This window comes from Mycoplasma phocimorsus, from assembly GCF_030077875.1.
Lineage (GTDB): Bacteria > Bacillota_I > Bacilli_A > Mycoplasmatales > Metamycoplasmataceae > Mycoplasma_H > Mycoplasma_H phocimorsus.
Genome location: NZ_JASEJT010000005.1, coordinates 1 through 115343 on the forward strand (window position 1 = coordinate 1; position 115343 = coordinate 115343).

Consider the following 115343-nt stretch of genomic DNA (forward strand, 5'->3'; position numbering starts at 1 on the left):
TGACAAAATTTTTTATACAGATGAAAATAATGAAAAATACAACTTAACATTTGATGAATATGATAATGTTACATTTAAATTTAAAGTTGGCCATGTTTATAAACTAAATATTGATTTTAAACATTTGCCAAGATTTATTTTTAAAGATTCTGAAGGTAATATACTAGGTTCACAATGATTTAAAGATGATGAAAATAATATGCTTACTCCCGATATCAATTTAAAAGCAATTAACGATAAGGAAGCAGAAGGATTTTACATAGAGACAAATAAGCTAAAATATGAAGTAGATAATTCAAGCTTTTCTTCTTCAGTGCCTATTCCCGATTCAGTTGCTGATAATTATAATAATATTTATGTAATTACCAAATTTAGATTAGGTAAACAAATTTCTATAGAAACAAAAGAGTTTGAGGAAGATTATGCTAAAAGCATTTCATCTAAAATTTTCTTAAGACTAGATGGAAGATTGCAAGAAAAATATATTCCTAAAGATGTTGATTTCTCTTGATATAAAGGAGAAAGAAAAGGAATATTTAACAGAAATAGTAAGAATACTCAAAATAATGAAGCTTTTGATAAAAGAAATGAATTTGAAAAAGAAAAGGGTGTAATATTTGAAGGCTGATATGCTGATCCTCAATTCAAAAATAAAGTTGAATTTAAAGATGGCATTTCAACAAAACCTTTTAAAGGCAGTACGCTGTACCCTAAGTTTGGAATTCATAAATGAGATAAAATTAGGGATGCCCGTATAATTTTAGATTTAACTTTAAAAACGTTATCAACTGCAGTAGAAACGCTTCCAGTTTTTTTAAATAAAAATGGTACTGGTGAAAACGCAAAACACTATTTAAATATTGCTCAATATTCTATAGAAATTGTAAAATGAATTTCTAATTTAATTCTAGGTGGCAAAATGACATCAAATGATTTTTGAGATGGTTATGAATTTGTTAATAAGTTAATTTTTGAATTATTTCATGAAAAAGTTGCCGATTTTGATCTTATCGCTAAGCTTAAGTTGAATAGAAATTTACAAACAATTGAATATTTAAAAGATGATTTTTTTCAATCAATTTTATGATTGACCAAGGATTTAGCTAGAAATGCATTTTCTATTTATCAAAAATATTCAAATAATGTAAATAAAGGTTCAGCATTTTTAGATGCCGAGGCTCTCGAAAATGAATGAGATCCAGAAAGAATTTTGGGTTATGATAAAGAAAGAGACATTGAAAGAAGAACAAAACATTTAACTAATATTCTTTATAATACTTCATTAGGAAAAACTTTTACAAATGAATTATATAGAAATAGTAATAATAATACTAGATGTCATTGTTCTAATTGTTCATCTTGTGGTTGCTCAACATTAACAAATGGAGATTGTAGTTGTTGCAAAAGTAAATTAACCCAAGAAATAATTGAAAAAAAAGATAAAAATAATAATAAATTTCAGGCTAAATTTATTGAAAGAATCAATAATGTATCTAAAGCTTTTGCGGGTGAAAATGGAATTTTTGATATTATTGTTCAGATCGCCAACCTTGTAGTTGGATCAATTTCTGGAAAAGTAGATACTACAGTTTTAACCGCAAGAATAGTAACAATTACTACGCAATTGGCGAGAGCTATTAAGAATATTGTTTCGAATAAATATTGATATTATGATAATAGGCCGTATAAAGATGAAGACATTAAATAAATATCAAAATTTTACATCTATAAATTCAAACAGATGTTTTTTATATTTAATTTGTAAAATTGAACAATTTTTAAATTTATATATTTTTTTTATAATTAAAATGTCAACAACACAATTTTTAAGAATTTTGTTATAGGCGTTTTTATTTTGTTTTATAATGATAAAGTTCTTTATACATTTACTATGTCATATTATTTTAATTAGTATTGATAATACTAATTAATTAAATTAACACTTAATATTTATTTAACCACATATATATTTCATTATTTATATATCAGGCTTTATTTATACATTATTTCTAAATAACATCATTAATATTATATTTATATCTTTATTAATTATTTTGCTTGTTATGAATATAATTACATTTACAATTTCTCATGCGTATTAATTAAATAATGTGACAAAGATCAGTAAGAGTTAATTTTAATTACTGAGTTATATAAAGAATAAAAAACAAATACCTATCGAAAAACGGGTATTTGTTTTTTATTCTTATTTATTTTGTTTCAAAATGGTAAAATATAACAATATATTTATTAAAAATAAATATTTAATATATTAAGTGAATAATTTATATTTTAGCTAATTGATTTTGGGAGAATTATGAATAAGAATAAAATACTTTTAGTGTTTTCAAGTTTAAGTATAATTACACTTCCTTTAAGTGTTATTTCTTGTTCTCAAAACATAGAAGAATATATTCTTAATAATATAGAGTTAAATAATGAACAAGTTGTTATTTACGAGACATTAGCAGATTTTAGTACTAACTCACATTTAAAAATTACTAATTCTAAATTTTTTAAAGAAAATGATATTAGTTTAACACTTGGTAAAACTAATATTGATTACAAAAAGGAAACTGCTGAAATAAAAATTATTTATAGAACCAAAAATGATAATACGAGAAGAGAAATTACTTTATTTAAATCATTTTATGATTTTAAACAGATTGACGTTAAAGATTTAAGAAGAATTTTTCAAATAGCAGCCAAACATACTCAGATTGAGTGATTTGGTAATGGCAAATATTTACTAAGTAATAAATATGCTAATATTTCTGACATTCAGTTTTCCCCTTCCGATCCTAAAATGCCAAAAGTTGAAGATTTTAGTTATAAATTACAATTAATTAATTCTTCAAAAGTAACTGGAGATGATGAAGACATTACTTTTGAAGGAAGATTTTCTGGTGGCAAGATTATTAATAAAACAGAAATTAGAGTGTTATTTAAATATCCTGAAGATGATGATTTGCTTGTAAAATCTATTGATGGAGTATTCACAAAACCAAAGGTTGATCCAACTAAAGAAAATCACATTTTTATAGGATGAAGTACAACCGAAAATGCAACTAAACCTGATTTATTTTTAGACGATAATAAGCAAATATTTGAAGATCAAAGTATTATTTATCCTATTTTTCAATCTTATGCTATTTTACTTTTAGAAGTTCCTAATTTAAAAACAAATACTTTTGATATATTTAAATTAGTTTTAAATAAACAAGGTATTGTTTCAAAAGAAACAATTATCACTTTTATTAATGCTAATATTCCTGAACCAAAAGATAAGTGAAGTTATAATGCTGATAGCCTTAAATATATTGATCCAAAGAATGAGATAATGAGTTTTTCATATGACTCTGAAAGCCTTACAACTAATAAATTCGAAATAGGAAAAGTATATAAAATTATTCCTAATTTTAAACATGCGCCTTTAATTAAATTTATAGATGAAGAAACAAAGAAAGTTATATCAGCCCAATTTGCAAATGAAAAAATTTTAGAACAATCTAAAATATACTTAACACCTAAAGCGGAAATAGATTTTGATTCTTTTTTCAAAATAGGGAAAAATTTAAATGAATTAGTTTATGAGCAAACTCAAGAACAATACCAGGAAGATCAGTCAATTGAACTCAATGAAGATAACATTATTATTAATGTTATAGTTAAGTTTAACAATGCGCCAATAATTAAAATTGATGCAACAAATTTAAATAATAAATTAGCCAATGATTTTGTTTATTTAACTGATGATTGAAAAATTAAAGAAAATTCATTACCTAAAATAGATTATAGTTGATATAAAGGCGAAGATAAAAGGATATATAAACCGTATGATAACGTTCCAAATAATAAATTATTTGATAAGCGAACTGAAGCTGAAAATGCCATTGGCTATTTTTTTGATGGTTGATATCTTGATGCTAATTTTAAAATTCCACTTAAATTTAAAAATGGTGTATCAATAGAAAATGTTAAAAATAAAATGCTGTACCCTAAATTTAAATTAGATACTTGAGATAAAATTAAAGATATTAGAGAGATTATCAAATCTACTATTGATATATTATCAGAGGCCACAAGTGTCGCTCAGATCTTTGTTGAAACTGATAAAAAATGAATTACTAAAATTGTTTATAATTCGGTGAATGTTTTACAAGCATTACTTTATTTATCACTAGGAGGGCGTTTACCCTTAAATTCAAGAAAATTAGGGATTGAAACTATTTTTAAAAATATTAATGACATACTTTCTTTAAGTATTGATAAAACAAATCTTAATTTAGCTTTTCTTAAAAAATTAAATATAAATAATGGTAGTTTTAAAGCGGATAATAATCTTGATAAAGAGGCACTAAAATCATTTTTAGCAATTTTTAAAGATATATTATGATATGGTTTTGATTCCGCTATTAAGTTACATGCCGATAAAGTTAATGAAACATTTATAATTAATGAAATTAAAGAAGAAAAAATAACATTTTTTTCATTTTTAACATGAATAAGAAAAACTATTATTAGTAATACAAATAATATAGTAAATATTCTTTTATTAGTATTTGGGAAAGATGATGAAAATGGATCAAATGGACAGGAGCCTCAAGTTTCTACAAATTCTGGAACACACGCTTCTTATAGACATGAAAAAAAACTATTAGAAAAAATATTTTCTTCAAGTGGAATATTTATTTCGACTCTTGATTTAATTATTCAAATAACACAAGCTGTTACAGATTCTAGAATTACTAAAGCTGAAGTTATTACAACTGTTGCTAATATTACTGAAAAAATAGTTAAATCATCTGCTAACCTATATAAAACAATAAAAGAAATTCACGATGATAAAACTAAAGAAAAAAAAGAAGAAGAAAAAGAAAAAAAGAAATAAAAAATTAAAGATAAAAAAAGCAAAATTAATAGAATAAAAAACAGAATTATAATTTGCAATTCAATAAATTGAAAAAAACTAAATTATTTTTTATTTAATTTAAACAAAAAATAATCAAAACATGTTATTTTGGTTTTATCAAAACCTTATAAATACACTCTTAACAACAAATATTATTATGCATTTTTAATTTTTAACTTTAGTTACAATAAACTAATTTCTTAATAATATTTAAAATTAATTAACAAAACAAACAAAAAATAGATGCTTTTGGTCGCATCTATTTTTTGTTTATTTAGAAGAAATTCTATCTGAAATAACCTTGGCAGCAATTGCTCCATCTGAAGCGGCCGTAACAATTTGCCTAATTTTTTTATCTCTAATATCACCAACGGCAAATATATTAGGTATTTTAGTTTCCATTGAATCATCAGTAATAATAAAACCAGATTTTGTTTTAATCATCATATCATCAGAAATAAAGTCAGCTTTAGGAATAAATCCAATATATATAAATAAAGCATTAGCATCTAATTCAACAATTTTATTTGTGGTACTATCTAAATAACTTATCTTTTCAAGTTTTCCATTACCTGAAACTTCTTGAATTGTAGCATTATAAATAATTTCTACATTACTTCTTGATTTTAATTCTTCTATTAATTTTTTCTCAGCTTTAAGTTCAGAATCAATTGTAACAACATATAGTTTTGAAGCTACGTTAGAAATGAAAGTACCTTCTTCAACGGCAGAATTACCACCACCCATAACAACAATAGGTTGATTTCTAAAAATAGGACCATCGCAAATTCCACAATATGAAATACCTTTATTAAAGTATTCATCAAAATTTTTAATAGTTGAAGGTTTTCTATTTTGCATTCCTGAACCAATAATAATTGACTTACCTTTAATAATACTTCCATCAGCTAACATGACTTCTTTATCAAACTCGCCATTTGAACGAATATTTACAACTTCTCCACTCATATAGTTTGCTCCATAAGCAAGAGCATGTTTATAAAAATCAGTAGCCAATTCAAAACCAGTTGTTAATTTTGTACCAATTCAGTTTTCAACCTTATCAGTTGAAAGAAGTTTTCCGCCAGGAGCGCTTTTTTCGATGATAAGAACATTTAAATCTTGTCTTGAAGCATATAGTGCCGCATTTAATGAGGCAGGCCCCGCTCCAATAATAATTACATCATATATATTAGACATTAGCATTTTCCTTTCTGATGAAGTTAAATCTTAATTTAGATTTATCTCATACTCTAATATATCTATCGCTTATAAACTCAAAGTAAACAAACATTAAAATACCAAATACCATAAATAATGTAGAAATTACTCCATATAGTTCATAAGATTCTTGTCTTAATGGTTCCATAATCATACGAACTGATCCATATCAAAAGAAATATAAACCAGCAGTAGAACCAGGTTTTAAAAGTCTCATTCCGTTGCAAATTCAAACAAGAATAATTCAACCAGCTAATGAAAGCAATGCTTCATATAAAAATAGCGGTTGACGGTAAAGACCAGCAAAACCAAGCGCATCTGAGTAAGAATCTGAAATAAACATATTTCTAGCAAATGATTCTATTCATGTGTTTATAGTAGAACCATCTCAAATAACAGAACCATAAACTTCGTGGTTAGCATAGTTTCCAAATCTACCTATTACTTGACCAATTAATATATTGGGAATAATTAATGACATCCCAACCCTTATATCAATCTCATATCTTTTTTTTCTAGCATAAATAAGGTCGGCAATTACAGCAAGAATAATTCCTCCATGAATTGAAAGCCCGCCTTCTCAAATTTTAATTCAAGATCAATTTTGTCAAATTGAATAATCACCATATATAGTCCGCTCAATTACGAATAGTGCTCTAGCACCAATAATTGATGTCGGAAGCGTAATAACTATAAGAGTTAATAAAGTTTCAAACTTATATCCTTCTCTTTTTCAAAATATTGCAATTGTTAAAATTGAGCACAACATTCCCAACAAAATTGTCATTGAGTAAGTTGCAATTGTAAAATTACCAATTGAAAATAAGACTGAAAGCCCACTACTTCCATACTCAAATTTTCCTAATCCAATAGTATTATGCATCTTCACCTGCCCTTCTATTTAATTCAGATAATATATCAACACCATTTTTTCTAGCTAAAAAGGTATTAACGGCTGTTTCTATTAAGGCTGAAACATTAGCCCCTCTTCTAATTGGGATTTGCATTTTTGGAATTCAACCATCTAAGACTTCATACTTTAAATTACTAATTCCAAGCCTATCAAGAGAGTAGTCAAATTTTGTATCTACTAATTCTACTATAAGCTCAATATCTGTAGATTCCTTAAATACTTTATTACCATAAGTAAGTTTAATATCAATTAAACCAATCCCTCTAACTTCTAAAAATCCTTTAGTAATTTCTGGAGAACTACCAATGAAGCGTTTACCAACTTGTTTAATAATTATAGAATCATCAGATACAAAAGTGCTACCCTTAATAACCAGATCTAACAAAGCTTCTGATTTTCCAAATCCACTAGGACCAAGAATTCCTACTCCAACATTATTAACAACACATAAACATCCATGAATAATTACTCTTTTTGCAAAATGTTCCGATAAATATACACCTATATTTGAAACAATTGTTGACTGACTTCAATAACTTTGCAAAGCAACAGATATTTTATATTCATTAGCAACTTGTAATACGGCTTGAAGAATTTCACCTTCTTTAAAACCGCTTGAAAGAATAATAATTGGCGATTTAGGCGAAAGAATTCTTTTTAAAAGAATAATAGTTTCATCTTTACCCAGTTTTTTGAAATATGCATATTCTGAAGTTCCTCAGGCAATAATATTTCTTCGAATAAAAGTTGGATCGGAAAATCCTGCGATTTCTAGCCCTCCTCTTTTAATTGAGGGAGAGTATATATTTTTGGAAGTATCAGCAAATTCTTCATTAAGAACATGTAGTCGATACTGATCAATTATATGCTTTACTCTAATTGGATTTATTTGATTATTCATAATATATTAATATTATACTAAAAATTGCCCCAATAATTTTAGGTAATTTTATTATTAAGTATCATTTCTAAATATTGACCAGTAAAGCTATTTTCATTTTTAGTTACTTGTTCCGGAGTACCACTAGCAACAATTTTTCCGCCATGCACTCCTCCTCCCGGACCTAAATCTATAATGTAATCACATGATTTAAGAACATCAAGATTATGTTCAATTACAATTACACTATCACCATTATCAACAATTCTATTTAAAACATTAATTAAATTATTAACATCATATGGATGAAGACCAGTAGTAGGTTCATCAAGAACATAAATAGTTTTTCCAGTTGAATTTTTAAGTAAATATGTTGCTAGTTTAACCCTTTGTGCTTCTCCACCTGAAAGCGTTGTTGAAGATTGGCCCAGTTTAATATATCCCAACCCAACATCTTTTAGCGTCTGTAATTTATTTTTAATATTAGTTTGCGAAACAAAAAGATCATATGCCTTATCAATACTCATGTTTAAAACATCAGAAATTGTTTTTCCATGATACTTGGCTTCAAGTGTTTCTAAATTATATCTTCTTCCTTCACACTCATCACATTGAACATAAACATCAGGTAAAAAGTGCATTTCAATAAGAATGCTGCCCTCACCATCACATTTTTCACATCTTCCTCCTGGAACATTGAAACTAAATTGTGATTTAGTAAAACCTTTTACTTTAGCTTGTGGCGTATTAGCAAATAATTCTCTAATATCATCAAACACTCCACAATAAGTTGCCGGGTTACTACGAGGAGTACGTCCAATTGGACTTTGATCAATATCAATAATTTTATCAATATTTTCTAATCCTTCTATTGAAGAATATCCATCAATTTCTTCATGTTTTAAATTAAGTTTTTTCTTAATTCCGTTTACAAGAATTTGATTTATTAATGTTGATTTTCCTGACCCACTAACTCCAGCAACACCAACAAATTTTCCTAATGGGATTTTAACATCAATATTTTTAAGATTATTTTTTGAAGCTTTTATAATTTTTAAAACTTTTCCATTACCTGATCTTCTAAAAGATGGAATTGATATTTCTAATTCTCCACTTAAGTATTTTCCGGTAATAGATTCTTGATTTTTCATAATATCTTCAAGTGTTCCGGCAGCAACAACTTTACCACCTTCTTCTCCGGCATATGGGCCAATATCAACAATATAATCTGCCTGTCTAATAGTATCTTCATCATGTTCAACAACAATTAAAGTATTACCAATATCAACCATTTTCTTTAATGAATTTAATAGTTTTTGATTATCTTTTTGGTGTAAACCAATTGATGGTTCATCTAAAACATACAAAACTCCACTTAAACCAGATCCAATTTGTGTTGCCAACCTAATTCTTTGTGCTTCTCCACCTGAAAGAGTTAATGATTTTCTATTCAAAGTTAAATATCCTAATCCAACATCATTAAGAAAGAAAAGACGATTATTAATTTCGCTAATTACTAGATTGACAACATGCATTTCTTTTTCATTTAATTGAATTTTTTTAATAAATTCAATTAATTGTTCAATACTTAATTTAGTAATATCATCAATATTTTTATCATTTATTTTTACACTTAAAGCATATTGATTAAGTCTTTTTCCCTTACATGTATTGCAAGCACTATCGCTCATAAAGCGAGAATACATTTTTCTTTTTAGTGTTGAATTTGTTTCGAAATAAAGCCTTTCTACCTTTGTAAGAATTCCCTCAATAGGCCCATGCTTAACAAATGAATTGCCTGATGAACTTTTTAAAGTATAAGAAATATCTTCTTCTGAACCATATTTAATAATATCAATCTCAGCATTAGTCATATTATTAATTGGCTGATCAATTGATATACTATTATTATCAAGCAACGCTTTAAATGTTTGTCATTCTAAAGAAGCTGGATTAATAGTTTTAAAATATTGAATAGCTCCCTGTCTAATTGTTGCAAATTTATTAGGAACAAGAAGTTCTCAAGAAGCTCTTAGTTGCAATCCTAACCCTTTACATGATTTACACATTCCATATGGAGAGTTAAAAGAAAAAAGTCGCGGTTCAATTAAAGGAACTTGAAAATCTTTATAAATGCAAGCATGTTTCTTAGAATAAATTTTTTCAACTTGATCAATTTCAACTTTTAAATTATCTTTTCCATGTTCAAGTGCAACACGAATGCCTTCAGAAATACGATCAAGATTTTCCAACGAAATAATTGTTCTATCAATAACTAAATCAATATCATGTTTTTTATTTTTTTCAAGATTAATTTCATCATTCAGCATATAAATTTCGCCATCAATTTTTACTCTTAAAAAACCTTCTTTTTTAAAAGAATCAAGTAATAATTGGTGCGTCCCTTTTTGTTGAGAAATTAGTGGTGAATAAATAATTAATTTTTTAGAATCATTATCTTTATAAATATCATCAATAATATCTTTATTTGTTTGTTGAACAATTGGTATATTATGATTTGGACAAAACGGAATACCAATTCTAGCAAATAAAAGCCGAAGAAAGTCATAAATTTCTGTTGTAGTCGCTACTGTTGAACGCGGATTATTATGTGTTGTTTTTTGTTCGATTGCTATTGAAGGCGAAAGACCATCAATAGCTTCAACATCAGGTTTACTACTTCCGCCTAAAAATGTACGCGCATAGTTGCTAAGAGAGTCGATATATCTTCTTCTTCCTTCCTCATAAATTGTATTAAAAGCTAAAGAAGATTTTCCACTTCCAGATAAACCACTAAACACAACCAATTTATTTTTAGGAATTTCTAAAGATATATTTTTTAAATTATTTTCGTTAGCACCTTTAATGATTATTTTATTATTTTTCATAAGTATTAATTATATGTTATTTTAAAATTAACATAGTTTATTCATGTTTAATATTAAGCAATTTTTTATTTAAATTAAGTTATAACTATTAATATTTATTATTTTTTGTAATAAAAATAAAAAAGATCAAGAAATTATATTCTTGATCAACAGCATTATATTTTTATTTTATAGTTTTTAATGGCTCTTTTTTCCTTTTAATAGAAATAAATGCTTTTAATATTATGCCATTAAGCACTGAAAGGAATGGAGTAATTACAATCATAGCTGCAATAATAAATATTCTTAAAGCACTATTATTCGTTTCAATAAATAATGGTTTTTTAAAATTAATGAAATCATAAATAACTACATGCGGATCTGTTAAGTAAAATACGCATAAAGTAAACACAAAGTAAGCTCATAATCCAACAACACCCACTAAAATTTCTTTATAACTCATAATTAAGTATTTTCTAAAAATAAATAAAGCTACTAAAGCTTGAATATAAAAAATTAAATGAACAAAAAGAGTATTTATAACTTTGAGCGGATTTTCTCAAGTATCTCTAGCACTTTCATTTCAACTAATTAAACTCCAATAAAATAGCACTGTAATTGTCATGTAAGTTACTGAAATAAAGAAAAATCTTTTACGATGAACACTTTCGGGTTTAATTATAAAAATAAGACCTGAAAGTGCTAATAATAAATTTGTTACTGTTGTAAAGTAAACAAAATAGTATCCATTTTTAAATAATTCTGGCGTATATACAATATTGCTTGATGGTAAAGTTTTTCTTTCGGCAGACGTTTCTCAAAAATAACCAAATACACTACTTACAGAAATCAAATAAATAATTTGTATTAAAAATAATCAGAAAAAAATTATTTTTATAATTTTTAGATTGTCTTGTTTCATATTTTCATTATATTACTTTTGAATTCATTTATGTATAATTAATCGTCTTAAATATATTCTTAAAAAAATTAATTTCATATATAATAAAAAAGAATATGTTAATGAATTTAATGTATTCCTTGGCAAGTATGCCCATAGACCAAAAGGAGAGAAATGTCAAAATATGAAATCATGCTAATGCTAGATCCAAAAGAAAATATTGAATTTGTATCTAAATTAGTAGAAGAAGTATTTACAGGCAAAGCTGATAAAATTGAAAAATTACCTTTCAGTGAATTAGCTTATCCTGTAAATAAATCAACAGTTGCAACATATATTTTAATTAATATTAGTGCAACTGGAGACGAAATTAAAGAATTCCGTCGTAGAGCAAACATTTCTAAAACTGTATGAAGAGAGCTTATAATCAATTTAGATAAAGAAAGAGGTTTTGCACCAAAACCTAAATCTAAATATAAATTATGAGCTGAAGCTAAAGAAGAACAAAAAAGAAATGCATTTGAAGCATTACAAGCACAAAGACGTGCTGAAAGAGCTGAAAGAATGCAACAATATAAAGATAGAGCTGAAAAAGCTAAAAGAGAAGAACAAACAAAATAGTTTTTCAAGAAAGGCATCCAAAATGTATATGAATAAAGTTTTATTAATTGGTCGTATCGCATCAGATATTGATTATAAACAAATTAGTGATAGAAAAAGTATAGCTAGAGCTAGAATTGCTGTAGAAAGACAAATGGAAAATAATAGATCTGATTATATTCCTTTAACTTTTTGAGATTCATCGGCTGATTATGTACACAAATTTGTTCCTAAAGGGACATTAGTACATATTGAAGGTAGATATACTACAGGTAGCTATATTGATAAGGTTACAAATAAAACAATTTATACTACAGATGTTACAGTAGACCGTATTGAAATTTTAGAAACTAAAGAAACAGTTGAAAAGAGAAAAAATAATTTAAAAGATCACTCTGTTCAATCTAATGCTGTTGATTTTAGTAATTCAAATATTGTTTTTGGAGAAGATCTGATTGAATTAGATACATCAGATTTACCTGAATAGAAAGATAAATATGCCAGTAGTTAAAAAAAATAACAAGAAAAAAGTTGTTCGTCGTAATAGATTTTCACCAATCAAAGCTTCACAAACATATATTGATTATAAAGATATAGAATTATTAAAAAAATTCGTTAACAGTCACGGAAAAATTATGCCTGCTAAATTAACAGGAATTCCAGTTAAAAAACAAAGAATGGTTGCAACAGCAATTAAAAGAGCAAGATTTATGGCTTTAATTCCATTTACACAAGAACGCGTAAAAAAATAATTTTAAATAGGCATATGCCTATTTTTTTATACCTTCTTTATAAAGTTATTTAATTAATTTAATATAATTAAAAATATGAAAAGAAAAGCAAATTGGCTTATAGCTTCAAATATCTTATTAATCATTATGTATGTTGGAATAGTGATTATTTTTTTAGTAGAAATTACTCCAATGGACACTAAACAAAGAATATTAATGTTTTCAATTATGATTGCAATATTTACTCTTTGATTTATGTGTAATATTGTTCTTTTTGCCTTTTATCTTTTAAAGATTAAAAAAATAAAAAAGAATGAGATTGATAAGCAAGAAGGAATTAATAATTTAGTTTCTTCCATTTTAAATAAAAATAAAATTGGTGTAATTATATTTAATTATCTTGATGATATTATTTGAGAAAATAAATATATTTTTCATATTCTTGGTCATTCTGTAATTGGTTTAAAATATTTTGATGCTTTTAAAATGTTTAAAGATAGTGATCTTGTTGAGTATTGAACTGAGTTGGGTGAAGTTACATATTTAGTAAAAATGATGAGAGAAGAAAAAGCAATTTTATTTTTTGAAAGAAGTAAAGAATTGGCAATGACAAAGAATATTGAAGATAAAAAAATTGCTTTTGGAGAAATTGAAATTGATAATATTAAGTATTTAAATGAAACTCTTAATGAAGAACAAATTATTGAAATTAATACTTTTATTTCTAACTATTTAAATGAGCAAGCTGAGTTACATAAATTTTTAATTCAAAAATATGCAAATGGTAAATTTAGCCTTATTTTATATAAAGATATGTTAGATAAAATGATTAAAAACAATTTTGACATATTTTCAAATATTTCTAATATTAATCAAAATAATACTTTAAAAAATATTACCATTACTTTTTCAGTGGGTATTGCTTGAGGATATGATAATCTGAATAAGTTACAAGAAAATGCTATAACTTCGTTATCACTTTCAAAAAATAGGGGTGGTAATCAGATTACTCTTTCTTCCAGAAATGAAAAAAGCAGGTATTTTGGTGATCAAAATAGGATTGATTATATAGAATCAAAAAGTAAAATTCAGCTTTTTGCAAATAGATTTAAAAACATTATTGATTCAAAAGAAGTAGAAGAAGTTTTTATTTATGGTCATAATAATGCCGATTTAGATTCTATTGGTAGTGCAATTGGATTGCATTATATTATCAAAACTTTTACAAATAAAAAAGCATTTATTGTTTTAGATACTACTGATAAAACAGGCGAGAAAGTTCTTAAAAATATTAAAAATTCAAATCCTGTTATTTTTGAAGAAATTATTAGTTCTAAAAAGGCCAAAAAAGCTTTTAGCAATAATTCAATTGTATTTTTAGTAGATGTTCATGATCCTGATCGTACTGATTCAAATGCTTTTTTAAAGAAAACACTTAGAAAGAATATATTTGCTATTGATCATCATAGAGCAAGTAATAAAATTACTATTTTTGATGAATTAAACTTATTTATTGATACATATGCATCAAGTACATCAGAAATTATTGTTGATATTTTTAATGCACTTTCAAAAACAGAAACTATGCCAGTAGTAGTTGCACAAGCATTATTAGATGGTATTTATACTGATACTAATAGATTTACAAAAAATGTTTCTTCAAATACATTTAGTGCTTGCTCATTACTTCAACGAAATGGTGCTAACACAACATATTCAGAAAATTTAATTAAACATTCAGAAGAAGTAGAAAATGATTTAAAACAATTACTTGATAATACTTCAGAAGTAAGAAAAGGATATTTTCTTTCTTATGTTGATAAGGTGGTTTCTTCAGATACTATTTCAATTGCCGCTAATAGGCTGCTACAAGTTTCAGGAAGAAAAGCATCGTTTGTTATTGCTAAACTTGTAGATGGAAGTTGCAAGCTTTCAATTAGAAGTGCGGGAGAAAATATTCAAATAATTGCCGAATCTCTTGGCGGTGGCGGCCAATATGATAGTGCTGCCGTAGTTTCGAAAGAACCTATGAACATATTTGTAGATAATGTAATTCAAGCTATCGCTAGTTACAAAGAAAAATAAGGAGAAAAAATTATGAAAGTAATATTATTAAAAGACTGTAAAGATGGAAAAGTTAATGAAGTTATTGATGTAAAGCCTGGTTATGCTACTAACTATTTAATCAAAAATAAATTAGCGATTCCTTTTAATAAAAAAACATCAACTTTTTTAGATACTAAACTTGAACATCTTCAACAAGAAGAGTTCATAAAAAGACAAGAAGCTTTAGAAACTAAACATAAATTAGAAGAAATGGAAACTTTAGTATATAAATTAGAAACTAATATTGATGGCAATAAAAATTTGAATGTACATGGTTCAATTTCTTCAAAACACATTTTAAGCGATTTACAAAATCGTGGTTTTGAGTTACATAAAACTCAAATTATTACTAAAAATATTAAAAATTTAGGACTTTATGATATTAAAATTGCAATATATAAAGATATTTATGCAATTATTAAGGTAGAAGTGAAATCAAATGCAAAGTAGTGACAATAATAATAAGGGCGATTTAATTAAAAATAGTAATAGCGAAACAAAGTTATGATCTAAAGGATCAGAAGAAAGTTTATTAGGAATTCTTCTTACTTCTTCTGAAGTTTTAACAAGGACTATAGGTTATTTATCGCCTGAAGATTTTTTTCTTTTTGAAAATAGAGAACTATATAAAATTTTAATTGAAAATCACAACTCATTATTAGATGCGAGTTTTTTTAGTGACACCAATTCTTTTTCAATTGACTTGAATTTAGTTTATGATAAAGCTCGTGCTAAAAATATAGAAAAAATTAATCCTGAATTTATTTCTAGATTGCTTGCTAATGCCGGATTTACTTCGCAAGCAGATTCGTTAGTAATTCAAATTTCTAAATATTCACAACTGCGTAAAATTCAAGTTGGACTTAATGAAGCACAATCAAAGCTTGATAATTATGATGGCGTTATGGATAAAAGCGATCTTGCAAATTTTCTTGAAAATGTTATTTATGATACCAATGATAATGCGAATAAAGAGTTTGATAATTTAAAAGATGCGTCTCAAGACTATTTTGAAAAATTTCAAGATCGACTAAAAAATAATATTCAAATTACTGGTGTACCAACTGGTTTTAGAGAGTTAGATAGAACTATTAATGGTCTTAATCAGGGTGCTTTAATTATTTTGGCCGCTCGTCCTGGAGTAGGTAAAACAACTTTTGCTTTAAATGTTATTTTAAATGTTTTACAAAAGAAAAGTTTCAGAGAGAGTGATTCATCTGATGAATTAATTGATATTATTAAATTTGATCCCGATAAGATTGATGAAAATAACATTAATGCTCCGGGCAAGAGAATTGTTCTATTTTCATTAGAAATGCCAACACAACAAATTGTTGAAAAACTTTATTCAAGAAAAGCAATGATTCCTTTAATGAAGCTTAAAAATCCAGGAATCATGAATGAAGCAGAAAAAATGAATATTCTTAAAAAAATTTCAGATGTTAATGAACATGAATTTAAGAATTATCAACTTTTTATTGATGATGGAACTTCAAGCAAAATTTCAACATTAGCATGAAAAATTAGAACTTTGAATCGACGTCAAAAAATAGATTTAGTTGTTGTTGATTATTTACAATTACTTTCAGATGAAGGAAATGGTAATAGACAAAATGAAATTAGTGTGATTTCAAGATCACTTAAACGTTTAGCAATAGAACTAAATATTCCAATTATAGCGCTTTCACAACTTTCAAGAAAGGTTGAAGAGCGTGCCGATAAACGCCCTATTATTTCTGATCTTCGTGAATCAGGCTCTATTGAGCAGGATGCGGATATTGTTATGTTTTTATATCAACAAGATAATAAAAATAAAGATGAAACAATAGAAAATGCGGATGGATACAAATTATATCCAGTTGAACTATTAATTAAAAAACACCGGGCTGGTGAACAGAAAGATTTATTGTTTTATTTTAATAAATCAACCGGTGATTTTGTAAGTGGTGAAGATTATACAGAATTTAAATCCTCAAAAGCAGGTGATTTTTAATGGAAACAAACTCCCAGATACCTTTAAGTATTAAAATAACTTTATATTCAATAGTTTTACTTTTCGTAATAATTTCAGCAATTTTTAGTGGTGCTGAAATGGCTTATAGCACGATAAATCCGGGCGAACTAGAAGAAAAAATTTCTAAGAAAAGTAAAATAGCAGCTTTAATTAAAAGACAAAGAAGCAAGTTTAATATGTTATTAACGACAATTTTAATTGGCAATAACATAGTGAATATTGCTTCTGCCTCTTTATTATCTTTTCTTCTTTCAAAAGATTTAAGTGGCAATGATTATTTAATTACTATTATTTCAACTTTAATTCTAACCCCAATAATTATCATTTTTGGTGAAATAACGCCCAAAATGTTAGCGAAGAAAAGCGCTTTTAATTATTTAGCTTTTTTTGTTTACTTTATACTTATTTTTTATTATTTATTTTGACCAGTTAGTTGACTCATTTCAAAAATGTCTAAAGAAAAATTGACTACCAATTCAGAAGTAGAACTTAAACATATGATAAATATTGCTTCTGAAGAAGGAGTTTTAGAAAAACATGAAGAAATGATTACTAAAAATGCTCTTGATTTAGATAATAAAAAAGTAGCACAACACTATATTAAACTTAGTGAAATTGATTATTTAAACTATACAGACACAGTAGCAGAAGCAAAAAAGCTTTTTAAGGAAACTTATTATTCTAGAATTCCTTTAATGAAAGATAATCAACTTATCTCATTTGTACATATTAAGGATATTTTTGATTTAGATGACGATTTGAAAATATTTGATGTAGCAAAATTTGCTCCAATAATTAGTGCTAATAGTACACTTTCAAGTGCTTTAGACAAATTAAGATTATCAAGAGCACAAATGGGTTTTGTTGTAAAGAATAATTCTAGCTCAAAAACAATCGGAATTATCACTATAGAAGATATTATAGAAGAACTTGTTGGTGAGATTTATGATGAATTTGATGAAGAAGAAGATATTATTGAAATGTCAGTTCATAAGTTTAGGGTTAAAGGAAAAACAAGTATTAAAGAACTTGAAAAAGCTCTTGAAATAGATATTAAGATTAAAAATAAAGATATTCAGTTTAAAGACTGATTATTTAAAAATATTACTGGAAATATTACTAGAAGCACAAGATATAATTATAAGGATGCATTTTCAGTAAAAACGATTTCTATTAATAGAAAAACAAAAGAATTTGTTTTTGAAATTACATTAATATAAAACTGCAATTATTGCAGTTTTATATTATCTTTTTAATAAAAAAATTGAATAAATAAAACATATTAATTTTTATTAAGTTATTATATTAATTAAAATTAAGGAAATCGGATGAAAAAACTTTCAAAATTGGCATTATTAAGTGGTGCAATTAGTATGATGACTATAAGCACATTTTCATGTCAAAAAAAAAATATAAAAAAGCCGGAAGAATTAAAAATAGTCGAGCATTTTAAAAAAAATAAATTACAAAAAAATAATTATGAAATTTTTAAAAAGACTGATTTAGAGAAACCGATTTTTTTAGAAAAACCTCAAAAAATTGTTAAAAGCACAAATTCATCTAAAACAAATGAAAATAGCAATTTATTTGATAGTGGCTCTCAATTAATAACATCATTTTTAAATAAAAATATATCTAAAAAGACAAAAAGTAAATTTTCAAAAAATACTAATAACAATTTTAAAAATATTGCTGTTCGCTTAGGATCTATAGGCGCACTTATTGGAAGTGCAATCGGCTTAATAGTATATTTTGAAAATTACAATCCTAATACAAAGCACAGAATAAAATCATCATTTTGAACCGCTTTATATAAGCAGTTCAAAAAACAATTTAATATTACTTCAGATTCAGATGCTGAGTTTAAAGAATTATTAGTTCAAATATTTACACATAATCAAAATACGAATTATTCAATTTTTAATTTTGGTTTTGATACATTAATTCAAATTTTAAAAGATTTATATAATAAAAAACCAAATGTTTTTGATCAAGATCAATTTCAAAAGTATATAGATGGATATGTTCCATATGATGAAGTGAAATCTGAAAGATCACAATCTAATAATTCAGATAATCCGTATAATATTTTAACCTTGATTTTTGAAATTTTTAGAAAAGATAATAGTGGAAAATTTACTGAATCATTTTTAAATTACGCTTTAAAATTAAAAAATTTGAAATTATCAGAAGTTATACCAAACGCAGGTAGTATAAATGAAATTTTTAAAGAAGATTATTGAACAGTACATGATAATGAAGTTTTAGCTACAAAGAAAAAAGAAGCAGAATCTTCTTGATTGGGCCTTTTTAAAAATATTGGCTCTGATATATTTGGTACAATAGCAGGAACATCAACGTATCTTTTTGATTTTGATAACTTTATTAAACATATTGTTGACAATTTTATAAAAAATGACAATGTTTATATTAAAAAATATATAAATATTTGAAAAGATGCATCTGATTCAATTAGATTGGGATTAATTGCTTTAAAAGAAAATGGTGTGGCTGAAAATGAATTAAAATCTAAAATCGAATGAATTTCCCAATTATCTATAACTACATTAGATGTATTAACAGGCAAAAAAATAAGTGATTGATTAAAAATCTTTAATCAAACTAGCGATGTTTTAAAAAACATCATTAAGGGACACATTTCGCCATTTATTCGTTTAGGAAAAACTTCAAATAGTGTAGCAAAAAAATAGCTTAAAATTAAATTAAAAATTCATTTATGAGTTTTTATTAGCATTTATATTTTTAAAAAAGTTTAAAATTAAACATGTTAATGTTTTAAATGAAACAAATTTACAATTATTTTAAAGTATAATTTCAAAGAAAATGAGAAAAAATGAATAAAGATAATAATAAAAATACTTCAAAGAGAAAAAAATTAGAAACAAATAATACTGTTTTAAATGAAACTTTAAAAAAAGTATTACCTACTTCTTCTAATCCAAAAGTCAATAAAAAAAGAAATTTGCAAACTAAAATTCAAGATATTGCCAGTTTAGAAAAAACTAAACAAGAAAATATTGAAATTAACAAGAAAAGCACAAAAGAAAAATCTCAAAAAAACGATAATTTTTCATTTGTAAAAACAGAAAAGGTTCGAGATAAAGATTTAGCCTATAACATATTTGAATATGTTGTAAATCCTTCACAAAAAACAACAAAAATTCAAAGTAGTTATGTGCCATTAGCTATAATTCTTAAATTTGTTTATGTTCTTGGAATTATTGTTCCTTACTTTTTATCGTTATCTGTTCTTTTATTTGGAACAATTTTTAAAGATGAACAAGGAAATCCATCATTGTGAGTTAAAGCAATGTCACTAGCAATAAGCACAATTATCTTTTTTATTGCAATGCTTGATTATATTATGATTTATATATATAAAGTAAGATCTTCAAAAAGGAAAGTTTTATCAGCATTTCTTTTCCCATTTAGCTTCAAAGGGTTTTTATTATTTTTAATTATTTTTTCAACTATTGCTACTCCTATTTCAATTTTTGGAATTGGTGCACAAAGCAATTTAGAGTGATTAAGACACATTAAATATCTTTCATACTTAAGAGTAATTAGAGTTATTTTATTATTATCATTTTTTACGCCCTTTAAAGTTCTTTATACAGTTATTGATAAAGAAAAGAAAACATTATTTTATATTTTCTTATTTATTATTTTTGTAATTATTTCTTTTTCAATTATTTTTTATGATGTCGAGCCTTTAAAATTTAATTACACAACAAGTGATGTTATGGTAGTAGAAAAGGAAATTGATGGAGAATTAGTTAAAAAAGTTGTTGAGGCTTCTACAGGCATAGAAGCTACACCGGCCGATTTTCCTTTTTGAAACGCAATTTATTTTACAACTGTAACAATGACATCAATTGGATATGGTGATATTACTTTAGTTAGTGTAGCCGGAAGAATTTCAGTTATTATTTTATCATTAATGGGTATAGCAATTTTTGCTATACCAAGTGGCATTATTGCTGGAGGATTTGTTTCTGAATTAAAGCAGCTTATTGATGCAAGAAAAGAAATAAAAGACCAAAATAAAGAACAATAAAATATTTATGATATGCGCTAAGTATTTAAACTATTTTATTTACTAAATTATAAAAAGTGCAAATAATTTAGGAATTAAATGTTATTAATTTATTTTTTTGTTTATTTTAAAAATAAATGGACTAAAATAAAAATTTTATAATTAATAAAAACAATTTAAAAATAACATGAAGTTGTATAAAAATCATAATATATTAATTTATGATTAAAAAAACTGAAAGTATATTTTAATTAGTTTTAATACCTTTAAAGATATTGAAATAAATAAAGACAATATAATTAGAAAAAAATTTAACAAGTTTAAATTAAAACTTTAAGTGTTATTAAAGAAAGGAATAATAAATTCAAAAAAGAATTTCAAGTATATATTTATAAAGTTAAATAGTATTGCAATGCTAAAAAAGTTTAAAATAAAATATCAAGCTAATAAAGTTAAATATAAAAAAGCAACAAACAAAAATTTGCTTCACTTAAAGATAAAATTAATTAATAATTTGATTTTATTAAATAGCTTAAATGTCTTTTTATTACTTTCTTATAAAAAAGTCATTAATTGTTGCCTTATTATTGTTAAAAGCTTTGAAATAGCTTGATTTAATGTTAGTTTATTATTTTGACAATAATTTTCTAAATTTTTTTCAACATCAATTTCATCAATTGAAAGCGCAAAATTAATTTTATCAACAATTTCGGGATATTCATTGCTCAATAAAATTATGACATTATAAAATAGTTCTTTTTCAGATACAATTCCAGCCTTCAGAATTTGCATTAATGAAAGAATATATCCATCTCTATCTTCTTCAAGTCTTTTAGACATAATACCAGGAGTATCTAATAAATGAAAATTATCAATGCTTACTCAGTGAATTTTTCTAGTTACACCAGGATAATTTTCTACTTTTAATTTCCTTTTTCCTAAAAGTAAATTAATTAGTGTTGATTTACCAACATTTGGCATCCCAATAACAAATAATTTTGGATTATATTTTATTAATCCTTTTGCTTTCATTCTTTTTTCTTTTTCAAGAGTTATTCTTTTAATAATTTTAATAATATTTTTCTTTTCATTATGATTCTTTAAGTTTGTGAATAGTAAATTTTGATTATTAAACTTACTTAAAACTTCTTTATCTTTATTGACATCACGCAAATCTTTTTTAGAAAGAACATACACTATTTCTTTATTATTAAAAAGCTCTAATAACTCTTCATTAAAAGTAATCAAAGGAGCGCGTGCATCTAAGACATAAACAATTACATCACACAGTGAAGCAATCTCTTTTATTTCCCTCGTAGTTTTTTGCATATGACCAGGAAATCAGTTAATTTTTGTAGCCATTATTTTCCTTTCTTCCCTTTAATTCATATAAAGCGATAGCATTACTAATAGCAACATTTAAACTTTCAAAATTTATTGGGATATAAACTCGTTCATCAAGTAATTCTTGAATAGGAAAAGAAATTCCTTTCGATTCGTTTCCAAAAATTAAGACATAATTATTTTTAGGCTTAAAATTCACGATTGACTTAGCATTTTTATCAAGAAGCGTTCCAATAATTTGATGAGTATTTTTTAAATATTTAATATCATTTATTAGGTTTTTTGACTGAATAATATTAATATTAAAAATAGCCCCCTTAGTAGATCGAAGAACTTTATCATTATAAATATTTACACCATTTACAAGTAAATTTTTAACTCCAAAAGAAACACAATTTCGAATAATAGTCCCCAAATTACCAGGATCCTGAACATGATCAAGAGCAACAACATCTCCCTTAATTGGTCTTTCTTCTAAATAATCTACAACAGCAAATACTTCTTGAGGAGTAACCGAATTTAAAATCTTACAAAGTAATTCATAATCTAAATATTTATCAGCTTTTATCTTAAGATTACTTGAATAAATTGTAATCTTTTTGCCTACTCTAATTGCTTCATCAATAGCATCTTGACCCTCTATAATAAATTTTTTTTTAAGGTCGCGATACTTTTTGTTTTGTAAATTTTTTAAAAACTTAAACTCATTTTTATTTATTTTCTTTTCCATAATTTAATAAAAAATCTTTTGATTTTTGCACTTCATATCTTGATAAATCTTTAAATTTTAATTGTCTTGCAATTTCATATCCTATTACACAAACAGAGTTTGCCAAATTAATTGAACGATTTTTTTCATACATTGGAATTCTCAAACATTTATCAATATTTTGTTTAAGTATATTTTTATCAATGCCAGTCGATTCTCTACCAAACATAACAAAAATATCACCATTTTCTTTAATATTTTTTTCAAAGTCAATTTCCGAATATGTTTTTAAACCATATCTAGTAATATAGTAAATATTTTTATCTTTATATTTATTTTGAAAATCTTCATAAGAGGCATGTATTTCATGTTCAATATCACTTATTAAATGACCGGCTCCAGCCCGCTTAATACTTGAGTGTACTAATTCAAAAGCAATTGGCTTTATAATGTGTAATTTTGCTTTTAAAGCATAACAAGTTCTAATAATATTTCCTGTATTAGGAGCAATTTCTGGCTGGTATAAGACTATATTTATCATTAAATAATTTTACTATATATAAATTTAATAATTTATAATTTTTATATGACAACATTTATTATTTTAAGTGATAATCATGGCGATTTACAAGTAATAAGTGACATTTTGTCTAGTGAAAAATATGATATTGCAATTCATTTAGGAGATTATTTGTGTGAATCTTCTTTTATGAAAAAACATTTTGATTTTTATGTTGCTGGAAATAATGATTTTGATTTTAATGCTAAAGAATCTTATGAATTAGAAATTGAAGGGTTAAGAATTAGTTTACAGCATGGGCATTTAATTGGTAGTTATGAACAATTAGAAGATGTCAATTTTATGATTAATTATGCTAATAAATATAAAATTGACATTTTAATGTTTGGGCATACCCATACGCCATTACTATTCACAAATAAAAGTGTAACACTTATTAATCCAGGCTCAACATCTTTGCCTCGTTTTGGAAGTAAATCCGGATATGTATTATTAACTTTAAATGAAAAAATGATTGTTAATCTAGAGAGAAAAACTTTAGTAAGGAGATAATTAATGAGAAAAAGTAATAAAAATAAGAAAAATAAATATTTATTTGCAATTGATTTAGATGGTACTTTGCTTGCAAATAGTTCAAGAAATGAAATTCATCCTAAAACAAAAGAAGCAATTTTAAGAGCTAAAGAAGAGGGGCACATTGTTTGTTTAATTACAGGTAGACCTTGAAGAAGTACAAAACCCATTTATGAAGAATTAGGATTAAATACTATTGTAGCCAATTATAATGGGGCACACATTCATAATCCTACTGATGATGTATTTATTCCTTACATTCAATATCTACATTTAAATGAAATGTTATATATTTTAGGTGATGAAAAAGTTAAAAATGAAGTTTCTAATATTGCAATTGAAGGACCTGGTTGAGTTCAACTACAACACCGTGATGAAGCTTTAGAATCTGTTTTTGGTTTTAAAGATGCTGATAAATTTGTTGTTGGAATTGATACAAATAGACTTCCGCTTAAACCTACAGGTATTGTTTTTGATGTTAAACAATCAACAAATGTTGAAGAATTACGTACATATTTAAAAACAAAATATGGAGATCTAGCTGAATTCTCATATTGATCAAAAGGCGAAGGTTTAACTCCAGTTTTTGATATTACTAATGTTACAGTAAATAAAGGTAGGGTTATTTCATTATTAATTAGATATTATGATATTGAAATTAAAAATGTTGTTGCAATTGGTGATGGATTTAATGATGTTCCTATGTTTGAAGTTGCGGGTGTTTCAGTAGCAATGAAAAATTCTTCAAAAGTTATTAGATCAAAAGCAACAGTTAAATTAAATAAAACAAACCAAGAAGGTGGAGTTGGATATTTTATTGATAAATTCTTAAATAATCCAGAAGAAGAAGTAAATAAATCTCAAGAAGTACTAAGAAAAAGATTTGAAAAAGATTTAGAAGCAGGATATTAGTGAATTTTATTAACTACGATAGCAAAATTGATTTAAGCAATAAACAAGTTATAGGAGTTGATGAAGTGGGGGTCGGAGATTATTTCGGTCCTCTTGTTTCATGCTCTGTTTTAATTAAAAAAGAGAACAAACAAAAAGTTATTGATTTAGGAATAAAAGATTCTAAAAAGATGACTGATAAAAAAATAATGGAAATAGTCCCTAAACTATTTCCATTAGTAGAAAGTTGTGTATATCGTTTAACACCAAAAGGTTATAATTCAATTAATAAGTATAACAATGCAAATGAGATTAAAGCATTTACGCATATTAAAGTGATAAATGATTTAGAAAAAAAATTACAAGCTTTTAATATTAATATTGATGCTGTTTTTATTGATCAGTATTCTACCTATAATACAATCATTAATTATTTTCAAAAACACTTGAAACCAAATAATTTTGGTGGCCTAACAGCAATTAATTATGATATTTATTTAGCGCATAAAGCAGAATCACTTTCAGTTGAAGTAGCTGCCGCAAGTATGATTGCTAGATATAATTTTTTAATTTATATGAAGCAATTAGAGGAAGAATTAGGAATAAAAATTCCGCTTGGATCAGGCAATAATGTTAAGCAATTTGCCAAACAATTTTTTAGTTCTAAAGAAAAACAAAAACAAAAAAATAGCTTAGTTAAGCTATCATTTAAAATGGAATAGAGGAGATTTATGTTTAATTTTATTCAAAAAAGAATTACTAAATCAATTGATAAATTATCTAAAAAAGCACTTGTACAGGAAGAAGATATTATTGAGGTTATTAGAGATATAAAATTATCATTATTAGAAGCTGACGTTAATTTAATTGTTGTTAAAACATTTATAAAAAATGTTAAGGAAAAAGCAATTAATACAAATATTGTTGGATCGCTAAACGCTTCACAACAATTTATTAAGATTGTTAAAGATGAATTAATTGAAATTTTAGGAAAATATAGTTCAAATATTTCAATTAATTCAACACCACATAAAATTATGATGGTAGGTCTTCAGGGGTCAGGAAAAACTACTACAGCAGTAAAATTAGGTCATTTTTTTCGCAAGAAAAAACTTATTAATAATCCTTTAATGGTTGCTTGTGATATTTATCGTCCAGCTGCAGTTCAACAATTAATAACGCTGTCAAAAAGCGTGTCATTACCATATTATGAAGAAGGTACATCTTCATCAGCACAAACAATTGCTGAAAAAGCTTTACAATATGCTAAGGAAAATCAAAGTGATTTAATTATTTTTGATACTGCTGGTAGATTAGCTATTGATGAAAACCTTATGCAAGAGCTTGAAGAGTTAAAAAAAATAATTAAACCTAATGAAATTATTTTTGTAGCAGATGCAATGTCAGGGCAAGATGTTGTTAATGTCGCTAAAGCATTTCATGATAGATTAAAATTAACTTCAACAATTATTACAAAACTTGATGGTGATGCTAGAGGTGGAGCCGCCCTAAGTATTAGATATTTATTGAATATTCCTATTAAATTTATAGGTACTGGTGAAGGAATATCAAATATAGATTTATTTCATCCTGAAAGAATGGCTGAGAGAATTTTAGGAATGGGAGATATTCTTTCTTTAATTGAAAAAGCTCAAGATGTAATTGATGGGAAAAAAGCAAACAAATTATTGAATAAGTTTGTAACTGGAGTATTTACACTTAATGACTTACTTGATAGCATCTTACAACTTGAAAAGTTAGGTTCTCTTTCAAAAATTGCTTCAATGATTCCAGGATTGAATAAAATTTCGCCAGAAATGGTGGAAAAAGCTCAACAAAAAGCATGAAAATATCAAGTTTTAATGTCAAGTATGACACTTAAAGAAAGAAATAATCCTAAACTTTTAAAAGATCCTTCAAGAAAGGCAAGAGTCATTAAAGGTAGTGGTAGACCTGTTCAAGAATTTAATCAATTATTAAATGAATATGAAAAAATGGCTCAAAAAGTTAAAGATATTTCAACATTAATTAAATCAGGAAAATTTGATCCTTCAGCTCTTGGCGGCTTAGGAGGCTTTGGATCACTTGGTTCTATATAGCTAAGGCAAAAGCCTTAGCTTTTTATATGTTTTAATTGTTAATGTTTATTATATTAATATATGTAAAACATATATAATATAAATTATAATGAAAAAAATAATAGCAACAAATAATGATGAGGACAGAACATTATATAAGTTTATTGAAAAATACTTTACACAATTACCACAATCATTTATTTATAAATTAATAAGAAATAAAGATATAAAAATTAACTCAAAAAGAGTAAATGATGCAAGATATAAAATTAAAAACGAAGATATAATTGAAATTTATATTAAGGATGATATTAATTTTAAAGAGTATAAAAAAGCTAATTGAAAAGTTAAAAAAGTATATGAAGATGATAACATTTTAATAGTAAATAAGCCAAAAAATGTAGAAGTGCATGATGGAGAAAATTCTCTTGATAATGCTGTTAAAACAACATTATTTTATAAGCAAGATGATTCATTTATTCCTAGTCATATTGGTAGATTAGATAAGGAAACATCGGGGTTAATTATATATGCTAAAAATTATAAAACATTAACTTTATTAAATCAAAACATTAATAATATTAAAAAAATATATACATTTATTTCAAATAAAAAATATGAAAAAAGACAATATAAAATAAATATTAAGAAAGATGAAAAGTCGCAAAAAATGATTGTAACTAATGATAGTGATAGTTTAGAAGCTATTACAACACTTTGAAGCGAAAGGGAATATAATTTTGCTCAAATCCATACAGGCAGAAAGCATCAAATTAGAGTATTGCTTTCATATTTAAAAGATCCTATTTTAGGTGATAGAAAATATGGGGGTAAGACTAGACCTAGAATGTACTTACATTGTTACAAGTTGGAATTTAGTAACTTTGAAGGACATTTAAAATATTTAAATAAAAAAATTATTAAGTTTAATCCTGAATGATGAGGTAAGTAATGGAAATTAGTAGGGAATATTTAAGAGAGTTAGCCAAAGATATTCTTATTGACATTGATGAAGATGTCATTGATGGAATGTTGGAAGAATATTATATCATCAATGAACATTTAAATAGAGTAAAAAACATTGATGTAGAAGGTGTTGAACCAATGTTTTTAATCGATGAAGAATTAACTTCATATTTAAGAGAAGATGAAGAAAATGAAGAATTATTGATTAAAAAAGAGGATCTACTTTCTAATGCAGCAAATAAAAATTTAGATTATGTAATTATTAAGAAAGTAGTTGAATAATGAAAGTTAAAGGGAATTTAGAGCAAGCAATTAATGAGCTGAAAAATGATAACAATAACGCTGTAGCTAATGTTCTTCAATATAAAACAAATAATGAAGGATTATTAAAAGATGTAGTTTTCAGTATTAAAGAAAATTATGCCTTTGGTAATTTTACTACTACTGCATCAAGTGATTTTCTTGTTAATTTCAAAACATTTTATAATTCAGATGTTTTAAAATTATTACTTGATCAAGGAGCAATTGCAATTGCAAAAGTGCACTGCGATGAGTTTGCTTTAGGCGGTACTGGCACATTTTCTTCACATGGAATTATAAAAAATCCCCTTGATTCTAGCAGATATGTAGGTGGATCAAGCAGCGGAAGTGCCGCTACTTTTAGTTCTAATATTTCTTTTGCTCTTGGCTCTGATACTGGTGATAGCGTTCGTTTGCCTGCAGCTTATATTGGTAGCGTTGGATTCAAGCCATCTTATGGTGCAATTTCCAGATATGGTTTATTTGCATATGCCTCTTCTCTTGATACTGTAGCCTTTTTTACTCACAATGTGAATGATGCCAATTTCTTAGCTAAAATTCTTTATAAAAAATCTAATAATGATTTAACTCAAAAAATAGTAAAAAGTGAATTACCATATCAAAAACCAAATAAAGTTTTAATGTTCGATATGAGTGATGTCGTTGAAGAATATATGACTAAATCAATGAAAAAATTGAAAAAAATTTTAGAAAAAGAACAAATTCAAGTGGATTTTATTAAACCAGAATTAGATATGGTAAATGCAATTAAACCAGTTTATGAAATTATTTCTTTTTCAGAAGGAAGTAGCAACCTTTCTAATTTAAATGGTATTGCATTTGGAACAAGAGTTGAAAAAAGTAATTCTTGAAAAGATACATTTATGGCTAGTCGTAAACATGGACTAGGAAAAATGGTTCAAAGAAGATTAACTTTGGGAAGTTTATTTCTAAAAGAAGAAAATCAGAAAGATTTATTTTTAAGGGCGGCCAAAGTTAGAAGATTATATAAAGATTATATTAATTCATTATTTGAAAAATATGAATATATTATTTATCCTTCAAGTGCCGGAATTGCTCCAAAATTTGATGATCCAGCAAAAAATAATTATTCTGAATGAATATTAACTGGTTCAAATTTAGTAGGCAATCCTAGTATAACATTGCCAATTGCTAAACACAATTCACTTCCATATAGTATTGCTATTGATTCTGAACTTTATTCAGATGCTAAATTATTACAATTTGCAAGTTATATTGAAAAATTAATAGGAGGAAAATAATGTTTGAAGTTATTATTGGTATTGAAATTCATTTACAACTTTCAACAAAAACTAAAATGTTTTCTCCTGCTAAAATAGATTTTAATGCCTTGCCAAATACAACAGTTAGTTATATAGATTTAGCTTATCCAGGAACATTACCACAAGTAAATAAGCAAGCAGTTATTAATGCAATTAAATTAGCAAAAGCATTAAATATGCAAATTGACGATGTTCTTAAATTTGATAGAAAAAATTATTTTTATACAGATCTTCCGAAAGGTTTTCAAATTACACAACAATTTCACCCAATAGGAAGAAATGGAAAACTATCTTTAAATGTTAATGGAAAAAATAAAATTGTTGAAATTGAAAGAATTCATCTTGAAGAAGATACTGCCCGTCAACATCATGAAGGCGATTTTACTTTTATTGATTATAATCGTGCTGGAATCCCTTTAATTGAAATTGTTACTAAACCAGTTATTCATGATGCTGATACTGCTGTAAAATATATCGAAACTATTAGACAAATTGCTCTTTCACAAAATATTTCTAATGCTAAAATGGAACAAGGAAGCCTTAGAGCTGATATTAATCTTTCATTACGTTTTAAGGGAGATAAAAGGCTTGGGACAAAAGTTGAAATTAAAAATATTAATACACTTTCAAATGTTAAAACGGCAATTGAATTTGAAATTAAAGAACAACAAAGAAAGATTTTAGCAAATGAAAAAATAATGCAATGCACTAAACGTTTTGATGAAAAAACTCAACAAAATATTTTAATGAGATTGAAATCTGATGCAGTTGATTATAAATATTTTCCTGAGCCAAATATTCCTTATATCAAACTTTCTTCTGATTTAATTTCTAGCGCAAAATTAGCTGAATTACCTTGAGAAAAGGAAGAAAGATATAAAAAAGCAAATATTAATGAAATTTATTTAAATAGATTAGTGAATGATCAAAAACTTTCTCAAATTTTTGATAATATTGATTTTGAAGATTTAGATAAAAAATCAAAAATATTTTTTAATGAATTTGTGGCTTATGCCAATTTAAATCAAAAGCATCTTTCAGAAATTAATTTTAATTTACAAGATATTTCAACATCAATGGAATTGCTTGAAAAAGGAGTTATTTCTGGAAAACAGCTTAAAAAACTTGTTCCGCTTCTTGAAAATAATCAACAAAATTTAATGCAATTAATAAAAGAAAATGATTTAATGCAAATTTCAGATGAAAAAATATTGACTGATATTATTAATAAGATATTAACGCCACAAGATAAATTGGATTATATCCAAAATCCTGAAAAGCAAATTAGAATGATAGTAGGTAAAGTGATGAAAGAAACAAAATCAAAGGCAAATCCAGTTTTAACAAATGAATTAATATTAAAGCTTCTTAAATAATGCAAAAAAGAACATTACCTAAACATCGAGAAAAATATGAAAGAAGAGTTCTTCTTTCTTCGAGTTTAAGACATAAAATTACTGTTTCAAGATATAAAAATATTTCTTTATATGAAATAATATTAAAAGCATTTATTAAAACAATTTTATGATTTGTTATTCCAAAGAAAAACAAATTAAATAAAAATAAAAATGAAGAGTTAATTAATCTTACTTATAATAAAATATCTTCTAGAGAATTTGCATTTATACCAGCATCAACATCATTTACATTATTTATTTCTTTTATTCCAATAATTGCCATTATATTAGGTATGCTCAGAATTACTTCAACTGATTTAGATTTACAATTTATTGATTTAGTTCTTGCTAAAATAATTCCCGGTTTTAGTAATGATTATAATGTTTGAAATAGTGATAGTACGCCTAAAATTACTGTATTTATAATTTTTTTCTTTTCGGCACTTTGAATGGGCGCGGGAGGATTTGCTAATATTGTTTATACTCAAAGTTACATTTATTCACATAAAACTTTTGGAAACTTTTTAACTAATCGACTTAAAGGTTTTTTACTAGTTTTAATTATTAGTATAACCCTATATCTTTCAGCACTTTCTTATTTAGGGATTGTTAATATTTTTGGAATAGCTCATGAGCGCTGGTCTTCTAATATTCTTCTTTTTATTTGAATTGTAATCACAATATTTATTATTATTTCTTTAATATTTAAGTTTGGTCCAAAGTTTAAACTTAGTTGAAAACAAATAGCGCCAGGATTATTACTAACTACTCTCCCTATTTCTTTAATTACTTCAGTATTTGGTGGATTAGGTGGATATTTAAATTATGATAAGTTTGGGATATTGGGGGCTATTCTTTATCTTCTTTTATATATTTTTATATTTGTTTATTTAGTATATTTAGGAATAATTACTAATGCCGCATATTTAAAAACTTATTTTACAACTAAAACAGATAACAAATTCAATTTTTTAAATTGATTTAATAGGATTAAAAGGTAAAAAATAATAATGCCAAAACAATAATAAAAACTCAAATACGACGCAAAATTTGTCATATTTGAGTTTTTATTTACAATTATAAAAGAATAATCAATTTAGTTTTAAGTATTATTATCAATTTTTAGTCAGAAATTTAGAAATTTCTTTTGCTAAATCATTTATATTAGTGCTTAAAGGATTTGTAATATTATCAATTACTTTTACACCACTTATTGCATTTACACTATAAAGTATTATAGATATTAATGAAGTAAAATTATTTTTTAATTCCTCTGATTTTTGAGCTTTGGGAAGAAGTTGAAGTGATTTTCCAATTTTGTCTAATAATGAAATAATAGCATTTTTATATTTTTCAAATTCTGTCTTAATGTTTTCTTCGCTAATAGCTGATTCAGCAAGAGTTTCAAATACTTTATTTAAGCTATTTTCGCTTTGAATTTCACTTATGTTAGAAATTTCTCTTTGATTCTTTTGTTCTTTTATATTTTGTTCAACTTGCCTTTTTTTTCTCTCTTTTTGTTTTGATAAATTCTTATGTTTATATTTTCCCTCAATTTCATATCATTTTTGTGCATCATCAGTAAAAATAAACGTATGTCAATTATTAGATGTAATATTGCCATCTTTTTTATTAATTACCTTTAAACTATCTACAAGCATTACAAAATTTTTTGCCGTTTTTCCGGTAGTATCTTTTTCTATTGCTTGAAGAATTAAAGAAATAAAACCATTATTTGTTTTATTTGCTTCCCCATCAAAATATTCAGTTACAAAATTATTTGCTTCTAAACTTGTTTTAATTGATTCAGCGTCTGTTTTATTTTTAAGAAAATTTTGCAACTGATTATTAAAGTTTTCAAATTTCTTTTTAAGTTCTGGATCATTAATTCTTAGTAAATCTAACATAAGATTACTACCAGCTTTTTTAACATCTTCACTTATTTCGCAATTAAATATAGCTTTTAGTAATTTTTCAACCTTTTTAGGAAAACTATATGATCAAAATCAATATTTTGTATTTGGAACAACTTTTTCAAATACATAACCTAGCCCCACTGACCCAAGCACTAATGAAAGACCGCTAAATGCCCCACTAATAGCCAAAGATGTAGTATTTTTAGGATTTAAAAAAAAGTCATAAAATTTAACAGGCGCCTTTTTCTTAGGCTCTTCTCAACTCCATGGTCAAAATGCTTGTGCTTTTCTTTCTGTTTTAACTAAGTTATTAATTTTTTCAGGATTAATTAATTCTGCATTTGAAAATTTTTTAGTTTTCTGATTTTCTATTACAAAATTTTTAGTTTCCTCTTGTTTTTTAATTATATTTTTTATTTGAATCTGAACAGATTCACTATGTTTTTTATTTTCTTTATTAGTTTTTGAACAGCCAATTATTGATGTTAAACCCAAAAAACCAAAAAGAGGAACAATAATTTTTGTTATTTTTCTCATAATGAACTCTTTTAAATTTATTTTTTATCATTATATACTACTATAAATTCATAACCCAATTAAATAAAAACAAATTTTTAAAAACAACATATTTTTATTATTTAATAAATATTTTTTTATTTGTGTTCTTTAAAAAATTTGATTAATAAAAAAAGCTAAATTGATTTAGCTTTCTAAAAATTAAGTGCATCTTGTTTTACTAAAGAAACAAAATCAACTTCTTCAAATTTAAAATTTGCAATTTTTGCGCCAGCAAATTTAGTAATTCCACTAATTTTCATTCCTAAAAATTCACACATTTTAGAAACATAGAAACTTGTATCTGCTCATTCATATCATTCAATAGGTGCGCCTTGTGAGCTAATTATTTGAACACTTAGATGGTCTAATAATCCTTTTGAAAGATTTTTACCATCATATTTATATAAAAAAGTTTTTTTAGCTTGAGCAACCATATCAAAAAATATTTTTAAAGTTACTGGTATATTAAAATTGTACATTGGAGCACAAATTATAATTTTATCAACCTCTTTTAAAAGTTGAATATATTCTTCAGCTTTTTTAAATTGAAAGTAGTCTTGAAAGTTATTTTTTGTAAGGGAAATTAAGTTTTCATCATTTAAATCAAGAGTTATAATTTGATCTTCAGAATTTTTATCTTTATATATTTCTAAAAATTTTTCCAACATTGTATTAGTTATAGATATAGCATTAATTGAAGTTTTAAGAACCAAAACTTTTTTCATTTTTACCTCATTTATTTTGTTATTTTTATATTTGTTTAATTATAATTATACTACTTTATTATATTGATAAATATGAAGGAGAGTAAAAATGAAGAAAATTGCTGTGTTAACATCAGGTGGCGATTCACAAGGAATGAATAACGCTATTTACGGTATTGTTCAATATGCTAAAACTAAAAATATTGAAACACATTTAATTTTTGAAGGATTCAAAGGCCTTGTTGAAAACAAAATTGTTCCAGCCTCAGAAGTTAATTTAAAAAGAATAAATAATATGGGAGGAACAATTATTAAATCTGCTAGATTCCCAGAATTTAAAAATATTGAAGTTAGAAAAAAAGCTGTAAAAAATCTTCAAGAAAAAGGTATTGAAGCAGTTATTGTTATTGGTGGCGATGGTAGTTTTCAAGGCGCACAAAAATTACATGAATTAGGAATTAAAGCAATTGGTTTACCAGGAACAATTGATAATGATATCGCTTCTACTTCAATAACTATTGGTTTTTATACTGCTTTAAATAATATTGTTGAAGCTATTGAAAGAACTAGAGATACTGCTGATTCACATGGTAGATGCATTCTTGTTGAAGTTATGGGAAATAGTTGTGGTGATCTTTCATTATATTCAGGATTAGCTACTTCTGCTGAAGTAATTGTAACGAATAATAGACCAATGAGCATTGAAGAAATTGCTACTATAGTTAAGGAAGAAAAAACAAAAAAAGATTCAGTTTTAGTAATAGTTTCAGAAAAAATTAAAAAATACGGTTCTATTACAGAAATGGCCAAACAAGTAGAAGAACTTTCAGGAGTTGAAAGTAGAGGATATCAACTTGGTTATTTACAACGTGGTGGAATACCTACAGCTATGGAAAGAGTAAATGCTATTAGTCTTGGAATAGAAGCAATTAAAAGGCTTGATAATAATGAAAGCGGCATTGTTTTAGGTTGAACAAAAAGTGAAATTTATTCTACACAAATTCTTGATGCTCTACAAACAGAAAATTCATCAATTGAAAAAGATATTAAAAAAGCTGAATTTTTTAATAAAATATTAAGAGCGTAAAATGGGGCACCCCATTTTTTTTATTTTTTGTATTAAATTTAAAAATAACAAAAGTTTATAAAAATATATAATTTAATATTGATGTTAAAGATATGAAAGGAAAAATATGGTAACAAAATATATAGCTAAGTATTTTTTAAAAACTAAGCAAATATTAAAAAAAGAAAAAAAAGACAATATTGTAACATTACAATTTTTTCAAAGAAATGACAATGTTGTTTTATGTGGAATTAAGGAAGTTTTAGCTCTTCTTAAAAAACATACTAATACAAAAAAATATTCTATTAAATATTTACCTGACGGTACTATTATTAATAATAAAGAAGTAGTTCTTGAACTTGAAGGTAGATATCAATATTTTGGTATTTTGGAAGGAATGATTGATGGGATTTTGGCTAGAAGTAGTTCTATTGCCACAAATGCAAGAAACGCGATCATTGCAGCTAAGGGAAAATTAGTAACATTCATGGGTGATAGAGCTGATCATTATTTAACACAAGCAGTTGATGGTTATTCTGCTTATATAGGTGGTATTAGAAATATAGATACAACTCAGCAAATAAAATGATTATCTGAAAAACCAGCTGAAAATGGTTCTATTCCACATCTTTTAATCCAAGAATACGAAGGCGATTTAGTAGAAGCGCTTAAAGCATATAAAAAAGTTGTTGGAGCTCCTGTTACTGGTTTAGTTGATTTTAATAATGATGTTATTGGTGATTCTTTAAAATGTCTTAAAGAGTTTAAAGAAGAGCTTGAGGCAGTTAGAGTTGACACTTCTGTTGCAATTAAAGATAAAATGTTCCTTGAATCTGAAGATGAATTTGGTGTGACAAGCAACATGATTAAAAGATTAAGAACAGCACTTGATGATAATGGCGGAAAACATGTTAAAATTATTGTTTCTTCTGGATTTACAGCACAAAGAATTGCTGAATTTGAAGAAGCTAATACACCAGTAGATGTTTATGGTGTTGGTGCATCAATGATGAAAATTTGAGTGAATTTTTCAGCAGATGCTGTTAAATTAAATGGAAAAGAGATAGCAAAATTTGGAAGAGGATATTCATATAATCCAAATTTAATAAAATTTTAAAATTTAAATTACCTAATAAAATTCAGTATGACTATTTAGTAGTTTTATTGAATTTTTTTTGTTACTTTTGCTAAAAGCAAGTTAATATTTATTTATTTTCCATATTTTGTTCCACTTTTTTAATAGTTATTTAACTAAAATAATCTTATTGGCATATAGTTTATATTGAGAAAGTGTAATAAGCAAAATGCTTTTAAAAATTTAAAAAAGTATTTTTTAAAATAAATTATCAAATTTGAATGAAGTTTAATATAAACATTTAAATAAAGTTTTCACTTTCTCAATAATAATTGTTAAATTAATTATTAAGCTTATATTTTCATAACAAAAGTTATGGAAGCTGAAAGGAAAAATGAAAGAGTTTTTTAGACTTTGAGCTGAACACGATAAATTTGGATACATGGGTAAAATTGGATTCATTTGTGGTGTTTTTGCTTTAGTTATTACCGTTCTTCTTGCTTTACCTCAATTTATAAAAGTTGTAAAAGAAAGAAAAACAGGAAAAAACGTAAACTTTACTTCATTCTGAATTTTTAATAGTGGTTTACTATTATGAATTGTATTTGCTGGATTTATGCCAGGAGGATTAGTACCTCCTTTAGTAGCTAACCTAGCTTCAGTTCTACTTTATTCAGTTATGATTTTCTTCTTATATTTTTATAAAGAATGAGAAAATAAAGAAGCGAAAAGAAAAGGGCTAATTATTGTTGGTGCTATCTTAACATTAAAAGGCATCTTTGCAATAATTTTATCAGCATTATGATTAACAGATCAATCAGTAAATGTACAAATCTTGGACAATGGTATAGTGGATAGAACAAATGCAATTCTTCCAGTTATTACACAAGAATGATTACAAATTGCAATGGGTGTTATTATTCCTATCTTTACAGCAGTTGCTTTCATCCCTCAAATTATTGAAGGATTTAAAAGAAAAAGTTTCCAAGGTGTATCTCTTGTTTTTAGCTTAGCTGCATTAGTAATGAATGTTTTATGATGAATGTACTGATTTGCTTTCGGATTAGGACAATCATTCTCAGTTGTTTCAATTCTAACATTAAGCTGACAAACAGTATCAATCGCAATTTTCTTAATTAATTTTGCAGGTTCATTGATTTATTCAGAAAAATCAATACAACAAGCAGCATAATGCGCTTGTTTTTTCTTATCCTTTTAATATTTAATTCATTTAATTTTTTATTAAGAATAAATCAACTTATTTGTTAAAAGAAGTTTTAAAACAACATAAATTTACTATAAAAAACCTCAATATAAATTCCACAAATTTCCACATTATAAAATTATAAAATTTTTCATTTTTTATTAAAAAAACCTTAAATTTTAAAAATATTTAATTAAATTGTCTTATAAAAATTAATCTTATGAAATTTTTGAAAGATATTTATTTACATAATGTTTTATATTTACTAAATAATGAGCCATTTATAATATAAGTTTAATGTAACTATTTTTTGCGAATAGTTTAAAAAAAATATAAAGGAATAAAAATATGAGAAAAAACAAATTATTATTATTTGGACTATCAGTTGCATCTATTGCAATTGCTCCAATAACTGTATCATGTTCATTTGGCTCTAGTGCCGATACATATGCAAAAAGTGATGTTGCTAATATCACTTCATTAGTTAAAGAAAAAGATGCTGAGATTAAAGCTGCAATTCAATCTGGTAGTACAAAACATATGGATATTGTTTTATTAACTGCAGGAGGAAAAGTAAACGACCTATCATTTAATCAATCAGTTTGAGAAGCTATTTCGCAATTTTCAACTCAAACAGATAATGAAACAAGCTCATATAATACACCAGTTAATGATGCTGATGTTAAAAAACAATATGATAATTTAATTTCAGAAAGTAAAAATATATGAGTTCTTACGGGTTTTCAACATAGTTATCTATTTAAAGAATGATTAATAGGGACTAAAAATAACCCTAATGAAAGTAATTTAGACGCTCTTGCAAAATCAAATATTGTTGTTATTGGTGTTGATTGAATTTTAGATGGATTAACAAAAGAGCAACAAGAAAAATTAAAAGGTAAAATTATTACATTAAACTATAAAACAGAAGAATCCGGATGAATTGCTGGATATGCTGCCGCTGACTATTTAGGTAAAAAATTTCCAGGTATGGCTCCTGAACAAAGAGCTAAAAGAGGTATTGCTTCATTTGGTGGGCATCCTGGAAAAGGTGTAACAGATTTTATAACAGGTTTCTTTGGTGGTATTAAAGAATTTAATCAAGAAGAAGAAAATGCTGATAAAAAAGCCCTTATTACTTCAGATCCTATTACAACTGATGTAAATTTTGATATTCAAGATCAAAGTAAAATAAAAGTTGTTCAAGATATTACTACTATTAAAAAACCAGCAATTATCTTGCCTGTTGCTGGCTCATTTACAAATACAGTAGTACAAACAATTGTTACTTCAAATTCAGATCAATCAATTATTGGTGTTGATACAGACCAATCAAAAGCATTTGTCGGTAAAGAATCTTCATTATTTATAACATCAATTGAAAAAAGAATTGGTGCAACAATTTATCGTGTTTTAGTTGATTTATTTACTAAAAAAGAAAAATCAGACATTATTTCAGATTTCAACAAAATGCCTAAAATTGAAAATGTTAAATTAGGATATTGAGATGGATTTGTTTCTCTTTCAAAATCAACAAAACCAGGAGAAGAACAAGATATTATTAATGCTTCACTTGAAAAAGCTATAAACAAATTTAAACAATTTGTACCTCAAGAAAAAAAGGCAGAAGCTTCAAAACTTCTTAAAATTGTAGAAATGGTTGATATAGCGCCAGCTGGACAAACTGTTAAGCAAGTTAATGAAGCCGCTTTAAATGCTTTAATTGCTGAAATTAATAAATAAAAAATAAAAGATCGCTTCATAAAAGCGACTTTTATATTCTTAAATAAAATTTTACTAGGAAATATTATGGAAAAACAAAATCAAGAATACGCGATTCAGTTTATTAATATTACCAAAAAGTTTGGAGATATTATTGCTAATAATGATATTACTATAAACATCAAAAAAGGAACAATTCATGCCTTAATTGGTGAAAATGGTGCTGGTAAAAGCACTTTAATGTCAATTTTATTTGGTTTATATTCTCCTACTAGCGGTTCTATTAAAATTGATGGTCACAGCATTTATATTAAGGATCCTAATTTAGCTAATGAAGTTGGAATTGGGATGGTTCACCAACACTTTAAATTAGTAAATGCTTATACAAATTTAGATAATATTATTTTAGGTAGCGAAATTGAATCTAGAGGTTTTTTAGATAAAAAAACAGCTATTGCTAAAATTATTGCCATTCAAAACAAATACAATTTACATTTTGATTTAAATCAAAAAACGGGTAATGCTACTGTAGGTACACAACAAAAAGTTGAGATTATGAAAATGCTTTATCGAGATGCAGAAGTTTTAATTTTTGATGAGCCTACAGCCGTTTTAACTCCTCAAGAAATTTCCGGTTTACTTGAGACAATGAAAATATTTAGAAAAAATGGTAAAACAATTATTTTCATTTCACATAAATTAAATGAAGTTAAAGAGGTTGCAGATGAGGCTACCGTAATTCGCCATGGAAAAGTAGTTGGACATTTTGAAGATCCTAAAAATGCTTCTATATCCGAATTATCAGAAGCTATGGTAGGTAAAAAAGTTGTAATGCCTAAAAATGATGCTATTGTTCTTTCTGAAAAAATAGGTTTTGAATTTAAAAATGTAAGTGCCAAACATCAAAAATCTATTCACAATGTATCATTTAATATTAAAAAAGGTGAAATTCTTGCCATTGCTGGTGTTGAAGGAAATGGTCAAGAAGAAATTGAATTTATTGCCTCAGGAATTTTAAAACCTAAAGAAGGTCATGTTTTTATTTATGATGAAAAAGGTAAGAAAATTGATATAACCAATTTTTCAGTAGCCAAAAAGAAAAATCAAGGAATTTCATATATTCCTGGAGATAGACACAAATATGGTTTAGTATTAGATTTTTCCATTTTAGAAAATTCAATTATTAGACAGCTAGATAATAAATTAACACAAAAGTTACTTGTTATCAACAATAAAAATATGCAAGATTTCTATAATAAAATAGAAACAAAATATGATGTTCGTGGTGGTCGAAATGGACATTCTAAAGCAAGATCACTTTCAGGTGGTAACCAACAAAAAGCAATTGTTGGTCGAGAAATGTTAAGCGACCATAACTTTATTATAATTGTTCAACCAACAAGAGGTCTTGATGTTGGTGCGATTAACATTATTCATAATAAAATATTAGAAGAAAAAGCACATGGCAAAGCTATTCTTCTAATATCTTATGAATTAGATGAAGTATTGGCATTAGCTGATTCAGTTATTGTTATTAATAAAGGAAGAGTATCAGAAAAAAGATCAATTAAAAATATAACAAGAACAGAAATTGGTAAATTGATGGCGGGGGTAAATAATGAATAAATCTAGTATATGATCAAGATTTAGTAGCTTCTTTGCTAATGAGGATAATGTATCTGCTCGTAGAAAAATATTTTCTTCATTATGAGCAATTTTAATTGGTATTTTAATTTCTTCAGTACTTTTATTATTTCTAAAGATAAATCCACTTAGATTTTTTGCCGTTATAGTAGGAAAATCATTACATCCAAGATTTATTAATAGATTTTTAGTAACTATAGCTGTTTTAATTTTTAGTTCCATAGCTGTTGGTATTGGTTTTAAAGCAGGAATGTTTAATATTGGTATTCCTGGACAAATGATGGCTTCTGGTATTACATCTGTAGTTATTATTGCATATTGAAAGTTATCTGCATCTAGTTTAGCAGTTTCATTAATAGCTGGCATGTTAGTGGCACTAATTACTGGTGCAATAGCCGGTATATTAAAAGCTTATTTAAATATTAATGAGGTTGTTGTTACAATTCTTCTTAACTGAATAGTTTTTTATATTTGTTGACAACTACTTTCAAGTGATCATTTACCATTCAAAAATAATATGGCTTCAGTTAGTGGACAATCAATTCTTCTTGGAGTTCCCGCTTTAGATACTATTTGAATGTCATTAATTATTATGTTTGGAGCAATAGCTTTTGCTATAGTTATGTGGTTTGTTCTTAAAAGAACTACTATTGGTTACAGAATAAAAATGACAGGTTTTAATAAAGATGCATCAATTTATTCAGGAACTAATGAAAAATTATTAATTATAACATTAATGGGATTTTCAGCAATGGTTGCTGGTATTGCCGGATTTTTATGATTTGTTTTTGAAGAAAAACAAATGATTCTTTCTTCAGGTCCTGTTTCAATTGGTTTTGACTCAATTGCCGTTTCATTATTAGCACACAATTCGCCAATAGGATCTATATTTACTTCAATTTTTTATAGTTTTATTACAGTTGGATCAGTATCACTTCAATCATTAAATTCATTGCTTGATCAATCAACTGTTCAAATTATTACTGGTATTATTATTTATTTATCAGCAATTTCAGTTATCTTTTCAAAATTTAGATTAGTTTCTAGAATAGTTAAATTATGAATATTGATTAAATCGAAAGCATATTTTATATTGCCAACTAATAAAAAACTTTTAGATAATCTTCAAAAACAAAAAATGAAAATTGAAACATTATTAACAAAACATCACTTAAATACTTCAAAAGTAATGATTCTTGAAGATAAATTATCTAAATTAAATATAAAAATTGCCACAATTGAAAATGAAAGCGATAAATGTGATTGTCATAATTTGATTAAACTTCATTACAAAGCTTTATCAACTAAAATTTTTGATTTATCAAATCAAAAATCACAAAATAAATTTAATTATAAAGAATCAGAAGAATACTTATCATTTGAAATTTCAAATTTAAATAGTTTAATTGAATCATTTACAAATTCAATTAAACAAAGAAAAATTGCCATATTACGTGGTTATTTATTAGTTAGATATTTCTTATTTATTAGATTTAAACGTAATAAAAAATTAAATAAAATTATAAATTCCTATAACAAAGAACAATGAAAATTATTGCGCAATAAATTAAAAAATATGCTAAGTGTTTCAACAAGAAAAATGCATGAAGAAGAAAAACTTCATTATTTCAAAAAACTTTCTATTGAAAAAAGAAGTGTCAATCACCAATTAGCAAATTTAGGCTTTTTTGATCAAAAAGCTATTAAAGAACAATACAAAACGCAAGTTATTGACATTAAAAATATATATTCTAATGCTATTAATGATCTTATTCAAGAATTTAAGGATTATAATAAATGATTTAAAATGGAGGTAATGTAATATGGATGGTATATTTAGAATTATAGTACCCGCTGTTGCATTCTTTTGTATTATTTCAATAGCATCACTTTCAGGATTATTCAGTGAAAGAGTAGGTATTGTTAATATTGCTATTGAAGGGATGATGGTTATTGGAGCTACATTCTATGGCTTATTTGCCCAAACATTTGGAATTTCAAATCCTTGAATGCAGTTACCATTATTACTAATTGCTTCACTGGCAACAGGTTTATTTGCACTATTGCATGGATTTGTAACAATCAAACTAAAAGGTGATCATATTATTTCTGGTGTTGCTCTTAACCTTTTAGCACCAGCAATATCAATTGCTTTATTAAAACTTTATGGTACTGCTAATAAATTCATTTCCTCAACACAAGAATTAGCATTATCAACAAACAACTTAACAGATATTAATAATATTATTTCTTTAAAATTATTCTTAGTTATTATTATTGGAATAGCAGTTATGATTGTTTTAAATAAAACTAAATGAGGATTAAGAATGAGATCAATAGGTGAAAATCCACAAGCTGCTGATGTTGTTGGTATTAGTGTTAGCTCATATAAATGACAAGGTGTATTTATTTCAGGATTATTAGCCGGCATTGCTGGTGGTCTATTTTTCCAAATTAGAGGATCAAGCTTTTCAGGAGGAGTAGAAGGGATTGGTTTTCTTGCTTTAGCAGTATTAATTATGGGACAATGAAAAGCTTCATTAGTATTTGTATTTTCAATATTTTTTGCTTTAATTTATTCATCATCATTAACAATTGCGGCAGGTCAAGGCGTATTTACACCATTTAAAGATTATTCAAGCTTAATTAATATTACTCCTTATGTATTTACAATATTAATTTTAATATTTACATCAAAAAATTCAAAGGCACCGGCATCAGTTGGTCAGCCTTATGACAAATCAAAACGTTAGTACAAGAACACTATTTTAGTAGTGTTTTTATTTTTGCAATTTTAAATAAAAATCCTGAGATTCAAACTCAGGATCTAATGGACGTGAAATATTAGTAATAATATTGTAAATATTACACCAATAAAGAATACACTAATAACAATAATTCATTTTTTTCTATCATTAAGTGATGTATGAAAGAATTCGGGTAATAATTCAACAAAAGCTGTAAAAATCATTGTTATACCAATAGCAGCATTAATCATTGGAATAATACCATGCATAACAATGCTTTGATTAGCAGAATTTTCAATTCCAAATTTTGTTAACATTCCAATAAAGATAAATGGAATAATTAATGAAAGTCCAAGTATTGAATTAAATGTTGCTTTTATTGGTGAAATTCCCATTTCTCTTTGTCGATAATAAAATACCACTTCTTCAGGCACTGTATGAATTACAAATGTTATTAAAAATACAATAGAAATTGCATCAAAAGCAACTGTATTTTGTTTAGATATAAAAATATTATAAACAGAAAGCCCAATCATTATCCCTTCAGGTATTCTATGACCTAGTAATAAGAAAAGAGCAGTTCATTTATTTTTTTTAGTTGCGATTGCAATATCTGATTCAATCACATCATTAGTATTAAAAATTAAATCAATATGTTCATGCGAATGTGAACCATGCAAATCATTATGTTTGTGAACATAAACTCCACTTAACTTTTTCTTTGTATATTTATATACTAGCACTTTTATTGTAACTGAAATTGTCGCTCCAATTACAAGACCTGAAACTATTCAAATAAAATTTCAAGCAAACTTAATTAATGTACTTGCATCAGTTGCATGGGGATAAGTAGCACTTAATTCCAGCGCCTCTCTCATATAACCAAATGTTCCTAAAATAATTAGCATTCCAGATACAAATGAATAGATATAAAGAGAGAAAGAATTACTTGGCTTTTTAATAATTTTAGGAATTATTAAAGCTATTAATATGGGTATTAATAGCAGAACAATACTGGCCACTATTCCTGTTGTAAAGAACTTTACATATCAATTTAAGTCGCTAGAAACCGCATTTTGTGTTTCCAAATTTTTCTCCTTTTTTAGTCTTAATTTTTAAAAATATATATAATTATATTTGATTAATTATTATATGCTGCTTTTTAATCAAATAAACTATAAATTAAGAAAGGTATAAAATGAAGAATTTTATAAATTTTCTTTTAGTTAAAACTATAAAGAAAAAAAGCACATGAATAATTCCTCTTGTTTACTTTATCTGCATTTTAGCATTTTCACTAGTATATAAATTTTTATTTTTTAATCAAGATAATCAATATTTAAGTATTTACTTAATTGCATTTTTTACAATACTTTTTACAATGTTTTATTCTGGCATAAAGTCAACAAATTTATTCGTTGATACTGACAAAGAAGGAGTTGATATTCTTTCTCTTTCTAAACCTATCAGCAAAAAAACTCTTGTTATGTCTAAAAACATAACATTATTAATCTTTTCACTAATTTGAGCATCATTCATCTTAGTATCAAATCTAATTATGAATTTCATATTACTAGATATTAGTCTAGTAGGTTCAATTTTCATTATTGCAATTATTGCATTTACAGTAGCAGTATTTAGCTTTATGTTTTTTGGAACAATTGTTACATTAATTAGTATTAAAGTAGGAAATAAAATAGGATTAATTTTTCCATTTATCGTATTTGTTCCACTATTAATTGGTGGTGTTGGTTTGCAAGTAAACTCAACTTCATCATTAAACAATTCTGCTTATTATTTGAATCAACATTATAAATATAATAATGCAGGAAATAACTTAAATTCGCAACAATTCTTTTTAAATGATAAAAAAGATAATTTATTTTTAATCAATAATGGCATTAATAATGATGCCTTCTCACAAAAACAATTAGAATACATTAATGAATTGAAATCATCAGTTAAGTATTCTGCTCTTGGCTCATGAATTTATTCATGAACCATTCTCCCATTTCAATTTTTTGATTTTTATAATTTTAAATCAGATATGGAATTAAATTATTTAAAGCAAGATTCAAATAATCTTAAAAACTATTTATATTATCACCATAATGACTTAATTACTAATAAATATGCCTTCAAAAAAGATGCTAGATTATTAGCATTAAATGTTGAAGAAGAAAATGAAGTAGATGGAAAAATTACTACAAAAATTGTTTCAAAATACGTAGTTCCTGGCGCACTTAAAAATTACTCACAATTTAAAAATCAAATTAATACTTCAATAATTTTTGCAAGAGAAAATGCAAGTAATTTTGATATTAGCATTCCTGAAGATAAGTATGAATTTTTAAATGATAAAGGATTAGTTGGGAAATTAGAATGAAATGAATTTTTCAACATCCTTAATGATTTTAAATTTAATGTTATAGCTAAAAAATTCTATGAAAAATTAATGAATAAATTTATTCAAGAAAAATTAAATGATCCTAAACGTTATATTGAAGCTTCACAAGTAATTATTAAAGCAATTCAAGAATTTGTTCAAGATGAAAATTCAGAAATTAATACATATGAAAATATTGCTATTAATACATTTAATAAAGATGCTATTAAAAATAACTTATTAGATAGCGAAATTCAAAAAACACTTTATAAAGCTATATCATTAGTTTACTATTTATATTTCGCTTATAATGATAGCGAAATGTTAAAAGCATTATTTAAGGTAGGTTTAGAAACAAGTAATCCTAATGCTTTATTTAACTTTGAATTCGATGGATATAAATATCAAATAGGTGGATATGAATCATATATACCAGTTGATAGAGTAATTGAAAAAGAAAATGAAGATGGAGAAAAAGTTAAAGATGTAGTTTTAAGATATGAATTAAAAGAAAATTCAAAAAATACATTATTCCAAGAAGTATCAAAGGATGGGATTTATGAAATTCGTTCAGATTCTTCAGTAGTTATTAAATGAGTATTTCCATTAATTTGAACAATTATTATTTTATTATTAGTATTCGGTAACTCTATTTTATACATTAGAAAGGAATATAAATAATGAATAAATCAATTTTAGAAGTTAAGCACTTAACAAAAATATATTCAGATAATAATCGTGGTGTTAATGATATCAATATTTCTATCACTAAAGGACAATTTCATGCCTTAATTGGACAAAATGGATCAGGTAAAACAACAGTTATTAAATCAATTATTGGAGCATACTCTTCTTTTGAAGGAGAAATTTTGATAAATGGTATTTCTAATAGAAATCCTTTTTCAAGAGAAAGTATTGCTTTTGTTCCTGAAAAAACGCTTTTTCCATCTGAATTAACAACTTATGAATATTTAAAATGAATGGGTATTATTTCAAATGTAAATAAAGATGTTATTGAAGAAAAAATTACAACACTTCTTAATAAATTCAATATTAATGATTTAAGAAATGATAAACCAGTAACCTTTTCTTCAGGTCAAAAGAAAAAAGTTCTTTTAATCCAAGCGTTATTAAATAATCCTCAATTAATTATTTTAGATGAACCTGCTGCTAATTTAGACCCTAGTGCTAGATATGAGCTTTTTCAACTTTTAAATGAATTACATGCAAATGGTGTAACTATTTTAATCATTTCTCACATTTTATCTGAAATTGATAAATACGTAACTGATTTCACATTAATTGATAATGGTAAAGTAATTTATAGTGGCGTAAAAAATGTTAATTTAGAAAGTTTTTATAATGAAAAAGTTATTAAATCTTAAATTATTAACCTTGATTTCAACTTTTTTTATTACTCCAACAATTGTTCTTAGTTGTTCAAATTCATCAAAAAATATTGAAAAAGAAACATATGGTAATCAACTTTTGGATCAGTTAGTTAAAATTCATGTTAATTTTAAAGCTAATACACCAAGCGAAATTAAAGAAAGTGAATTGTTAGCAAAAAAATATATAAATAATCAGGATTCAATTAGTGAAACTAAATTTCAAGAATTGGATTATGCATTATCGTTTTTTGCACCATTTAACCTAGAAAACCAATCTAGAGTAGATGATGACTTTTCAAGAATTTTTGGAAAATCGCATCAACTTGTTTTAGATTTATTTAAATCAAATTGATATTGATATTTAAAACATTTAAATCGCATGATTTTTAATTTTAATCCTTATTCTGATCGTTATACAGATATACCAAAATCAAAAAGTAAAATTGATATTAATAATGTAATTGAAAAATTATTTGAAACAAATAAACTGATTATCCAGCCCAAAAATAATATTAAAAATCTTATTTCTCATTATTCTTATAATTGAAATGATTTTGAAAAAGAAAATTCTAGTGAGTTTCTTCTTTCAAAAAACAAATATAATATTGCTAACCATGAAATTGGCTTAACTTCACATTATCTTCAAATAGAAAAAGATTTATACTTAAGATTTTGAACATATGTTGATAAGCATAATGTTTCTAAAATAGTAATGTTACCTGATTTATTTTTAATTCCAAATTCTGATGAGCAAACAATAAAAAATTTTGAAAAGGAAATATTTTTAACAAGAATTGAAAATATTGCTAAACGTATGGAATATCAAAAAGAAGCAGAAATTTTTGAAGAAGAAATTTTTGAAAAAGAAGCAAATGATTTTCATTTATTGAAATTATTTGAGCGCCATTCATATAATGAATTTGTTTACAACACGCTATTAAAAGTGAATTCAGATGGTATGAAAGTTTATAGATATACTTTTAGAGGAGTGAATAATGAAAGTTAAAAAATTATTATCACTTACTACTTTAATAAGCCCATTAGTTACAATTTCATGCATAAACACTTCTAATAGCGAAAAGTTAGCTCATCTTATTGACAAACAATATGATTATTACCCTAATAAAGTTTCAACTAAAGAAGAAAAAACACAAGAAATTATTGAAAAAGTAACAAAATTAGTTTTTGGTACTAATGCTGTTGAACGTACTACTTTTTTAAATTTACAAAATTCTGCACAGCATGATGAATATATGAAAGCTGAATTAAATAAATTTAAAATGAAATATACAACAGCTAAAAGAAGAATTTCTAAAGAAGATTTAGAAGCATATAGCAATTTGATTTCAAAAAATTGATTATGAGTATTTAAACATATTGGGAAATTTTCATTATCATTTTATGAATGATTACTTTATCCTGATAAAGGAAAAGGCGGAAAACATTCACCAGAATATATTGAATATATAAATGATTTAGATTATCCTGATGTTTCATTATCTTCTAATTATGGAAAAATATTTGCTACTAATATTTTTGATGAAGTAGTTGAAGGCGAAGAAAGTAATGAATTAGGAGATGTTACAATTTTATACATAAGAAAAGCTAATAACGTATTTAGATTAAGAATAGATCATGTTACTAATGAGTTAAAAATGAATGCTTATGTATGAGGTTTTCCTAGAAAAGCTACTTCTTCAAATATTTCGCTAAGAGTAATTAATAATATAGCTCACGCTGCATTAGTCCATGGATTTAATTTTGGCTTTAAAGAATTTGAAGATGCATACATTAATAAAGTTAGATATGGAGCGCCTGCTAAGCTTTTATTATTATGAAATGGAGAAAAATAATGAAAATTTTTAGAAAATTATTTTTTCCTGCTCTTTTAATTACTCCCGCTTTAGTATCATGTAATACTAATAAATCTGAAGTTAAATTACAAATTAACAATGAATATGAAGAAAAATGAAATGCATTTTTACAAAAAGAGTATGTAAATACTATATTGAATTTAGTATTCCAAAATAATAAAGAAGTTAAAGAAAAATATATTGAGTCACAAAAGAAAATTACTGATGATTATATTCAAAGAATTAATAATGCCTTATTATTTGCTGCTAATCCAATCAGATCATTAACACCAAGCACTATATTTGGAAAAAAAACTTTTATTTTAAAAAAATCTCTTAATGAATTTAATAATTTAACAAAAGGTTCTTATGATTCTGAAAGCAAAACTTATAAAGGTAACTGATTATGATTATTATTTAATCTAGATCGTCTTAAATTTAGTGGATATCCTGAGTTTGATAAATTTACTTCTCCAGCTGAATTAACAACAGCAGACCATATAGCAACAATAAAAAAACTTGGTTCATTTTATAAAATGTCTTCTAATGATATAGCACAATATGTAGTTAATGAAGATGGAGATTCTAAAGTTATTTATCTTTTAACTAATGAAGGGTTTATTTTAAAAATTAGAATAACAGATGATGAAGAAAATATGCCTCGAGATTTTTCTTTCTTTACTTATACATGAACTTATAAAGATCTTTATTTAAACAAAAATTTAAATGAAGTATTTGATATTAAAGCCTATTCAGCAGTTACTCATGTTTTCGAGAGAAAAGATGCTGATAGAACTTTTAAAACACTTTTTGAAGAACAATATGGTGGGGCGCCTTTAAGATTTACAATTTTTAGGATGGAAAAATAATGTTAAAATTTACTAAATTATTATCGCTACCAATTTTATTATTGCCAACTTTAACTTCATGTGGAATTTTTAAAACTATTCAAGAAGAAGCCAAAATTTCAGAGGAAGAAAAAAAGAATGCTAATTGAGAAACACAGATTACTAAAAATATTGTTAGTTTAAACTTAAATAAAAATCAAGATTTTGATAATTTAAAATTTTTTGAACAACTTAAAAATACTAAAAATAATAATGAAATTATTTCTTTAATTCAAAACAATTTATTTTTTAGTTTTGTGACTGAAAGAATAAATCACGTTACTCATTTTCATACCGGTTATGATATTAAAGATTCATGAGATAAAAATTCAGCATCTGATTTGAACAAATATTTAAATGGTGTTTATTTATATATTTTAAACATTACAGGTAGTGGTAAAAACGGAAGCGGTGTTATTAAAAATGATAACGAAATTATAATTCAATATCAACTCGGTTCAAATTACAGAGGTAATACTAAAGAAGAAAGAAAAAACGGACCATTTTACTTATATAATGGCCAACTAACAGTTACAAAAAATTCAATTATCAATACTAAAAGATAAGTAAAATTAACGATTCAAACTTTTCAGGCAAAAAACAGAAAACTCGAATAAATACTTTATAGTACTATAATTTGAATTTTTTAGTTTTAAAAAGCCGAATAAAAAACAATTCAAAATTTTATTGAATTGTTTTTTTGTTTTCGATATGAAATATTATTTATTTTTAATTTCTTTAAGACGAGCACTTTTACCACTACGTTCTCTCATAAATCATAATTTTTTACGACGCACTTTGTTTTTTCTAACAACTTCAATTAATGAAATTAGTGGTGAATGAAGAGGAAAAGTTCTCTCAATCCCAACACCATTAGCTGAAACTCTACGCACTGTAAATTGCTCTCTTGTACCTGATTCTTTTTTATTAATTACTAAACCTTCAAAAATCTGTATTCTTTCTTTGTCACCCTCTTTAATACGAACATGAACTTTAACATTTGTTCCTGTTGTAAATTGAGGTAAGTCAGTTCTAATTTGACTTTTTTCTACAGCTTCTAATAATTTATTTCTCATTATTTATCCTTTCAATAATGTCTGGGCGACATTTTTTAGTTTTAATAATTTGTTGTTCTTTTCGTCATTTTTCAATCTCTTTATGATTACCATTTAATAATACTTCAGGAACTTCATAACCCTTGTATATTCTTGGCTTTGTATATTGAGGAAAATCTAAATATCCTTCATTTTCAAAAGAATCATTTTGATGAGATTCTTGTTTAATTACGCCAGGAATTAATCTTGTTATACTATCTGCTAAAACAATAGCAGCAATATCTCCATTAGTAAGAATATAATCACCTATTGAAATTGTTTCATCAATAAAATAATTTACTCTCTCATCAAAACCTTCATAACGACCAGCAATGAATGTTATATTATCCATTTTTGATAGTCTATGAGCATCCTTTTGTGTAAATGGTTTTCCTTGTGGTGATATAAGAATTTTATATCCACCTACACTTTCTAGCGCTAAATCAATTGGTTCGACACTTAAAAGCATTCCTTTTCCTCCACCATAAACACTATCATCTACATTGTTATGTTTATTTGTGGAAAACTGACGTCAATCAACAACATTAAATTCAATTAACTTTCTTTTTATAGCCTTATTAATAATTGATTCATTCATAAACGAATCATAGTAAGAAGGAAACAAAGTTAAAAAATTTATTTTCATATAAAACTATTTTTTAGGAGCAGCTGTAAATTTGCTTCAAAGTTGTTTTGATTTTAGTAAGTTTTTAAATGTAGCAGTTGGTTGAGCACCTTCATCTAGTCATGATTTAACACGTTCTTCTTTGAATGTTAATTCTTTTGTATGAGGATTGTAACTTCCTAAATCTTCAATGAATTCTCCATCTCTTGCTTTACGTGCATCAATAGCAACTAGTTTATAAACTGGATAGAATTTTTTTCCACCACGTCTTAGTCTTAATTTGACCATAATAATCTCCTTATTTTGCTAAATGCATATTAATAATAACATATAAATTATATGTAAAGCAAAAAAACTTTACATATTTAAATTTTTATTAAAAACATTTTTTTTCAATAATTTTTCTAAATAATATTATTAATTTGTAAAAAATATTATTTAAATATTTTAAGTATTTTTTTAATAAAAACATGAATCTTTTTATCTTATTTTTTAAAAAAACGCAAAATATATTAAAATTATAAATAATATTTTTTAGGAGCATTATGAAAAGACTTATTAAAGAAGTATTTAAATCATTATCAAAAAACAAGGTTGTAACAATTGGAATTTCTATTTTAGTATTCCTTACTTCTTTTATTTTCACATTACTTTTTAATCTTAGAAGTTCATTTAATTCTCAAGAAAAAGATATTAAAAATATTTCAAGACTACATGATATTACGCTTGATTTAAACCTTCAAAATACAGATTCTATTAAAAGCGGAGGATATTTTGTTAATAATCAGACAAAAGATATTCCCAATATTTTTATTAACAAACAAAAGTTATCAAATAAAAAAATTATTTTAGATTTAAGTAAAACTAAATCTGATTTTATTTTAATTTCTTCGCTTGGTATTAATAATTATGATAATTTATATATAGATAAACATGATTTTAAATTAATTTATGATTCATTTCAGTTGTCGAATAATTTAAAAAAGGATCAAATTTATAATTTTGATTTAGATAAAAGAATTTTTAGCGTAAGTAGCAAAGAACTTTTTGAAAAATTAAAAGCTCGCAATTCTTTACCTAAACTTAAAATTTTTCAAAAAAATGCTAATGGAAAGTTTGTACAAGTTGAAAAAATTTTAACTATTAATTATGATCAAAATATTAAATTAGTTGAAGAAGAAGCCAATAACTTTAAATACAATAAAGCTCAAGTAAATGAGCTTTTTGATGTTAAATGAGAAAATGATCGCGCTCTTTTTTATAACATTTCAAATGCATATCTAAATATTAAAACAAAAGAAATTTCTTTTAATTATTTAGATATTGCTAATAATTGAATTAATAATGGTGAAGCAATTATTATTGATGAAGACACATCAGCAAAATTGTTTGGGCTTAAAAAATCTGATACTTATAAGCATTATTATGAATTAGATAATTCTATTAATCATCCAATTTTTAAAATTGCTAATTTTACTAAAGAAAATATTAAAAATTTTAATTCTAAGCTCGATAATGAAGTTATTTCATTTTCTTGATTTAAAAATAATTATAAAGATAAAATTGTATCTGAATTTCCATCTTCAAATTTTGATGATGTAAAAAAAATCTTTACTTTAAACTTTAAAGAAAAAACAGATAGTTTATTTCAACCTAATTCTAATTATATAATTCCCCATAATTTAATTTTTAATGAATTAGAAATTGATAAATTCTATCAAAGAAATTATCGTATTACATTTGATGAATATCCTGAAAATTGAGAAGGCTCACTTTGCAAATTTATTGAATCGCTCCGCAGTGGAAATGAAGAGCTAACTAAGAAATTTGGAACATATCAAGATCTTCAAAAATTAATATATTGAACTAAAGAAAAATTTATTATTAGATGAAATTCTTTAGATGTTCTAAATGAAGAAGATATTATTTCTATTTTACAAAACAAGGTTAGAAATAATGTTGATGTTTTAAAATTTGATTTATCTGTCCAAGAATCTGAACTTAATGAAATAATTTCTAATATTAAAGACTTAAAGGATTCAAAAACATCAATTAGACAAGAAGTTATTAATTTCGAAAAATCACAAAATAATAAGACAAACGAGCAAATTCTAAATAAAATTAGTGATGCGCAAATTCTTAATAAAGCAATCAATAATATTACAGAAGGAGCTAAATATTATAAAATTAAGCAAATTATTAATCATATTACTAATCTTGATATAGAAGGTAAAAAAATAGGTTTAGATAATATTGGATATCGTAAAACACTTTCAATTGATTCATTTGATGAAGAAAATAACAATAAAAATGTTTTTCATTTTGTTGATATAGGCGATGAAAATGAAAAAGTTGATGGTTTTAAACTTAATGTTGGAAAACTTTATAATGAAGCCAAAAACCAAACTTCAATTAGACATTTAAAAGTTGATTCTGATTCAATTAATGATAGCGAATACTTACCAACTTTTATTTCGGCTAAATTAGTTCCACTTATCTTCTCTAATTTTCTTTCAGATCCTAAATATTTCAATGCCGATTTAGAATACAAAAAAGTAAAAATTAAAGATGAGCTAACAAATAATATTCATGATGAATTGAGAAAAATTATTGTTTTACGTACTTTATCAAATAAATATGATAAAACTCAAGAAACTAATATTTTAGGGATAACAAAATATAAAAGTAAGTATGTAATTCTTTATAAAAAAGACAATAATTCGCCATGAAGCGAACTGCCTGAAACTTTTATTAAAGATGAAAGACTAAATTTATTCAAAAATCGTTTATCTGAATCTGATTTATTTTACTTTTTTGTTAATTTAGATTCGTTTACAATAAATAGTGTCAATATTATTCATAATAAAAAATGACTTAAAACTGATGAACAGTTTAAAAATATCAACTTTCTTCCTTTAATTTATCGTGTTCCTTTAAATGAAGTTGTTGATGAAGCTTATACTTCAGGAACTTCAAATAATTTAATTTATAATTTAGAACAATCAATTTTAAAACTAGATATTGTAAAAAATGGTTATGTCACATTAGAATTTTTATCTAGATTTTTTAGTGAATTAAGAGTTGCATTTAATAAACACAATTTTGCTAAAGTTTTTGTTACCGCTGGTATTAACCCATCAAAATTTTTACCAATGGCAGTTGAATTAGGTTATCAGTTAACTTCAAAATATCCAGGTATATTTAATAATTTTATTATTAATGCCTTTACAGCATTAGCTAAAAATGTTCAAAATGTTAATGACTTTAATCGTGAGGCTCAAGAATTAGCAAATTTTATTTCAACATTTACTGGTGAAACATTTTTAGTAAATATTAATTATAATGTGCTATATTCTTCAATTAAAGATGTTGATCGTTTTTTAATAGAGTTTTCAAATATAGTGAACTCTATTGATTTTAGAACATATTTTAAAGAAATGAAAGAATTTTTTACTGAAAATCCAACTAATGAAAATCACTATAAATTTAAAGATGAAAATGGATTTGTTAGAGAATATACTCAAATCGACTTATTAAAACCGCTTATTAATTCAATTAATATTACAAGTTTAATTTCTGCAATTGGAAATTTTATTGATTACATTAATTTCGATTATATTGCAAGACAAAAATTTACATTATTTAATAGTAGTATTAATAATAATTTAATTGAAATTTTAATGAAATCATTAATTAGAAATGCAAAAAATTTTAAATTAGGTTTTAAAGAATTATTTAATTTATTTAATTGAACAAGTATTAAAGCGGTTTTAAATAAACATCTTTCAAAACTTGAACGTAAAGATTTAATTTCGCTTATAGCTTCAGGCTCAAAAGTTCAACACAATAAAGTTATTATTCCTAGTTATAATACAAGAGAATTTTTATCTGATATTTTCAAATCACTATTTGAAAATAATAGTGATGATAAAAATTTTAAAGAATTAATTGTAAGATTATTTAACTTTTCAGATAAAACATTAAGATTGACTGATAGTTTATTTTTGCCTTCATCAGAAGCTGATAAATTATCACTTACTGATTTAGCTCTTTTATTAGGGAAAGCAAATGAAACAGGATTTACATTGTTTGATTTTGAAAAATCAATTAGTGATAAATTAGAACTTTATATTCGCGATAAATTTGATACTAATAAACTTTCAGAAGATGAGAAAAAAATAATTCATTACTATTTAAATATCAATCCAAATATTACTCCTTCAATTGAAAGAAGTGTATTAAATAATTTTATTAATAATATTAATTCATTAAAAATATTATTAAATTCATATTATTTATTAAAAAATCTTTCGCTTCGTATTCAACAAAAAGAAGATTATCCAGCACTAGCTAAATTAATTAATAGAATTATTGAATATGTTTCGCCAGATTTTAAAAATGAAATTGATGAATATAAATCTCAAGCAGCAGTTTATAAATTTATTACAAACTTAATTGTAAAAATTAATAATCCAGCAGTTGCCTATAAAATAGCTAGACTAATAATTAATATTATTTTTAGTAATGAATTTACACAATTAAGGGAAAAATTAGCTTCAAAAGTTATTGATGGTAATAATCCCAATCTTCCCGAAAATACTTTTGGTGGAATTTCTACTTGAAACGGATTAGTTAATTATCAGCAGATAGCTATTACTTTTAGGAATTTTATAAAAGCAAATTTTGAAAAAAATTTATTACTTAAAGAGAACATTATTGATAATAATTTATTTGATCAATTATTAATACCATTAGTAAACTATTGAGCAATATTAGTTATTGATAAACAATTAACAGCTAAAAGTGAAAATACTTATATACAAAATCAATTAAATGCTATTAATTTATTAGAAAATAGTAGTTTTGAAATTGTTGAATTATTAAATAAATTTTTCATTAAAAACTCAACTTTTGATTCATTTTTAAATATTTTTAATATTCCTTCAATTATTACCAATAAATATTTAAGAAAATTAAGTATTGGAACAATTATTTGGTTTATTTCTAATACAAATTATTTCCCAAATAATAACAATGTAGAAGGCAATTTAGCATATATTGTTAAAAATAAAATAACAAATTTAAATAAAATTGTAAATAATAAAATTGAATTTAATTATTTACTTGATGTTTTAATACAAGCGATTCCCACATATGAGTCGCAGTTAGTATCTAAAGATGAAGAAGTTCCCTTTTCATTAGATAATGGTTTATTTAATTATTTAAAAAATAGTTTTGAAGGAAATTCTATTTTTGGAATTGATTTTCAGGAATTAATTAATAAGTCAATTGATTCTGTAACATTTGAACAAGCACAAAATACTTTAATTTCTTTTAATGGTATTAAAAGTTATTTAGCTAAAGTCAATTACGCTTACTTAATCAATAATAATAAGGCAATTTACACAGGTAAAATTCCTTCTAATCAACTTGATATGAACTATTTAATTGAAAATTTAAATTCTAAATTTTTAATTAATATTAATGGTACTAAATTTATTATTGTTGGCGAAGATACTACTATTGATTATTTATATCCAGTTATTGATGAAAATAATATTTCTGTTAACACATCAAATCAAGCTATCGTATATGTAAATAGTGAAGGCTTTGACAGAATAACTAATGCTTATAGAGGGAATGTTATTAAAAAATATTTATTAATCAAAAATGAAACAGGCATTAAAAATGAAGTTGTCAAAGAAAAAATTACAACTGAACTAGAAAAAATAATTGGTTATAAATCACCAATTAATAGAGTATTTTTAAATAATGAAATTGATCAAATTAATCCTGAAAGAGTAATCAGAATTTCTACACCAATTAAATTTCTTGAAACAATGAATTGAGCAATTGTTATTATTATTTCATTTATAATTTTAATGATTTCTGTTGCTATTACTTTTGTTGTTAGAAGATATATCGGCAACAAACAAAAAGTATTAGGAATTTTAATTGCTCAAGGCTACTCACCAATAGAAATTGCTAAATCTATGATTATTTTTGCAGCAATAACAACAATTGGTAGTGGTTTATTAGGTTATATTATTGGGCAGCAAGTACAAATTGCCACTATGGAGGTATTTAATAATTATTGAACACTTCCCAAACAAGCAATTAACTTTAATATTTTTTCTATGATATTTGCTATTTTGGTACCATTCATTGGTGTTTCGCTTCTAATTATTCTTATTACTACATTAACTCTTAAAGCTAATCCTCTTGAACTTATTACTGGTAAAAATAATAATTCTTGAACATTAATTCAAACAAAAATTGCAAAAGCAAAAAAACTAAGTGTTAAATCTAAATTTATTTCAAGTTTAACGCTTAATTCATTACCTAAGATGGCTGCCTTCTCTTCTTCAATTATAATAACATCAATAGTAGCTGTATTTGGATTTATTTCTTATGGTGAATTTGATAATATTACAAATAAAACTTATGAAGGAAGAAAGTTTAATTTTAAACTTGACTTAGAAACTCCTACACATCAAGGCGGAAGTTATACAGATTATGATGGTACAGCGCTCGAAAATCAATTGTATGTACCTTATGGTGGTGGTGGAGAAACAAAACTCGAAACATTTGATTACTTTAGTCCTGGTTATTCTAGTGTAATTAATGCTGCCGAAAACATAAATGGTGCTATTAGTAAAAATGATCGCACTTCACCACATATAATTACACAATTTAGTGCAGATATTAAGGTAGCTGGTTTAAATATTACGCCTTGACAATTTGCATATAATGCAATGCCTGATACTCAGAAATTTAAAGTAGATAGTATTAGAGATAAAGTTGGTTATGCACTTCAAAATGCTCAAGAAGGAATTAAACTTCAATATCTACTTTTTGATAAAGTTCTTAAGGAATTAAATTTAAAAGAAAAAGATTTACAAATTGAAGAAAACAGAATAAACTTTATTGAAAAAACTAAAACAATTGTTAAGCATCGTTTAACAGTCGAAAACTTACTTGAAACTAGAGAAATTAACAGAATTGTTAACAATCTTTTTAAAGATGTAATGACATTTTGACAAATTTCAAAATTTGGTGTTTATGCAGTAGATAAAAATAATAAAAAAACAGATTTTTTTATCTACATTAACAATGAAAATGAAAAAGCTTTTAAATTTGCTAAATATTCACCAGAACGTGATGATTATGAATATATGAATATTGAATCAACATCTTCAACGACAATAATTAGAAATAAATATCGTAACTTTCTTGTAAAAGCTTATAGAAATATTGCTAATGCTAATTATTCTGAAAATAAATATTCAATTAATAATATATTTAAAATCCAAGAAAAAATAAAAGACTACTATATTTCATTTGGTGGTATTTACTTTGATAAAAACTATGATGAAAAATATACATATGTAGATACAACTTACTCGGTAGATAATTCAATAAATAAATTAAGATTATACGGTTATAAAAATGATTCAAAATTATTTGAATTAGATGAAACTCTTAAAGCAGAATTAAATCAATATCAAGGAAATAATTATCCTATTTTAGTTAATACTGTCACACAAAGAAAATTTAACTTTCAAATTGGAGATACTATTCAAGTTGTTGTAAATAATAATATTAATCGTTTTACAAAGTTATTAAATTCACAAGAAAATACTGAGCAGAAAATAACGCTTGAAATTGTTGGAATTAATAATACATATATTAAAGATGAATTAATTATTCTTAAAAAAGATGCTGATAAAATTATTGGCTTTGATCAATTTAAACCAGAACAACGTTTTAATGGTGTTATATCTGCTAATAAGATTCCAGAACAATTAATTGGCACCAGTTCATTATATTCAAATTCAGGTTACTGACCAGCTCTTGATTCATTTACTATTAAAGATAATCCAGAAAAAATATTTGCGAATATTTTCGGTATTAAAGATAAAAAAGGTAATTGAGTTGGTAATAATGTATTTAAAAAATATGGTTTTAGCTTAGCTCAAGTAGAAAAGTTTTTGAATAAAGATTTAAATGAAGCACTTAAAAATTCTGGTGTAGCTATTAAAGCATTTACTAAAGTTTTTGAAGAAAAACTTTATTTTCCGTCAGCATCATCAATTGATGCCAAAAATATTGAATTAGGATTTATTACTTCAATTCAAAGCACAATAGAAAAATTAATTATTTCTTCATTATTAATTTCATTATTACTTTCAATTATTATTTTAGTTATTATTAGTAGTATTATTATTAATGAAAATCAAAGAAATATTGCACTTCTTTCAATTCTTGGTTACAATAAACGCGAAAGAATAAGAATGATTTTTTCAGCATTTGTACCATTTATTGTAATTGCTATTTTAATAAGTGTTCCGATTACAGTAATTTTAGCCAATGCTTTTGTAAATTTAATGCTAAATTTAGGTAATATCTATATTCCATTACTTTTAACATTCTCATCAGTCTTAATAGTTTCAATTTTTATTATTTTGGCTATTGGTATTACGCTATATACTTCTTGAATTACAATTAATAAAGCTAAAGCACTTGATATTATGAAAGGTAAATAATGGTAAAAAAGTTAATTAAAAAAATTTCTTTAAAATTATTTAATAAAAATAATTTTGATGAAGGAACTATTGACAAGTTGATTTTATCAAAAGATAAAATCATTATAAATAAACCTATTGCTAAATATTTAAATTTAGTTAATAAAACAAAAAAACCTTTTTCAAGTATTAATCAATTTAAATTATTTATCAATCGTAAAGATTTAACATTTAATCGTAATATTTATTCTGAAGAAATTAATGTTATTTTCGATGAAATAATTACTAAAATCTTTAATAAAAATATTAATATGATGAATAAAGGCATTAAATGTAATTTAAGCTATCCACTTTCATTAAACAAATCATTTGAAATAGTCACTATTACTAAAGATAAAGATTTTATTATTTTAAATATTAAAATCTTTATTGATGTAGAAGAAAAGAAAAATCCATATATTGAAAAAATCAATGATGAAATAATTATTAAAGGTAATAATGTTTCAAAATTTTATGTAAATGATTCTGAAATTACTAAGGTGCTTGATAATATTTCCTTTGAAATTAAAAAAGGAGAATATGTAGCCATTTATGGTAAATCAGGTTCAGGTAAGTCTACATTATTAAATTTAATTTCTGGATTAGATCGTCCTACTGCTGGAAGCATTATTAATAATGGAGTCAACATTGAAACGCTTTCTGATTCAAAACTAACATGATTTAGAAGAAATAATATTTCATTTATATTTCAGTCATACTATCTTCTTGAAAATTTAAGTGCTTATGATAATGTTTTATCAGGCAGTTATTTACAAAAAGACAAAGAAAAAGTATTAGATATTGATAAATTATTTAGTGAATATGATATTGATAATATTAAATATAAATTTCCAGCAACAATGTCAGGAGGACAACAACAACGAGTTTCAATATTGCGTGCTTTAATTAAAAATTCACCAGTTATAATTGCTGATGAACCAACCGGTGCCCTTGATCCTGAAACTACAAAAATTGTTCTTACTTCTTTAGATAAAATGAATAAAGAATATAATACAACTATTATTATGGTTACACATGATGAACCTATTTCTCGTCTAGCTAATAAAATTATCTATATTGAAGAAGGAAAAATTGCTGAAATTAAGATTAATAATAATCCAGCCACAATTGAACAATTAGGATACTCTAAGTAAGAAAATTGGGATAATATTCCCGATTTTCTTTTATTCAGTTTTTTATTCATTGTATAATTACATAATTAAATTAAAGGAGATTTATGAATAAAGTAAAACATTTTATTGAGTATTTTATTCCTGAAAACTATAAATTATTTTTTGATATAAAACGTATTAAAAAACAATTTTGTGGAAGCGTTGAGATATTTGGTGAAGCTATTAACAATAATATTTTTATTCATCAAAAAAGCTTAGAAATTAAAAGTGTTAAACACCAAGGGAAAGAACTTAATTTTAAAGTAAATAATGATGAACATGAAATAGAAATTGAGTTAAATTTTATTGGTAAAACTTCAATTTATATTGAATTTTGTGGAAAAATTACTGACAATATGGTTGGTATATATCCTTCATATTATCAAATAAAAGGAAATAAAAAAGAAATAATTTCAACTCAATTTCAATCGCATTTTGCAAGAGAAGCATTTCCATGTATTGATGAACCAGCCGCAAAAGCAACATTTGATTTATCATTAACTTTTGATAATCAAACTTCTGAAGATATTGCACTTTCTAATATGCCTGAAATAGAAATTGAACAGCGTCAAAAAACTGGTATTTATAAATTTGCTAAAACACCTAAAATGTCATCATACTTACTAGCATTTGTAATTGGTGAATTACAATCAATTGAAACATTAACTAATAATGGAACTAAAGTAGCAATTTATAGCACTAAAGCACATAATATCAATAATCTAAAAATCGCATTAAAATATGCTAAAGAATCAATAGAATTTTATGAAAGATTTTTTAATATAAAATACCCACTACCACAATCATTTCATGTAGCGTTACCAGACTTTTCGGCCGGAGCTATGGAAAATTGAGGTTTAGTTACTTATCGTGAAGTTTATTTATTGGCAAATGAAAGCGCATCAGTAAGTAGCAAACAAGGTATTGCTCTTGTAGTAGCCCATGAAGTTGCTCACCAATGGTTCGGTAATTTAGTAACTATGAAATGATGAGATGATCTTTGATTAAATGAAAGTTTTGCAAATATGATGGAATATGTATGTGTTGATCATATAGAACCAAAATGAAACATTATTGAAGATTTTCAATCTTCAGGAGTTTTACCAGCATTAAAACGCGATGCTACTGATGGTGTTCAATCAGTTCATGTTGAAGTTAATCATCCTGATGAAATTAATACATTATTCGATTCAGCTATAGTTTATGCTAAAGGTAGCAGATTAATGCATATGTTAATGAGATGATTAGGTAAAGAAAACTTCTCTAAAGGATTACACAATTACTTTTTAAAACACAGTTATTCAAATACTATTGGCGATAACCTTTGAGAACAATTATCTGCAGTATCGAATCGTGATGTTAAATCATTTATGAGTAGTTGATTAAATCAACCAGGCTATCCTCTTGTAACTAGCAAAGTTATTAATAATAAATTAATTATTTCACAAAAACAATTTTTTATTGGAAGTTTTGAAAATAAAAATAGAATTTGACATATTCCACTTAATTCAAATTGAAAAGGAATTCCTGAAATTTTAAATAAAGAAGAAATTATTATTGAGAATTATTCAAAACTTAAAAAAGAAAATAAAGATGTTTTTAGATTAAATACAAATAATACAGCCCACTATATTTGTTTTTATGAAGGTGAATTATTAGATTCAATAATTTCACAATTTAAGCAACTTGATAAAACAAGTAAATTTCAATTATTGCAAGATCATAACTTTTTAGCTCAAAGTGGATTAATTTCATATACTATGATTTTAAAATTTTTTAGTGTTTTGAAAAATGAAGATTCGAGCTTAGTAATAAATATTACAAATAATTTATTAAATTCAATTAAATTATTTGTTGATCATAATTCAAAAGAGGAAAATAAATTAAGAAAATTAAGTTTATTTTTATTTAAAAATAATTTTGAGCGTTTAGGTTTATTTAAAAAAGAAAATGAAACTGTTGATGATGAAATAATTAGATCAATTACCCTTTCAAGAATGCTTTTTGCTAAAGAAAAATCATTAATTGAAACAGCACATGAATTATTTATTAAAAATGAAAATAATTTAGAACAAATTCCTGTATCAGCAAGATATATTATCATAGCTAACGAAGTTGAAAATTTTGGTAGCATGCAATTATTAGATAAATTAATTCATCTTTATAAAAATACATCTTCACCCTCATTTAAACAAGAGCTTAAGTCAGCCATAACATCAACACAAGATCTTGAAAATTGTAAATATATTATTAGTTTTTTTAAAGATAAAGATACTATTAAACCTCAAGATCTTCTTTCTTGATTTATTTCATTTTTAGCAAAACCACTTTCACAAGATTTAGCATGAAATTGACTTGTCGAAAATTGAACTTGAATTCAAGAAAAATTAGGTGGCGATATGAGTTTTGATTCATTTGTAGTTCAGCCAGGATCAATTTTAAAATCACAGAAAAATTAGAACAATTTAAAGATTTTTTTATTCCTAAATTATCTAATTTAGCATTAAATAGAGCAATTAAAATGAGTATTAATCAGATTGAAGCAAAAGTAAAATTAATTAATAAAGAAAAAGAATTAATAAACGAAAAATTAATGAAACTCGATTTATAATTAATTTTTTAATTTATATAATAAAAAACAATTAAAAACTTAAGTAGGTACTATAAATTCCTTACTTAAGTTTTTTAAATTTATAAAATTACGTAATTTTTTTTAATATTACTTTTGCATGATTAAAGCCATTAATTTAATGTGTAATTTTATTTATTATTATGCATTTTCTAATGTTCTTCATCTGTGGCTAGTTTTACCAAGTTTTTTAATTTCCTTTACATTTGAAATATAAACAACAAATGCAGCTAATAAACCAATTAATGCAATACCCAAACAAATTAATAAAATAATTTGGTATCCTAAAATTGACGTGTTTCTACTCCCTTCTTCAGTATAGTGTTTACCTACTACGGCAGTAATTTGGTATAATCATGCATCTGTTGAAAACCCAATAAATGATAAAACACCAATACTTGAAGCGTATGTATTTTTTTCAAGGTGAATTTCGCCAATTTGCGTATATCTTAATGTAACCATTGTTCATGAAAGGATGCCAGTCATAATAAATAAAATAGCACATAAAATAATTACTCAAAGTTTCATCGTTTCATCAGTTGGAGCCGCAAAACCAAGTAGAATTAGTGAACCTACTATGAGAATTCCAATTCCTGTAGCAATAATTAAAAATAAAATATACGATTTAAATTTATCAGCCCATTTACCTACAAATGTTGATACAAGTGCTCTTAGCGCATATGTTCTAATTCCGCCTAATATAGTCACTAATATCATAGGCGCAAGAAATGCATTTTGCATTAATTGTACCAAGTAATATGCAAATACGCTTTGAAATGTATACATACCCATTAAGAAAATTGAAAGACCTCATAATTTTCAATTTTTCATTGATGTAAAAATTTTTATTAATTCTTTTTTGATTTTAGTTCATGATAATTTTTCTATACTTTTTTCTATTGGCTTTTCAGACACAAAAAATAATATTAAAAATGAACTAGTAATTAATAATGTGGCAATTAAAAAAGCATATACAGCAAAAGGTAAAGCCCTTTGCTCCGTATTTACCACAACAGGTGATCATAATGTCGTAATTAAAACGCCAGTTAAAAATATAAATAACACACCTAATAATCCACTAGCAGTTCCTTCGATTCCGTATGCAAGCCCCTGATTTTCTTTAGTAGTTTGTTGTGAAACTAATTTTCAAAGTGGCGTTCAGAATACTAAAGTTGTACTTATTCCTCATAATGCTCAAATTGTAGCATATTGAGCAAATAATGTAGTTTGTGTAATTTTTGAATTATTTGATTCAAGAATAACAACTCCAAATCAAATTGTTAAAAGACCAGTTGAAAATACCGCAGATCATAAAAGCCATTTCGAACTAAATTTATTAGCAAGAAACCCCCCAGGCAATTGTGTAATTAAAGTAACATAACCAATTATTGAGGTCAAAGTTGCTACTTGATCTTCAGATATATTTAAATATAAGTGTAAATTTGGAATTATATTTTTAATATAATATGGAGCTGCAATAACAAATACATCAGCAGCAGCTAAAATAATTAAAGCAATAATCTGCCTTGGCGTCATTCCATGTAATAAAAGCTTTTTCATTTTTTCCTTTATTTAAATTTTTACAAATAATAAGCATTAGTTGTTCAGTTAATTTTACTAGTTGCTGATTATTACGTCGCAATATAATAGTGTCAATAATTTTTTTATATTTGTAGAACAATTTTTAATACAACTATTTATAACTGTCTACATCTTTTTATTTACATGTAAATTTTTAATTACAAAAAAATAAATAATATTTTGTTATTTTTGCATCAAAAAAAAGTCATTTTAAACAAACACATGAAATATATAAAAATAAAATAAAATATCTACCAAAAATTTTTGAAAAAACTTAAAGCATTTATTATTTTGCTTTAAGTTTTTTTTATTTAAATTTTTTCGTAATGTTATTTACAATTTTAATAGTTTTATTAATTTCATTTTGATTAATTATTTTAAATTTCTTATTTTCATATAGTATTTTACCATTAACTATTGTTGTATCAACATCATATCCAGTTGTTGAAAAAATAATTGAATTAACAATATTATTATTTGGCGTATGTGAAATGTTACTAATATCAATAATAATTAAATCAGCCAAATAATCTTTTTTAATTCTACCAAGATTATTATATCCAAGTGCTTTAGCGCCATTAACTGTTGCCATTTCAATAATTTTTCTTGCATCAAGCCCCTTAGGATTATTTTCCTTTAACTTGCTTACAAGTGAAGCAAATTTCATTTCCTGAAACATATCTAGAGTATTATTTGAACTTGGCCCATCATTTCCAATTGAAACATTAATACCTCTTTTTAAATATTCATTTACACCCATTATTCCACTTGCTAATTTTGCGTTAGAAATTGGACAATGTACTAATGAAACATTTTTATTTTCAATTAAATGTAAATCAGCATTACTAATTCAAATTGAATGAGCTAAAATTAAATGTCTTTCTAAATATCCCAAATCATTTAATAATTGCAATTGAGTTTTTTTAAAATCTTTAATACATTTTTTTGAATCATTTTTTGTTTCGTTTAAATGAATATGAATTGGTAATTTAAGCTCTTTAGAAAGATTAAGTGCAAGCTTTAAACCGTTTTTATTATTAGTATAAGTAGCATGTGGAGCAATATTAAAACTAATTAGTTCTGTTTTATTATTTCTAACTAAGTTATAAATTTCTTCAACAACATTTTGGTCAGAATTAGCCGTTCCTCTTCCAATCATTGCTCTAATTTTTAACTCATCAGCCGCTTTTACAATTGATTCTGTAAAAAAATACATATCATTAAAAGCTGTTGTACCATTTTGAATCATTTCAATAATCCCGATTTTGGCGCCATAATAAATATCTTCTTTAGATAATTTATCTTCTACTGGAAAAACATTTTTAAATAATCACTCTTCCAAAGAAATATCATCACTAAAATTACGAAGTAAAGTCATAGCTATATGTGTATGTGAATTAATTAGCCCAGGCATAACAACTTTATTTTTAGCATTAATTATTTTATCCGGTACAAATGGAATTTTTTTACCCACATGAACTATTTTGTTTTTTTCAATATATACATGTGAATTTTTTAACACATCAAAATTTTCATTTACAGTAATAATAGTTGCATTTTTAATTCATATTTTCATTATTTAATTATAAAATAAATAAAAATCAATATATTTAATAAAAAATTGAAAATATATTAGCGTTATTTTCAAAATTTTTTTTAACTTAAAATCAAAAATAAATATAAAAAATAATTTATACTGTAATAAAATTATTTAAAATGATTAATATAATTTAGCTTATATTAAAAAAAGTTTTTATATATTAATATAAATAAAAAAGAGAATAAATATACTTGAAGCTTATATTTTATTTATTTATGCATTAAAATTAAATTAAATAAAATATTAAACAAATATTAATATTATTTGATATTCGTTTTTTTATTATCTAGAAGAAAGTTTAAATATTACTTCATTGGTTTTTTGTTTTTCTTTTAAAAAAAGCGTTCCAATTTTCTTATGTATTTTATAATTATCATTGTCATATACATCGATCATTTTTTTATTATTTTTATCATAAAAATTTCATAAATATATATGTACAGAATAACTGTCATATACTGATTTTTCTGTATTAGTTTCTTTTTCTTTTATTTTTTCATCCTTTTCATAAAATAAAATTAATCTATTATTTTCAAATGATTTTGCTTTATATTTAAATTCAAAAAAAACATTTCCATCTTCAAATTTTATATAATTTTCTAAATTTTCATATTCGGCATAACTTTTTTCTGTGTCATTATTTTTTTCTTCTGAATATTTAAAAACTCTCCACTTTCCACCTGTTTTGTTTGGATCTATAGGTTTAAATTCGAATGTATAAATTGATTTAGCTTTTAAATCTTCTTCAAGTTCTTTAGCAGCATTTATTCTATCATTTTTATCTTTAATACTTTTATACACACTATAGCTTAATCCTGAAATCGTAGCTAAACCAACAACGCCATATAATGCCCCTAAAAAAGCAGTATTACGATTTGAAAATAAATTAAATAATCTGCTTAAAAATGAACTACTAGTTTTTGTAAAATTATTACTAGCCGTGTCAAAAGTTTTTAAAATTCCGTTAACTTTATGTAAAACGTGGTCTTGGGTTTCTTGTAGTTTAAATTCAGATTGAATTACTTCTGGTAAAGTATTTTCTGTTTTAACACTATTTTCAATTAAGTAATTAGTTTTAATATCATTGCTATTTTGTTTTTCAATTTTAGGAAATTTATTATTTTGATAATTAATACTTAATAAAAATGAACTCAATGAAACAAAAGAAATTGTTAAAGTAGTAAAAAACTTAATAAACTTTTTATTTTTCATTGCATTCCCTTTTTATTTATTGAATATTTCTATTAATTATATATAGAAAATATAAATTATTATATTAGTATGTAGTTATTAATTAAATTAAAATAATTATTTATTTTAAAATACAGTTTTATTCTTATTAGTGGAATATTTTATAAATAAATAAAAATATTTATTTATATTATGATAAATTGTTATAAAACAAAACGTTTTATATTAAATTTTTGGTATATCAGTTTACTTTAATAAATATTATTAATGCACACCAAAAAAATTTGAATTAAAAAACACCACAGCAAGCCGCCATGATGCAAAATAATTTTATGTTAAAATTTAATGTTCTAGGTTAAAATTTATAGATGTTATTTTTTTTATTTTAGTATAAAATATTTTTATTTATTATATAAATTTATTTTGTTAATTTCTTTTCTTAATTCGCTTTCATACATAGCAATTTTTTCAGCAGATTTATGCATTTTAATTTTAGCAATAGCATAATCTTTTTGTCTAAGAGCACGTTGAATATCGATTTCAGAAACTTTAATACATGAGTCTGTTACAATATTAATTAAATTTGGAGTTGCCATTACTATTCCATTTGAAATGGCATACGATACAAACTCTTTATTAACATTAAACTGAATTAATAATTCAGAAATTACAATATTTCCTATAAAAGGACTTTTGCCAGACATAAGCCCTATTTTTCCATCAGTTGTTTTTGCAACAACCATATAAACATTTTCATCAACAACATTGCCATATGGTGTTGTAATTTGTAGTTTTACTTTATTTCCCATTTTCTAACTCATTTGCTCTAGCGATTACATCATCAATTGTTCCAGCAAACATAAATACTTCTTCAGGTAGATTATCATATTTTCCTGAAATAATTTCATCAAAACTTCTCAATGTTTCTTTTAATGGCACATAAATACCCTTTTTATCAGTAAATTTTTCAGAAACAGAAAATGGTTGAGATAAAAAGTTTCTTATTCTTCTTGCTCTTGCAACAATTTTTTTATCTTCTTCTGAAAGTTCACCCATACCTAAAATAGCAATAATATCTTGAAGTTCTTTAAATCTTTGAAGAATATTTAAAACGCTTTGTGCTGTAGTATAGTGAGAATGACCAATTACAAGCGGATCTAATAATCTTGAAGATGAGTTAAGTGGATCTATAGCTGGATAAATACCAAGAGCAGCAATATTTCTATCTAAAACAGTTTTAGCATCTAAATGAGTAAATGTTGTTGCAGGCGCTGGATCAGTTAAGTCATCAGCAGGAACATAAATTGCTTGTACAGAAGTAATAGAACCATTTTTAGTAGAAGTAATTCTTTCTTGCAATTGCCCCATTTCAGTAGCTAAGGTAGGTTGATAACCTACAGCACTAGGCATACGCCCTAATAAGGCAGAAACTTCAGATCCTGCTTGCGTAAATCTAAAAATATTATCAATAAATAATAATACATCTTGTTTTAGAACGTCACGAAAGTATTCGGCCATAGTTAGTCCTGTTAAAGCGACCCTCATTCTTACTCCAGGAGGTTCATTCATTTGACCAAATACTAATATTGTTTTATCAAGAACACCGGCTTCCTTCATTTCAAAATAAAGATCATTACCTTCACGAGTTCTTTCTCCAACACCAGCAAAAACAGAAATACCACCATGTTGCGAAGCAATGTTGTTAATTAATTCTTGAACTAAAACAGTCTTACCAACACCAGCGCCACCAAATAAGCCAATTTTACCTCCTCTTGCATAAGGAATTAATAAATCAATAACTTTAATTCCAGTTTCAAGAATTGAAGCAGTAGAATCTTGATCTTCATATGAAGGAGCTTTGGCATGAATTGAAGAGTAAGTCGAGCTAATAACATCTCCAAGTCCATCAATAGGTTCCCCTAAAACATTAAACATTCTACCTAGAATAGATTTTCCAACCGGAACAGTTATAGGAGCTCCAGTATCTTCAACATCTAATCCTCTTATTAAACCATTTGTTGAAACCATTGAAATTGACCTAACAATATCATCACCAATATGTTGAGCTACTTCAAGAACAAATTTTTCTCCCTCATAATTAATTATAAGAGCATTTAATAACTTAGGAAGACGACCTTCATGAAAGCGAACATCAACAACAGGCCCAACAATTTGAACAATTTTTCCAATATTTTTATTCATAAATCTCCTATTCAGAACCACTAATAATTTCAGTAATTTCTTGTGTAATTTTTGTTTGACGCTCTCTATTGTATTGTAGTTTTAAATTATTAGCTAACTCATCGGCATTTTTTGTGGCATTTTCCATAGTAAAACGACGAGAAGAAATTTCTGACAACTTTGATATATTTAAGCAACGCTGAATTTCACAACCTAAATACATTGGTATGCTAGTAAGTAAAATTTGAAATGGATTTGGTTCGAATTCTACTAAACTCATTTGATTCTTTGTATTTTGTTTTTCTTTAATTTCAAATGGCAAAATTTGTTTAATATTTTCTATATATGTAAGTGAATTAATATATTCAGTGTAAATAATTTTAATAGCACCTATTTTTTTATTTTTAAACATTTCTATTGCTGTATTAGCAACTTTATTTGCTTCTTTATAATCAATTTTATCACCTAAATTAAAGGCTTTTCCAATAATCATTGAACGATATTTTTCGGTATTTCAACGCATTATACCCTTTTTACCAAAAATATACATTTTATCATCAACTTTAATATTTTCATCAGCAAGACGAAAAATATTAGAATTGTATGAACCAGAAAGACCTAAATCTGATGTGATAATAATATAAAGTGTGTTAGGATTTTTATTATCTTTTCATAAACTTTCAATATCTTTTTTTTCAATATCATTCATTAAATCATTAAAAATGTTTGAAAAAAGATTGTAATATTTATTAAAGTTTTCAATAGTTTTTTGTGCTTGCTTTATTTTTGAAGCAGCCACAAGTTGAACAGCATTAGTAATAATTTTAATATTATTTACAACTTTAATTCTTTCCCTTGTCTTTTGTAAACTTGCCATTATTTAACACCAGCTATTTCAAGGATATCGGCAGGAATTTTAGCATAGTGAGTTGAATCATAATTTGGAATTGAAGTTATAAAATCATTTACTAATTTAACCAAAAGAATAACTGATTTTGTATAGACATCACTAGTTCAATCACCAGCAGTTTTTACCTCTTTATAAAGTTTTAAGCCTTCATCAGTTGTTTTAAAGTATCTAATAATTTCTTTTTTAAATGCTCTAATTTCTTCTTTAGGAATTGGGTTAATAATTCTCTCTCTAATAGCCAAAAGAATTATTGCTTGAATAGTTTGTGAAATATGAGAATATTGTTCTTGTTTTAACATTTCATATACTTTAGCACCAAAATCCAAAATATTTTTTGTTGAAGCATCTAAATCTGAACCAAATTGAGAAAATGCTAGCATTTCATTATATTGAGCCAAATTTAATTTCAATGACCCAGACATTTTTTTGATTAATTTTGTTTGTGCTGAAGAACCAACACGAGAAACTGAATAACTAACATCAACTGCAGGCCTTTGTCCAGAGTTAAATAAGCTTTCTTTTGTAAATATTTGTCCATCAGTAATAGAAATTACGTTTGTTGGAATATAGGCAGAAATATCACCTTGTTGTGTTTCAACAATTGGTAAAGCAGTAATTGAACCACCACCATATTCCTCATTAACTCTAGCAGCACGTTCTAATAATTGAGAGTGTAGATAAAAAACATCTCCAGGGTAAGCTTCACGACCAGGTGGACGACGTAATAATAATGAAAGAGTTCTATAAGCAATAGCATGTTTAGATAAATCATCATAAACAATAAGAACATCCTTGCCTTTTGACATTCAATATTCTGAAATAGCCACTCCTGTATATGGAGCAATATATTGCATAGGTGCTAATTCGCTAGCGCCAGCAACGACAACTGTTGTATATTTCATAGCGCCTGTATCTGTAAGTTTTTTAACAACTTGTGCAACAGTTGAATTTTTTTGTCCTATAGCAACATAAACACAATTAACGTTTTTATTTGCTTGATTAATTATTGTATCAATAGCAATGGCTGTCTTACCAGTTTCGCGATCACCAATAATAAGTTCACGTTGACCCTTTCCAATTGGAATCATTGAGTCAATAACCATAATTCCAGTAGCTAAAGGTTGATCAACAGATTTTCTTGACATAACTCCTGGCGCAACTGTAAATATTTCTCTAAATTTTTTAGAAGAAATTTCCCCTTTACCATCAATAGGATTTCCAAGAGCATCAACAACTCTACCTAACAATTTTGATCCAACTCTTGTTGAAGCAACTTCATAAGTTCTTCTAACTGGAGCTCCTTCAATAAGATTTGTATCATTACCTAAAATCGCAACTCCAACATAATCTTCTTCTAAATTAAGAGCAAGACCATAAGTATTTTCGCCAAGAATTACGATTTCACCATTTTTAACTTTATTAATACCACTAACATTAGCGATACCATCACCTATAGTGATTATTTTACCTACCTCATTTAAATCAACAGTAGATTTAAAACTTCTAATTTTATCTTTTATGATGGCAGATATTTCGCTAGCTTTAACTCTCATCTCCACCTCCTAGTAATTGTGATTTAATTGTTGATAATTGATGTGATATATTTTTTTCAATAATTTTATCAGCAAGTATTATTCTAAATCCAGAAACAATATTCTTATCAATTTTATTTTTTAGGAAAACTTTTTTTTCTTCTTGTTTTGATAATTTTTCCTCAAATTTTTTAATAGTTTCTTTATCTAAAGGCATTGTTGTAAAAATAATACCTTCTTGAATACCCTCATATTTATTTAAACTTACTATTACATTTTCAAAAATATAACGAATATGCTTACTTAAATGATTTTGTACTATAACTTTAATTGTATTCAAAAATAGTTCATCATAATCCTTAAAAATTTCATCAATAAATTTTTCTTTTTCATCAAAATGTAATATTTCAGAATCAATTGCTAAGTAATCAATAATTTCAGGCTTTTCATCTAATTCTTCAAGAAAATCATGAATTTCTTTGTTTAATTGTGAAACTTTTTTTGTTTCAACAGCCAATTCATATATAGCATATGAATAGCTTAAGTATGAATTTTTTAAAGCCATTATTTAAAGAAGTCCTCAATTAATTTTTTTTCATTTTCGGGGCGTAATTCTTTTTCGACTAATTTATTTGCTAATTCAAAAGCTACATCAATAATTGCCTGTTTTGAATTTTTTTCAAATTTAACTTTTTCATTTTCAATTTCAATTTCAGCTTGATGTTTAATTCTTTCAGCTTCATTTTGAGCAATATTTGTATATTGAATAATTACTTTTTCAGCTTCAAATTTTGCTTTATTTACAATTTCTGACGCTTTAATTTTAGCGTCAATTAACTTTTCTTGAGATTCATTACGATCTTCTAAAGCTTTTTGTCTATCCTCAATTGAGTTTTTAATATTATCTGCAATGAATTTTCTTCTTTTTTCAACCATTCTTTTAACAGGGTTATAAAAGAAAACACTTAAAAATAAAAAAGTTATTAGAAATGCAATAATAGTTGCAATTAAAAGAGGGAGATTAGGAAAAATCTGTTGAAATCTTTCCGTAATGTTAATATTATTCTCCATTTTTACCTCTTATTATTTAATTTTTGAGAATAACATAACTGCAACAATGAATGCATATAAAGCAGCAGATTCACTAATAGCTAAAGCAATAATTAAAACTGTTCTAATTTTAGAAGCTGCTTCAGGATTTCTACCAACAGCTTCTGACGCTCTACCAGCTGATATACCTTGACCAATACCTGTGCCAACAACACCAAGTGCAGCAATACCAGCACCAATTGCTACTAAACCGTTATTTATATCCATTTTTTTCTCCTTAATATATAGCTGCTTGATTTTTTTGAATATTTACAGCCTTTTCTTTATGATTTGTCATTTCAGTGGCTTCTGAAACTTCTAGAGTTCATGAAATTGTAGTAATCATCATGAACACATATGCTTGTATTATAGAACCAAAAATATCAAAATACAAGTGTAAGAATGGAGTGAATATTGGGGCAAACATAAATTTCATAAAAAATGAAATAGTTGTACTTTCTCCTAATATCATTGTTCCTATTCAACCAAAAAATTGGTAACCTAATAAAACCATTGTTGTTCCACCAATAATATTTCCAAACATACGTAAACTTAATGTTAAAAGAGGTGTAAACTGACCAATTAAATCAAGTGGTTGCTTAACATATCTTAAAAAGAAACGATGTTTTTGGTAGGATAAACCAATAATATATATACCTATTCAAGAAATAAATGCCAAGAACAAAGGAATTGTATAACTAGTTGCAATACCTTCAAACCCAACAATTTGAATAATATTTCCCAAAACAATAAAAGTAAATATTGAAAATATCAATGGGGCAGCTTTTGGCAGTTTTTTTTCTGAAACTTCTTCAAAAGTATTATTAACAAAGTTATAATAACCTTCAGCAATAATTGCAATACTACTTAAAGGAACTTCATCTTCTTTAATATTTCGGACCTTGAAATAAACTACTAGTGAAATAATTATTGCTAATAATGTCACTATAATTAATGAAAATACAATCGGATAATCAACTAATGTTGTATATTGTGTAATTCTTGAATATTGATCTTTAGGCATTAACTCTCCTTTCTATTGAAGCTATAATAATGATTGGAATGTTTAAGGAAATAGCTATAATAAAAGTTACAAAGTTAATACTTCCAAATAATATATTGTTGTTTGTTTTTTGGTTAATAAAAAAAACAATAAAAAGTAGTATTAATAGAATTGCTAAAATAAAAAAAAGTCTTAATATACTAATAATAATAAATGATGCTTTTGCAACATTTACACTTTTAGATATATATAAAATAGATGATAAACTTATTAGTGAGAAAATAATCCCAAGCCCAAACCCATTTAATCAGCTATTATTAATTTTTAAAAAAAATAGCAATAGAATTACTATTATCCAATTTATTCTAAATCATCATTGTCATATTTTTTTTATATTCATGACTTCTTAATTTTAATACTTTTTTAATTAATATAAAAATATATTATTTAAATATTTATTAATTTAAAAAGATAATACAAAAAGCATAAAAACAAAATAAAAAAATATTGATTACAAAAAAATAATTATTAATTTTAATTTTTTTATTAATGTTAATATTTCTTAGTTTTTAAAAGTTTTTATATTTTTATAATAAAAATATCATTCCTTGTATTTTATATTTAATTAAAACATAATTAATTTTTTGAATTTTAAACAATATATTAAAATATATAAAAATTTTAATTTTTTATATAATATTAAAGCAATACATAGAGACAGCAACTGCATATGCTTAATATTGTTGCCAAATGTATCTAAACTTAAGAGTATTGCAAATTTAGAAAGGAGAAATTTATGGCTCAATCTAAATTTCGTTTAATTAAAGAAAAAACAGTTAATGAAATCAGTAATAAAATTACTAATTCAAAAGCACTAGTTGTTGCTAAATTTATTGGATTAACTGTTTCAGATCTTGAAAACTTACGTAAAGAAGCAAAAGTAAAAGGTGTAGAAATTAAAGTTTACAAAAACCGTTTATTTAAAATAGCTTCAAACAATAATGGATTAAGCGAATTAGACCAATATTTAGTAGGCTCATCAATCTTCGCATTTAGTAATGAAGAAGATATGTCTGCTGCAAAAGTTTTAGTTGAATTTAGTAAAAAACACAAATTACTTGAAATCAAAGCCGGAACTTTTGAAGGTAAAGTTATTGATGCTGAAGGTGTTAAAATGGTTGCTTCATTACCTACATATGAAGAATCACTTGCAATACTTGGACGCTCATTACTTGCACCACTTCAACAATTATCAATAGGCTTAAAAATGCTTGTTGATGAGGGTAAATTAATCAGTGAGTAATCATTAAAAAGGTGAAAAATCACAAATTCATAATTAAAAATTGAAAGGAAATATTATGGCAAAATTAACAAAAGAATCATTTATAGAATCATTAAAAGAAATGAGTATTAAAGAAGTTATGGAACTTGTTGAAGCAATGAAAGAAGAATTTGGAATTGATCCTTCTGCAGTTGCTGTAGCAGCGGGCTCAGTATCAGGAGAAGAAGCTGAAGAAAAAACATCAGTTAAACTTGTTCTTAAATCAGATGGTGGAGCAAAAATCCCTACATTAAAAGCTATTAAAGAAGCTATGGGTCTATCATTAATGGATGCTAAAAAATTAGTTGAAGCAGTTCCTGCAACATTATTAGAAAATGTAAAACCTGAAGAAGCAGAAGCTATGAAAGCAAAAATTTTAGAAGCTTCTCCAACAGCTGAATTAGAAGTTGAATAATAATTTTTATTATTAAAAATCAATTCCACACATATGGAATTGATTTTTTTTATACTAAAATTCAAATATTAATATATTTATGAATTATTTTTAAAATTCTGACTTTCCAAGTTAAAAGTATTGATCAAATATATAATGAATTAAATTTAAATAATGCCTAATTTAATTAAATTTTTAAGTCAGGATACACTTTTTAATCATTTTTTTGTTTTTCTAAATTCAAATTAAAAAAACTTAAATACAGTAATTTTAAAATCTGCATTTAAGTTTTTTAGTTATTAACTTTTAATTAGTTTAAATTTGAATTATAAAATTTTCAACAAATATTTGACTATTCTTCATATTATCTAGATTACTAATTATTTTTTTAACATTGAAAATATTTTTGCTAACATTCCGCCAATAGCCGCTGCGCCAAGTATAATTGGTAATCAAAATTCTTTTTTGTTAATATTTTCAGAAATAACACTAGGTTTTTCTGGTTGTTGTTCAACTTTTAATTCATTTACTTTTTTAATAGGTAAATCATATGGTTTGTATTTATTGTGTAAATTTGAATAAGAAGATGTAAAAGATGAAAACTGTAATTTTGGAGACATTTTTTTAGCTATTTTAATTTCTGATTCTTGATATTCTATATTACTTTTAAAAACAGTTAAAGTGGTTGAGTTATTTAAATAAAATTTCTCATCATATCCACGATATGAAATTTTAATTTCATTTTCTCCATCATTAATATTTTGAACAGAATCAACTCTTCATCCATCTTCAAGCTCTAAATCAGCAGTTGATGTAACATTACTATTTACATATATTCTATTTTCTCAATTATATCTATGTTCTGTACCACGCTTAATTGTTAAAAACGTCATATTTTCGCCAATATAATTTCCCATTCCCTTAATAATTACTTTATTATAACCAACATTTTCATCTTGACGATAGTAGCCATCTTCATTATCATAAAATTCTTCATAAGATAATGTATAGTCTACATTTTCCTTAAGAATTTTATTATTATATTTAACTTCAACAATATCTTTAGCAAATTGTTGACTTGCTCGATAATTATAATCTTTTAAAATTATTTCAGCATATTTTAAATCATTTAAATTACCAACATGTGATATACGTTGAAAATCACTCGCTGTAAAAGCTTTAATTCTTGCTACTGCGCCATTATATGCTTTTTGACTATTAATTCATTGATTATTTTTTTCAATATATGAAAAATCATATTGTCAATCTTCTTCAGCACCAAAAGTTAGATAAGCATTATTGCTTTTAACTTGAGCAACTATAGTAAATCATTGGCCTTGTTCTAAATCAATTGGAGTATCTAAATCAATTGTTCTTAATCCTCCAAGTTCAAATTTTTGAGTTTTACTTGCTATTTTATCCCCTAATTTTAATGAATAAGGAGAAGCATCATTAATATCGCGTTTATAAACGCTCACTTCAACTTCTACATTTTCACCCTTAATCCCAACATTAATAGCTTTAAGTTTCTCTTTTGTATCAGCTTTTCCTGCTTTAGCTTGAAAACTAACTGCCGCATTTTTATAATTTGCGCCTGCTAAATCTCTATATGATCCGTCATAATAATAATTATTTTCATAATTATAAGAGCCTCTTTCTGTCATTTCTACAGAATAAACATCATGAGGAACTGTATCATATGAAATGTAAAAGTATCCTTTATCAGCATAATCATCATCTCAACTATTTTTAACGATTCAACCACCATTTTGTGTTGTCCCAATACCAAATTTTTCTTTAGGAATTGTATCGTCTCAGCCTACAACTGTTGCAACGTGACCTATTCCTGATGTACTTTTAGAAATTTCAGAATTATAAAATCACGTTCTTGCATCTTGTGGAGTAGCAAATGAATATGAAACGGCTCCATTTTTAACAATTAACTTTTTCATTTCCTCTCTATAATTTTCTTTTTTATGATCAACAAAAATTACATCTTTTAAAATATATTTTGTTAAATTATCATTATTTTGTCAATTATAAGTTTCTTCTTTTAATTTATTTCATTGCAATAATGATGTTGCTGCATAAAGTGAAGAAGAGCCCTGATCTTTTCAATTAGGAGCAAAATAAGTATCAAAATCAGTATTATGTAGCTTATCCTGATATTTTTTTCTATTTAATGTATTATAAGCTATATTTAATTCTGATAAATCGAGATTATCTTGAGAAAAATATAACTGTTTTTTAAGAATATTTATCTCCGCAACTGCTGTAGTAGCAAAAGCTCAACAAATACCTTCTTTTCCTTGATCTCTTACTTTAGTAATAAAATAATAATTAGGATTACCAAAATTTCGAGGATCAAAAATTTCGCTATTTTCATCTTTTCCAGCCACACCCTTATTATCATAACTTCAAACATTTTGATATGCAACTAATGTGCTTGATAAAAATATTGCTGGAGAAGATAAAGTTGCTATTAATAAATATTTTTTATTCATAAATCCCTTCTTAAATAAATATAAAATTATTACATAATTAAATTAAACATAATATGTATATATTTATTATTTTTATTATACTTTTATTATTTAAATATTTTAATAAATGAAAAAAATGATTTCATTATGGTGCAAAATATTTAATTTAATACAAAGTAAAGAAACAGAAAATTGATATCTGTTTATTTATACTAAAATATTAAAATTTAATATTTGTAAATTTAAGTAAATATTTTTATTAAAACATTTAAATTGTTTTTTATTAATCAACTTTTTAAAGCAGTTTCAAGAATTTTAAAAAATTGCCTTTTATTAAACAAATAAAAATTAAAAATATAAAAAATTTTTCCAACGTTGTTTTAATTTTTACTATTTCTTGAAAATTATTATTTTGTTTATTTTTGATTAGTAGTTTTTTTAAGTTTTATTTATTATAAATTTATAAAATTTTTTTAAAAAAATAAATAAATACAATTTTTGATAAAACAAATATTTATAAATCAATATCTTATCTTCCTAAAATACTTAATAATTTAATTAAAAAATTTAAAATTTTAGACATAAATTTAGATCAGACTTCAAAAAAATTTATTAGACATATTTTATTTATTTTTTTATTTTTCTAAATTCAAATTAAAAAAACTTAAATACAGTAATTTTAAAATCTGCATTTAAGTTTTTTAGTTATTAACTTTTAATTAGTTTAAATTTGAATTATAAAATTTTCAACAAATATTTGACTATTCTTCATATTATCTAGATTACTAATTATTTTTTTAACATTGAAAATATTTTTGCTAACATTCCGCCAATAGCCGCTGCGCCAAGTATAATTGGTAATCAAAATTCTTTTTTGTTAATATTTTCAGAAATAACACTAGGTTTTTCTGGTTGTTGCTCAACTTTTAATTCATTTACTTTTTTAATAGGTAAATCATATGGTTTGTATTTATTGTGTAAATTTGAATAAGAAGATGTAAAAGATGAAAACTGTAATTTTGGAGACATTTTTTTAACTATTTTAATTTTTAATTCTTGATATTCTATATTACTTTTAAAAACAGTTAAAATGGTTGAGTTATTTAAATAAAATTTCTCGTTATATCCACGATATGAAATTTTAATTTTATTTTCTCCATCATTAATATTTTGAACAGAATCAACTCTTCATCCATCTTCAAGTTTTAAATCAGCAGTTGATGTAACATTACTATTTACATATATTCTATTTTCTCAATTATATCTATGTTCTGTACCACGCTTAATTGTTAAAAACGTCATATTTTCACCAGTATAATTTCCCATTCCCTTAATAATTACTTTATTATAACCGACATTTTCATCTTGACGATTAGTAGCCGTCTTCATTATCATAAAATTCTTCATAAGATAATGTATAGTCTACATTTTCCTTAAGAATTTCATTATTATATTTAACTTCAACAATATCTTTAGCAAATTGTTGACTTGCATGATATTTATAATCTTTTAAAATTATTTCTGCATATTTTAAATTTTTAGAATTATTTGCACCTGCTATATTTTGATAATCATTTCCTGTAAAAGCTTTAATTCTTGCTACTGCGCCATTATATGCTTTTTGACTATTAATTCATTGATTATTTTTTTCAATATATGAAAAATCATATTGTCAATCTTCTTCAGCACCAAAAATTAAATAAGCATTATCGCCTTTAACTTGAGCAACTATAGTAAATCATTGACCCTGCTCTAAATCAATTGGAGTATCTAAGTCAATCGCTCTTAATCCGCCTAGTTCAAATTTTTTAGTTTTGCTTGCTATTTTTTCACCTAATTTTAATGAGTAAGGAGATGCATCATTAATATCACGTTTATAAATGCTTACTTCAACTTCTACATTTTCGCCTTTAATTCCAACATTAATAGCTTTAAGCTTTTCTTTCATGTCAGTTTTTCCTGCTTTTGCTTGAAAACTAACTGCTGCTTTTTTATAATTTGCACCGGCTAGATCTCTATATGAACCATCATAATAATAATTATTTTCGTAATTATATATATGAACTACGCTTAGTCATTTCTAAAGAATAAACATCATGAGGAACTGTATCATATGAAATATAAAAATATCCTTTATCTGCATAATCATCCCCTCAACTATTTTTAACAATTCATGCACCATCACGTATTGTTCCACTTCCGAATCTTTCTTTAGGAACTGTATCATCTCATCCAACAACTGTTGCAACATGACCAAATCTTAATGAACTTCTTGAAATTTCAGAATTATAATATCAAGCTTTAGCATTTTTTGGAGTAGCAAATGAATATGCAACTGCTCCATTTTTAACTATCAGTTTTTTCATTTCTTCTCTATAATTTTCTTTTTTATGATCAACAAAAATTAAATCCTTCAAAATATAATTTGATAAATTATCATTACTTTCATAATTATAAGTTTCTTCTTTTAATTTATTTCATTGCATTAATGATTTTGCTGCATAAAGTGAAGATGAACCTTGTTCTTTTCAATTAGGAGCAAAATAAGTATCAAAATCAGTATTATGTAGTTTATCCTGATATTTGTTTCTATTTAATGTACTATAAGCTATATTTAATTCTGATAAATCAAGATTATCCTGTGATAAATATAATTTATTTTTAAGAATATTTATCTCTGCAACTGCTGTAGTACCAAAAGCTCAACAAATACCTTCATTTCCTTGATCTCTAACTTTAGTAATAAAATAATAATTAGGATTATCAAAATTTCGTGGATCAAAAATTCTACTTTTTTCATTTTCCCCAGCTTCGCCTTTATTATCATAACTTCAAGTATTTTGATATGCAACTAATGTGCCTGATAAAAATATTGCTGGAGAAGATAAAGTTGCTATTAATAAATATTTTTTATTCATAAATCCCTTCTTAAATAAATATCAAATTATTACATAAAATATTTAAAAAATAAATTAAACATAATATGTATATATTTATTATTTTTATTATACTTTTATTGATTAAATATTTTAATAAATGAAAAAAATAATTTTAATATTTTAAAGTAAATAAATAAAAAATTGATATACGTTCATTTATACTAGAAAACAAAGATTTAATATTTATAAATTTATGCAAACATTACATAAAAACATATACTTATATATAAATTAATAAAGAGGAAAAAGTGCTAAAAAATATAAGTAAATTAATAATGCAATTTTCTTTTATTCCCTTTATTACTATTACAACATTAGGTTGTTCACAAACTAAGGAAAAAGAAGAAATTTTAAAAGAAAAGCATGCTAAAATTACATTAAAATTAATAAATAATCAATTTCATGTTTTAAGTGAAAATGATAAATTAAATCTTAATACATATAATAATATTGAAAATAATATAAATGATTTACATAAAAACAAGGCGAAAAGTTTATTATCAGAAACTAAGTTTTTGTATAAAAATTCTCAAGTTAATTCAAGAAAAACAAACACACTTTTAAATTTTTTTAATAATGAAAGTTTAAAATGAAAAAGTAAAGCAGTAACATTTTTTTCATTTTTAGCTATTAGCAGCGCAATTGGATTAGGTATTTATTTTGAAGAATATTATTCAAAAACAAAGCATAATCTTAAAACATGATTTTGATCAAATATTTATAATAAAAATAAACATTATTTATTTACTGATTTAAAGGTAGAAAATAAAAATGAGTTTTATAAATTATTGTTAAGTTTATATAAATATAAAGATGAACATAAAGAAAACAATATTTTATTACTACTTGATAAAATTATTAAAGAAGTTTTAAATTTGTTTATAAGTCAAATTTCTTTTAAAAATATATTAAATGGTCAATTATTTATTAAATTAAATGAAGAAACAAAAAAATTATGTAACGTTAATTTTATTACTGAATTAAAAGATATAAAAACCAAATTACCTATGATAACAAACGCATTTGAAGACCCTAATGTACTTGGCTCATTTTTAGATTTTTTTTATACCCTAAAAAATTCAAAGTTAACTTTAATTAATGAAAAGTATAAAGATATTTTTAAAGAAGAAACGCAAAATAAAATAACTGGCAATTCTCAAACCATCTCAAAAAGAGTTAGAAGGTCTTTATCTAAAGAAAATTCACAACAAAAACAATTTAATTTTTGAGATTTATTAAATTTTAATACTAATAATATTAATAATCTAAATACAGAAGAAATAAAAAATTTTCTTAAAAGCAATAAAGAGGACATCAAAAAATATTTACCATTAGCTAAATCTATTTTAAAAAATAATCTTAAAATAGAAGACAATAATATTTATGAATTATTAGATAACATTATAAAAAATGATACCGTTTCAGAACAATCTATTGAAAAAGTAAAAGAAACACTTAAAAGTAAAAACATAAATGATATTTTAACAAAAGACAAAATTGTAGAAAAATTGCTTTCGCAAGATATAAAAGATTTACCAGAATTACAAATGGCTAAAGATATTTTAAAGCCTCTTAAAAACGGAATTCAAAAATTAAAAAACAAAAGTGAATATAATCAAAAAATTGACTGATTAATTGAAATTATTATAAATGCAATATCAATTTATTTTAATAAGCAAGAAAATAAATTTATATCTTACGAAACATTAAAAGAACTGCTTAAAGGATATTTAGATTATAAAAACAATAAAAATAAATTGAATTTATAACATTAATATTTATTAATTATTAATATATAAAACATATTTATTTTAAAATAAGCAATTAAAGCATTTTACTATTAGATTTATTTTATAAATTTACTAGTTAATGAAAGGCAAATGATGAGAAAAAGCAAAATTTTGCAAAAATGAAAAAAGAATACAATAACATCATTTATAACTATTGCTTCATCATCATTTTTAATAGTAAATAATTTATTAATTTCTTGTAAAAAAGAAATTAATAAAGAAAAAATAGCTCTTGATTTTCAAAAGCAAAAACAAAGAAAACTTGATTCAAATTTTATTGATAATAATACATCTATATTTTTACAAACTTTTAATAATTCTATTAACGATTCATTAAATTTTTTACAAAAACAAAAGTCAAATTTTGTAAAAAATTTAGAGACAAACGATATTATTTTTAATAACAAAAATAAGAATGAGCTAAATGCACCACAAGAAGAACAACACTTTAATGAAGAAGAAAGTAAACTTTTTGAAGAATTTCTTAAACAAGAAAAAATAAATAAAAGTAATGTAAGAAAATATAAAATAATCACTGCATCGTTTATTGTTGTTAGTAGCGTTATAACAGGTGTTGCTGTTGGTCTTGGTGCTTATTTTGGTTTTAAAAACATTAATTCTTCTGAAAATATACGAAAAAGAGAATTAGAAGAAAAACTTGAAAATTACAGACAATTGCTTAAAAATATATCTCCTACAGATTCTCTTGTAAATGTTTTCGACAAAATGTTTGAATTAGCTTTTACCAATCAACTTCCTAAAGCAGTTTTAAGAATTTTAAAAGAAACATTTTTTAAAGATTTACTTCAAGATTTTGATGAAAAAAGCGAAAATATATTAACTAAAAAATTAGAAGGAATTGAAAATCCTACTAAAGAAATTTTTAGAAAATTTTACGATAAAACAATTGTTATTAATTTATTAAAAAATGATTCGGAAATAAGTATTAAAAAAGCAATTAAAGATTGAGTTGTAGAAATAGTGAAAGAATATTTGCCTAAAGCATTTAAATCTATTATAGAGTTTTTAATAACTCAAAGTGAAACTAGTCAAAAAAGTTCAATTATGAGCAGATTTATTGAAGGATTGCTTTTTGCTAGACAAATAAAAATTAAAGATATAGAAAATTTTTCTAACGTGGTTTCAATTTTTGCTAAATTTTTTACAAATCAAAATAGTCAATTATTCGAATATATTATTACATCTATTTCTAATGCAATAAATAAGCATAATTTTAGCTTTGATATATTAAATGATTTTTTTGAAATCATAAATTTAATTATTTTAGATTTAACAGCTAAAGATGGAAAAATTGATATTGAAAAAGTAATAAATACGCTTTTACCCAAAATTACATCAATTGTAAATATTGATAAAAAATCGAATTATTCAAGTTATGTTAAATTTATTAATGATCTTTTTACTAAAGATGCATACCAAAATAATAAATGAGTTTATCATTTTATGTCAACAAATAAAATAACAAGTAATGCCTATATATATTTAGATAGTGATTTTAAAAGTGTAACGCATAAAATAAAATTTCCAGAATTTAATATAAATTTTGAAACAATTGTTGAAGTCTTTGAAAATAGAAATAAAATTGAAAAAAGCTTTGAAAAAATATTAATGTTATTATTTGAACCTCTTATTATTCAATTATCTAAAGATATAACAAAAGATGATGCTAAAATGGCAATTTTTCGATTAGCAACTTTTTTGAGTTTTGTCTATTATAAATATGCAAAAGTATTTGCAAAAAACTGAATAAATGCAATTGTTAATAGAGTAAATCCTTATGAGCCAATATCTTATCTTCCTAAAATAATTGACAATTTAATTAAAAAACATAAAATTTTAGATATGAATTTAGATTCAATATTTGGAAAAAAATTTAACAGATATATTTTTGTTGGTGAATATTATAAAATATTTGATATTACAATTGAAGCAGCAAAAGGCGAAATTGCAAAATTAAAAGGAATTCTTGAAGTTGGTTATTATAAATAAGTTTTATTTTGAAATGAATTAAAAAAATAGCATTTTATAACTAATGCTACTGTATTTATTATTTTGAACAATTAAATTTCTAAGTTATGATAAACTTCTTGAATATCTTCTTCTTCCTCTAAAGCATCAATAGAATTAAGAATTTTTTGAGTCTTTTCTTCATCAAGTTCAACTTTTGAATTTGGAAGATAAGTTACTTCACTTCTTTCGAATTTTTCAATATTAAATTCTTTTTCTAATGCTTCAGAAAGTTGACTTAAATCACTTGGCGCACTAGTAATTGTTACCATATTTTCTTCAAATTCAATATCTTCTGCCCCATTTTCAATAGCAACAAGAGTAATTTCATCTTCAGTGTAATTTTTAACATCAAAAATTATTAATCCTTTTTGATCAAATACATAAGGAATGGCACCCGCTTTACCCATTTGACCATTTTGTTTATTAAAATATGCTTTCAATATAGAAGAAAGACGATTAAAATTATCTGTTAAACAACTAATTAAAATTGTGGCTCCACCTGAAAGTGTTCCTGAATATAAATATTCAGTGTATCCCGAACCATTTCCTCCTGCTCCAGCAGCTTTTGAAATAGCCTTTTCAATGTTTGATTTAGGCATTGATTGTGCTTTTGCTTTAGAAACAGCAAGCCTAAGGGCTGGATTCATACTTGGATCAGTACCTTTAGTTGCTGCCACATAAATTTCTTTACTTAGTTTTTGAAATAAAACACCTCTTTTAGCATCTTGTGCTCCTTTACGGTGTTGAATATTGGCTCATTTTGAATGTCCCGCCATTTCATTCTCCTTTTTTATATTAAAACAATATGTAATTAAAATTACTTACATTATAAATAATACAAAATAACTTTTATTTTATATTCAAAAACAGTATTAATAAAATTTTAAAAAAAATATAAAACAGCTTAAAAACAATTAAATTTAAAGTAAAAATATATCTGTTTTTTTAGTTATTAATTTTAATAAGAATTTTTATTTATATTTAGCTTTTCTTTCTATAGCAGAACTTAGGCAATTATTTTTTTTGGCTCTTAATATCTTAAATACTTATTTTACAATTTTTTATTGCATAAAATCAGTAAACAATAATTAAAAAAAATAAATTTATTAACTTTTAAACAAAACGTATATACAAATTAAGTAAAGGAATTAATTATGAAATTTAAAAAATGAAAAATATTACTTGCACTTAGTTTAAGTAGTTTTATTTTTATTCCATTTTTATTGTTTGGATGCAAAAAAAATACTATATTTAAAATAAAATATGAAAACACAAATAATATTGAAACAGATAATCTTACAATGTATTTTGATAATACAATTAACACAAAATTAAATTGAACAAATGGAAAAAATAAACATATTTTTATTGGATGAAAATTAAAAAACAATAATTTAACAATTGAATCAATTTTGCCTGGAGAAAAACAAGATATAACATTAATACCTTCTGTTATAAAAGAATTTGAAGGTTTTACTGAAGCAAAAAATGAATTTTTTACTTTATATAAAAATGTTATAGAAGATAAGTTAATTAACAAAATTATGCTTTTAATATATAAAGAACAAAAAGAAAAAGCATATGAAAAGTATAAAACTCAAAAAATGATTGTTAATTTAATAAATGAGCTAAAAATAGGAATAGAAGAAAAGAAAAATGAAAAAAAAGAAGAAATTCATCAAGTTAAAGAAGAATTAAAAAGAGAAGAACCAATATCATTTCCAGCACTTCCATTAATTCCGGCGAAAAGTTTTAATAAACCAAGAGTTATTTATAAAAATAAAAATAACTGAGCAGTTAATATTTTTGCTAGTATAGGTGCAGCTACTATGGTTGGTGGAGCAATTTATTGAGTGGTAGAAAAAATTAGAGATATTATATGAGATAAAAGTCTTACTACTTATGAATTAAAATGAGAACCAACTGAACAAGACAAAAATAAAAATAATTTTAATAAAAAATTAATAATTAAATTAAAAAATAATAATTGAAAAATGGATAATTCATATAAATTAGATAATAATAAATCAAATATTGATACACCTAATTTTTATTTAGAAAAATTAGCAGAAAAATCAAATAATACCCAACTTCAAGTGGAAATAAATAACGGAAAAGTTCAGGCCTATAATGCACTAGTAGATAGCGAATGATTTGAAGTTAATGAAACAGAACAAGAAGTAATAATAAAGCAAAAAAGAAAGCGTTAAGTAGAACATCAAACAATAATTAAAAAACTAACTTCAAAAAGCAGTTAGTTTTTTATATCAAATTAATTTTGTGAATGTTTAGCAACAAATAAGTCTAGTCTTGAGTTTTTTCTAGCTGCTTTATTTGGGTGAAATACTCCCTTTGTAGCAGCCTTATTAATTAAACTGTGTGCGTGTGATACTAATATAGCAGCATTTTCTGCTTTAGCTTCAACAGCCTCTCTAGCTTTTCTTATAGCTTTTTTAATTCTTGATTTAATTGCAAAGTTTGAAGCTCTTCTTTTTTCAATTCTAGCAATGTTTTTAATCTTTGATTTAATATTAGCCATAAAGTCTCCTTTCTATATAAATATAAAAATCATTTAAATTATATAGACAAATATAGAAATATTTTTAAAATAAATATAAAATTATAAGATATAAAAAAATACATTTAAGGAGTATTATGGTTTCAAATGCAAGCGATGTTATAATAAAACAACCTTATCAAAAGTTATTAAATGGAAATGCTAAATATTGAGTTATTTTTGCACTTTTACATATTGCAATTTTCATAATTTTAATTCTTTTTATCTCTGCTTCTGTTTATAAAAGAAAGATAACAAAAAATAAAATAAGAACAGGTCAAGAAGCTGAGGAAAAAGCTAAGAAATTATTAATGAAATTTGCTAATGAAAATAATTTTACATTGCTAAATGGAATATTTTCAGTAATAAATGATAAAAATCATGATATTCAATTTGAAGTAGATGGAATACTTGTTACTAATTCAAGCGTTATTGTTATTGAAGTAAAATCAAAACCACTTGTTATTAAAAGTAGTCACTCTAAAGATTATCTTTATGTATATGATAAAAATTCTAGAAATAAAGAAAAAAATAAGTTTATAAATCCAACTATTCAAAATGATAAGCATATTTCACATTTAAGAAATATTATTAGTAAAGATATCCCAATTTATTCAGTAATATTTTTTCCTAATGCAAGTGATGTGCAAGTTGATAGTCCAAACTTAGAAACTATTTTTTTAAGTTCAGTTAACCCTATGAAAGAGCTAGCAAATTTTTTAAATTCAAAAACATCCGACAAAGCTTTTTCTAATCAAGAAAAACAATCTATCATTAGCATTATAAAAAATGCTCAAGCTAATGATGAAGCTAAATATAAATTTTATAATATTATAGGCAAATATGACAGAATATAATTATAAAAATAAAGTATTTAATATTGAATATGAATTTGGTTGCTCTCAATTTAAGATTATATTTAATGACTGAAGACCAACTGATATTATTGTCCAACTTCCTAGTAATAAATATTATTCTTCAAGTGATTTGGATCTTAATAGCAGCTCGCTAAAAAAGACTATAAATAGAAGTAAATTAGAATTTAATCTTGAACTTGAGTTATTGCGCTTTTTTACAAAAATAAGTAAAAAAGCATTTTTTAGTGATAATGATAAATATGTTGTGTTTGGAAATGTAATGACTTTTAATTATATTGAAGGTTTTATTTATCTTGATCAGATAAAAATTGGCAAGAGTTCAACTTTAAAAAATGCACACATTCTGGTAAAAAAATATCTTCAAAAACAATTAGAAAATTATATTACTTTAACACAAAAAAAGTTTGTACAAATAATGGGGTATACTTTCAGCCCTACAATTGAAATAGTACAATTTAAATCATTTTGAGGTCGTTATTTTACTTTAAAAAAACATATTCAATATTCTCTAGAATTAGTTAAACAAACAAAAGAGTTTATTGATATTATCATTTGACATGAATTAACTCATGTAACATGTACTAAGCATGATGCAAAATTTTATAATACATTACTTAAATATTGTCCAAGATATAAACAAATAAAATCTAATAGTTCAACCATTTATATATAAATAAGGAAAGATATGTTTAAATTACTCAATAAAATAAGTTTAAAATATCGATTAATATTGGTAGTGGCCTCGTTAGCAACTGTTGTTCAAGTTGTCTGTTTATTATTATTTTCGAGAGTAACGGCCTCTTTTATTCAGGTTTTGGCTGATGAAACAACAACTGCATTGAAATTTAAAGCCTTTTCTATTCCAGTTGCTGATAGAGAGCAAGCTATAATTTATCTTTCAATAATTTTAGCTGCATTAGCTAGTATTGGTACTATTTTTTCACTAATATCTATTTATTTAACTTCTTATTCTTCTAATAGCATTATTAGAGAATTAAGAATGCTTGTTTATAGAAAGATTTATAAATTACCAATGCAAGATATTAAAAAAATAACATTAGGTTCAATTATGACAAGAGTTACTAGTGACGTATTTTTAATGGGATTAGTAGTTCAAGCAATTACTAGAGTAATTATTAATGCACCAATTACAATTATTTTTTCAACAGTTATAGCTGTAATTCTTGCTCCAAATATGTCATGATTTATTGCAGTTTTAATTCCATTGATGTTATTATTAATTTTTGCAATAATTGCTATTGCTTTTCCTTATATAAAAAAACGACAAAAAATTATTGATGATATTAATAATGAATCAAGAGAAAATGTAATAGGCGCAAGAGTAATTAAGTCTTACAATTTAGAGAAAAATCAATATGTTAAGTATGAAACAATTTCACAAAGATTTGCAATTTTAAGCATAAAAATGTCTAATGTATTTTTTTTAGTTATTCCTATTTCATTTTTAATTATTAATATTATAATTGCAGGTCTTTTTCTTTGGGGAGGAAGAGAAATTATTTCTGGAAGCATTAAGCCTGAGTTTGTTGAACATTTAATTGCTTATATTGATTTTATTGTTTATATAGCCTTTGCTCTTCTTCAATTTGCAGGAATAATGGGCATTCTTGCAAGAGGATTAGTAAGTTCAAAAAGAATTAATGAAATAATTGATTATAAAGAAACTTTTTCGGATATTGTTTCTGATGTAAAAATTAATAATCCAAGCATTAAATTTAATAATGTTTGATATTCTTTTGATGAAAAAGCACAAAAAGAAAATGATTATGTTTTAAAAGGAATAAATTTTGAAGTTTCAGCTTATACATCATTAGGAATTATAGGTAAAAGTGGTGTAGGCAAATCAGTTTTAGCAAATATTTTAGTTAGAAATTATGTTGTTAACAAAGGGGAAGTATTATTTAATAATAAAAATATTAATATTATTGATACACAAAATCTAAAAGAGAATATTGCTATAACTTATCAAGATGCCAATGTATTTAGTGGAACTATTAAAGAAAACATAATTTTTGCTAACCCCAAAGCTACAAAAGAAATGATAATAAAAGCTTGTGAAACTGCACAAGCATATAATTACATTATGAAATTTAATAATCAATTTGAGCATAAAATTTATCAAGGTGGTAAAAATCTTTCAGGCGGACAAAAACAACGTCTTTCTATTGCGAGATCATTACTAAAAGAATCTTCAATTCAAATATTTGATGATTCAACAAGTGCACTTGATGGTTTAACTGAAAAGAAAGTTATTAACAATATTTTAAAAAACTACAAAAGTACTAAAATTATTATTTCTCAGAAAATTTCATGCATTAAACATTGCGATCAAATAGTTGTAATGGAAGATGGAAAAATTATTGAACGCGGAACTCATAATGAATTATTAAAACTTCAAGGCGCTTATTATGCAATAGCATTACAGCAGCAAGGAGAAGTCAATGAGTAAGTATATTTCTAAAAAAAATTTTTGAGGAACTATTTTTAGAATTAATAAGGAGGTAAGCAGATATGGCACTCCTTATTGATTAGGCTTATTTTTCGGTTTTCTTCGTGCCGCTCTTTTTACAAGTGGTACATTTTTACTTGGTTTAATAACAGAAAGATTCTTTAAAACAAAAAACAATATTAATCTTCAAAAGAATTTTCTTTCGCAAAGTAAATTATTTGGTTTTGACATAAGTGTTGAAATATCTTTTTATATTTTAATTTCAATTTTAATAGCAATATTTATTTTGTATACTATTTCATCTGTAATTCAGATTAAACTGATGACCAATTTAGGTAATAAAGCAGTTTATAACATGAGGATGAAAGGATTTAGTAATTTACAAAAAATGCACATAGATTATTATGATACAACTAAAAATGGTGAATTAATTTCAAGATTAAGTAATGATTCTAATAATGCTGAATTAGCATTGACACAATCTTTAGTTTTTATTCCTACTTCAATTTTCAACTTTTTTCTTTCGTTCTTTTTCATGTTATTTCTATCAGTTACAGCAACTTTAATTGCTGTTTCTATATTTGCGCTAATGATTTCTTCAGCTTATTTTTTACTTAAACATAATATTACTAATAGAACAATTAATATTCAGCTTTTTGGCGAAATGACATCACATCTAGAAGAATATATTGCAAATAAAAATTTGATTAACTCATTTAATCAAACAGAAAATGTAATTAAAAAATTCGAAAAAATTAATAATAAAACTTATATATCAAATAAGAAAGTTTATAACTATTCTAATTTAACATTCCCAGTTTATAATATATCTGCAAATGTGGCAATTGTTGCAGCAATTGTTTTTGGAGTTGTTTGTAAAATTTATAATATTCCAGCTTATGGTATTGATATTACAGGAGCAGGTAAGCAAGCTACATTTGGTGCCGGATTTTTAATTTCATTTATTAACTTAATGTGAAACTTTAGTTCTACTGTTAATGATTTAATAGAAAGGGCTAATGTTATTATTCTTGGTGTTGCCTCTTCAAAAAGATTATATGAATTGAATGATATCAAAACACCTTATTATCCTTTAAATTATAAATTATTTCCAACTAATGAGGATTTTACTATTGAATTTGATAATGTATATTTTAGATATGACAAAAATATTGATCATTATGAAACTAAAGGTATTAGTTTTAAAGTTAAAAAAGGTCAACATATTGCAATAGTAGGACCTACAGGTTGTGGAAAAACAACATTAATTAATCTTCTTGCTAAGTTTTATGATATTGAAAGCGGAGAAATTAAGGTTGATAAGAAAAAAGTTATAGCTGGTGAAATTTATATTAATAATATTCCTTATTCTCAAATTAATTCTAAAAATTTAAGAGATAATATGTCAATTGTTTTGCAAGATACCTTTTTATTTAATGATACAGTTAAAAATAATATTAAAATATCGAATATAAATGCTACTGATGATGAAATTCAACAAGCTATTAGTATAACCGGAATAGATGACAAAATTAACAATTTAAAAAATGGTCTAGATACTATTATCGGCGAAAAATATACCAGCTTATCTAATGGCGAAGGACAACTTATTGATATTTCCAGAGTATTGCTTGTTAATAAAGATATTGTTATTTTTGATGAAGCAACGAGTAATTTGGATACTGAAACAGAGCAACAAGTTTATAAAGCTATGGATAGCTTTATGAAAAATAAAACATCATTTGTGATAGCACATCGTCTTTCTACAATTATTAAAGCTGATTTGATAATTGTTATGAATGAAGGGGAAATTGTCGAACGTGGCACTCACAAAGAATTATTAGAAAAAAATGGGTTTTATGCTCAAATGTACAGCACACAAATTAATAATATTTTAAGCGTTAAAGAATAAAAAAATAATGGCGTATTTAGCCATTTTTTTATATTTATTATTCACAAAAAAGTTTAAATTGTGAATAGCCCTTTTCATCCATTTCTTCAAATGGAATAAAATCTAAAGCAGCGCCATTAATGCAGTATCGTAACCCACCCATTTGTTTTGGACCATCTTCAAACACATGTCCTAAATGGTGATCACCTTTAGCCGAACGAACTTCAATTCTTTCCATATTATGTGAAACATCTTTTACATATTTAATAGCAGTTGTTGTAATTGGTTTACTAAAACTAGGTCACCCACATCCTGCATCAAATTTAGTTGATGAAACAAATAATGGTTCACCAGTAATTTTTTCTACATAAATACCTTTTTTATAGTTTTGTTCATATTCAGAAGTAAATGGTTTTTCAGTAGCATTATTAAGTAAAACTTCTTTATCAAGTCCTTTTACTTCATTTTGATGCAATTTAAATTTTTTAAATTCTTCTAATTCTTCATTTGCAACCATTAAATTAACATGGCAATAACCATTAATATTTTTTCCTAAATAATCTTGATGATAATCTTCAGCTTGAATAAAGTGATCTAATTTTTGTACTTCTACATAAAATGCTGAATATTTTAATTTAATATAATTAAATACGCGTTCAATAATTTGTTGATCTTTAGAATTAATATAATAAACACCAGTACGATATTGAATACCAACATCTCCGCCCTGCTTATTTAATGAAGCAGGATCAATAATTCGAATAAAATGTAATAAGATTTCTTCAAGAGAAATAATTGAAAAATCATATTTTAATTCAACAGTTTCAGCATGTTGTGTTTCTTTAAGTTGTCTATAGCTGGTAACTTGTGTTTTACCATTAGCATATCCAACTTTAGTTGTAATTATACCTTTAATTTTTTTGAAATAAGCTTCAACACCTCAGAAACATCCTCCTGCCAAATAAATAGTTTTATATTTAGTTAATTCTTGTAATTTAAAATCAAATTCTGGAAGTTCGCAACCACTTAATGGTTGAAAATCAATAATAAAATCTAAATCTACAGCTCCACCTTTTGAAGCAATATGATCCAAAATTTCTTTAAGTGGTAATAAAGATCCGTTCAATGGTGAATTAGAAGTAAACCTATAATGTTTTTCTAAAATTTCATTTAATACTTCACGATTTTCTACCATTTTTTCAGCTAAAAATTTTGAATTATATTCTAAAGACTTTTCAAGCGCTTGTAAAGATCCTTCTTTTAATCAAGCATGTTTTTTAAGAATCTTTACAATGTATTTTCATACATCAAATGGATCAAATAATACATTTTTGTATAATGATCAATTTTCAAAAGCCTCTTTTAATGTTACTTTAAACATTTTTTCTCCTTTTTAATTCAAATGCACATTGTGCAATCATTGCTGCATTATCCTGGCAATATTTTTTTTCAGGAATAAAAGCATTTGAATGTAATTTTAAAAACCTTTCTCTTAAAATTGAATTTGAACTAACTCCACCACATAAAATAATTGAATTAGGTTCAAATTTTTTAATAGCAAGTTTAAACTTACTTAATAAATAATTAATCGATGTATCCATAAATGAGGAAACAACCAAATTAATATTGTAGTTTTCTTCAGATTGATGTTTATTGTGGTAATTAATTACTTGTGTTTTAAGACCACTAAATGAAAAATCAAATTCATTTAGTGTTCTAGGTTTTGTAAAATTAATATATGAATCAAATGTTGATTCATTATATATTTTGTTAATAATTGGCCCGCCAGGAAATCCTAGATTTAATTTGGATGATATTTTATCAAAAACTTCACCAATAGCATCATCTTGTGTTTGGCCAATAATTTGATAATCACCAGGAAAATCGCATTTAATAATTTCACTATGTCCTCCTGAAACTACTAAAGCTAAAGCAGGATATTTAATTGCTTCTTTTTCTATATTAACCGAATATAAATGCCCTAACATATGATTAATAGGCATTAATTCAACTTGTAAAGCACTTGAAAGAGCATATGCAAATAATTTTCCTACTTGCAATGAACCTATTAATCCAGGTTCAGATGTATATGCGATTAAATCAATTTGTTTAAAATTTATAGTTTTTAATAATTTATTTAAAATAATTTGAATATTTTTTGTGTGTTCTCTTGAAGCTATTTCTGGAATAGTTCCGCCAAATTCCTTAAAAATATCTATTTGTGAAAAAATAATAAATTCAATAATTTTATTGTTTTTTCACAAAGCAATAGATGTATCATCGTGTGAAGTTTCAATACCCAATATTGTCATTATTTCTTAGCTCCTACTTGAGGTTTTTTTCCATACAATGGATCAATAATACTATTTAATTCAATGGGAGAAAATTTAGAAAATACCTTTTCAATATTTTGCTCAACTTGTTGATAATCAATATCAATTTCATGTAAACTTTTTTCAATTACTTCAATATTTTTGTCATTACAGTTTCACTTAAATGAATTAGATTTTGTAGCATTTAAATATAAATTACATTCATTGTTATAAGCGTTAATAATTTCAAACGTATTACTTACAAATACCCTCTTATTTAATACTGAAGCAAAAGTTTTAAAATATATTAATGCACTACGCGCACCAGTAAACGAACCTGGGCCAATATTAATATAATATTCTTTAATATTATCAATTAGTGAAATATCTTCAGCTAATAGCGCCTGAAAATTATTTACAAGTGGATCAACTTTTTTGGTTATATCTTTAATATGAATTTTTTTATATAATCGATTTTGTCAAAATATTGCCACATATAAATCTTTAGAACTAGTATCAACAAGTAATTTCATTACAACATCCTTTCTTGCTCATCTAGTTTTTTACGATATTCTATTTCACTTTTATCACCAAATCCATTATTAGAAATATATACATATAAAAGTAAAACAATAGCAGCAATACCAGCAACATAAGCGATGATATTAAATGTAATAATAAATGAAATAATTGTTGTAGGAATTCAGATAAAGCCAAATCATCTTTTTGAAAGATCTTTAGTAACAAAAAAACCAATCAAACTAATAACTGATAAAAATGAAGCAATTGGCATGTAATTTCTATATTCTTTATTTTCATTAATTTGATTAATAAAAATATTTAACCCCGACACATCATGTCATTTATCTTTATAAACAATAATTGAAAATATTAATATTAAAAAAAATGGCAATGTTAAAGTTGTTGTAATAAAAAACTTTTTATAATCTACGTTTTGCATTATAACCCGAATTCCACTAATGTTTTTAGCAATATTGCCTGTGGCTCATTATTAAGTTTAGCGCTACCAGCTATATCGCAATGAATATAATCGGCTTTTTCGCGAAATTTACTTAAATACATTGCCGCGTCATTACAATCAGAAAGCGTAATTTCAGAACAATTTTTAATATCAGCAATATTAGTTTTTAAATTATTATCTTGAAAATCATCATGCATTGGCATTCTTCAGATTAATTCATGTTGAGCATTAGCAGCTTGTTCAAATTTTGAATAAACTTCATCATTTGTACTTCAAATTCCTGAATAAGTTCTTCCTAAAGCTGTAACTATAGCGCCAGTTAATGTTGCAACATCAACTATAGTATCAGCTTTAATTATTTGTTCAGCATAAGTAATTCCGTCAGCAAGAACTAATCTTCCTTCAGCATCAGTATTTTCAATTTCTACAAATAAACCATTCATTGCTTGAATAACCATATCAGGAGAAATAGCGTCATTATTAAGTCTATTATCAGTTAATGGCAAAATAGCACTAACATTTTTATTTCCTTTTAAACTAGCAATACTCATTATCGCACCAGCACAAATAGCAGCTCCAGACATATCAAATTTCATGCCTAACATATATTTCCCGGTTTTAATATTATAACCGCCAGAATCAAAAGTAATTCCCTTTCCTACATATGCTAATCTTTGTTTATCATCAGGATTTGGGCTGTAATCAATTACAACTAACCTAGCATCAAAAGACGACCCTTTATTAACAGAAAGAATTAAATTCATCCCCAATTGTTTCATTTGTTTTTTATCTAAGTATTTAGCATTTAAGTTTGGAATATTGGCATTATTAATTTTATTAACAATTTCCTGCGCTAATCAAGTCGATGTGCAAATATTAGGCGGCATAACTTGTAAATTTTTGACTCAAGTAATATTTTTAGATATTTCATTAGTTTTAATAATTTCATTTTTACAATATGATGAATTTGTAAAAATGAAATGCTCGACTTGGCTTTGTTTGCTTTCTTTTTTTAGTAAAAATTTTTCGTCCATAGAAAAGTGATAAGCATAAATAATTGCTTTTATTGCTTCATTAATCTCAAGTGAATGACTAATAAAGCTATCAACAATTAAAGCAGTATTAACTTTTAGTTTTGGAAAAATCTCAAGCAGCGTTTTATATAATAATTGATAATTGTATTTCTCTTTTTCAATTTCAAGTTTATAAATTTTTGCTGAGTAATCTTCTGACAAAAAATATTTATCTTCAATTTTTTTATCTACTAGCTCTAATTTAAGTTGAAACTCATCTCTTACTTGATTAATAATTTTCATCAAGCCTCCTTATGTTATTTTATATTTATAACTTTTATTATTATATTTTAAATAAAAAATTAAATATGCAAATTCATATAAATAAAAGATTTAAATTATTAACTTAAAAAACAAAAAAGTTATTTTTTTAAATTTTTTATTTAGAAATTTAGTTTTTTAAAAAATAACTATTTTATCGTTTTAATAAAAAATTAATTTATTAATAATAAGATTTTAAGTTTTGTATAATTTTTATTATGAATAAATCTAAAATAAGAAATTTTTCGATTATTGCTCATATTGATCATGGAAAATCAACGTTAGCGGATCGTCTTTTAGAGTTGACTAATACTTTTAGCAAAAGAGAATTAAAAGAACAAATGATGGATACAATGGATCTTGAGCGTGAAAGAGGAATTACCATCAAATTAAATGCTGCCCAAATAAAATATAAGGATTATACTTTTCATTTAATTGATACACCAGGCCACGTTGATTTTACTTATGAAGTATCTCGTTCATTAGCAGCTAGTGAAGGGGCTTTACTACTTGTTGATGCAACACAAGGAATAGAAGCACAAACATTAGCTAATGTTTATTTGGCGCTTGAAAATAATTTAGAAATTATTCCAATTATTAATAAAATTGACTTACCTAGTGCCGATGTTGAAAAAGTAAAAAATGAAATAGAAGATATTATTGGAATCCCAGCTGATAATGCTGTTGAGATTTCAGCTAAAACAGGCCTTAATTGCGAACAAGTTTTAGAAGCAATTATTAAATATATTCCTCAACCAAAAGAAGCCGATGATTTAAAACCGCTTAAAGCCTTAATTTTTGATTCTTATTTTGATCCATATCGTGGAGTTGTTCTTTTAGTAAGAATTTTTGATGGTATTGTTAAACAAAATGAAAAAATAAAATTTATGTCTAATAATGCTGAATATCATGTAACAGAACTTGGAGTTAAATCTCCTTTTGAAATTAAGAAAGATTATTTAGAAGCAGGAGAAGTTGGCTGAATTGCCGCATCTATTAGAGATGCCAAAGAAGTTGCAGTTGGTGATACCATTACTTCAGTAGAATTTCCAACAGAAAATGTTTTACCAGGTTATAAAAAAATGAAACCTGTTGTTTATAGTGGATTTTACCCAATTGATACTCTTGATTATGATAATTTAAAAGAATCGCTTGAAAAAATATCACTTTCTGATTCTTCAATTACTTGAGAACAAGAGTCAACTAAAGCACTTGGTTTTGGATTTAGAATTGGTTTTTTAGGTCTTTTACATATGGAGATATTACAACAAAGACTGGATAGAGAATACAATATTGGCGTAATTGCGACCGCTCCATCAGTAGAGTATTCAGTTTACTTAACTAATGGAAGTATAGAAAAAATTTCTAACCCCGCATTATTACCTGATAAAACATTTATTAAAGAAATAACTGAACCATATATTAGAGCAAGTATTTTATTACCTGATGAATTTATTGGCTCAATTATGGAATTGTGTCAAACTTGTCGTGGTAGATATATTGATTTAGAATTTATTGATGTAAGTAGAAGAAAATTAATTTATGAGCTGCCATTAGCAGAAATTATTTTTGATTTTTTTGATAAGATAAAATCACTTTCAAAAGGCTATGCTTCTTTTGAATATGAATTAATAGGCGAAGAAGTTAGTGATCTTGTTAAAACAGATATTCTTCTTAATGGTGAAAAAATTGATGCTTTTTCAATGATTGTTCATAAAGATAAAGCATATCAACGCTCAAGAGAATTAGTATCTAAATTAAAAGAAGTAATTCCTCGTCAATCTTTTGAAATTCCAGTTCAAGCAGCAATTGGCGGGAAAATTATTGCTAGAGAGACTATCAAAGCTTATCGAAAAGATGTTACAGCTAAACTATATGGTGGCGATGTAACTAGAAGAAAAAAATTACTTGAAAAGCAAAAAGCAGGGAAAAAAAGAATGAAAAAATTTGGATCTGTTGAAATTCCTCAAGAAGCATTTATTAAAGTTCTTAAAACAAATGTAAAAAACTAAAAAACGTAATTATGAGTTTTTTAGTTTTTTATTGTTAATATTGCAAATTATAAAAAAAACTTAACCTTAAAATTCAAGCAGGTTAAGTTTTTTTTTATTATCTTCTATCCTTATTAGAAATTAAAGCATCTTTTTTAAAGTTTCTTCATCCAATAACCCTAACAACAAATGGATTAACAAATTTATCTGTAAATCCTTGTAATAGCGCATAAACAATAGGTGCTGAGTAACAACCTAAAAACATAAATAGTGTTGAAAAACCTAATTCTCATGAAGCGTATTCTAATAATGCTTCATGAGACGCACCGGCTCCCAATACTGACTTAGCAGAAGCATAAGCAGTTGAGCCATTTTTAATTCCAAAAATTAAATCAGGTAATTGTTGTGCTAATCCTCTAGCAGGATTAATAGCTGCTGTACCAATTTGAATACCAATAGCAACTGAAAAAACAATTATAACCATAATAAATAAATCACGGTATTTGTCTGAAATTCTTTTTGTAAAAATTGGTCAAAGTAAAATTAATGTAATTAATAATTCGCCAAAGAATATTAATGCAAATCCTGAAGCAGCATTATTATCATTTCAAACTAAAAAATCTTTTTTTGTTGCAGCAATTGCATCAAAAGTTGAGTTAGTTGCATCAATTGGACTAGTTAAACTTCCAAGACCATAAATAATTAGTGCTGTAATAATTGCAGCTATAAATTGAATAACTGTTTTTGCAAATGCATATAATGTTGTATTTGTTCCATTTATTCATCTATAAAGTGTAACAGCAGGATTAAGATCACAAGATCATCTTAAAAAAACAAATAAAGCAATTCCTACTGATATAAAACCAGCATACATAGCTACAAATGGAATATTTTGTAAATAATCTTCTACTCTAGCAGCATGATTAATAATAGTTCCAACTTGTCCATGTGCTTCTTCAGCACTTCCCACATAAACAGCTAAAATTACTAGTGAAAATGATAATCAAATTGTACCAATAAATTCACTTAATAAATGTTTAAATCAATTTAATTTGCTATTTGGTTCAACAGCATCAGGTCTTTTTCCAATCTTAAAATACTCAAATAAATTTATCTTCATATATTAACCGTTTTGAACTTTCCCATTTTCTAGTAATACTAATGTTTTTTCAAAGTCACCTTTTTGAGCACAATCAGCATTTTCAAGTGTAAATTTAGCAATTTGAGAAAGAGCAAGGTCTGTTAAAAAAGCTTGATGAGAAGTAATGATTACATCTTCTCTATTTAATAATTCAGCTCATTCTTTATCACTTGATTTAATAATTTCTTCTTTGCAAGAAAGATCTTCATAAAATCTTCCTTCTTCTCTTTCAAGAACATCGGCAGCAAATCCACCAATAATTCCCTCTTCAAGAGCTTTACAAATATCTTCAATACATACTAAAGCGCCTCTAGCCGTATTAATAATAATTGCATCTTTTTTCATTAATTTTAATGAATCTTTATTAATAATGTGGTATGTAGAAGGTAAACTTGGAACATGTAATGAAACGAAATCGCTTTCTTTCATTAATGTTTCAAAATCTACAAATTCAAAACCAAATTTATTAGCTATCTCAGGTCTATTTGCTCTTGCAAAATCATCAAATGCAATAACTCTAGCCCCCATTCCTTTAACAAGATGAATAAATTCTTGACCAATTTGTCCGGCACCAATTACCCCAACAGTCGATTCACTAATATTTTTTCCATTAAGACCGTTTAAACAGAAGTTACATTTTCTAACTCTAGAAATTGCAGAAGGTAGTTTTCTGTTTAAGGCAAGCATTAATGTTAAAGCATGTTCAGCAATTGCTCTAGCTGAATAATTAAATACTCTATATACTTTAATGCCTAATTCAGCTGCTTTTTTAAGATCAACTTTGTCATAACCCATTGATCTTTGTAATCAAAATTTAATACCATATTTTGCAAGTTCTTCAAGGATTTCTGCTGTACCTCATGTATTTACAAAAGCACAAACCGCATCAAAACCTTGAGCTAAATGAGCATTTTCTTTTGTTAAATTTTCTGTAAAATAAACAATTTCATGTCTATTTTTATTTTCTTCATTAAATGATGATATATCATATTGTTTTGCATCAAAAAACGCAATTTTCATTATCTTCTCCTCTATAATGTTTAAAAACAATTTATATTATAATATAAGCAAATATAATTAAGCCAAAAATTTAGAATAATTTAAGTACATTTAAAAGAGCAATTTTTGATGATGTAAAAGTTACTTTAATCACTTCGTTTTTAGATATATGCTTTATAATGTTTAGTTTTTTTAAAGATATTATATAAATAAAAAATTAAATTTTTAATTTACTTAATTTGTTATAATTTTAAATTAATATTTTAAAAGCATTAGGAGAATATTTTGAGAAAGAAAATTATACCAATAGCCATATCAACAATTTTAGCCACTAGCTCCATTTCTTTAGGAGTAATTTTGTATAAACAGAACAATCAAGAAGGAAAAAAGGTAATTATGGATAAATTGAAAGATTCGCAAACAAAACAAAGTGAAACAAATAATAAAAAACCAGAAATTAAAAAACTAGAAATTAATAATTCTGAAGTTAAACAAGAAAAACAAGAGAAAACCCCTATTTTTAATTTATCTAATCCAATTAAATATTTAGCAATTGGCGATTCAATTACTGAAGGTTTTTCTGAAGGCGTAGAAAAGATTGAAAAAGGAGAGTTAAAAGAAACACAATTAACAGGCCATGGTTACCCTACTTTCTTTGTAAAATACTTAAGAAAAGCTGAACCTAATATAATCAAAAGCTTTTATAATGAAGCTGTTAGCGGGTCAACCTTAAGTCAATGAAACACTTTATTAGATCCTTCTTCAAGCGATGAAGATATTAAGGAAATTGACGGTTTATTTAATAAAGATATTAATAATCTTGATTTTTCAAGAAGAAATCTTTCTAATGATATTATTGCAAAAATTAAGGATGCTAATTTAATTACTATTACAATTGGAGCTAATGATTATCTTAAATATTTAGGTAAAGCATTTTTTGAAGAATTTAGATATCGTGAATTTTTAAAATCAGAAGATCCTAAGACTTATTTAAAAAAATTTATTAAACCATTATTAAATGACATTTCTGATTGAATTGCTAATGATTTAGAAATATTTGCAAAAAAATTATTAGCTCTTAATTCAACAGCACAAATATATTATATTAAATATCCAACTCCAATGTTAAGGGTTAAAGATGTTTTTGAATCATTATTTAAAGAATTATTTCCTGAATTTGCGAATGTCGAATTAACTAAAGAAATTGTTAGCTTTTTTAATATGAATTTCAATCATAAATTATTAAATCCTAAAAACCTTGAAAATATTCATATTATTGATTTATATGACACTGCTTATTGATGAAAAAATAAAGAAAGTTTAACAAAAGGTATTTTTGGTATTCATCCTGATTTTAAAGGATATAAAAGAATAGCACAAGAGCTTTTTTTAGCATTTACAACAAATAAAGAGTTTGTTAAAAATTCTCCTGACTTTTCACAACAACACCTTTCTTCAATTCTTAAAATTGATAAAATTATTGACTTAGGCAATGAAAAAGATTTAGTAAAAAAAGTATTTAATAATGACATTGATTATGATCTAAAAAGTGTTGATAGTGTTGAGGGCCGCTTATATAATGAGTTAAACAATGGAACATTTGGCGACAGATTTAAACAACGTTTAAACTTATTAATAAAATTTTGAATAGAAAATTCTAAAAAGGGTTATCCATACTTTATGCCGCCAGCACCAATAGTATTGCGAATATTTCTTTCTTCACCTTTATTTAGAGATATTGATCCTGAACAAACAATTTTGAAATATTTTACATCTTACGAAAACTATCACTTATTTAATTTGCTTGATAATTTTTCTAAATCAGAAATTATTCCTAAAATATTTCAAGAATTTCAAAACAAGTTTGATGATATTTCTTACTATAAACAATATAATAATGGTAAATTAGAAATTAATTCAACAATACTTTCAAAAGTTATTTTCAATACTTTTAAAGACGAAAAATTATTTTTAGAGTTTCTTTCTATAATTCTTAATAAAAATGTTTTAGATGGAAAAACTTTAACGCAGTTTTCTAAGTTAATAGTTAGATATATGTTAAAAAATAACATTGATGGAAGATTATCAAGATCAATTATTAATAAATTGCTAGAAATTTCAAACATTAAAGAAAAGTATTATCAATTTAATGAAGTTAATATTACAGAATTATTAAAAAGTGTTAAAGAAACTCCTGCTTTCGCTAAATTAATTAATGATTTTTTTGATGTTGCTCTTTACGAACTTGTAGAAGTTTTACAAGAAAAACCTCAATCATTTGAAGAATTAATTTTTAATATTGTTGATAGAAATAAATCAACATTATCATTAAAATTATTCCCAAGTCTTATTGAAATAATGAAAGTTATTGTCGAAAAAAATCACTGATTAGATCAAATTTATGTAGATTTTATTAATAATGAATTACGCGATATTACTGTTAGCGAAATTCAAAACTTTAAAACGCCAGGTATATCAGTTAGAATGTTTTTAAATATTTTTAAACTATATGAAAATTTTAAAGTATCACTTGAATATGCTTTAAAACCTATTATTAGAAATTTAGTAAGAGTATTGCCAAGAGAAGATGCAACACTTGATAAAAAGAATGAAAATATTAATGCACTTAATCGGGTAGTAGCATTACTAACACTTATTTCAAGAGTTAAATTTGGTAAATTTATAACTTGAAACGAATGAAATCCATTAAGTTTCTCAAAGGCACTTCACAGAATAATTAACAAATTAATTACAATAGAAGCTAGCCAACAGCAAAAAAATATTAAACCTGAATTAGTAACCGAATTAGTATTTGGTAAAAACTGATGAAAAGAAGATTATAATTGGTCACTTTTTTCAAATGTTTATTCAAAACAAAATTTAATGGCTCATATTTATTACTTTGATAAGGAAGATAAACATAATAAAGGCCATTTAAATATTGAAAATATTCAATATTTATTTAAAAATGGATATTTAAAAGATTAATATTTACCTATTTGTATTATTTGCAAGGAGGTAAAATGAGAAAAAATAAATTTTTTATTATTTTAAATATTACCTTAAACATTACAACAATTTCTTTATTGATCGCTTGTAAAAATAATGAAGAAATTAATTCAATTGCAATCAATTTCAACAAACAAAAGGAAATTTTAAATTTAAATAAACAAAAAAATCAATTTTTGCCATTACAGGAAATTGATATTAACAATTCTTCACAACTGTTACAAAAAAATGAAAAATTTTTCAATATAAATTTAAATTCAAACAAAAATATTATTATTGAAAAAAATGTAAATAAAAAAGATGTTTCTAATTCTAATAATAAACAAAACAAAGTTTCGGCTAATAATAAAGAAAGCGCGCTTTTAGAACAATTAATTAAGCAAGAAAAACAAAATAAAAAAAGCGAAGAAAAACATAAAGTTATTGCTATTTCTTTTGTTATTGCAAGTTCAGTTATTACTGGCGTAGTAGCCGGCATAAGCGCTTATTTTGGCTATAAAAATATAAATTCACCAGAAAATCAAAAGAAAAAAGATTTTGAAGCAAAAATTGCTTATTATAAAAAATTATTTGAAGAATGAAAACCAAGTGAGCCATTAATAAATGTTCTTCATAAGTTATTTGAGTTATCTTTTTCAGAATATTTACCAAAAGCAATTTTTAGCATTTTAAAAGAAGTGCTGCTTAAAGATTTATTGCAAGATTTTACATCCGAAAGTGAAGATTTATTAATTAGTAAATTGCAAAAAATAGAAAAACCAAGTAAAGAAATACTTGATACATTCTATGAAAAATTAACTAAAATTAATCTTTTAAAAGAAAATGCGGCATCAGAAGTTTCTAAAGAATTTAAAAGTTGAATTGTAACTGTTGTAAAAGATTATTTACCTAAAGCGTTTAAAGGAATTTTAAATTTTATATCAACCCAAAGTACTGAAAAAGAAAAAGGATCTATTTTAAGTAGATTTTTAGAAAAAATTCTTTTAAAATTAAATATTAAATTAAATGATTTTGATTTTTTTTCAAAAACATTGTCTATTTATACACATTTATTTATTAATGAACAAAATCAATTTATTAATTTTGTTATCGATAGTATTTCAAAAGCTATTAATAAAGTTGATATAACTTTTAATATTTTAGAAGATACATATAAAATTATTAATCTAACAATTGATGAACTTATTGCCGAAGATAAAAAAATAAGTGTTACTAAAATATTTAATGATGTTCTCCCTAAAATTAATTCAATAGTTAATATTGATAAAAATGTAGATTATTCAGGTTATGTTAATTTTATTAACGGAATTTTTTCAAAAGAAGGAAACGATAATAATAATTGAGTTTATTCATATATTTTAATTGGCAAACTTTTTGATAAAGAGAAAACAAATTCACTAAAAAATGATAAAAGCAATTCCCCAGAAATTGTTTTACCATCATTTGATATAAATTTTGACAACATATGAACAACTATAAAAAATACAGATAAAATTTTAAGTACTATAAAAAATTTAATGAATTTAATATTTGAACCTCTTGTAATTGAGTTATCTAAAAAGAAAAATGAAGAAAATATAAAAATTGCAATTTTTAGAATTTCTACATTATTAAGTTTTACTTATTATAATTTTGTGAAAGTTTCCAAAATTAATTTTATAAATTCACTTTTTCATTCAGTAAATCCTCTTGAGCCGGTTACATTTATTCCTGAAATTATACAGGAATTGTTTAAAAGACACAATATTCAAAATATTAGTTTAAATGAAATATTTGGAGATACATATAATAAGTATTTTGTTTTAGGAAAAAGATATGAAATTTTTAAAATTACTGAACAAACAAACAAGAATTCAAAAAGTGAACTTATAAATATTCTTAAAAAAGGTAATAATAAATATATGTCAGCTGATCTATTGAAAAAATAAAATAAATTATTTTTAATGGAACAGTTGACATCTATTTTTTATTTAATATTTCTAATAAATTAATGTCAAAAACAAAAAATTAAATTTAGCATTATTAATAATAAAATTATTAATTAATATAAAATTAAATGTATTCTTTTAAACATTTTTAAAAATATTTAAAAAACATTGTGAACGATGTAAAATAATAAAATTTATTTAGGGAATAATTAAAGATAAATATTTATTTATCTTTTAGGTAAAGATTTTAAATGTTAATCAATAATAAATAAAAACTAAATAAAATTACATTTAAAAAACTACTAGTAATTTAACATTGAAATTACACTTTTTAAATAATATAAAAAAAATTATTTATTAATTTAAATATGTTATTAAAGGAAAGCTTATGAATAAAAAAAGGATGTTAGTGAATATTGTACTAGCAACAATGTCGCTTGCTACAACAGCTAGTGTTCTGAGTTGTAATAAAACTAAAACGTTCAAGACAGAATCGTTTCAGCAATTTCAAAATCAAAAGACAAATTCACACTTTTCCGTTATTGACAAAAATACAAAATCTGATACATCTTCTGATTTTTTACATTCTAAATCATTTGAATATGAGAATAATTTAAATGAAAATATTATTGAGGATGAGCAATTAGATAATGACAATGAATATGATAATAATGAAGATAATTTAATTATTAATGAGCAAGAAGAAGCTATTGATCAAGAATTGGAAATTACTAGACAGCAATTATTAGAATTAGAAAAAAGAAATAAAAAAGATTCTGAAAAAAATTCACGCCTTAAATTAGTTTTAATTGGTGCTGGTATTTCTAGCGCTGTCGCAACTGGACTTTCAATTGGTATAGGCACTTATTTTGGTATAACAAAAAGTGATGCTTATGCTCAAAAAAGAAAAAAAGAATTAGAAGGTATTTTAAATGTTCAAAAATCGCTTATAAATCAAATTAATCCAACTGATAGATTAGAAAAAATATTTCTTAAATTAATGGATATTGGTTTTGACAAGCAATTGCCGGCTGGAATTTTTGATTTATTTGATGAATTATTATTTAAAAAAGCTTTAAAAAATCATATTACAGAAGAAGAAAAAGAAAGATTTAAAAATATATTAAAAGAAAAAATAAAAGATAGATCTAAAGAAATTGTTAATGAGTTACTAGATTTATTAAAAAGCAGAAATATAGTGGCAGAAACAAGCTCTGACAATGTCATTAATTTAGTTAAAAATATAGTAAGTTTGATTATTAAAAAATATTTACCAGATTTTATTAAAGCAGCAATATTATTTGTTTCTGAAATTATTAATAAAGATAAAAAAGAAACTTCATTATTGGGAAGAGCAATTGAAGCTTTATTATGTTTTGCTGATTATAATGTTAAAAATGTAGAAAATTTATCTAAAATAATTAGCATTTTTTCTAAAGCTTTAGCAAATTCAAATAATGATTTAATTAAAATTATTATTAGCAAAATTTCAGAAGCTATTGATAGTGTTGAGTTAACTTTTGATCTTTATAAAGATTTAACTGAAATTATTAAGAAAACAATTTTAAATATTATAACTAAACCATATTCTAATGAGCTTGATATTAATTTAATATTTAGTAAAATTATTCCAGCATTTTTAAAAGTATTTGAAAATGTAGCAAACGAATCAAAAAATGCTAAAGATTTTGTAGTATTTGTGAATAATTTATTTACAGAAGATAATAAAGATGGTAAAGTTAAAAAAGCTTTATATACTATTTTATTAAATGATAATAATGAAATGTTGAAAACACAAAAAAATTTACAAAAAGAAATGGAAAAATTATTAAAAGAAGAATTAAATGGCGCTATATTTACAGAATCTATTTTTAATATTAGTATTTCATTTTTTACAATACTAAAAGCTGTATTTAAAATTGTTGATGTAAAAAACCTTATTACTCAATTTTTAAATACATTTTTAAAACCATTAATAAAAATAGCTAAAGAATATGAAGAAAAACAAAAATCATTAACTACAAACTTTTTGCCGCTTAATATTAATGGATTTAATGTGAATTCGCCTTATAAGGCCATAATTAGAATTTATAGTTTATATTCGTTTTTATATTACAAATATGTTTTTAAAAATGAAAATTTATTAGACAATTTAATATCATTAGTTAATCCGTTTGAACCAAAAAGATTTATACCTAAATTGATTAAAAAAGAATGAACTAATATTACCGATATGCAACTATATAAAATATTTGGAGAATATATTTCTAAAGAACATTGATATAGCTTAAATTTAGATCATTATAAGATATTTGATGAAATTAAAAATTATGCAATTTCTAATAATAATTTTCAATTTAAAGAACTTATAAAAAATATTGTTACAAATCCATTAAACAATAATATTAAAATTTCAAAATAAATTAAGTTGAATTTCGAATTTAAAATTATCATTGTTTTAAACAAATAAACTTGGGAGAAAAATATGAATAATAAAAAAAAGTTACTTTTTAACTTTTTAGCATCAACATCTTTTATTAGCACAGCAATAACTATTGGTTGTGCTAATAAAGTAGAAAAGTCAATACAAATATCTCGCAAGTTTAGTAAAAATAAAGTTAGAAATGAAAATAGAGAAAATTTATTATTAAACACTAATGAAAATAAAAAATATATTTCTGATATTCATGTAATTAATAAAGCTATAAAGTTGCAGTTAAATAGCATAAATAAAGAAAAATTTCAATGAGGCGAAAGTACAGATAACGCAATTAAACAAGCAAGTTATAGATGAGAAGAAGAAAATGAAAATAATTTAAATTCAAAAAAACTTGAATTATTAAATGCAAAGAAAAAACAACTTGAAAAAGCATGAGCAAAACAAAAAGAGCTTAAAGCAAAACGTAAAAGATTAAATAATATTATTATTGCAGTTTCAATTGGTGGTGCAATTGCTGCTGGATTTTCAGCAGGATTTGGAGCTTATTTTGGTTTAAAAAATATTAATTCTGAAATTAATAAAGAAGTGGAAGAAATAAAAAATAATATATTTTTAAATGAAAATATATTAAAGCAAATTGAAGAAAAAGACTCTTTATTTGAAGTATTTAGAAATCTTCTTGAAGTATCTTTCAAAAAAAAGTTGCCTGAAGCAATTTTTCATATTATTGATAATGTTATACTTAAAACATTATTAAAAGATTATGTAACAGAGCAAAGTTCTAAAGAACTTGAAAAAATAATAAAAAATGGATTTAAAGAAAAAGTTACTAAAATAGTTGAAAAAATTCTAAATGATTTAAGTAGTATAAATTCATTCAATGATGATTACAGCATTATTAAACAAGTTCAAATAAAAACAGCCGCCATTCTAAAAGAATATTTACCTAGTTTTGTTAGAGAAACTTTATTATTTTTAACAAAAACTGATAACACTTCTAATGAAAAGCGCTATTCTATTTCTGCATTATTATTAAAAGCGCTTTTAGAAAAAAATATGATAGAAATAGAAGAAAAAATGATGTTAAATATTTCAAATTTATTAGAATTTTATACTAAAAAAATATCGAACGATAATAATGAATTAATGAATTTTATTATAGAAGTATTTGTGCAAGTTGTTGAAAGTAATAATATTTCTTTTAATATTTTAAATGATATATATGATTTAATTAATAAGTTTATACAGAAATTGCTCACAAAAGATGATCCAAATAAAATTGATTTTGAATTAATTTTTTTAACATTAGTACCCAAATTATTAGAAGAAATTAAAAAAATTGATGATTCTAAAAATGAAAGTAAAATTTTAGAATTTATTAATGGCTTATTTGAATGCAATGATAAAGAGCATAATAAAAAGTTAATTTATCTCTTAATAGAAAATAAATTTGATACTAAAAAAATTGTCGCTCCAATTTATTTAAATTCTAAATTATTAACTACAAATAATATTGAGCAAAAACAGGCTGGCAATATAAGAAAAATTAATTTTCCTCATATTGCCATCAATATAAAAACAATAATATCAATATTTTTTAATATTTCTAATGGAATTAATTTAGTAGAGCAGTTATTGTCAATTTTTATCAAACCATTAATTAAATTATTAAATGATAGTAATAAAAAAGAAGAAGCAAAAAAGGCTTTATTTAGAATTAGTATATTTTTTGCATACTTATACTATTCATATGCTCCAAATACCGGAATATTTGATAATATAATTAAATTTTTTAATCCAATTGAACCTATAAAAATGTTAAAAAAACTTATTGAATCAGAAATTAAAAAATCAGGTTTAGAATTAAAAGATATTTGAGGACCTATAGAAAGTGGCTTTATTAGTTCTTCATATGAAAGTTTTGAATTAGCAAAAAGTGCAGCTAGAGAAATAGATGCTAATACAGAAAAAGAAAAATTTATTGAAAAACTTAAATCCGGATCATGGTCAAAAAGTAATTCAAAATAATATTAATAAAAATATAATAATTTTAAATTATTAACATTTAATTTTAATATAAAAACAATACAAATAAATACATTTAATTTATTATCCTAGTTCATTTTTTAAGGATGCTTTTTTTATTTTAAAAAAAACAAAAATACACTTCAATATATATTTTTAATAAATTAAATAATAATATATGAATGCCTCTTTTGTAAACATTCATAAAATTAATTCATTATTTAAAAATAAAAAAAGTAACAAAAAAGCCAATATTTAAATTGGCTTTAATGATATGGAGCGAGCGAAGGGAATCGAACCCTCATAGTCAGCTTGGAAGGCTGAAGTTCTGCCATTAAACTACACTCGCAAAATACATTTATATGTATATAAAAAGTCCTTTCGGACATATGGTGGAAGATGAGGGGCTCGAACCCACGACCTCCGCCTTGTAAGGGCGATGCTCTCCCAACTGAGCTAATCTTCCATAATGGTAGTCTGTACGGGGATCGAACCCGTGTATGCATGGATGAAAACCATGTGTGTTAACCGCTTCACCAACAGACCATAAAATTGGCGCCAATTACAAGGATTGAACTTGTGACCAACTGGTTAACAGCCAGCTGCTCTACCGCTGAGCTAAATTGGCATTTTTATTTTATGCTTATATATTATACATAAAACTTATTAAAATAAAATTATTTTTTTATTTTTTTCTTTAACAAATTTAAATAAATTTTTATGTATTAATATAATACACCATTTTTAATTATAGACAAGAAAAAAGTAAAAAATAAAAAGCATCAATTTTTTTAATGCTCTAGATATGAATTTCGATTATATGAAGAATCGGTATATATTAATACTTCAAAAGGATTAAGTGTCTCTTTATCTTTATTAATATCAAGTTTTCAATTAGAACTAATTAAACAATCAGCTCCAATCTCCTTGATCTTAATAATAAATTCACTGATATTGGCAAGCAAAATTAACTTATTGTCATCAGTTTGATAAGATAATTCAAGAATATTACCACTTACTTTAGTTTTTAATTTGTAGTTAAAACTTTGTTGAAAAGCATTCTTTTTAAATTTATTTGAAATAGTTTTAAAATAATGTAAAACAGAATTATTTTCATTTTTTTGAATTTTTAAATTATTAAATTCATATGAATTTTCTATTACACCTTTAATAGAATTGCTAGTTGAAAAACCGGCATTAAAATTTGTATTTCAAGGATATATTAGTTTTGTACTATCCTCTTTAAAATAATTATCTAAAAAAACATCTAATATGAATGGTGGTTTAAATTTATTAAATAAGTTTAAACCCAATTCATCGCCAAAATATAAAAAGTGTTTTTTATTATTAAATAATAAAATTGTTATAAGCATTTTAGCGATTTCATCATTACATATTCTATTTGTTATGTAATGATGAATAATTCTCTTTTCATTTAAATAAGTAATATTATAAATTATATCTTCAAAACTAAGAATATCTCTAATTACTTTAGCAATATTTTTAGTTTTTAAATTAGTAATTCTATCAAGAATAAGCGTGTCAAAAAGCTTATTCTTACTATTTTTAAAAACATTATAATTTTTATTGCTTATTTTATAAATAATCTCAACATCTGCTAAATTAGAATGAACATTACTATATAAAGCGCGTAATGAGTTATCTGTTTTGCCTTTTTTTAGTAAATTTTTATTTTGATCAAAAATGAGAACAAATCCTGAAATACCAATTTGTAAATAAAAATTTCAAATATCTTTTAAAATTCCAATCTTACTTTCAAGAGAATCATCATTTGATTTTGTATAGTCATTTTTTGTAATATAATAACTTTCATTCTTTTCTATTTCTAAGTTTTGAATATTATAAGAAGATGTATCAATATTGATTCTTTCATTAAGATTGCCAAAAGAATCAATATCTTCAGCTATTTGGGATAGTTTAAACTCTAAATAAAGTTTAATATTATTTTCTTTAAGTTTTTGGATCATATTCTTAAAATCTTCTCAACTACCATAGGCCATTTCTTTAGAAATTATCTCCTCTATGATTGCTGATTTATAAATAAAAAGATTATTAGGAATAATTAATACATCAACACCATTTTTTTTAATAGTCTTGATTTTCTCACTTATACCATTAAAATCGCCAGTACCATTAGCACTAGTATCTTTAAAATATTTAGGTTGTATATAATAATATCTTTTCATTACTTACTTTCATTAGTTATTTTCATTAAAAATAATAGCATTAAATTTTCTTTAGAAACATTCGAATATATTTTAGATTCAATTTCTATCTTATTTAAATATTTTAAAATATTTTTAATTTTTTCAATTCCATATTTATTTAAAACTTCAGAAGCTTTATGAAGTTTATAAATATGAATTTTTTCTTTTTCTTGAATTTGAGCAACTGTCCAATTAGCTCTTGTATATATATAATATTTATAAGGCAAAGTAAAAAAGAAGGACAAATTATTTCATAACTTTGATAAATCTTCTGGATTTGAAAGATATTTGAGCGATTCAGAAATAAGGTTTTTAAAATCCATATTTTCTAAATAATTATTAATTTGATAAATATTATTACTCTTATAGTTATTAAAATCTATATCTAAGTTAATTTTAATATCTTTAGATCTAAGTAGTAATTTATCCAACTCTTGATCAATCACTTGAGTTTGATTAGGAACATATGAGCAAAAAGTTAATACATCTTCAAATGAAATTTTACCATTATGTAATTTAACATAATCGGCAACATATTTATAATATTCTTCCATACTCATAAGAGGATAATTGAACATTCGATTAACTTCGT

89 protein-coding genes, 4 tRNA genes and 1 pseudogene (1 of these 94 running past the window's edge) are annotated in these 115343 nt (G+C 24.6%); 50 read left to right on the forward strand and 44 right to left on the reverse strand.

The window, feature by feature from the left end; genetic code table 4:
• A partial coding sequence (locus tag QMA87_RS00320) for a hypothetical protein (protein ID WP_283833635.1) occupies positions 1 to 1708 on the forward strand: 1708 nt, incomplete at its 5' end.
• Positions 1709 to 2317: 609 nt separating this feature from the next.
• Positions 2318 to 4891, forward strand: coding sequence for an InlB B-repeat-containing protein (locus QMA87_RS00325; protein WP_283833636.1), 2574 nt, complete (start codon positions 2318 to 2320; stop codon positions 4889 to 4891).
• A gap of 291 nt (positions 4892 to 5182) precedes the next feature.
• On the opposite strand, the gene QMA87_RS00330 is transcribed toward QMA87_RS00325, so the two are convergent.
• The 5 genes from QMA87_RS00330 to QMA87_RS00350 form a co-directional block, all read right to left on the reverse strand.
• On the reverse strand, positions 5183 to 6112 hold the full coding sequence (locus QMA87_RS00330; RefSeq protein WP_283830290.1) for an NAD(P)/FAD-dependent oxidoreductase: 930 nt from the start codon (positions 6110 to 6112) through the stop codon (positions 5183 to 5185).
• Entirely contained in the window at positions 6105 to 7016 is a 912-nt protein-coding gene (gene lgt, locus QMA87_RS00335) for a prolipoprotein diacylglyceryl transferase (protein WP_283830291.1), read from the reverse strand. The genes QMA87_RS00330 and lgt overlap by 8 nt, the downstream gene beginning before the upstream one ends.
• Complete coding sequence (gene hprK, locus QMA87_RS00340) at positions 7009 to 7947, reverse strand: HPr(Ser) kinase/phosphatase (RefSeq protein WP_283833637.1); 939 nt, start codon at positions 7945 to 7947, stop codon at positions 7009 to 7011. The genes lgt and hprK overlap by 8 nt, the downstream gene beginning before the upstream one ends.
• A 38-nt stretch (positions 7948 to 7985) precedes the next feature.
• Complete coding sequence (gene uvrA / locus QMA87_RS00345; RefSeq protein WP_283833638.1) at positions 7986 to 10814, reverse strand: excinuclease ABC subunit UvrA; 2829 nt, start codon at positions 10812 to 10814, stop codon at positions 7986 to 7988.
• A 163-nt stretch (positions 10815 to 10977) separates the two neighbouring features.
• The gene (locus QMA87_RS00350) at positions 10978 to 11715 is read right to left on the reverse strand and encodes an MAGa3780 family membrane protein (protein ID WP_283823437.1); all 738 of its coding nucleotides are present in this window, start codon (positions 11713 to 11715) and stop codon (positions 10978 to 10980) included.
• Between the two features lie 153 nt (positions 11716 to 11868).
• Here QMA87_RS00350 and rpsF point away from each other — a divergent pair, with 153 nt between their 5' ends.
• The 9 genes from rpsF to QMA87_RS00395 all read left to right on the forward strand — a co-directional run bounded on the left by rpsF (position 11869) and on the right by QMA87_RS00395 (position 21223).
• Positions 11869 to 12315, forward strand: a complete 447-nt coding sequence (gene rpsF / locus QMA87_RS00355) for a 30S ribosomal protein S6 (protein ID WP_283823438.1) — start codon at positions 11869 to 11871, stop codon at positions 12313 to 12315.
• Positions 12316 to 12343: 28 nt separating this feature from the next.
• The gene (locus QMA87_RS00360; RefSeq protein WP_283823439.1) at positions 12344 to 12781 is read left to right on the forward strand and encodes a single-stranded DNA-binding protein; all 438 of its coding nucleotides are present in this window, start codon (positions 12344 to 12346) and stop codon (positions 12779 to 12781) included.
• 10 nt (positions 12782 to 12791) lie between these two features.
• Positions 12792 to 13046 (forward strand): 30S ribosomal protein S18, encoded by a 255-nt coding sequence (gene rpsR / locus QMA87_RS00365; RefSeq protein WP_283827160.1) that lies wholly within the window; start codon positions 12792 to 12794, stop codon positions 13044 to 13046.
• 75 nt (positions 13047 to 13121) lie between these two features.
• Positions 13122 to 15110, forward strand: a complete 1989-nt coding sequence (locus QMA87_RS00370) for a GGDEF domain-containing protein (RefSeq protein ID WP_283827161.1) — start codon at positions 13122 to 13124, stop codon at positions 15108 to 15110.
• Positions 15111 to 15122: 12 nt separating this feature from the next.
• A complete protein-coding gene (gene rplI / locus QMA87_RS00375; protein WP_283823442.1) occupies positions 15123 to 15581 on the forward strand; it encodes a 50S ribosomal protein L9 in 459 nt (152 codons plus the stop codon).
• Complete coding sequence (locus QMA87_RS00380) at positions 15571 to 17124, forward strand: replicative DNA helicase (protein WP_283830228.1); 1554 nt, start codon at positions 15571 to 15573, stop codon at positions 17122 to 17124. The genes rplI and QMA87_RS00380 overlap by 11 nt, the downstream gene beginning before the upstream one ends.
• Positions 17124 to 18365, forward strand: a complete 1242-nt coding sequence (locus QMA87_RS00385; RefSeq protein WP_283833639.1) for a CNNM domain-containing protein — start codon at positions 17124 to 17126, stop codon at positions 18363 to 18365. The genes QMA87_RS00380 and QMA87_RS00385 overlap by 1 nt, the downstream gene beginning before the upstream one ends.
• A 108-nt stretch (positions 18366 to 18473) precedes the next feature.
• Complete coding sequence (locus QMA87_RS00390; RefSeq protein WP_283833640.1) at positions 18474 to 19856, forward strand: hypothetical protein; 1383 nt, start codon at positions 18474 to 18476, stop codon at positions 19854 to 19856.
• 143 nt (positions 19857 to 19999) lie between these two features.
• Complete coding sequence (locus QMA87_RS00395; RefSeq protein ID WP_283833641.1) at positions 20000 to 21223, forward strand: ion transporter; 1224 nt, start codon at positions 20000 to 20002, stop codon at positions 21221 to 21223.
• 534 nt (positions 21224 to 21757) lie between these two features.
• Here the strand turns inward: QMA87_RS00395 and ylqF are convergent.
• Genes ylqF through QMA87_RS00410 form a run of 3 tightly spaced genes read right to left on the reverse strand, consistent with a single transcriptional unit; the run spans position 21758 to position 23796 of the window.
• Positions 21758 to 22564, reverse strand: coding sequence for a ribosome biogenesis GTPase YlqF (gene ylqF / locus QMA87_RS00400; protein ID WP_283833642.1), 807 nt, complete (start codon positions 22562 to 22564; stop codon positions 21758 to 21760).
• Complete coding sequence (locus QMA87_RS00405) at positions 22548 to 23276, reverse strand: TrmH family RNA methyltransferase (RefSeq protein WP_283833643.1); 729 nt, start codon at positions 23274 to 23276, stop codon at positions 22548 to 22550. The genes ylqF and QMA87_RS00405 overlap by 17 nt, the downstream gene beginning before the upstream one ends.
• Entirely contained in the window at positions 23257 to 23796 is a 540-nt protein-coding gene (locus QMA87_RS00410) for a tRNA (cytidine(34)-2'-O)-methyltransferase (RefSeq protein WP_283833644.1), read from the reverse strand. Before QMA87_RS00410 ends, QMA87_RS00405 begins: the two co-directional genes overlap by 20 nt.
• 45 nt (positions 23797 to 23841) lie before the next feature.
• Here QMA87_RS00410 and QMA87_RS00415 point away from each other — a divergent pair, with 45 nt between their 5' ends.
• From QMA87_RS00415 to QMA87_RS00455, 9 genes are all read left to right on the forward strand, one after another.
• Positions 23842 to 24327, forward strand: coding sequence for a metallophosphoesterase family protein (locus QMA87_RS00415; protein WP_283823450.1), 486 nt, complete (start codon positions 23842 to 23844; stop codon positions 24325 to 24327).
• 3 nt (positions 24328 to 24330) lie between these two features.
• Positions 24331 to 25260 carry a Cof-type HAD-IIB family hydrolase gene (locus QMA87_RS00420; protein WP_283830223.1) on the forward strand — a complete coding sequence of 310 codons (930 nt, stop codon included), beginning with the start codon at positions 24331 to 24333 and terminating at the stop codon, positions 25258 to 25260.
• Positions 25260 to 25961 (forward strand): ribonuclease HIII, encoded by a 702-nt coding sequence (rnhC, locus tag QMA87_RS00425; protein ID WP_283833645.1) that lies wholly within the window; start codon positions 25260 to 25262, stop codon positions 25959 to 25961. Before QMA87_RS00420 ends, rnhC begins: the two co-directional genes overlap by 1 nt.
• 9 nt (positions 25962 to 25970) lie before the next feature.
• Positions 25971 to 27338 carry a signal recognition particle protein gene (ffh, locus tag QMA87_RS00430; RefSeq protein WP_283833646.1) on the forward strand — a complete coding sequence of 456 codons (1368 nt, stop codon included), beginning with the start codon at positions 25971 to 25973 and terminating at the stop codon, positions 27336 to 27338.
• A gap of 88 nt (positions 27339 to 27426) precedes the next feature.
• Positions 27427 to 28269 carry an RluA family pseudouridine synthase gene (locus tag QMA87_RS00435; protein WP_283833647.1) on the forward strand — a complete coding sequence of 281 codons (843 nt, stop codon included), beginning with the start codon at positions 27427 to 27429 and terminating at the stop codon, positions 28267 to 28269.
• Entirely contained in the window at positions 28269 to 28565 is a 297-nt protein-coding gene (locus tag QMA87_RS00440) for an Asp-tRNA(Asn)/Glu-tRNA(Gln) amidotransferase subunit GatC (protein ID WP_283823456.1), read from the forward strand. The genes QMA87_RS00435 and QMA87_RS00440 overlap by 1 nt, the downstream gene beginning before the upstream one ends.
• Positions 28565 to 29866, forward strand: a complete 1302-nt coding sequence (locus QMA87_RS00445) for an amidase family protein (RefSeq protein WP_283833506.1) — start codon at positions 28565 to 28567, stop codon at positions 29864 to 29866. Before QMA87_RS00440 ends, QMA87_RS00445 begins: the two co-directional genes overlap by 1 nt.
• A complete protein-coding gene (gene gatB, locus QMA87_RS00450; protein ID WP_283833648.1) occupies positions 29866 to 31263 on the forward strand; it encodes an Asp-tRNA(Asn)/Glu-tRNA(Gln) amidotransferase subunit GatB in 1398 nt (465 codons plus the stop codon). Before QMA87_RS00445 ends, gatB begins: the two co-directional genes overlap by 1 nt.
• On the forward strand, positions 31263 to 32285 hold the full coding sequence (locus tag QMA87_RS00455; RefSeq protein ID WP_283823460.1) for a YhjD/YihY/BrkB family envelope integrity protein: 1023 nt from the start codon (positions 31263 to 31265) through the stop codon (positions 32283 to 32285). Before gatB ends, QMA87_RS00455 begins: the two co-directional genes overlap by 1 nt.
• Positions 32286 to 32396: 111 nt before the next feature.
• Here QMA87_RS00455 and QMA87_RS00460 read toward each other — a convergent pair whose 3' ends face one another.
• Complete coding sequence (locus QMA87_RS00460; RefSeq protein ID WP_283833649.1) at positions 32397 to 33737, reverse strand: hypothetical protein; 1341 nt, start codon at positions 33735 to 33737, stop codon at positions 32397 to 32399.
• Between the two features lie 173 nt (positions 33738 to 33910).
• Complete coding sequence (locus QMA87_RS00465) at positions 33911 to 34483, reverse strand: FMN-dependent NADH-azoreductase (protein ID WP_283833650.1); 573 nt, start codon at positions 34481 to 34483, stop codon at positions 33911 to 33913.
• Positions 34484 to 34571: 88 nt separating this feature from the next.
• Between QMA87_RS00465 and QMA87_RS00470 the strand changes: the two genes are divergently transcribed.
• From QMA87_RS00470 to QMA87_RS00500, 7 genes and pseudogenes are all read left to right on the forward strand, one after another.
• Positions 34572 to 35549: an ATP-dependent 6-phosphofructokinase gene (locus QMA87_RS00470; RefSeq protein WP_283833651.1), complete on the forward strand. Its 978-nt coding sequence runs from the start codon at positions 34572 to 34574 to the stop codon at positions 35547 to 35549.
• Between the two features lie 103 nt (positions 35550 to 35652).
• Positions 35653 to 36645 (forward strand): annotated as a pseudogene (locus QMA87_RS00475) (nicotinate phosphoribosyltransferase); the annotation flags it as partial.
• Between the two features lie 352 nt (positions 36646 to 36997).
• Entirely contained in the window at positions 36998 to 37795 is a 798-nt protein-coding gene (locus tag QMA87_RS00480) for a PQ-loop repeat-containing protein (protein WP_283823466.1), read from the forward strand.
• Between the two features lie 360 nt (positions 37796 to 38155).
• Entirely contained in the window at positions 38156 to 39550 is a 1395-nt protein-coding gene (locus QMA87_RS00485; RefSeq protein WP_283830216.1) for a BMP family ABC transporter substrate-binding protein, read from the forward strand.
• Positions 39551 to 39616: 66 nt separating this feature from the next.
• A complete protein-coding gene (locus QMA87_RS00490) occupies positions 39617 to 41155 on the forward strand; it encodes an ABC transporter ATP-binding protein (protein ID WP_283830215.1) in 1539 nt (512 codons plus the stop codon).
• Positions 41148 to 42995 (forward strand): ABC transporter permease, encoded by a 1848-nt coding sequence (locus QMA87_RS00495; RefSeq protein WP_283833652.1) that lies wholly within the window; start codon positions 41148 to 41150, stop codon positions 42993 to 42995. The genes QMA87_RS00490 and QMA87_RS00495 overlap by 8 nt, the downstream gene beginning before the upstream one ends.
• A gap of 1 nt (position 42996) precedes the next feature.
• The gene (locus QMA87_RS00500) at positions 42997 to 43926 is read left to right on the forward strand and encodes an ABC transporter permease (protein WP_283823471.1); all 930 of its coding nucleotides are present in this window, start codon (positions 42997 to 42999) and stop codon (positions 43924 to 43926) included.
• Positions 43927 to 44000: 74 nt separating this feature from the next.
• Here the strand turns inward: QMA87_RS00500 and QMA87_RS00505 are convergent, their stop codons facing one another.
• The gene (locus QMA87_RS00505) at positions 44001 to 45008 is read right to left on the reverse strand and encodes a ZIP family metal transporter (protein ID WP_283823472.1); all 1008 of its coding nucleotides are present in this window, start codon (positions 45006 to 45008) and stop codon (positions 44001 to 44003) included.
• Between the two features lie 110 nt (positions 45009 to 45118).
• On the opposite strand from QMA87_RS00505, the gene QMA87_RS00510 reads away from it, so the two are divergent.
• Genes QMA87_RS00510 through QMA87_RS00535 form a run of 6 tightly spaced genes read left to right on the forward strand, consistent with a single transcriptional unit; the run spans position 45119 to position 51003 of the window.
• Positions 45119 to 46987, forward strand: a complete 1869-nt coding sequence (locus tag QMA87_RS00510) for an ABC-2 transporter permease (protein ID WP_283823473.1) — start codon at positions 45119 to 45121, stop codon at positions 46985 to 46987.
• Positions 46987 to 47691, forward strand: a complete 705-nt coding sequence (locus QMA87_RS00515; protein ID WP_283823474.1) for an ABC transporter ATP-binding protein — start codon at positions 46987 to 46989, stop codon at positions 47689 to 47691. The genes QMA87_RS00510 and QMA87_RS00515 overlap by 1 nt, the downstream gene beginning before the upstream one ends.
• Positions 47669 to 48703: an aromatic motif membrane protein gene (locus tag QMA87_RS00520; protein ID WP_283833653.1), complete on the forward strand. Its 1035-nt coding sequence runs from the start codon at positions 47669 to 47671 to the stop codon at positions 48701 to 48703. The genes QMA87_RS00515 and QMA87_RS00520 overlap by 23 nt, the downstream gene beginning before the upstream one ends.
• The gene (locus QMA87_RS00525; RefSeq protein WP_283833514.1) at positions 48693 to 49550 is read left to right on the forward strand and encodes an aromatic motif membrane protein; all 858 of its coding nucleotides are present in this window, start codon (positions 48693 to 48695) and stop codon (positions 49548 to 49550) included. The genes QMA87_RS00520 and QMA87_RS00525 overlap by 11 nt, the downstream gene beginning before the upstream one ends.
• Positions 49550 to 50419 carry an aromatic motif membrane protein gene (locus tag QMA87_RS00530; protein WP_283827178.1) on the forward strand — a complete coding sequence of 290 codons (870 nt, stop codon included), beginning with the start codon at positions 49550 to 49552 and terminating at the stop codon, positions 50417 to 50419. Before QMA87_RS00525 ends, QMA87_RS00530 begins: the two co-directional genes overlap by 1 nt.
• A complete protein-coding gene (locus QMA87_RS00535) occupies positions 50419 to 51003 on the forward strand; it encodes a hypothetical protein (RefSeq protein WP_283823478.1) in 585 nt (194 codons plus the stop codon). The genes QMA87_RS00530 and QMA87_RS00535 overlap by 1 nt, the downstream gene beginning before the upstream one ends.
• A gap of 153 nt (positions 51004 to 51156) precedes the next feature.
• Here QMA87_RS00535 and rplS read toward each other — a convergent pair whose 3' ends face one another.
• The 3 genes from rplS to rpsP are packed head-to-tail and all read right to left on the reverse strand — an operon-like array spanning position 51157 to position 52444.
• Positions 51157 to 51513, reverse strand: a complete 357-nt coding sequence (gene rplS / locus QMA87_RS00540) for a 50S ribosomal protein L19 (protein WP_283823480.1) — start codon at positions 51511 to 51513, stop codon at positions 51157 to 51159.
• On the reverse strand, positions 51503 to 52177 hold the full coding sequence (gene trmD, locus QMA87_RS00545; RefSeq protein ID WP_283833654.1) for a tRNA (guanosine(37)-N1)-methyltransferase TrmD: 675 nt from the start codon (positions 52175 to 52177) through the stop codon (positions 51503 to 51505). The genes rplS and trmD overlap by 11 nt, the downstream gene beginning before the upstream one ends.
• Before the next feature lie 6 nt (positions 52178 to 52183).
• Entirely contained in the window at positions 52184 to 52444 is a 261-nt protein-coding gene (gene rpsP, locus QMA87_RS00550; protein WP_283823482.1) for a 30S ribosomal protein S16, read from the reverse strand.
• 257 nt (positions 52445 to 52701) lie between these two features.
• On the opposite strand from rpsP, the gene QMA87_RS00555 reads away from it, so the two are divergent.
• From QMA87_RS00555 to QMA87_RS00565, 3 genes are all read left to right on the forward strand, one after another.
• Positions 52702 to 60702 (forward strand): FtsX-like permease family protein, encoded by an 8001-nt coding sequence (locus tag QMA87_RS00555; RefSeq protein WP_283833656.1) that lies wholly within the window; start codon positions 52702 to 52704, stop codon positions 60700 to 60702.
• A complete protein-coding gene (locus tag QMA87_RS00560; RefSeq protein WP_283823484.1) occupies positions 60702 to 61874 on the forward strand; it encodes an ABC transporter ATP-binding protein in 1173 nt (390 codons plus the stop codon). Before QMA87_RS00555 ends, QMA87_RS00560 begins: the two co-directional genes overlap by 1 nt.
• An 83-nt stretch (positions 61875 to 61957) precedes the next feature.
• Entirely contained in the window at positions 61958 to 64351 is a 2394-nt protein-coding gene (locus tag QMA87_RS00565; RefSeq protein WP_283833657.1) for a M1 family metallopeptidase, read from the forward strand.
• Between the two features lie 311 nt (positions 64352 to 64662).
• Here QMA87_RS00565 and QMA87_RS00570 read toward each other — a convergent pair whose 3' ends face one another.
• The 11 genes from QMA87_RS00570 to QMA87_RS00620 form a co-directional block, all read right to left on the reverse strand.
• A complete protein-coding gene (locus QMA87_RS00570; protein WP_283823486.1) occupies positions 64663 to 66081 on the reverse strand; it encodes an MFS transporter in 1419 nt (472 codons plus the stop codon).
• Positions 66082 to 66409: 328 nt separating this feature from the next.
• Positions 66410 to 67678: an amidohydrolase gene (locus QMA87_RS00575; RefSeq protein ID WP_283833659.1), complete on the reverse strand. Its 1269-nt coding sequence runs from the start codon at positions 67676 to 67678 to the stop codon at positions 66410 to 66412.
• Positions 67679 to 67984: 306 nt separating this feature from the next.
• Positions 67985 to 68914 carry a hypothetical protein gene (locus QMA87_RS00580; RefSeq protein ID WP_283827075.1) on the reverse strand — a complete coding sequence of 310 codons (930 nt, stop codon included), beginning with the start codon at positions 68912 to 68914 and terminating at the stop codon, positions 67985 to 67987.
• 380 nt (positions 68915 to 69294) lie between these two features.
• Positions 69295 to 69702, reverse strand: coding sequence for a F0F1 ATP synthase subunit delta/epsilon (locus tag QMA87_RS00585; protein ID WP_283823490.1), 408 nt, complete (start codon positions 69700 to 69702; stop codon positions 69295 to 69297).
• On the reverse strand, positions 69692 to 71116 hold the full coding sequence (gene atpD, locus QMA87_RS00590) for a F0F1 ATP synthase subunit beta (RefSeq protein WP_430623762.1): 1425 nt from the start codon (positions 71114 to 71116) through the stop codon (positions 69692 to 69694). The genes QMA87_RS00585 and atpD overlap by 11 nt, the downstream gene beginning before the upstream one ends.
• The gene (gene atpG, locus QMA87_RS00595) at positions 71103 to 71951 is read right to left on the reverse strand and encodes an ATP synthase F1 subunit gamma (protein WP_283823492.1); all 849 of its coding nucleotides are present in this window, start codon (positions 71949 to 71951) and stop codon (positions 71103 to 71105) included. Before atpG ends, atpD begins: the two co-directional genes overlap by 14 nt.
• Positions 71951 to 73537, reverse strand: a complete 1587-nt coding sequence (atpA, locus tag QMA87_RS00600; protein WP_283823493.1) for a F0F1 ATP synthase subunit alpha — start codon at positions 73535 to 73537, stop codon at positions 71951 to 71953. Before atpA ends, atpG begins: the two co-directional genes overlap by 1 nt.
• Entirely contained in the window at positions 73527 to 74081 is a 555-nt protein-coding gene (gene atpH, locus QMA87_RS00605) for an ATP synthase F1 subunit delta (RefSeq protein ID WP_283823494.1), read from the reverse strand. Before atpH ends, atpA begins: the two co-directional genes overlap by 11 nt.
• Positions 74081 to 74587, reverse strand: a complete 507-nt coding sequence (gene atpF, locus QMA87_RS00610; protein WP_283823495.1) for a F0F1 ATP synthase subunit B — start codon at positions 74585 to 74587, stop codon at positions 74081 to 74083. Before atpF ends, atpH begins: the two co-directional genes overlap by 1 nt.
• A 12-nt stretch (positions 74588 to 74599) precedes the next feature.
• Positions 74600 to 74833 (reverse strand): F0F1 ATP synthase subunit C, encoded by a 234-nt coding sequence (locus QMA87_RS00615; RefSeq protein ID WP_336619101.1) that lies wholly within the window; start codon positions 74831 to 74833, stop codon positions 74600 to 74602.
• A gap of 10 nt (positions 74834 to 74843) precedes the next feature.
• A complete protein-coding gene (locus QMA87_RS00620; RefSeq protein ID WP_283823496.1) occupies positions 74844 to 75629 on the reverse strand; it encodes a F0F1 ATP synthase subunit A in 786 nt (261 codons plus the stop codon).
• Positions 75630 to 76404: 775 nt separating this feature from the next.
• Between QMA87_RS00620 and rplJ the strand changes: the two genes are divergently transcribed.
• Positions 76405 to 76911 carry a 50S ribosomal protein L10 gene (gene rplJ / locus QMA87_RS00625; RefSeq protein ID WP_283823497.1) on the forward strand — a complete coding sequence of 169 codons (507 nt, stop codon included), beginning with the start codon at positions 76405 to 76407 and terminating at the stop codon, positions 76909 to 76911.
• Between the two features lie 55 nt (positions 76912 to 76966).
• Complete coding sequence (gene rplL / locus QMA87_RS00630) at positions 76967 to 77344, forward strand: 50S ribosomal protein L7/L12 (protein ID WP_283823498.1); 378 nt, start codon at positions 76967 to 76969, stop codon at positions 77342 to 77344.
• Between the two features lie 359 nt (positions 77345 to 77703).
• On the opposite strand, the gene QMA87_RS00635 is transcribed toward rplL, so the two are convergent.
• The 4 genes from QMA87_RS00635 to QMA87_RS00650 all read right to left on the reverse strand — a co-directional run bounded on the left by QMA87_RS00635 (position 77704) and on the right by QMA87_RS00650 (position 82724).
• Complete coding sequence (locus QMA87_RS00635) at positions 77704 to 79827, reverse strand: C1 family peptidase (RefSeq protein ID WP_283833660.1); 2124 nt, start codon at positions 79825 to 79827, stop codon at positions 77704 to 77706.
• A gap of 768 nt (positions 79828 to 80595) precedes the next feature.
• A complete protein-coding gene (locus tag QMA87_RS00640; protein WP_283833661.1) occupies positions 80596 to 81201 on the reverse strand; it encodes a hypothetical protein in 606 nt (201 codons plus the stop codon).
• Positions 81179 to 81754: a lectin like domain-containing protein gene (locus QMA87_RS00645; RefSeq protein ID WP_283833662.1), complete on the reverse strand. Its 576-nt coding sequence runs from the start codon at positions 81752 to 81754 to the stop codon at positions 81179 to 81181. Before QMA87_RS00645 ends, QMA87_RS00640 begins: the two co-directional genes overlap by 23 nt.
• Positions 81755 to 81857: 103 nt before the next feature.
• Positions 81858 to 82724: a C1 family peptidase gene (locus tag QMA87_RS00650; protein ID WP_283833663.1), complete on the reverse strand. Its 867-nt coding sequence runs from the start codon at positions 82722 to 82724 to the stop codon at positions 81858 to 81860.
• Between the two features lie 296 nt (positions 82725 to 83020).
• Between QMA87_RS00650 and QMA87_RS00655 the strand changes: the two genes are divergently transcribed.
• Together QMA87_RS00655 and QMA87_RS00660 are read left to right on the forward strand one after the other, a co-directional pair.
• Complete coding sequence (locus QMA87_RS00655) at positions 83021 to 84514, forward strand: hypothetical protein (protein ID WP_283833664.1); 1494 nt, start codon at positions 83021 to 83023, stop codon at positions 84512 to 84514.
• Positions 84515 to 84628: 114 nt separating this feature from the next.
• Entirely contained in the window at positions 84629 to 86545 is a 1917-nt protein-coding gene (locus tag QMA87_RS00660; RefSeq protein WP_283833665.1) for a hypothetical protein, read from the forward strand.
• A 71-nt stretch (positions 86546 to 86616) separates the two neighbouring features.
• On the opposite strand, the gene QMA87_RS00665 is transcribed toward QMA87_RS00660, so the two are convergent.
• Entirely contained in the window at positions 86617 to 87342 is a 726-nt protein-coding gene (locus QMA87_RS00665; RefSeq protein ID WP_283823508.1) for a YebC/PmpR family DNA-binding transcriptional regulator, read from the reverse strand.
• Positions 87343 to 87720: 378 nt separating this feature from the next.
• Between QMA87_RS00665 and QMA87_RS00670 the strand changes: the two genes are divergently transcribed.
• Positions 87721 to 88776, forward strand: coding sequence for a hypothetical protein (locus QMA87_RS00670; protein ID WP_283833666.1), 1056 nt, complete (start codon positions 87721 to 87723; stop codon positions 88774 to 88776).
• Between the two features lie 62 nt (positions 88777 to 88838).
• Here the strand turns inward: QMA87_RS00670 and rpsT are convergent, their stop codons facing one another.
• Positions 88839 to 89105 (reverse strand): 30S ribosomal protein S20, encoded by a 267-nt coding sequence (gene rpsT / locus QMA87_RS00675; protein ID WP_283823510.1) that lies wholly within the window; start codon positions 89103 to 89105, stop codon positions 88839 to 88841.
• A gap of 116 nt (positions 89106 to 89221) precedes the next feature.
• Here rpsT and QMA87_RS00680 point away from each other — a divergent pair, with 116 nt between their 5' ends.
• The 4 genes from QMA87_RS00680 to QMA87_RS00695 are packed head-to-tail and all read left to right on the forward strand — an operon-like array spanning position 89222 to position 94383.
• Positions 89222 to 89980 carry a nuclease-related domain-containing protein gene (locus QMA87_RS00680; RefSeq protein WP_283827207.1) on the forward strand — a complete coding sequence of 253 codons (759 nt, stop codon included), beginning with the start codon at positions 89222 to 89224 and terminating at the stop codon, positions 89978 to 89980.
• Complete coding sequence (locus QMA87_RS00685; protein ID WP_283833667.1) at positions 89967 to 90674, forward strand: YgjP-like metallopeptidase domain-containing protein; 708 nt, start codon at positions 89967 to 89969, stop codon at positions 90672 to 90674. The genes QMA87_RS00680 and QMA87_RS00685 overlap by 14 nt, the downstream gene beginning before the upstream one ends.
• A 12-nt stretch (positions 90675 to 90686) precedes the next feature.
• Complete coding sequence (locus tag QMA87_RS00690) at positions 90687 to 92471, forward strand: ABC transporter ATP-binding protein (RefSeq protein WP_283833668.1); 1785 nt, start codon at positions 90687 to 90689, stop codon at positions 92469 to 92471.
• Complete coding sequence (locus QMA87_RS00695) at positions 92464 to 94383, forward strand: ABC transporter ATP-binding protein (RefSeq protein ID WP_283833669.1); 1920 nt, start codon at positions 92464 to 92466, stop codon at positions 94381 to 94383. The genes QMA87_RS00690 and QMA87_RS00695 overlap by 8 nt, the downstream gene beginning before the upstream one ends.
• Positions 94384 to 94420: 37 nt before the next feature.
• Here QMA87_RS00695 and msrB read toward each other — a convergent pair whose 3' ends face one another.
• From msrB to QMA87_RS00720, 5 genes are read right to left on the reverse strand one after another with little or no spacing between them, the layout of a single operon-like run.
• Positions 94421 to 95743 (reverse strand): peptide-methionine (R)-S-oxide reductase MsrB, encoded by a 1323-nt coding sequence (msrB, locus tag QMA87_RS00700; RefSeq protein WP_347276979.1) that lies wholly within the window; start codon positions 95741 to 95743, stop codon positions 94421 to 94423.
• The gene (tsaD, locus tag QMA87_RS00705) at positions 95736 to 96674 is read right to left on the reverse strand and encodes a tRNA (adenosine(37)-N6)-threonylcarbamoyltransferase complex transferase subunit TsaD (protein WP_283833670.1); all 939 of its coding nucleotides are present in this window, start codon (positions 96672 to 96674) and stop codon (positions 95736 to 95738) included. The genes msrB and tsaD overlap by 8 nt, the downstream gene beginning before the upstream one ends.
• The gene (locus QMA87_RS00710; protein ID WP_283823516.1) at positions 96674 to 97207 is read right to left on the reverse strand and encodes a hypothetical protein; all 534 of its coding nucleotides are present in this window, start codon (positions 97205 to 97207) and stop codon (positions 96674 to 96676) included. The genes tsaD and QMA87_RS00710 overlap by 1 nt, the downstream gene beginning before the upstream one ends.
• Positions 97207 to 97635, reverse strand: a complete 429-nt coding sequence (locus QMA87_RS00715) for a hypothetical protein (protein WP_283823517.1) — start codon at positions 97633 to 97635, stop codon at positions 97207 to 97209. Before QMA87_RS00715 ends, QMA87_RS00710 begins: the two co-directional genes overlap by 1 nt.
• Positions 97635 to 98972 (reverse strand): M17 family metallopeptidase, encoded by a 1338-nt coding sequence (locus QMA87_RS00720; RefSeq protein WP_283823518.1) that lies wholly within the window; start codon positions 98970 to 98972, stop codon positions 97635 to 97637. Before QMA87_RS00720 ends, QMA87_RS00715 begins: the two co-directional genes overlap by 1 nt.
• Before the next feature lie 236 nt (positions 98973 to 99208).
• Between QMA87_RS00720 and lepA the strand changes: the two genes are divergently transcribed.
• Positions 99209 to 101002 carry a translation elongation factor 4 gene (gene lepA, locus QMA87_RS00725; protein ID WP_283833671.1) on the forward strand — a complete coding sequence of 598 codons (1794 nt, stop codon included), beginning with the start codon at positions 99209 to 99211 and terminating at the stop codon, positions 101000 to 101002.
• A 97-nt stretch (positions 101003 to 101099) separates the two neighbouring features.
• On the opposite strand, the gene QMA87_RS00730 is transcribed toward lepA, so the two are convergent.
• Together QMA87_RS00730 and QMA87_RS00735 are read right to left on the reverse strand one after the other, a co-directional pair.
• Positions 101100 to 102101 (reverse strand): aquaporin, encoded by a 1002-nt coding sequence (locus QMA87_RS00730; protein WP_283823520.1) that lies wholly within the window; start codon positions 102099 to 102101, stop codon positions 101100 to 101102.
• A gap of 3 nt (positions 102102 to 102104) precedes the next feature.
• Positions 102105 to 103142 carry a 2-hydroxyacid dehydrogenase gene (locus QMA87_RS00735; RefSeq protein WP_283833672.1) on the reverse strand — a complete coding sequence of 346 codons (1038 nt, stop codon included), beginning with the start codon at positions 103140 to 103142 and terminating at the stop codon, positions 102105 to 102107.
• Between the two features lie 264 nt (positions 103143 to 103406).
• On the opposite strand from QMA87_RS00735, the gene QMA87_RS00740 reads away from it, so the two are divergent.
• The 4 genes from QMA87_RS00740 (at position 103407) to QMA87_RS00755 (ending at position 112526) form a co-directional block, all read left to right on the forward strand.
• Positions 103407 to 106109 (forward strand): SGNH/GDSL hydrolase family protein, encoded by a 2703-nt coding sequence (locus QMA87_RS00740; protein ID WP_283830192.1) that lies wholly within the window; start codon positions 103407 to 103409, stop codon positions 106107 to 106109.
• A gap of 35 nt (positions 106110 to 106144) precedes the next feature.
• Positions 106145 to 108058, forward strand: coding sequence for a hypothetical protein (locus tag QMA87_RS00745; protein ID WP_283833673.1), 1914 nt, complete (start codon positions 106145 to 106147; stop codon positions 108056 to 108058).
• Between the two features lie 388 nt (positions 108059 to 108446).
• Complete coding sequence (locus QMA87_RS00750) at positions 108447 to 110480, forward strand: hypothetical protein (RefSeq protein ID WP_283833674.1); 2034 nt, start codon at positions 108447 to 108449, stop codon at positions 110478 to 110480.
• A 63-nt stretch (positions 110481 to 110543) separates the two neighbouring features.
• Entirely contained in the window at positions 110544 to 112526 is a 1983-nt protein-coding gene (locus tag QMA87_RS00755; RefSeq protein ID WP_283833675.1) for a hypothetical protein, read from the forward strand.
• 272 nt (positions 112527 to 112798) lie between these two features.
• Here the strand turns inward: QMA87_RS00755 and QMA87_RS00760 are convergent.
• The 6 genes from QMA87_RS00760 to holA form a co-directional block, all read right to left on the reverse strand.
• Positions 112799 to 112872, reverse strand: a tRNA-Gly gene (locus QMA87_RS00760).
• Positions 112873 to 112913: 41 nt separating this feature from the next.
• Positions 112914 to 112989: transfer RNA gene (locus tag QMA87_RS00765), tRNA-Val, on the reverse strand.
• Between the two features lie 4 nt (positions 112990 to 112993).
• Positions 112994 to 113069 (reverse strand) — tRNA-Glu (locus QMA87_RS00770).
• 7 nt (positions 113070 to 113076) lie between these two features.
• A tRNA-Asn gene (locus QMA87_RS00775) sits at positions 113077 to 113151 on the reverse strand.
• 163 nt (positions 113152 to 113314) lie between these two features.
• A complete protein-coding gene (locus QMA87_RS00780; RefSeq protein ID WP_283833676.1) occupies positions 113315 to 114730 on the reverse strand; it encodes an alpha-amylase family glycosyl hydrolase in 1416 nt (471 codons plus the stop codon).
• On the reverse strand, positions 114730 to 115343 hold the 3' portion of the coding sequence (gene holA, locus QMA87_RS00785) for a DNA polymerase III subunit delta (protein WP_283823527.1). It continues 334 nt past the right edge of the window; only the last 614 of its 948 coding nucleotides appear in the window; its start codon lies beyond the right edge, outside the window; the stop codon is at positions 114730 to 114732. Before holA ends, QMA87_RS00780 begins: the two co-directional genes overlap by 1 nt.